Origin of the sequence: Reichenbachiella versicolor, from assembly GCF_003171675.1 — a bacterium.
Taxonomy (GTDB): domain Bacteria; phylum Bacteroidota; class Bacteroidia; order Cytophagales; family Cyclobacteriaceae; genus Reichenbachiella; species Reichenbachiella versicolor.
On sequence record NZ_QFZQ01000002.1, the window covers coordinates 346027 to 461369 of the forward strand.

A 115343-nucleotide genomic window follows, 5' to 3' on the forward strand; every position below is an offset into this window, starting at 1 on the left:
AATCTTGGGAAGTTCTTCTTTTTCTAATAGACCTATACTTTCTAACATAGCAGTATGAGCCATAGAACCATATACATCAAAAGGAGCTAACAATAAGTCCAGTTCCCTATCACGTCCTACTGTATACTTTTCAATATCCTTTGATACCTCAGAGGTACCTTTATCCCAAAGCTTCATATAAATATTTTTACAATTTCACCGCAGGTGAAATATCAAGATGGTTCAATAGTTTAATGTATAGATTAATGCCGTTTTCAATTTCATCAACGTAGATGTATTCATCAGCAGTATGCGATCGAGCAGAATCTCCAGGACCAATTTTAATAGTTGTAAAATCTAAAAGGGCTTGATCAGATAATGTGGGTGACCCATACTTTCTCATACCTATCGCCTCCCCTCTTTTTACAACAGGGTGATCTTCTGAAATACCTGAAGAATTTAACCTTAGTGATCTAGGCTCAACTTCTGACTCTATGAGACTACTTATAATATCTACCGTCTCTTTGTTACTGTAAGCATCAGTGGTACGAACATCTATCACGAACTTGCAACTATCTGGAACAACATTATGCTGTCTCCCTGCCTCCACTTGAGTAACCGTTACATTAATTGGACCTAAGTGATTTGAAACCTTCTCGAATTTAAAATCTTTTAGTTTACCAATATCGGTCATTGCTTTATAAATAGCATTAACACCTTCATTTCGTGCTGCATGGCCACTTTTACCTTTTGCCTCGCAGTCTATTACCACTAATCCTTTTTCGGCAATAGCCATATCCATCAATGTAGGCTCTCCAATTATACCCAAATCAATATCTCCTATCTCTTCCAGTATAGAAGCTATACCATTTTCTCCTGAAATTTCTTCTTCAGCGGTAGCTGCAAGTACAAGATTATATGGAAGGTCATCTTGATCATAAAAGTGCAAAAAAGCTTGAATCAAACTCACCAATGGCCCACCAGCATCGTTGCTACCTAAGCCATATAATCTACCATCAATAATCTGTGCTTCAAATGGGTCAAGTGTATATGATTTGGACGGCCGAACAGTATCATGATGTGAATTAAGAAGGATCGTAGGTTTTTCATCGTCCCAATGAGTTGACGTTGCCCAAAGGTTGTTGTTACGCCTTCTTACTTGAACACCTTTTGAAAATAAAAACTCTTTAATATAGTCAGCTACTAAGCCTTCATTCCTACTAAAAGATTCCAAGCCTATCATTGCTGCTAACAAGTTAACAGCCTCCTCGGTTTTGGGACTATATTTCTCTCCTAATTCAAACATATTATGGTACCTGGATAGTCGTTAGACTGAACTAAACCTATAGAATCAAAATGACCTATTTTAACGGTAAACACACCTAAACCAAGCGCATTGAAGGCATTATCCAACTTTGGAATCATGCCATCACTGATAACTCCTCTATCTTTATGATCCTTGTAACTTACTGGTGTAATCTCAGAAATTACAGTCTTTTTTTCAAAATCACTCAAGACTCCAGGCTGCTCAAAACAATACACCAAATCAACGTCATACATATCACTCATACCAACAGCTATCTCTGAGGCTATAGTATCAGCGTTGGTATTTAAAAGTTGGCCTTGCTTATCATGAGTCAAAGCACAAAACACTGGTACTGTCCCTGCTTGTAATAGAGCTCTAATAAACTCGGCATTTATGGCCTTTACGTCACCTACAAAACCATAATCTATGATTTTTATTGGACGTTTCACCGATTGAATAGCATTGCCATCGGCTCCTGAAAGACCTACAGCATGTTCGCCATTAGCTTGCATTTTAGCTACTATCTTTTTGTTCAAACCAGAGAATACCATTGAAACGATTTCAATAGCCTCTTTATCGGTCACTCGACGACCTTCAACCATATTCACTGGTACACCTAGCTTTTCTTGTAATTTGGAAGCGATATTACCACCACCATGCACAAGAATTTTATCCCCTTTAATAGCAGCAAATTTCTTTAAAAAAGAATCTAACTGATCCTCTTCATTAATGACTTTACCTCCTATTTTGACAATAGTCAACTTACTCATCCTATTAACTTTTGAATTACTAAGTTTGCTGCAGTCACTCTGTTACCAGCTTGATGAATTACAACAGAGCTTTCACTATCTAGTACTTCATCGGCTACAATGACATTCCTTCTTACTGGAAGACAATGCATAAATTTCCCATTGTTAGTCAAGTTCATTTTAGCATTAGTAATAGTCCAACTTTCATCTTGACTTAAAATTCGTCCATAATCTTTATAAGAAGACCAGTTTTTCACATAAACGATATCAGCATTTGCTAAAGCTTTATCTTGATCATATTCTAAAGTGGCATTTGCCATAAATTCAGGAGCAAGTTCATAACCTTTAGGGTGTGTAATCACCAAATCATAATCCATCTTTCCTGCCCATTGCATGAACGAGTTCGTAACTGCTTGTGGCAAAGCCTTTGGGTGTGGAGCCCATGAAACTACTACTTTAGGCTTCTTAGAAGGAAATAGCTCCTTGATAGTAATAACATCCGCAAATGACTGAAGAGGATGTAAAGTTGCTGATTCCATATTAATCACAGGAATCGAACAATGTTTAATGAACTGACTTAATATCTTTTCTGAATAATCATCTTCTCTACTAGTCAAAGAAGGAAATGCTCTCACACCAATAGCATCAAAATAACTGCTCAATACACCAGCAGCTTCAATAATGTGTTCACTAGTATTTCCATTCATCATAGTACCGTCGCCAAACTCTAGTTGCCAACCATCACTACCAACATTGAAAACAAAAGACTCTACACCTAGGTTAAATGCCGCTTTCTGCATACTCAACCTTGTCCTCAAACTAGAATTAAAGAATAAAAGACAGATTGATTTACCCGTCTTAGATTTAGGCCCTTTTAACTCTAACTCATTTTTCAAAGCCAATGCTTCATCGATCCATTTATTTGGGTCATCTACATCATTTACAGAAAAGTAGTTCATTATAATACTGATTTTAGTGCGGTGATAAATGTATCAACTTCTTTCGTACTTATTCCCATTGGAGGGAGTAAACGCAAGGTATTAGGATTTGAAGCTGCGCCTGTAAATATCTTATATTCCTTGACAAGTCTGCCTCTGATCTCTTTTACAGCAAAATCAAAATCCGCACCTATCAATAAACCTTTGCCTCTTACCTCTTTAACTTGATTTATTTTTGAAAGCTCTTCTATCAAGTAACTACCAACTTTAGAAGCATTTTCCATCAAGGATTCCTCTTCAATGACTTCCAAAACAGCATTACCAGCCGCACATGCCAAATGGTTCCCACCAAATGTCGTTCCTAGCTGACCAAACTCAGCTTCAAACTCCGGTGAAATCAAGACTCCTCCAATTGGAAACCCATTCCCCATTCCTTTTGCTACTGTTATCAAATCAGCTTTCACTCCATAGTGCTGGTGAGCGAAAAATTTACCTGAACGTCCATATCCCGACTGTATCTCATCAGAAATCAAAACAGTACCAGTTTCTTGACAAGCTTCTGACAATTCATTCATGAATTCTGATGATGGCTCATAAATCCCACCAATACCTTGAATTCCTTCAATAATTACACAAGCTACATCTTGCTGAGAAAGTGCTGACTTTACACCATCAATATCTCCTAATTCGAACTGAAGAACATGATCACTAGGATTCACTGCAGCTTGAATCTTGGTACTATCTGTCACAGCTACAGCCAAAGAAGTCCTTCCATGAAACCCTTTTTTGAATGCAATTATCTTCTTTCTACCATTTTTAAAAGAAGCTAGTTTTAGTGCATTTTCATTAGCTTCAGCTCCTGAGTTACACAAGAAAAGGTTGTAATCTTCATAACCTGATAACTCTCCTAGCTTTTTAGCCAACTTATCTTGCAAAGGCATTTTGACAGAGTTAGAATAAAATCCAATCTTATTTACCTGCTCAGTAATAGCCTTAACATATCTAGGGTGAGAGTGCCCTATCGAAATCACAGCATGTCCACCATACAAATCAAGATACTCATCTCCATTTTTATCAAATACTTTATGTCCTTCTGCCTTATCGACTTCAATATCAAAGACGGGATAAACTTTATAATTCTCCATTGTTATTTATCAGATGCGATATTAGATATTTTGTCAAAAGACTTTTTTAAACCTTTAATAAGTGCTGAACTCAAGCCCTCGTGCTCCATTTCATTTAAGCCTTCAATAGTACAACCTTGAGGAGTGGTTACTCTGTCTATTTCCTCTTCAGGGTGATTACCAGTAGCTAATAGCAAACTGGCTGCACCTAAACACGCTTGAGTAGCCATATGCTTAGCTTCAGGTGCATCGAACCCTAATTGTACTGCCCCTTGGGTAGTAGCTCTTATTAGTCTTAACCAAAATGCAACACCACTAGCACACACAACAGTTGCAGCCTGCATCATATCTTCATGAATTACCATTGTATCACCTACAGAAGCAAAGATCTTTTCAGCTAATGGAAGATTTGGTTTACCTTCAGCGTTATTACAAAGACATGTCATCGACTGACCTACAGAAATCGCAGTATTCGGCATCGCTCTAATAATTGGAACCTCTCCCACTATTGCTTCTATATCCTTAGTACTTTTACCAGTAATAGTTGAAATTAAAACGTGACGATTTTCTTCAAGGACTGGCTTGATTTCCTCTAAAACACCATTTAACTGACCTGGCTGAATACAAAGAATAATGATATCTGATGCTCTAACAGCATCTACATTTTTCGGTGTTACCATTACATGATTGTGCTTTTTCCAACTATCTAAATTGGACACATTCCTTTTAGTGAGAACTAGTTGCTCAACTTCGAATTCATTTTGATCAACAATACCTTGAGCGATTGCCAGACCTAAATTACCTACACCGATTAATGCGATTTTCATTATCTCTTAAGTTATTATGTTGATAGCTGGGTTGATTAAAAAGCTATTCAAATGATTGTCAGTAGATTATTAAATAACTTATTAGCCCGTTGTTTTAAAATCCTAAACTCTTCAATTTAAGTCCTGAAGTTTCTTCTAAGTCAAACATTAAATTCATATTATGAATGGCTTGACCTGAAGCTCCTTTAACAAGATTATCTATACATGAAGTAATTAGTACATCATCCCCATGTTTCTCTACATGAACTAAACATTTGTTTGTATTTACTACCATTTTCATATCTGGGGCTTTATCCAGAACATGAGTGAATGCAGCTTTTTGATAGAAATCCAAATACCATTGTTTAACTTCTTCTTCACTTGCTTCGCACTTAGTGTAAAGACAAGCAAATATTCCTTTAGTAAAGTTTCCTCTTACTGGTAAGAACTTAATTTTTTGGTTAAACCCTGACTGCAATTGTGAAATAGACTCTCCAATTTCACCTAAATGCTGATGATTGAAAGCTTTATAAATAGAAATATTATTATTTCTCCAGCTGAAGTGGCTTGTAGCCGTTGGGTTCTGACCAGCACCTGTAGAGCCTGTAATTGCGTTTACATGTACATGATCTATAATTGATCCATTCGCTGCCAAGGGTAGCATTCCAAGTTGGATTGCTGTCGCAAAACAACCCGGGTTAGCAATTTTCATTGCTCCTTTTATTGCCTTTTTATTCAATTCGGGCAACCCATAGACAAAACCATCAGAATCTTCTTTCAACCTGTAATCATTACTCAAATCAATGATTTTAACAGAATCTGGAATATCATTTCCTTCCACGAAGGATCTTGAATGACCATGACCAGAACAAATAAACACAACATCAATATCAAAATGATACTCACTTGCAAAGTCCATGTCAACATCTCCAACCAAATCCTTATGTACGGAGTATACTGGGTTTCCTGCATTACTAGTACTATGAACATAGGCTATCTCTGCTTCAGGATGCCCAACTAATATTCTTAATAACTCACCAGCTGTATAGCCAGCTCCACCGATTACTCCTACTTTAATCATTGTTGATAGAGCTATATATTTTATTTTGATTAGCCAATATCTTAGTGAACCCCTTCACATCTTCACCTGACCAACCATTATTCATTTCTCCGTATTGTCCAAACTCTGAAGCCATCAAATCCTTGTCTGACTCAATTCCAATCGTTTCAAATCTGTAAGGTGCTAACTTTATGATCACTTTACCAGTAACATTTCTTTGGGTATTCTCAAGAAATACTTCAATATCTCTCATCACTGGATCTAAGAATTGCCCTTCATGAAGTAACATTCCATACCAGCTAGCCAACTGTTCTTTCCAGTGTGCTTGCCACTTTGTCAAAGTATGTTTTTCCAGTAAGTGATGAGCTTTCAATATTACAACAGGGCCAGCGGCTTCAAAACCTACTCTACCCTTGATACCAATAATTGTGTCCCCTACATGAACATCTCTACCGATACCATATTTGGAAGCAATAGCTGTAAGTTCCTCTATAATCTGTACAGCTCCTTTTTTCTCTCCATTTAAGGCTACCATTTGCCCTTTTTCAAACTCAAGGGTGACCTCTTCCGAACCTTCTTTCTCTACTTGAGACGGAAATGCTGATTCTGGCAATGTCAAGTTGGACGTCAGAGTCTCATCTCCTCCAACAGAAGTACCCCAAAGCCCTTTGTTGATAGAATATTTTGCTTTCTCCCAAGAGATATTTACTCCTTTGGTAGCCAAATAATCAATTTCCTCTTGACGAGAAAGTTTGTTATCTCTGATTGGAGTAATGATTTTAATATCTGGGCAAATTATCTGAAAAATCAAGTCAAAACGAACCTGATCATTACCAGCACCAGTACTTCCATGTGCTATATATTCTGCCCCATGATCTTTGGCATATTTAGCAATGGCTAAGGCTTGGAATGCTCTTTCTGCACTAACACATAATGGGTAAGTGTTATTCTTCAATACATTTCCATAAATCAAATACTTTAAACACTCATCATAAAACTCTTGAGTTACTTCAAGATTTGCATGACTAGCGACACCATAAGATTGAGCTCTTCTTTCAGTTTCAGCTAATTCTTCCTCAGAGAACCCACCCGTATTAACCAATACCGTGTGTACTTCTAAATCTAAATCATCTTTTAAATGGAATGCGCAATAGGTAGTATCTAACCCACCGCTAAATGCTAAAATGACTTTCTTCTTACTCATCTTATTTGTTTTTAAGCTTGTTTTTCAAGGTCTTGAGTTTACTTAACCCTCTAGATAATGCATTAGGCTTCCCCTCAGGCTGAGTAGTCTTTTTCTTTTTTGTAGAATCTAATAGCATCCCTGTACAAAGACAGTTTTTGCGTTCATTTCTCTGCAAAATATCATAGTTTGGACAACTCTCACAGCCTTTCCAAAACTGATCATCATGTGTTAACTCTGAAAACGTAACTGGCTGATATCCTAGTTCATAATTGATTTTCATCACTGCCAAACTGGTAGTAATACCGAAAATTTTAGCTTCAGGATATTTGAGTTGTGATAATTCGAATATTTTGTATTTAATTTTTTTCGCCAAACCGATGTTACGATAGTCTGGATGAACTATAAGGCCGGAATTCGCTAAATACTCTTTATTTTGCCATACTTCGATATAGCAGAATCCAGCTAAATTATCTCCATCTAAAGCGATAACAGCGTTCTCATTTCTAAGCTTAGTCCTGACATACTCTGGCTCTCTCTTAGCAATACCAGTCCCACGAGCTTTAGCAGCCTTCTCTATTAATTCACAAATAGCTTCAGCATAATGACTATGCTTTGCCGTTGCATAATGCACTTTAACGTCCATTGGTTATGAACTCGAAATTAAAAAGTAGAAATTTGTATGATTTACAGATGAGGGCGTACCACGTAGGTAGCCATATATTATAAAAGCCCAAAGGGCCTCCTGATCCTTCTAGTGAAAGAAACTGTTACCTGATCGATATATAGAACTGAAACGCTCATTATTTTGGAGTTGCAATACTAGCCATAAACCACTAAAAATGCAATAACATCTAATCCAACTGTTGCTGAAATAAAGCTATTTCTTTAGAGACATTCACCTTTTCAGACATCTGTCTTAACTTCTGAATGCTTGCGTCAACAAAACGTCGATGTTCTTTTGATTCTGGGTTAAACGGTTTGTGTGCCAAAGCCGATGTTATCTTCTTCCATTCATCAATGAATTCATTTGCTTGTTTATCAAGATAAGTGTCTCGGAATTTCTCCCAAATATAATTCTCTGCAAATGATGTTGGATGTATCAAATCATCCTTGTAAAATCGATAATCTCTTAAATCATCCATCATTATTTCATAAGATGGAAAGTACTCTACTTTTTGAAAAGATGATTGGCCACGATCACATAATAACCTAAGAGATGATTTACTAAGTTGATTTTCTGGAATACCATCTTTAGTATGTCGAACAGGACTTAAGGTAAGTAAAACTTGTATTTTAGAATTAACTGAAAACACAAAATTCAAAAACTCATCCTGCGCAATCATCATTTCTTCTATACTTAGAAGACGCTTGTTAAAATACTTCTGAGGAGTCTTATGGCAATTCGATACTATATATGAATCATTTAATGTTTCATAAATCCATGCTGTTCCATACGTTATGATCAGACAATCTGCATTTCGCAAATTTTCATTTGACAGTCGTTTTGTATCTGATATAACTTCAGCAAGCTCCTCTTTGCTGCTATTTCTAAATTCAGAATGAAAATCATGGTGCAACCATATCCCTTCTCTATCTATAAACTTCGAGTCATTAAAATCTTCTTCTTGCAAAAGCCTAAATAGAGAAATCGGATTATATACTGTACCAAAAGGGTTTCCGAGAACTTGAAATTTATTTTGAGTCAAATGCTCCGCTATCATATCCGAAAAACAAGAACCTATCGTAAGAAATTGACTTGATAAATTAAAAAGACAATTTCCTTTTGCGATTTTGAATTCCGTCCGCAAGCTATTTGACATTACGACTTCTTACTTATTTCCTGAGGCTACTTCTTTAAAAGCAACTGTAAATGCATTCTTACTCTTATTCAATGTATATTTCACAGTATCCCCTATCTCTAACTCTAAGTCTGAAACTACCAAATTAAACGCCCCATCTTCATCCTCATCGTATTCCTCTGCATTCTTACCATTTACCGTATAGAGCCCCTCTGGATTGAAAACATAGGTCAATTCAGCTAACTGATCAGTGAATGTACCTGATTCAACAACAGCAGAGATCACATAATTTCCGTCAACAAATTCTGAATCTATAGAGAATGTTTCACCAAATCGAGTCGAAGTTCCAGATGAAGAGACCGTACAGGTATCCGCAGCCAACACACAAATATCAATATTAACATCTTCAGATGCATTTACTCCACTTTTAGTAGAATTCATTATCCAATCCAGCTCGAAAAAGATTTTACCAGGCGTAACGTTCACAACTTGACTACTTGTAAGATCCAGAATATAGTCAAGATAAGAGAGCTTTGAATCCTGACCAACTACGTCTTTAATAGTTATAGTAGCAGCATCACCTATATAGTCACCTGTGTAGTTTTCATTAAAATATACTGGAACAGAAAATGAAGTTCTAAATTGATCAACTGTAATACTTTCTTCGGTAGTAAACATAGGTCGTCCTGAAGCATCTTTTTGCGAGACGAAATTATACGTCACTAAAAAAGGTTCTGGTGCTCGACCTTTAAATCTATAAGTAACTTGAGTACTATCTCCAAACACAACTGAAGCATTGGTGATCGGATTTGGTGGTTTTGGTTGAGAAATATCTGACTGAATTTGAATAGTGTGATCAGTATATTGGCCAAACACCCCTCCTTTTATAGCAGTTAATGTTAAGACTACATCTTCGGGTTCATCTTCTTCTACTCCATCAGGTAAAACTCGAATGGCGATATTAAAAACTGAATCGCTAGGTGTAATTGTAAAAGTAGAATCAGTAACCATAGCTATATCTGTTTCCAAGTCAACTGATCCTGAAAGCTCATAAGATATCGAAACGGGACTATCAAAGTCCCCTTCTATTAATAGATCTACAGCTGTAGGACTATAACTTTCAAAAGCATAACTGGTTCGTTCAGAAAACTGAACTACTGGTAAACCTTCAGTGGTTTCACAAGAATTTAGCAAGAATATGGAATACACAGACAGGACAATTATTAATCCTCTTTTCATACTTCGAACGTTTATTTAGTTTAATGCAATCTACCTTAATCCTAAGCAACAAAAAAGGGTTTAATTCCATAACGAATCAAACCCTTTTAATATTCTAAATAGTGTACTACTTATTCAGCTACAACACTTATTTTAAAGTCTTGCTTTACTTCTTTATGAAGATCAGCTTGAACATCGTACTCACCGATATTTTTGATAGAACCAAAAGAAATTTTCTTTCTATCAATAGTAATACCTTTATTAGCTAAAGCATCAGATACCTGAAGTGCCGTAACAGCACCAAAAATCTTACCACTTTCTCCAGCCTTAGTCTTGATCTCAACAGTCAAGTCCACTAATTTATTAGCAATATCTTGAGCGTCTTGTTTGATTTTCTCAGCTTTATGAGAAGCTTGCTTGATATTCTCAGCGATCATCTTTTTGTTAGATGGACTAGCAATGATTGCAAATCCCTGAGGAATCAAAAAGTTTCTACCATACCCTGGCTTTACATCAACTGTATCGTTTTTGTATCCAAGGCCCTTAATATCTTCTTTTAATATTACTTCCATGTCCTTGAATTATTTAAGTGAATCAGTTACGTATGGTAATAAAGCAATATGTCTTGCTCTCTTCACTGCCTGAGTTACTTTTCTTTGAAACTTCTGACTAGTACCTGTAAGTCTTCTAGGTAAAATTTTACCTTGCTCATTTACAAACTTCAATAGGAAGTTAGGATCTTTATAATCGATATACTTAATACCGTTTTTCTTAAATCTACAGTACTTATTTTGTCTGTCAGATCTGTTTACTGGTTCGTTGATTAATGTCATGATGCTACCTCCTCTTCTTTTTTCTTATTGAAAGCTCCGCTTCTTCTTTTCTCATTATAAGCTATAGCATGCTTATCAAGAGCGGTTGTCAAAAATCTCATTACTTTCTCGTCTCTTCTATACTCAGTCTCAAGAGTGTCAATCAAAGTAGGTTCTGCTTCGAACTCAACCAAGTGGTAAAAACCAGTTTTCTTGTGTTGAATCGGATAAGCAAGCTTTTTCAGGCCCCAACTTTCCTCGTTGATGATTTTAGCACCACCTTCAGTCAATACCTTTTTAAACTTACTTGCAGCATCCTTCATCTGATCATCAGACAAAACGGGAGTCAAAATGAATACTGTCTCGTAATTTTTCATTATTAATTATTTTAAAAATCGGAGCGCAAAACAACAGCATCTTATTTAAATTTAAAAGAGTAGGCTTTTGTTTTTTTTGAAAGCACATCTTTTCTAAAAGTCTATTTTAAAAATCTAAAGATCCCACTCCTCATTTAAATAACTGATAGCATGATGACCTGTCAAATCAAATATACATGGCACTACAGAAACATAATTATTGGCAATAGCCCACTCATCATTATCTTCTCCCTTATCATGATTAATAAAATTGCCAAACATCCAATAGTAGTCACGACCGTGTGGATCTTTTCTCTTTTCAAAGTCTTCCTCCCATCTAGCGTTCGCTTGACGACAGACCTTAACCCCTTTTAGCTTTTCATTTTGAACTGGAGGAAAATTAACATTTAGCGCTATCCCTTTTGGCAAACCATTTTTCAAAGTTTCAGAAGCGATCTTCAAAATATACTCATCTACATGAGATAAATCAGCATCAGGACTCCAATCACACAATGAAAAACCAATCGCTGGACCACCTTCAATAGCCCCTTCTATGGCCGCAGACATAGTACCAGAATACAAAACGCTAATACTTGTGTTAGACCCATGATTAATTCCGCTAACTACCAAATCAACTTTCCTTCCTTTTAACACTTCGTGCTTAGCTAATTTGATACAATCAGCAGGAGTTCCTGAGCACTTGTATGCCACTACATCATCAAAAATATCAACCTTGACTAGCCTCAAAGTATCACCTACAGTAATAGCATGTCCCATACCCGATTGTGGACTATCTGGAGCAACTACTACTACTTCGCCTATCTGAGACATTAATTCTACAAGTTTTTTGATTCCAGATGAAGTAATTCCATCATCGTTAGAGACTAGTATTAGTGGTTTTGCCATATGCTTTTGATTTTTAAATCATGATAAATTTAACCAAAGGTATAAGCAATGCATGAAACAGACACCTACATCACAATTTCTTAATTGAGAAAATACCTAGCTTTGCAGACTAATCGGTTAATATGAAAAAGGTCGCATTTTATACACTTGGTTGCAAACTCAATTTTTCAGAAACATCTACGATTTCTAGACTCTTTGTGGAACAAGGGTATCAGAAAGTTGAGTTTGAAAACACTCCTGATATTTTCGTAATCAACACATGTTCCGTAACCGAAAATGCAGATAAAAAGTGCCGACAGATAGTCAAAAATGCTAAGAAAATATCTCCTGAAAGTTTTGTAGTTATCATAGGTTGTTTTGCTCAATTAAAACCAAAGGAAATCTCTGAAATACCAGGTGTTGATGCTGTACTCGGAGCAGCTGAAAAATTCAAGCTAATGGAACACCTTCAAAACTTCGAAAAACAAAAAGAAACAATTGTCTGTGCATCAGAAATTTCAAATGCTACTGAATTCAACAATGCATATTCTTTTGCTGATCGCACTAGGACGTTTCTCAAGGTACAAGATGGCTGTAACTACGGGTGTTCGTTTTGTACTATCCCTCTAGCTAGGGGAAAAAGTCGCAGTGATAGTATAGAAAACATCATCAAATCTGCACTTGAAATTGCTTCTAGCGAGGTAAAAGAGATAGTGTTGACAGGTGTGAATATTGGAGATTTCGGCATTCAAAATGGACGAAGGAAGGAAAATTTCTTGAACCTCATAAAACAACTTGATGAGGTAGAAGGAATAGATAGATACAGAATTTCTTCAATAGAGCCAAATCTTTTAAGCAATCAAATAATAGAATTTGTAGCATCAAGTAAGCGATTTGTCCCTCATTTTCATATCCCTCTTCAATCAGGATCAAATACGGTTTTGAAATTAATGAACCGTCGGTATTTAACTGAACTCTACGTAGAGAGAGTAAGTAAAATCAAAGAAAATATGCCAGATGCTTGCATCGGTGTAGATGTCATTGTAGGATTTCCAGGTGAAGGCGATAAAGAGTTTCTGGAAACATATAACTTCCTTAACGAACTAGATATTTCGTATTTACATGTATTTACCTACAGCGAACGCCCAAATACAAAAGCAATAGAAATGGAAAGTCCTGTACCTACAAAAATTAGACAAGAAAGATCAAAAATGCTTCGAATTCTATCAGAAAAAAAGAAAAGAGCCTTTTATGAATCTCAACTAGGCACTATTCATACCGCGTTGATGGAACATGATATTAAGGGTAGTAAGATGTTTGGTTTTACAGAAAATTACCTTAAAGTAGAACTCCCTGCTGACGACACTTTAGTCAATAAAACAATCAAACTAAAGATAAACAAGATTACAGAAGAGAATACTTCAATAGTCTCAGTAGAAGACAATATGCTGGTCTAACAAAACGTCTTTGATGGAAAGCATCAAAGACGTTTAAGTTTCTTTCGTTTTCAACCAGAATTTAACCGATTGAAATAAGTTCTATATCAAAAATCAAAGCGGCAAACGGTTTGATATCACCTCCTGCTCCTCTCTCTCCATATGCTAAATTGAAGGGAATGTATAGTTTCCACTTATCACCCGGAACCATTAACTGAAGAGCCTCAGTCCATCCTGCAATTACACCATTCACTGGAAAAGTAGCTGGTTGTCCTCTTTGAACCGAACTGTCAAACACAGTACCGTCAATTAATGTTCCTGTATAGTGAGTTGTAACTTGGCTCGCAAGAGTTGGTTTAGCTTGAGAAGCATCTCCAGACTCTATAATTTCATACTGAAGACCTGAAGGCAAAACAGTAACTTCTTTTCTTTCAGAGTTTTTAGCTAAGAAAGTCTCTCCTGCTTCCTTCACACCCTTATGAGCACCTTCTTTGAGTGAACTAAGCTTATTTTGGATTATTGCATTAATTTCTTCGGCAGGTATTGCCATTTGCCCTGCAAAAGCATCTGTTAATCCGGTAAGAAAAGCATCTAAGTCCAATACTTCGCTAAATCCCTCCTGCTTGAAGTTAGTTCCAACACTTTGTCCGATACCATAGCTGAACTTTTGATCTTCTGTATTTAATTCTGTCATGTCTGTTTTATTTTGGGAAATTCCCTAATGAGGCGGCAAAGTTAGAAGTTATTCTGATACTGGAAGGAAATTATTCTAATAGACACTCTGATCTTTATCAAACTAGTTCTCCTTTATACAAGAGGTTAAATCCTTGTATGCCATACATTCATTTGCAAATGGTAGTCAATGACTAAACCTTTCATATTTAATGGGAATCTGAATTACGTTTTAAACATAATTCAAACTCCAAAATGGATATATTTGTGCCGTACCTTATACAGCCAATATTTGACCTTTAGAATTAACTTTAGTTCAACCAGTTTCAAATAAAAAAGTTTGAGATATTTTATAGTTTTCTTAATACTTCTCTGCAATGGAGTGGCTACCGCACAACATCTGGATAGCATGACCCAAATTAATTATGGAGACTTACCAGATCCAATTAAAACTTCATTAAATGATGAAATAGCAAAAATGGATCTTGATGCCATTCGTTTCAACTTCTACTCAATGGATGAGAATAATAACTTCATAGTAGAATTTATCAGAGAAGGTACTGACATCAAAGCTCTCGGAGGCCTCGAAATGATTGTTTTTAGCCCTGGAGGTTCTGTTACAGAAAAAAGGTATAAATACTTTTCAGAAGAGATTTTACTTTTCGTCCCACTAGAACATATCATGCATATGCAAGAGAAGGTAGATGAAAATCATTTACAATATTTAACTAAATATGCTCCTGTTGACGGACCTGCTGATTATCGAGTAATTGCTAGCGACTCAGTGTACATTTTCGATGAAAACATGCTCTACATCAAGTCAGTTGAGCGAAAAAAATACCTAGCTCATTAAACTCATATTCATCTAAAAATTTCAGTTCTTCTTAAATAAGATAATTTTAATTTAACTGATTCTAGTTTTTAAAATTACATTGAGTAAATGGCGTTTAGCAAAAAATGCAAGTCAAAAGACTCGCATTTTTTAATTTCTAAGATGGTTTTCAGAGATTATAAATTGGCTGCTAACCAATCTCCTACTTGAGAGGTTTTGCAAGACTCACTCTCACCAGCAATATCTACCGTCACATACCCTTCTTCAATAGATTTGTTGACTACATCCTTTACTGCCTGAGCTTCCTCTAGAAGATCCAAAGACTCCAACAACATCGCAGCTGAAAGAACAGTTGCTAAAGGATTAGCAATATCTTGTCCAGCAGCTTGTGGGTAAGAACCGTGAATAGGTTCGAATACAGAAGTTTCTTTGCCAATAGATGCAGAAGGAAGTAATCCCATAGAACCAGTGATAACAGATGCTTCATCAGAAAGAATGTCACCGAACATATTCTCAGTCACCATTACATCAAACTTCTTAGGCCATTGAATCAACTGCATAGCTGCATTATCAACCAGCATATAATCAGTTTCAATATCAGTATATTCTTTTTCTACTCGCTGAGCTACTTCTCTCCAAAGTCTTGAAGAAGCTAAAACGTTAGCCTTGTCTACTACCGTAACTTTCTTGTTTCTCTTACCAGCATATACATAAGCTAATTTCAAAATTCTTTCTACTTCTTCAGTAGTGTAGTAACATGTATCGAAAGCGGCAGTTTGGTCTTCGGATCTTCCTCTAGCTCCGAAATAAATCCCTCCTGTTAACTCTCGAATAACTACTAAGTCAACATCTTGAACAATATCTTTTCTCAGAGGTGATTTATCCATTAATGAAGGAAAAGTAGCTACGGGTCTAATATTAGCATAAAGTCCAAGCTTCTTTCTCATGCCCAAAAGCCCCTGCTCAGGTCTTACTTTAGCAGCAGGGTTGTTGTCATACTTAGGATCACCTATTGCACCGAAAAGTACGGCATCGGATTGCATACACACTTCGTGCGTTTCGTCTGGATATGGATTACCCGTTTCGTCTATTGCAATAGCACCAACAAGTGCTTCTGTGTAGTTAAATTTGTGCCCAAATTTATTCCCTACAGCATCCATTACTTTAATCGCTTGCTCTACGATCTCTGGTCCTATACCATCACCAGCTAATACGCCTATTTTGAAATCCATTAGTTATAATGTTTAAAATTCAAGGTTCAATATTCAAGATTAGAAGTCTATTTTTTCAGGCTTCCATGTCTTAATAGTTAAATATTATTTTCGATTATGTTCAACATTTTGATAGTCGCTTTAATCGCAGCGACTGTTTGGTCTGAATCTAGGCCTTTGGTTTTGAATGGCTCTCCTATTTCATGAGCTCTTTGCCAAGTGATCGTAGTAATCACCAAAGCATCTGGCTCTCCTCCTGGAGGAATCTGAACTTCATAATCAACGAGTCTTGGCAAATCTCTATCTGACTCTTGATATATTAAATTTAGACAATTCATGAAAGCATCGTATTGACCATCTCCTGATGCAGTTTTTTCATAGTCTTTTCCATTTATTTCAATTTGAAGAGTAGCCATAGATCTCAAGCCTTGCGCTACTGACAGGGAGTAATTTTTAATTTTAATAGTCGGGTCAGCCACCTTGGTTCCCAAGACATCTTTAACGATAAATGGAAGATCTTCCTTCGAAATTGACTGCTTCTTATCCCCTAATTCAATCACTTTAGCCGTAACTTTCTTAGTATCCTCAATGGATAATTCAATTCCTAAATCGTCAAGATTCTTCTTAATAGATGCTTTACCTGACATTTTGCCTAAAGCATAAGAATATGTTCGGCCAAAACGCTCTGGTCTAATGCTATTATGATAAAGATTATCCTTATTATCTCCATCGGCATGTATCCCACTAGTTTGAGTAAAAACAAACTCACCTATCAATGGCATATTAGGTGAAATTCTAATCCCTGAAAAAGACTCAGCTAACTTACAAGCTTTGTACAACTTGCTTTCATTCATTCCCATTTCAAGTCCAAGATGATCACTAATCACTCCAACTACACTTGATAGTGGAACATTACCTGCTCGCTCTCCCAACCCATTTAAAGTGGTATGTACTCCACTGAAACCACACTCTAATGAAGAGTAAACATTGGCTACAGAAAGATCATAATCGTTATGAGCATGAAAGTCAAACTTCATATCTGGAAAGTTTGAAGTCATGAAAGTACAATACTCCGTGGTTTGTTTATGATTCAGCATACCTAATGTATCAGGAAGCATAATTCTATTGACTTTCATTTTGGAAAGCGCAGCAGTCATCTCTTTGACGTAGCCAGGAGAATCGATCATTCCATTAGACCAATCTTCTAAATAAACATTCACATCTATATCCATTTTATTGGCAATAGACACTGTATTACCAATATCTTCAAGGTGTTCTTGTAAAGTTTTTTTTAGCTGCTTCTCACAGTGCTTCTTTGAGCCTTTGCAAAGTAGGTTGATTACATGTCCCCCCACGTCTTTGATCCATTGGAGTGAAATATCACCATCTACAAAACCAAGAATTTCTACAGCATGACCATAGCCTTTTTCATTGGCCCAATCCAATATTTTTTTTGCTGATTTAAACTCACCATCTGAAACTCTTGCCGAAGCTACTTCGATACGATCCACCTTCAGCTCATCCAATAGAACTTGAGCTAATCTCAATTTCTCTCCTTCTGAATAAGACACTCCTGACGTCTGCTCACCGTCTCTTAGAGTGGTATCCATTATTTCTACGTATCTAGACATATCAATTGGTCAATAGGCCGGTCTGCAGTCGATTGACTAAAGATTCGGTATTCGTTCTTTATTAAATATAAAAGTGGCACAGACCATAAAAGATCTGCGCCAATATCTAGGTGTAGTTATTTTTTAACTACAGTCTTTTTGACTTATAAAGGAAGATTCTTTGCAAACTCAGAAATCTCTCCTTTTATATTTTGCAGATAATCAATATCATCAAAACCATTCAACATGTTACCTTTTTTGTACGAATTGATGGCAAAGCTTTCAGACTCGCCTGTCGCTTTGAGAGTAACAGTTTGCTCAGGAAGATTAACTTCAATTTCTGTATTAGCGTCAGATTCTATGGCTTTAAAAATCTTATCTGCAAATTCAGTGCTCACCTGTACAGGAAGAACACCGATATTCAAACAGTTATTCTTAAAAATATCTGCAAAGAACGAAGAAATCACACATCTGAAACCGTAATCATAAACTGCCCAAGCAGCATGCTCTCTAGATGAGCCAGAACCGAAATTCTTTCCACCCACAAGAATTTTGCCAGAGTATGTTGGGTTATTCAATACAAACTCAGACTTTGGAGAGTCGTCGCTGTTGTATCTCCAATCTCTAAATAAGTTATCTCCAAACCCTTTTCTTTCCGTTGCCTTCAAGAAGCGAGCAGGAATTATTTGGTCAGTATCTACGTTCTCAATTGGAAGAGGAACTGCAGTACTTGTTAGTATTTCAAATTTATCGTATGCCATTTTAATTGCATTTATAGCTAAGGCTTATGGTTATTCACCTTTTGCTCTTAGAATCAATAATTAGAACTATGAGTTAATTAAGACAAGAATTCTCTAGGGTCAGTAACAACTCCATTAACAGCGGATGCTGCCGCAACAAGAGGACTTGCTAATAGTGTTCTTGAACCAGGACCTTGACGACCTTCGAAGTTTCTATTGGAAGTACTTACTGCCAATTTACCAGCTGGAATTTTATCATCATTCATTGCAAGACATGCCGAACATCCAGGCTCTCTCAATTCAAAACCAGCCTCTGTGAAAATATCTAAAAGACCTTCTTCTTTGATTGCATCTTCTACTTTATGCGATCCTGGTACTAACCAAGCAGTAACATGATCTGCTTTCTTCTTACCTTTAACAATGTCTGCAAAAGCTCTAAAATCTTCAATTCTACCATTTGTACAAGAACCGATAAAGACATAGTCAATTTTCTTACCTATCATATCTTCGCCCTCATTGAAGTCCATATAACCTAAAGATTTCTTATAAGTTTCAACGCCTCCTTCTACATCAGTAGCATTAGGAATAGACTTAGAAATACCAATCCCCATACCTGGGTTAGTACCATAAGTAATCATTGGTTCAATATCAGAAGCTTCAAAGTTCAACTCCTCATCGAAAGTAGCATCTTCATCTGTATAAAGTGTCTCCCAATAAGACATAGCTTTGTCCCAATCAGCTCCTATTGGTGTCTTCTCTCTCCCTTTGATGTATTCAAATGTCTTTTCATCCGGAGCAATCATACCACCTCTTGCTCCCATCTCTATGGATAGATTACAAACGGTCATTCTACCTTCCATCGTCATATTTCTGAATACATCACCCGCATACTCTACGAAATATCCAGTAGCACCAGAAGTAGTTAATTTAGAAATAATATATAACGCAACATCTTTAGGCGAAACACCTTTTTGAAGATCTCCATTTACGTTAATTCTCATCTTCTTAGGCTTAGGCTGCATAATACATTGAGAAGAAAGAACCATCTCCACCTCAGAAGTTCCGATTCCAAATGCTATCGCACCAAAAGCACCATGAGTAGACGTATGAGAGTCGCCACACACCATAGTCACCCCTGGCTGAGTAATGCCATACTCAGGTCCAACAACATGTACAATTCCATTCTTTTCGTGTCCTAACCCCCAGTGAGAGATACCATACTCAGCTGCATTTTCCTCCAGAGCTTTCAACTGTCCAGCTGAAAGTGGATCTTCAACAGGAAGATGCTGATTAATTGTAGGTGTATTGTGGTCCGCCGTTGCGAACGTCTTTTCAGGGTGCATTACTTTCAACCCTCTACTTTTCAACCCTCTAAATGCAACTGGAGAAGTTACTTCATGAACCATATGTCTGTCTATAAATACAACATCTGGTCCATCTTCAATGCTCCTTACTACGTGAGCATCCCAAACTTTATCAAACAAAGTCTTACCCATATCGATGAACTTTTCTTTTTTTCTTCTTTTAAAATATGGGACACAGATCCCATCGTACAATTATAAAGCGTAGTGTTTCAAATACTATGGCAGTATGTAAAAGCACTTTATCACTTCATGTGTAATCAAACACTTTACAAAGATAAAAATTTGAATCATGACATAAAAAGACTTAATTAGTCAATTATCAATACTTTAAAAGTATCAATGGAAATTAGGCATTTGAAATACTTTCTTACTGTTGCTGAAGAATTAAACTTCACTAAAGCAGCAGAAAAATTATACATCTCTCAACCACCTCTCAGTCGTCAAATAAAAGAGTTAGAAAAAGAAATAGGCGCTGAGCTATTTTCTAGAAGCAATAAAAGAGTAGAGCTAACAGAGGCGGGTAAATATTTTCAAAAAGAAGCTCAGGCAATAGTCCGTAACCTAGAAGCAGCTTCATTGAAAGCTCGTAAAATATCTGATAATGTAAGCGGCGAATATCGAATAGCCTATATAAGCTCCACTTTTTCTGAAATCATATCCAAATTGATACAATATCTAACTCATCAATTTCCCTTCCTAACCATAAAACTTTACGAAGTATCAACTGTAAAACAAATCGAAGCACTTGAAGATGGTAAGCTTGATCTTGGAATCCTTAGAGCCCCCGTAGTTTCAACAAAAATTGATACTCGACTTTTGTTCAAAGACAGATATTCTTTGGTCTACAACAAGAATATTAGTAAAATATCGAAGTCATCTGACTTGAGCAATCTAGCCAACGAAGTATTTGTCTTCTTCAACAAGGACTATGCTCCTAGATATTATGATTCTCTGATTGAAATATGCTCACACTATGGATTTATACCTAATGTGGTACATGAATCCAACAACATTAACTCTATAATTCAACTCGTTCGAAACGGATTAGGGATATCGATTGTCCCTTCAAGCGTTCAAAAAAACCATAATTATCCTGAATTAGGATTCATTGAGCTAAGTGAAATTTTTCAAACGGATGTTTTACTGGCTTGCCCTAGCCATATTCAATCTCAGTTAAATGATTCTGCAATTGAATACCTAATGAACACCGACAATCATTAATAAAACAACCAATTTTAGAAAGAGCTTACGTCTTTCTATGCTAGTATTTTTTCGGCACAAAGGTTTGATAACCTAAAGGTGGTCTTAGGTATTTTGTATCTTTTGATAAAGGAGGCAATTTTATCACACCTAGATTCATAGGTTTGTACGGTATCTCACTTAAAATATGACTGATACAATTTAACCTAGCTTTTTTCTTATCATCAGCATCAACAACGTACCATGGAACCTGTTTACTGTCCGTATGAGCAAACATATTGTCTTTTGCTTTGGAGTATTCTAACCACTTAGCTCTCGACTCCAAATCCATCGTACTAAACTTCCATCTTTTGGCAGGATTCTCTATGCGAGCATTAAAACGTTTCTCCTGTTCTTCATCACTTACAGAAAACCAATATTTCAATAAAATGATACCAGACCTTACCAGCATACTTTCAAACTCTGGACATGACCTTAAAAATTCGTCATATTCTTGCTCCGTACAAAAACCCATTACTTTTTCCACTCCTGCTCTGTTATACCAACTTCTATCAAACAATACTATTTCGCCTGCGGCTGGAAGGTGAGAAACATATCGCTGAAAATACCACTGAGTTTTTTCACGTTCTGTAGGAACTCCAAGTGCTACAACTTTACAAACCCTAGGGTTCAATGGCTCTGTTATTCGCTTAATAACCCCTCCTTTACCCGAAGCGTCACGGCCTTCGAACAATATAACCACTTTAAGACCTCTAGTTTTTACCCATTCTTGAAGATGAACAAGCTCCAATTGCAACTTTCTCATCTCTTTTTCATAATTAATCTTTCCTTTAAAAGTATTCATAACATAATATAACTAATTACACATGCTTAACATTAAATAGGTCCATATTACCTCTTCAGAAAGTGAACTAACCATATTCAATAAATACCTATAAAGAAGTATCAAACAGAGAACAAACGGAGATTTACCATTCTATACACCCCCTAACATGAATATACGATAAGTGATTTATTGGTTATTAGAATCTATAGTTACTTTTAAAACTCTCTTTACACTAAAAATTTTAAGTATCAGAATCTAGCATTTCAGGAAGTCTCATTATGTATTTTACCACTTACTACTTGCACCAAGCTTTTGGAGTGACAAAATCACATAGTATTGAATCAAAAAAGGTAATACCCTATTTATACAAAATGATGATCATTGTATTTAATAATAAATGATGATTGAATTAACATGAGACAACTCTCAATACTACTTTTATTAACCGCTACTTTTCTTTCCTGCCAAAATTCAAATAAGGAACGTGAAACAATTGACTTCAACTTTGATTGGTTGTTTTATCTAGGTGAAGAAGAGTCTGAGAATATTGAAAAATGGAAAACTGTTCAAGTACCACATGATTGGAGTATTCTTTTATCCTACCAAAAAGAAAACACGGCTGCTAGTACAGGCTTTGTTCCGGCAGGTATAGGATGGTACAAAAAGAAGTTCGAAATCCCTAAATCTGATGAAGGCAGAAAGATCTGGGTAGAATTTGATGGTATCTATAATAATTCCACCGTCTGGATCAATGGTAAAAAACTTGGTTTTCGTCCAAACGGCTATATTAGTTTCGCTTATGATTTATCTGAGCACCTAAACTATGGTGGATCAAACGAAATCAAAGTCAAAGTGGACCATTCAGCATATGTAGATCAAAGATGGTATACTGGATCTGGCATTTATCGAAATGTACGATTAGTAAAAGTAAACCCAACCCATATTCCGGTTTGGGGAACGAGAATTACAACACCTATTGTAAAGCCTGAACAAGCTACTGTGGCTTTTAATATTGAAGTAGTTAACTCAAACACCAATTCTTCCTCTACAATTGAAATTAAAGATTCAAATGGCAACTCAATAAAATCCGTTGATTCCGAAATTTTAGATGGACGAATCATAACTGAAGTAATTATAGATAACCCAAAGCTTTGGGACACTAAATCTCCCAATCTCTATCAAGCAAATATTAGTATCAAAAATGACAACAAAGTAGTAGACAATCTCAGTCAAACTTTTGGTATCAGAAGTATCAATTTCACCTCAGATAAAGGACTTATATTAAATGGAGAACAAGTAAAGCTAAAAGGTGTAAATCTTCACCATGATGCAGGGGCTCTAGGGGCAGCTGCTACCAAACCCATCTGGAAATCGAGAGTGAACAAGTTAAAGTCTATTGGTGTCAATGCCATCAGAATGTCTCATAACCCTCACTCTACAGAATTGATGGAAGTATGTGATGAACTAGGAATACTTGTTATGGATGAATTCTTTGATGAATGGCATAGACCTAAGGCAAAGTCTATTGTTTACATCGGGGATAACAAAGGCAAAAACATACCTGAAGCTAAAGGATATAGTGAGCAATTTCTAAAATGGTCAGAGAGAGATTTAAAAGATTTGATCAAACGAGATTTCAACCATCCTTCAGTTATCATGTGGAGCATAGGAAATGAAATTGAATGGACATTCCCTATTTACTCTAAAACATATAGCGCAGTCAATCCTAAAATCGAATATGGAAAGGTTCCTATTTACGATCCAGAAATTATTAGACCAAAGTATGAAGAACTACTAAATGGAAAATCAGATTCTCTCGCTATAATAGCACAAGTATTATCAAATTGGGTGAGAGAAGAGGATACTACTAGAGCCGTAACATGTGGAAGTGTAAGACCTCCAATTAGTATGGTAAGCGGCTACGGGAAATCCGTTGACATTTTAGGATTCAACTACAGAGCTGAAAGTTATGATATCGCTCATCAAACCTATCCAGACCTAAAAATTTTAGGATCTGAAAATTGGGGAGCATACAGCGAATGGAAAGCTGTAAATGATAGAGACTTTGTAGCAGGCATGTTTGCATGGACAGGATTTGCATACTTAGGTGAAGCAGGGCCTTGGCCTAGAAAAGGACTTGACCTTTCTTATTTTGATTTTGCTGGAATCAAAACTCCACGTGGACACTTCTTCGAGTGTTTATGGAAAGAAGACCCAAAAGTCTATATGGTAACCACCCCTGCTGATACGTCAGAGTTTGTATTTACCAACAATCAATGGCAATTCAATATTCAAAAATATCCAAAGCCTTTTTGGGCTAACCTTAGATTATGGGAATGGTATAGAGCAATAGAGGAAAACTGGAACTTCGATAATGGACAAGAAATCGTGGTACAAGTATACACTAACTGTGAAGAAGCTGAACTTTTCCTAAATGGTAAATCATTAGGTAAAAAATCAAGAACTGAAGTAATAGAAACAGACAATATATTGAAATGGTTGGTACCATTCTCAAAAGGAGAATTAATAGTAAAAGGATATAATAACGGTAAAGTTGTAGATGAATACAAACTAGCCTCTAATTCAGCGCCAGCCAAAATTGAACTTACCACAGATCGTAATTCTATAAAAAATAATGGATACGATATGAGTTACGTTTATGCTCAATTTTATGACGAAAATGGCAACCTAATTAACGACTTGAGTACGAAGATAGAATTCGAGGTTTCAGGAGCTGGCAAGCTCATAGCTGTTGACAACGGTTGGGAAATGAATATTGAGCCTCATTACCAAAATTCTGTCGCTACACATAAAGGAAGAGCGGCAGCAATCATTAAAGCTTCAGACCTAGGAGAAATCAAGATAAAAGCTATAGGTCATAATGTAACTAGTAATGTGATTACAGTAAATGTCCAATAAGCAGTTTTATTAGTAGAATAAATGAGGGGATTTACTCCTCATTTATTCTATTTCAATATCACCTCTCTTTTCCGATAAAAATACTCCTCCTTTCTATCTAGCACAAGACATAATTTAGCCTAATGAAGAAAATAATAATTGGACTATCTCTTATTGCTTCCCTATCAGCATTCACTAAAAATAGGGAAAAACCAAATATATTAATCATTCTATCAGATGATCAGGGCTGGTCTGATGTGGGTTTCAATGGTTGTAAGGAGATTCCAACCCCCAATCTAGATGCCCTTGCACAAAATGGGGTAAGATTCACACAAGGTTATGCGAGTCATCCATATTGTAGCCCAAGTAGAGCTGGTCTTTTGTCCGGTAGATATCAGCAAAGGTTTGGCCATGAAAACAACTTACCTTATCATGATGCTGGTCCTGAAGATGGATTGCCAGTATCAGAAAAATTAATATCAGAAGTACTTCAAAAAAACGGATATAAAACATGTGCTATCGGGAAATGGCATCTTGGTGATTCTATTAAATTCTGGCCAAACCAACGTGGGTTTGATGACTGGTATGGATTCTGGGGTGGTGGTATGAGTTACTGGGGAAAACCGAAAAAAGACATGCCTATTTACGGAGTCATGAGAAATGGCATTCCGGTGCCTTTAGATGAAATCAGTTATCTAACAGATGATTTTTCAAGAGAGGCTGTTAACTATATCGATCAGTATAGTAAAGAAGATGAACCTTTCTTTATGTATTTGGCCTATAATGCCCCTCATGGCCCAATGCATGCTACGCGTGAACATTTGAGCAAAGTAGATTATATCGAATATGGTGATAGGAATGTCTATGCTGCAATGGTTTCAGCCATGGATACTGGCATTGGTCAAGTGATAGATAAATTAAAAGAGACTGGAGAATACGACAATACTCTAATATTCTTTTATAGTGATAATGGCGGGGCTCCTAAAAATGGATCCAGAAACTTACCTTTCAGAGGACATAAAGGTATGCTTTTTGAAGGTGGAATTAGGGTACCATTTTGTGTTTCTTGGCCTGATCAAATAAAAGGTGGTAGAGATTATCATGAAGTAATTTCCGCTCTAGACATCTTCCCTACTATCCTATCTGCTAGTGGAGTTAAGGATAAAAAGCAAAAACAACTCGACGGTACAAATATGCTTCCTTATTTAAACGGAGAATCTAAAGGAGTCCTTCATGATGTTCTCTTTTGGAGATATTCAGATGGAGCAGGTTACGCTGTAAGAAAAGGAGATTATAAAATGGTAATGTCTGGATTCAAACAGAAATTCTTTCTGTTTGATATGAAAAACGACCCATATGAACAAAATGACCTATCTAGTGAAATGCCTCAAAAACTAAACGAATTAAAATCCTTATACGAAGATTGGACTAAAGGCACTGTTAAAGCACTTTGGCAAGACCCGCATGCTAAAAATATAAGTAAAGAGGAAGGTGAGCTACAGAAGTACATCAATAGGGCTAGCTCAGGTGAAAGAAAATAAGGACTTTTCGCTTTAATTATTACAACGATTACTCCAAATCGTTGTAATGACCATTTCTTTCTGAAATTAGCTTTATTGTTAAAGGTTTTTAGCTTTTCAGGCTACTTAGGCATTAAGTCTAAGTGGCTTAATCAGACAGTAAATATAGTTTTATGATTGTTTTATTGTTGAAGGCCAATTTTAAGAACTCCCAAAATTAGAATATATCTCTAGTTTTGCACCCTATGAATATAGAACCGGTAGAAATCACAGACAAAGCTCTTAAAGAAGTCCGTAATATCATGGATAACAAAGGAATCCCAACTGATTACTGCCTTCGTATTGGTATGAAAGGTGGAGGTTGTGGAGGTATGGGTTACGTCATTGGTTTTGATCAACCGAACGAAGAGGATATCTCTTACTCAAGAAACAGCATTCCAATCATTGTAGATAAAAAACATGTCATGTATCTAATAGGTTTAGAAGTAGATTTTCATGAGGATGATCAATCTAGAGGTTTTGTCTTTAATAAACCAGAGAGGCTAACAAGCTAAGATCTACTCATCGCATGAACAATGGTGGCTTTATGACAAACTCCCTTAATAGGTGGGTTATGCTTACTTACAGTAGTCTTAATTGATTTAGCTAAAATGAACTTTTTTAATGACCTCTGATTGATGTCAACAGCTAGCGTTTCAAGAAGTTTACGAGGTTCATCCATCACTCGTTTTACTAGCTGATAGACCTCCTCATAATCAATTGTATTAATCAATTGATCAGACATATAATCCGCTTCATCACTTATTTCTAACTCTACTGAAACTGTATACTTATTCCCTATCTCACGTTCTTCTTCGTACACCCCATGGTGAGCAAAAAAGTCAAGCCCTTCAAGCTTTACTAGCATTTATTAATCTTCTAATGAATCAAAAAATGAACTATCACCCTCAGAGATCTTCGGAGCTATTCTACTTGGATGTGGTGCCGGGTTCCTCGAAATAGGGTGACTTTCGGAAATCATATTCTTCTTCACTTTAGCACTATCTTCTCTCGAAAAACTCATCTCCGACTGTGTGGATTGAACTGGTTTAGATTGTGATGTAGCAGATACATTTTTCTTCTCCGAACTTAACTTCTGATTAGATTCAGCTTTCGGGATATGAATTTGAGGAGTCTCTAACTTATCAAAATCAATTTCCTCTGCTTTGTTTTCTACCTTCTCAGTAGTATCTCTGAGCATTTGCTTTACCTTTTTCAAATGCACTTCTATGCCGTTGGATTCTTGGTATTTGATTTTCTCAACCTTATTCATCACATCCCCTGAAAGCATTTTCAGCTGAGATATTACGTTATCCCGCTGATTCTCTATGATTCTATAATCCTCTTCTAGTCCCTTGACCTCATTATTCATCTCCTCAATGACTTCTTTCGCTTGGGATTCAGCTTTATCGATAATTGCTCTAGCTTGATTTTTAGCGTCATTAACCATTGCATCGACATTAATTTGAGTCTCCTTCATGTGAAGTTCTGCCGTCTTATTAGCTTGTTCAACAACACTAGCACCTGTTTCTTCAGCTGTTTTAAGCGTCCTAAACAGTGTACTTTCAACTTCACGGAGCTTTTGAACCTCTTGCTCGAGCTTAGAAATAGTACCCTTTAAATCTTTATTTTCATCAAGCATCCTTTCCCATTCATGAGATAGTGACAATAAAAATGCATTGACTTCTTCTTTGTTGATTCCACGAAATGCCTTTTCGAAGGACTTCTGACGGATTTCTAGAGGTGTAATTTTCATATCCCAAATATTAGTACGTCATATTAAGACGCAAATACTTTACCAATTTACTCTTATAATAACGTAAATAATGGTAGTTTATATACTTTGGGGCGGTTTACATTGCAATAATAAACATTATTTAACCTAGATAAACGTTTTATGTATTTATTTCCATCTAGTTACCAAAGTTTAAAATTGACACTAGCATATCTATGGCTTAATTTGACTCTATTTTCCAGACACTAATTGAGCGATCATCGCTGCATGATAGCAAGTAGTCATTAAACTTTGTCCAAACAAGCTTATTTACGGAAGTAAGATGCCCTCCATGACGAGCTTTATCTATTACCTTAATGAGCTTACGTTTTTCATAATCCCAAATTTTAATGGTCTTATCCATACTAGCCGTTGCAAAATTTTTACCATCCTGTTTAAAGACTATATCATTGATTGCATACATATGGGCGTTAATAGACTCTTCTAACTTTAAAGTATCTACACCCCAGTATTTAAGTCGTGCATCTCGTCCCCCACTCAAAAGAAACGGAACGTCAGAATGTTGAGCCAAAGCAAAAACCGACGTTTCATGAGCTTTAATCTCAAGGTCAATTTTTAAAGTTGCAATATCAATCTGGATAATTTGACCTTCACTGGCTCCAATTAAGCACTTTCCACTTTGAGTAAAATAAATTGATCTAAGATTACTATCCGCAATTGAAGACCTTTTTAACACCTCTAATGAATTCAGATCAAGTACACTTAATTCTCCCTTCCCTCCAGCTACAAATATCAAATTTTCATATACCTTAATATCAAAAATGGCAGCATCAGACAATTTTACAGAGCCTACCTCAGATCTATCTTTCAAATCAACCAAATGAATTCCTTCGTAGTTTTGACCTACTATCAAAGTGTTTCTTTGTTTCAATAGGTGAAGAGCATAAACCGAAGTAGGGACCTTGGCTATTAAACGGCCATTTTCATGATTATTTAAATCCCATTCAATGATCATACCGTCCCCTCCCGAAGAGAAAAAAGTATGATCTTCAAGCCCTTGCTCTAAAGTATAAACGGCATCTTTATGCCCTGTATAGGTATGGATTTTTTGAATATTGACCATCTTGGTCTTACAGTTTAATCGACTCTCCTATTTCCTTGGCTAAACTTGCTAATTCCTCTTGTTCAAAAGACAGTTTTGGATTAGCAAAATTCATATCTGCCATTGAATTCATTGGAATTAAATGTATATGTGCATGAGGTACTTCTGTACCAATAACAGTTGTTCCAATTCGCTGGCAAGGAACTACCTTTTTCAATCCAATAGCTATTTTTTTTGCAAATAAATTGAGACCAATCAATGTCTCATCATCTAAATCGAAAATATAATCCACTTCTTTTTTGGGGATAACTAAGCAGTGCCCTTTGGAAAGAGGTGCGATATCCAGAAAACAGATAAACTCTTCGTTCTCAGCAATTATATGAGCCAGAATCTCACGGTTTATTATTCTAGTAAAAATGCTAGCCATTATCTGTCAAGTAAGGATTACAAGCTAATGTCAAGAACTTCAAACTCAATTTCGCCCGCTGGAGCTTTTACTATAGCTTTTTCTCCAAGCTTAGTCCCTAGTAAACCCTTACCTATCGGAGATTCCACTGAAATTTTACCTTCCTTAAGGTTTGACTCAGATTCAGCTACCAAAGTATATTTCACTTCCATACCAGTCTTCACATTCTTTATCTTCACAGTAGTCAAGATAGATACCTTACTCAAGTCAATCTGAGAAGCGTCCATCACTCTTGCATCTCCTACTACTTTTTCAAGCTTAGCTATTTTCAACTCTAGCAGCCCTTGTGCATCTTTCGCTGCATCGTATTCTGCATTTTCACTCAAATCACCTTTATCTCGTGCTTCAGCTATTTGTTTAGCTATATCTGCCCGTCCTTTAGTCTGTAGCTCTCTTAACTCGTCCTTAAGCTTCTGTAGCCCTTCTTCAGTATAATATGATACTGCCATAATCAATTAATATGTATATCTATAAATAAAAAAGAACGGTCTCATCTCTGAAACCGTTTCTTCGAATGTCTTTGTGCTATTTTTTACAAAAATAGAAAAATTCAGTTAGAATTCAACCAATCTAGATTTTCTGCTTAGACCAGGCCATAAGAAAACGGATAACTTCTATAAATGTTATTCTTTAAACGAATTCATTATACTTAAGAAGCAATAACACACCCATTCTGATAAATACTTGTTGAGTTTCATTTTTTTATCCTAAATCCCCCCTTCAACCTTTAGCCATATCCAAGATGCCCCCCTATTCTAAAAGTTATTGATCCACTCCATACATGTAGATCTATAAATCTTTGTAATTCAATTTTAATAATAAGAATCCCAAAAAATGAATTATATGAAATATCTACTCGTCCTGCTGTTCGCACTCTCAATCAGTAGTTCTTTTGCTCAAAAAACACCGTTCTTTGAGAAGGGACAAGATCCAAAACCTGATGGCAAAAAATGGAAACTGGTTAAAGGCATGTCGGATGAGTTTAATGAAAAAAAAATAGATGAACAAAAATGGCAGATCTCTGGTCAACCTTGGATAGGTAGAACGCCTGGATTATTTGTACCTGAAAACATTTCGGTAGGTCAAGGGAACTTAAAAATTGTAAGTACGAAATTGTCTAAACCAGTAACTAAGAAAAATCAAACTTTCACTCATGGTGGCGGTTATGTTGGTTCTACTCAGGGCATGACTTATGGGTATTATGAATGTCGAATGAAAGCAAACAAAACTTTCATGTCATCGACATTTTGGTTGATCAACGATAGGCGCGAAACTCAAGGTTGTGACAAAAGAACCACAGAATTAGATATTCAAGAATGTGTTGGACAATTAAATACTAACAAGGCTTTTGCTCAGAAGATGACTAATCACATGAATTCAAATACTCATAGTAGAGGCATACCAGAAGGGTGTGATGTACCAAAAGGTACTATTGGTGCTAAAGCTCCACTGAATGGAATGGGATCTGACGACTACCATATCTATGCAGTATGGTGGAAAAACGAGAAAGAAGTTCTATTCTTTCTTGATGGAAAATTTCAATCAAAAGTCGAACCTAAAGCTAACTTCAACATTCCAATGCACCTGAGAATGGTAGTAGAAACTTACAATTGGAACCCTGTTCCTGACGATGGAGGAATGAACATGTCTCAAAAAGATAGAACGACTTACTATGATTGGGTTCGTTCTTGGAAACTTGTTGAATAATTCACAATTAGACCTCCTTGAGAAGTCTCTAGGAGGTTCAATACACACCTAAACCTTAAATCCATAACTACATGAATAAGTAAAACACACCAACCTTATTTACTGAGATCTTACTACTTCAATTATTACAACAATGACTATTAACTACACTATCAAAACAATTTTCGCCACCTTTCTACTAATCTATACTAAGTCTAGTTTCGCTCAAAACAAGATTCTCATAGATCATAAGACACAGCGATTTATTGACAATGTATCAGAGCTAGATCGTACTAAATATATTCATGCTTATTTGACCATCAGAGGAGAAGATCCAAAATTCACCTCTCTTAAAAGTGAATACAATTTTCACCCTAACTACATAGGCGGCAGAAGTCTGACTAACCCTGCCAGTAAGGTAAAAAGTAATACAATGCCTACAGTATCCAACAAGTTTTCAGGTGTTAGAAATGTTGATCAATGGTATGTAACAGGAGGCAGACCAAGTGACTTATTTTGGGATAATAGTGTAGACTATACGACTATTGACATTACCGATTACAGTAAAGACCTAGCTTCTTATGTAGCTAAATCTCTCAAAAGTGAATGGGAAAATATTGGTAAATATTTTGAACCCATGAATGAACCCATGGTGCATGCAAAAGATTTCTACCCAGGGTCTAATGCTGAAAAGAGTAACATGATAATAACTGAAATATGCAACTATCATAAATACGTTGGCGAAGCAATTCATAATACTCCTGAATTGTCAAATATTGAAGTAACTGGATATGCATCTGCTTATCCAGAATTTGAATCTGGGAATTTCCAACTTTGGAATAATCGATACAAAAAATTTATTGATATCGCAGGAGAAGAAATGGATGTCTTCTCAATTCACCTATATGATGGTAAAGGCCTAAACAACTCGGGTGGAAGAAGGTCTGGATCTAATTCAGAAGCAATTTTAGATATTATAGAAGCTTATAGCTTTAAAAAACTTGGAATAGTCAAACCAATAGCAGTCACTGAATATGGACGCTTAGTTCCAAATCAACCAGGATGGGTGGCGAATGCGGGAATATCCAACTATGCCCCCGAGACTAATGCTCAAGCAGTTAGATCTCAACTACATCTAGTGATGAATTTCATGGAACGTCAAAGTAGTTTTGAGATGGCTATTCCTTTTAATACGAACAGAGGAGACGATGTTACATATCAGTATGCCAAAGCTTCTTTATGGACAAGAGATTCTAAAAACAATATCGTTCTTTCTGAGCGAAGATATTTTTACGAAATGATGAAAGATCTCAAAGGTGATAGAGTAAGAATCAATAGTGAAAACATCGACATACAGTCACAAGCATTTGTCAGTGAAAACAAATTATTTGTTATGCTAAATAACCTAGGCGATAATACCCAAGAACTTACTTTAGACTTAATAGATGATGAAGGTTTACAAAATGTTGACATCAAAAAGCTTCAAGTACCTGTAGATCAAACTCCAATACTCACCACTTCCTCAGTAGAGGCAGCTCCAGAAAAAATAACTCTAGTCTACGGAGAGACTGCAGTAATAACATACAATTTTAAAGCCCCCATAGCTTTTAAAAATAAAATCACAAGCAAAAAGCACTACACCACCGAATACTTGAAAGAAATCACATCAAATTCTTCCAACTCATTTTCATTCGGTGCTATAGATATAGGCGAAGGTACTGGTACTGCTACATTAAGACTAGGTGTTGGCCGTGAACATGGTAGATCTTTAGAACCAGAAATCTTGGTCAACGGAACTAAAATAACTCTACCTTCTGATATTATAAGAGGACCAGAACAGCCTAATAGATCACAGTTTTTCGGACTTTTAGAAATCCCTTTACCAATTAACACTTTAAACGGTGAATCGGATAATGTAGTAGAAATTAGCTTTCCTGACACAGGAGGTAAAATAAGCTCAGTCATACTTCAAGTAGAAACTTCTGAAAAACCAATAGAAATACTACCTCTTCCCGAAACACCTGTCACAGATGGAGAAGGTTTAGGGGTCAATACCTTCCAAAACATAAACATTACCCCTAATCCTGTCAAGTCTGGTCAGACAGTAGTATTGACATCAAAAAACAAACCAATGAATTTCTCTGTATCAACGATTTCAGGTAGTCTTATTTTTTCTGATCAAGGAAGCAGAATTAATACAGTTGGTCTTGAACCTGGTATTTATTTAATAAATGTTGTTCAAAACAATAGCACTAACACCGCAAAGCTAATAGTAGAATAAACATCAACTTTAGTATAGAGTTAAGAATGAAAAAGCAATGGAACTTAAAGTTGGGAGTGGCCTTAATGTTTATACTAGCTACATCACCAGCTATTGCCACCAACTACTATATAAGTAGCAGTATAGGGAAAGATTCCAACCAGGGAACAATAGCCGCACCATTTAAAAGCTTAAATAAAATAAGCTCAACTGTTCTATATCCAGGAGACACAGTTCTTTTCAAAAGTGGAGACACCTTCAAAGGACATTATAAAATCAATGGTTCTGGAAAGGAAGGAAAACCAGTTGTGATAACTTCCTATGGCAAGGGTGAAAAGCCTATTCTATCAGGACAAGTTGGAGAGGCTGGCGGCGGGGACCATGCAGAAGCTATTAGAATTCAAAATGTAGACAATATTGTTCTAGATGGTTTAGAAGTCCAAAATGAGCGGCTTGTTTCAAGGAAAGGAGTAAGAGACATGGATGCATTTGGAATTTCCATTCATAATAGTAGCAATAAAGTAATGCGAAATTTCTTATTCCAGAACCTTAAAATCTGTAATGTATACGCATCCACTCCTACATTGAAGAGAGAAGATTTTGACAAAATTCAAGTTTCAGGTATTAGATTCACCTCTACTAGAAACAAAATTGCTGGCAAGGAGAAAAATATCGACGGAGTAGAAATTCGAAATTGCTATTTCACAGACCTTCAAAGATTAGGCATCCAACTCAAACATGGTGGAGGGGCTGCTGGTATCGGAAATGACTCAATTAATCGAAATATGAATATTCACATTCATGACAATGAGTTCATTTATCTTGGCGGATCAGGTGTTTTACCCAACGCTACATACAACTGTTTGATTGAAAACAACCTCTTTGATCACCCAGGCTCAGACATAGACCAAAGAATGCCAGGTCGTGGTAGTTCTATCTGGAACTATAATGCTGTTAATACGATCATGCAATACAATACTGTCATTAGTGCAAACGGATATCTAGACTCCTATGGAATACATATAGATAAGCACAACAAAAACACGTTTGTACAATACAACTATATGATAGATTGCATAGGCGGATTCGTGGAAATTCTAGCCAATAATAAAAATGCTGTTTATCGTTTCAATGTCAGTATTAACAGTGGATATAGATATAGTAAAGGAGTATCAACATGGAAATCAAGCAGTTGTACAATCTATATCTACTCTGATAGATGGACAAAGCCTAAACAAGCTGGTTTGATGTTGAGCGATGGTGTATATGTTTATAATAATACTGTGGTGATGGATTATGAATTTGAAACCACTTTCAACATTGACGCGAAAAACATGTTCATCTACAACAATATATTCTCCTCTACTAATGGAGCTAAAATGGGATATCTACAAAACAAAATCAATAACAACGGAACACCTTTTACTCTGACGAATAATCTCTATGAAGGAGATGTTAACCCTGAATGGATAAAGTATGATCAAAATCCGATACATGGCGTTTCAAAATTCACAGGAAAAGGAAAGCTCGAATCAGCATACAATCTCACTAAAGATAGTGACGCAATTAATAATGGTATTACCATATTAGGACCTCCTGTACCAGGAGCTGGAAGAGGTGTATTTAAAAACATACCTTCTTATCCTACTGTTGATTTTTATGGTAACCCAATTGATTTAAAAAAAGGCTCTCCAAATATTGGGGCTTCAAATGCCAAGTTTTAGTTATCTACTTACCGGTAAATAAAAAATCTCTAATTCCCTTTCTTTGATCAGTTCATTCTCTTGGAGTGAAATTGAATTTCAAGTTGAAAAAATTATAGCAGTAAAGCCTTCCTCAATAAAAGAAATGAGTATAAAGAAAAAAATAATAACTAGCGTTTTATCAATTGCAGTTATACCCATGACGGTATTGGCTCAAGGTGTCTACACTGGGTAGATCCAAGTATGTAAATGCTCATATAATTATTAAAGGAAAAGTCTTATTGAAATGAAAAAACTTATCTACATTATCGTCACTCTACTTTCACTGAATTCCTGTTCATTGAAGCAAAATGAGATAGCCATATATACTAGTATCTCCTCACCTCAAACTAATTATGCGCTTAGTAATATCTCTTCATTATTCGACACTAATCGAATAGTCGTAACCAACTCGGTAGATAAAGCTGACATCATTATTGAAATCGACAAGAATAATAATTTGCCTAATCTTAAAGCAGAAGGTTTCTCTATTCAGGAATCAAAAAATGGTAAGAAAGTAATAATCGGTAAAGATCCTACTGGAGCAATGTACGGTATTTTCGATATCGCTGAAGAACTATCCTTTGGAAAGAGTCTAGATGAAATCAAATCCAAATTTGTCAACCCATCCTTCAAAAACCGCTTCATAAAATTCAACCTCCCCTGGGAGCCTTACAGAGATAGAAAAGTTGTTTCAGTTCATGAACAAACTTGCCGAGACACCCTGTACTGGAAATCTTTCCTAGACATGATGGCAGTGAATAGACTCAATGTATTATCTCTATGGAATCTCCACCCATTTACAGACATGATTAAGCCTGACAAGTACCCTGATGCAAGTTCACTTACAGATGAAGAGCTTTCCAAAAGAAAAGAGTTTTGGAAAACACTCTTTGCTATGGCCAAAGAAAGAGCCATTCAGACCTATATCGTGAATTGGAATATTTTCTTACCTGAAGCATTCGTAAAAAGTAGAGGACTTGAAGATGAATACAAAATGTCTGGTAAACATTGGGGAGAAGGTTTTACCTCTCCACTGGTAGAAGATTATACTCGGGAGTCTGTAAAACAAGTGATTAATGAGTACCCTAACTTAACAGGAATAGGCATTACTCTGGGCGAAGGAATGGGTGGTATGACTTCTGAAGAACGAAGAGACTGGGTCAATAGAACTATTATTAAAGGCATGAATATGGCCGACAGAAAAGCTAAGCTACTGTACCGTGCTCCGTTGTCAGCAAGCACATCAAGCGTCGGTGATACTGATAAAAGAACCGAAGTTCTTACCAGAGAATTATTAGACACCTTACAAACTCCACTCGAGACAGTTATCAGTTTCAAATATAACTGGTCGCATGGGCATTCTTCAGATAAGCTGGTCATAGTCCATGGTGGAGTTCTGACCAATACATATTGGAACCCGGCTCCTGATAACTATTCGATACTATGGACTGTAAGAAATGAAGACTTCTTCATTCACAGGTGGGCAGAACCTGAATTTGTACGAAGATTCGCAAAAAACAACCTCTCTCAATCGTATATGTCTGGCTGCATCATAGGTTCAGAATGCTATATCCCAGCTAAAGATTACATTTCAAATGAAACTGGAAGCAAATATTTTGATTACGCCTATGAAAGACAGTGGCTTTGGTACTCCATCTGGGGGAGGATGCTATACGACATAGAAACAAATGATGAACTATTCGCTCAACAACTCAATAAAAAGTTCGACATAGATTTTGGGGGTAAACTACTAGAAACATGGAAAGTCGCAAGTAGTTACTATCATCACTTTTCGTCATTTTATAGAGGATCATGGGATGCGGCACTATATTCTGAAGCATTTTCTTCGATCATGAGAGGTCCTAACGTCACTGTCAAAAATAAGGTTGATATCGTCACGATGGCAGCATTAGGCAATAGACCTGTTTTGGACACTACTCAATATGTAAATATCTCAGACTTTATCGTAAATAAAGATTCAATAAAAGACGAAATAATAACTCCCATTGAGCTGGTAGATATTCTTAATAAAAATGGAGATAAACTATTATCAGATCTAGAAATCTACAGGAAATATGATGTTGATCCTGTTTTAGAAGTAGAACTGACAGATATAGAGATTTTAGCCAATTTGCAGTTGTTTTTTGCAGAACGAATCAACGCTACGACCCTTTTAGGAGAGCACCTTTTATTAGGTGAATATCTTCAAGAAGCAGAGATCGAAAAACACTTAGATTCATCTATTCAATACTGGCAAAGAATTACGGAATTAAAAGAACGATACAACAAGAAACAAATTTTATATGCTTTCAATGATAAACTAGATCACCGAGTGTATTTAGAAACACTCAAAAAGGAACGAAAAAACTATAAGGAGATCAAGGAGTTTTGGATTCATAATATAAGGTAAGAATCATGTATCGAGTATTATTGATTTTACTCATCTTGTCGAGTTACTGCTTGATTGGACGACACTTGGATGACAAACATAGGTTGATCATCATGGCTGATATGGGAAATGAACCAGATGAAATGCAGCAAATGATTCATATGATTACTTGTTCAAACGAGTTTGACATTGAAGGCCTTATTGCTGTAACAGGAAAGTACTTGCATCCAAATACTCATTTAGGGGATTATAATAAAGTCACGCACCCTGAACTTTTTCATGAAATTGTAGACGCTTATGCAAAGGTTTATAAAAACCTTTTAGAGCATTCCTCCTCCTATCCAAACCCAGAAAGTTTAAGAGGAAAAATTACTAGTGGGCAAAGAGAATATGGAATTGCAGATGTTGGTAAAGGTAAGTCTAGTAAAGGGTCAGAATTGATAATACAGGCAGCTAAAAAAAACGATACACGGCCTATTTGGATAGTTATTAACGCCGGCTCAAACACCTTAGCCCAAGCCTTATTTGATTATAGAGACACACACTCGAGCGATGAATTAAGCGTTTTTATTTCAAAACTAAGAGTATTTGAAAATGGTTCTCAAGACAACGCTGGTTCTTGGATATGTAGCGAATTTCCTGATATTCATTGGATCAGAAGTAACTTTCAAACCTATTCATATGGCGGGCCAGGGTGGGGAAATAATTCTAGAAAACTTGGCCCGTATTATTGGCACCCTTATGAATACAGTACTAAAGGTCAACTTGATTGGCAAAAAAAACATATAATGGTGAATCATGGACCCTTAGGAGATCTATACCCAGAAAGGAGATTTCATGCTTGGGGAGATGGTGTCATTGGCTATATGGAAGGTGGTGGGACGATTCCATGGATGGGTTTGATCAATAAAGGACTCTTTGATATTGATCAACCTTCTTGGGGAGGATGGAGTGGTAGGTTTACCGCTAAGAAGATAAAGAATTACTGGTCAAAGCATAAAGACATTAAAATTGATGAAGAAAAAGTAGCACCTTTTTATTGCTATGGAGAAGCATCCGATACATGGACTGATCCTTTAGACGATTCTACTTATCTCAGTAATTACGTTCCTATTTGGAGATGGAGAGAGGCTATGTATAATGATCAAATAGCCCGCATGGATTGGTGTGTTAAAGACTACAATGATGCCAATCATCATCCTATTGCTGCTGTAGGTGAAGATAAGTCAAATACAACCTTGCGAATAAAAACAAAAGCGAATAAAATATTGAACTTTGATGCCTCCTTATCTTCGGATCCTGACAACGACAATATTCAATTCAAATGGTGGATTTATCAAGAAGCTGGTAATTACACTAAAAAATTGATCATAGATAATAATAACAAACCCAAATGCTCTTTGGAAATCCCTGAGGATGCTATTGGCAAACAAATTCATCTGATATTAGAAATCAAAGACGACAATGAAATAGTCAATCTATTTGATTATCGAAGAATTGTTATTGATGTCAAATGAAAGAAATTATTTCAAAATTCAACAACAAAAATATGAATAGAAAGATTTTTTCAAGTGTAATATTGCCGTTGCTCTTTGTTCTATTTGGACAAAAAGTATTGGCCCAAGAGTTCTGGAAAGACAAACAAGTTTATACAGTCGGAACAGAACCTCATGCAAGTACACATTTCACATTTGCAGACAAAGAAACTGCTCTCGGGGGAAATGAAGAAGATTCACCTTTCTACCAAAACTTAGGAGGAAACTGGAAGTTTTACTGGGCAAGCACCCCTAATCAAAAACCTAAAGACTTTCATCAACCTGATTTTGATGACAAAAAGTGGAAAGACATCCCAGTACCCTCATGCTGGGAGCGCTTAGGCTATGGTAACCCATCCCATCGTACTATAGGAAGTTTAGTCAAATCTGGTAGTATTAAAGTGCCAGAAGTACCAGAAGAAGAAAATGCAGTTGGTAGTTATAGAACCAAGTTCGAATTACCTGCCAATTGGGCTGATAGACAAACTATTCTTCACTTCGAAGGAGTGTCGAGTGCCTTTTATGTATGGGTAAATGGTGAATTAGTTGGTTATGATGAAGACGCAATGACAAGTTCTATGTTCAATATCACCGATTATCTCCAAGAAGGTCAAAACACTTTGGCAGTACAGGTATATAGATTTTCAGATGGCAGTTATTTAGAATCAGGTGATACTTGGACCTTTAGTGGTATATTCAGGCAGGTTTACTTACAAAGTCGACCAAATGTTCAAATTCGAGATTTCTATTTCACTTCAGATTTAGATGATGAATATAAAGATGCCACTCTGAATGCTAAAATCAAAGTATACAATCATACAGAAGAAATCATCCAAAAATATAAAGTCAAAATTGACCTTTACGATGCTGAAGGTACTTTGATATCGGACGCAGGTTTTAGTAGTCCAAATGTAGGATGGAGAATGGGGAATCCCGGTACTGAAAGTGTATTGATAAGTTCTAAAACCATAAAGTCACCAAAACTATGGTCAGCTGAATCTCCTTATTTATACACCATAGTAATGACTCTTGTCGATCCTGATGGTCAAATTGTCGAGGTAACTCAGACGCCATTTGGATTCCGAGAGGTTGAAATGAAAAATTTACAAGTCTGTATTAATGGCAAACCAATTTTAATAAAAGGTGTTAATCGAGGTGAATCAGATCCAGAAACTGGAAAAACTCTCACCGAGGAATCTATGATTGAAGACATACTTCTCATGAAGCGTCACAACATCAATGCTGTTCGATCAAGTCACCATCCAAATGACCCTAGATGGTACACATTATGTGATAAATATGGTTTATACGTGATGGATGAAGCTCTTGAATCTCCTGACTTTATCATTAGGGGAAACGTACTTCCAGGAAGTGATATTGGATGGCTAGCACCTGCATTAGACAGAGGTGTGGCCATGGTTGAACGAGCAAAAAATCACCCGTCAATCATCTTTTGGTCTCTTGGAAATGAATCTGGATGGGGACAAAACTTTGCTCTAATGAGTGACTATATCAGAAGATTTGATCCATCAAGACCTATTTCATATGATGGCCGTGAAACTGATTGTTGGGCTGAGAAGAACTATTTCGATATGAATAGTTCGATGTACCCATTTATTGAAAATGACCCAAAACAAAAACACTGGAAACTATTGGATTTCTGGGCAGATCCGAAATACAACAAGCCTTATATCATGATCGAATATGCTCATGCTCAAGGCAATTCACTTGGTAATTTTGCAGATTATTGGAAAGTAGTAGAGCAAAACCCATCATTCTTAGGTGGTTATATTTGGGACTGGGTCAACCAAACCTACAATGAAGAAATGCCTGATGGTACTATTCGACAAAGTCATAAGCTTGATTATCATCCAGTAGAAGGTGTCAAGATAGATTCAGACTTTACCAAAATCGAACGACCTAATCCTGGATGTACTAAAGGAGTAATTTTTGCCAACAGAAGTGCAAAACCATCCCTTCTAGAAGTAAAAAAGGCTCAGCAGTTTATTAATATCAAATACAAGCAAAACGGAGTTTTTGAAATTAAAAATAAATATCACTTCACCAATCTCAACAACTTCAAAGGAAGCTGGACATTGATGAAAAATGGAGAAAAGTTGAATTCTGGATACATTGATGACATTAACTTGAACCCTAATAAAACAACTGAATTCAAAATTGCTCTACCAAAATTCGATACGGGTTCAGAATATACAATCAACTTAAGCTATAGGTTAAAAGAATCAACTATCTGGGCAAACGCAGGCCACGAGGTAGCTAGTGAACAGGTCATACTGCAAGAGTGGAAACCAATAGTATATAATGCATCAGGTAAAGTTTCGCTTACCGAATCCACGGATAAAATCATCGTATCAGGAAAAACATTCCAAATAGTCTTTAGTAAATCTAAAGGTGGTATCGCATCAATCACTAGTAAGAACAAAGAGTTAATCGCACAATCTGGAAATATTACTGGACCTACACTAAATGTATATCGATCGCCTATAGAAAATGATAAAAAATTCTATAGTAAACCGTGGAAAGCTGCTTCTCTAGATCAGCTAAAACCACAGGTTGTTTCAATCAATGCTGAGCAAACATCTTTTTCTTTGATACAAATCAAATCAGTCATCGAATATGAGTCAGACTCAGGAAGTTTCTTACATGAATGTGTATATAACATTGATGGAACTGGTACAATGAAATTAGAAAACTCAGTGACTCCAACAGGGTTTGAAGACTTAACAACACTCCCTAGAGTTGGACTTAAAATAGGTCTTGTAGGTAGTTTGGAAAATGTCAAATGGTATGGTCGTGGCCCACATGAAAATTACCCAGATAGGAACGAATCTGCATTCATAGGAAACTATCAATCTACAGCTACAGATATGTTTGTATCGTACTTAATACCACAAGAAAACGGTGCGAGGTCAGAAGTACGTCATACCGAAGTAGCATTCAAAGGAAACAAAAAACCTTCGATTAGAATTGAGTCTAGCAAACCATTTATCTTTTCTGCCCTACACTATGATGCCAAAGATTTAGATAGAGCCATACGTCCAGAGTACTTAAAAAGTAGAAAAGAAACCATACTCTGTATAGATTCTAAAATGCAGGGACTAGGAAATGCAAGCTGCGGACCTCCCCCATTCAAAGAATACTTGCTGCCAGTAGAAAAGTATGAGTTTGACTTTATATTGAGCCTATTATAATCCGACTATAAAAAAATGTAAGATCTACCAATACTAGATAGGTCTTACATTTTTATCTTTTTTGAATAAATAGAAATCTAGAATTGATGAAAATCCTTAGGTATATAATTAATACCTTAATAATGCATCCAATGCACTATGTGCGGTAATTACCTTTTCATTATTTAGCTTAACCTTAGCTATTTGATACAGATGATAAGGAAGATTACCTACAAATTTCTTGTCTTTATTGTAATGATCATATTGATGATGAACATGAACTAGATAGTCATCTTGCTCTGTCAGAATAACTTGATACTCGTGGGAAGTATGAGGCAGATTATTATAAACACATAAATATATTACACCATCCTCATGACTATCTACGGAAGTAAACGAAAAATTGACTCCCTTTTCGTCATCAATTATAGACAAAAATTGCTGTCCAACTTTCTCTACACCTGAGCGTTTAAGTTCAACCCCATTATCATCCGCAAACTTTTGTATATAGGTCAATGTGTAATGATGAAAAGGGATAAAGGTATTATTATCAATCATTGTAATGAATAATGTAAATAAGCTTGCAAAGAAAGTTTATTCTTAAAACATGCCTCCTATCAATAGTGATAATTTTCCCTCTCCTATCCCAACTCTTGCTTAAAAATCATAATTATATCATATTTTAACAGCTTAGGATTCAGCTAACCAATCTAAGGCTTCTTCTTCACTATCAAAGGTTTTTAATCTGCTTTTTGCTCCGGTGAAAGTAACATACCCATTCAACAGTATCTTCTTTAAACCTTCTATTCCTAATACTGCTTCTTTCGCTATTATATGGCTATTTTTTTTTGAAAACTCTTTTGCTTGACTCATAAACTCTGCTGACCCAAAAGACCCTTCAACAAAACTTATCGTGCATACTGGCTCATTACTTTTCAACATTTCTGATTGCACTTCATGCAAAACTTCAAGCATTTGTTCTGATTTTCTAAGTCCAGAGTAATCACAGTACAATATCTTTTTCCCTTTATGTTCAATCCATTTTACTCTCATATTGACTGTATCTTAATGTTAATTTAGCACTGTTATTTTATTAAAATAGTAATTATATATTTCATAAAAAACATTTAATAATGACTTTTTTAAAAATATTAATACCAATCTTAAAACCAAAAATGAGTTCTATTTCAATCAATATCTCAATTCATTCAAAAAGAACTCAAACATACTACTTGAATTTTCAAAATTCATTGTTGATCGTGAATCATGAGAAACTGACTCCATCACTTGTGAGAACTTTTAGTTAACAACAATACACTCCATTAATTCGAAGATTAAATTTCAAACACCAACATAATTCGTTAGATATTAAGACCTAATTTCGCTTGATAATTGTTTTCGACATCTAATTCTTGAACATTAGATTCTACCTACATGATCCGAACAAAACAACTTAACCAAAAAGATTTTATCAAATTCCTAATGAAGAATGTACTAACCACATTGGCCATTGTTGTTTTTGGATGTTTCTATTCACATGCTCAAAACAAATGGTGTTATACACCAAATACTATTAATAAACATACTCGATTTAACCGAATTAACTCTTCCCATAGATCAGTAGTGACTATTGATCCTCCAATCAAAGTGGCCATTGCATTCTACAATTTTTATTTGTCAGACGGCTATGGTAAAATCCCTCAAGAGAACATTGATAGCGCCATAGAATATTTAAACAATGTCTTTGCACCGGCTAAGATGTCTTTTTTCATAATTGATGAAATACACCATATAATGTCAAATAGACTAGCTGAATTCGACATTAAAGAAGGATCTGAGGATAATAACGAAGTCGATCGTTTTTATTCTATAGATGGGGCATTGAACATTTACACATTCCCGTTCCCGAAAGAAGGATACACTTACCTTCTAGGCTGGTGTGGCAGGGCATACTTCCCTGAATCTGGAATAGATAAAATATACTTGAATAGTAATTGTGATTTAAATGAGCTCTTAGCTCATGAGGTAGGACATTACTTTTCCCTACTTCATACACACACTACCGTAGATGGTAAAGAGTTAGTAGATGGTAGCAACTGTTCTACAGCTGGAGATTTAATCTGTGACACCCCCGCTGATCCAGGACTGAGCAATAACGTAAATGAAGCTTGCGAGTATATAGGTACAGCAAAAGATACTAATAACCAACCATACTCCCCTAGCATCAGTAACCTGATGTCATACGCACCAAATTCATGCAGGAATTCATTTTCTTCACAACAAATTGAGCAAATGATAGGTGCCTACAACACCTACAAAACATATATTAGCCAAAACGACTATCTGGCACAGTTTTCAGCAGAGCGTAAAATCATTTGCCCAGAAGCCAAAGTAGCTTTTGAAAACAAGTCGATAAATGCAGAAAGTTATGAGTGGTCTTTTGAAGGAGGTACTCCTTCAAAATCAACAGAAAAGAATCCTGAAGTCGCATATACTCAACCAGGTTCATTTGATGTATCTTTAACAATAACCAATAAAAACGGTTTAACTAACACTAAAACATATCAAGAGTATATAACAGTTGAAACTCCAATAGTATCAGAAACTGCCATTATCGAAGGTTCTTTTGAGGAAGAAACGATAAAGGAAGAAATAATCAACCCAGATCATATCAAGACTTTTGAGAAAGTACCATCTCTATCTACTGACGGACTCCAGTCAGTGATGATGAATTTTTATGACTATGAAGATGCAAAAGGTCAAGAAGATTATTTGATTTTAGGAAGGCTAAATCAGCTAGAGTCTAAGACATGTTATTTATCGTTTGACTACGCTTATACCCCACATGACGAAGAATTTTTTGATAAACTTGCTGTTGTATTTAGAGAGCCTTGTGGAGAATGGTCAACTTTATGGGAGAAAGAAGGTGGAGAATTACAAACCACTAAATCCTCTGTTAAAAACACTCTTTTTGTTCCAAAGTCAGATGAATGGAAGAACGTCATAATTGAAATAAGCGACAAAACTCAAGACTATGAAACTTTGGAGTTTGCATTTAAAACTACCAATGGGCGGGGAAATGCACTTTATCTTGACAACTACAAAGTAATACCGGTTCCTAAACAACCCCAAATTATCTATAACAATAACCAACTATCAATTATAGAAACTGAAGGATTAAACGTAAAATGGTTTTTGAATGATATATTGATTGATATACCATCCACTTACTCTATTACGATAGATAAAATTGGAAAATATAAAGCTATAGTTAACAACGGGGAATGCGATGTAGAATCAGAAATATATGAAGTAACTCAGCTACCTGTAGCTCTTTCATTACTCTCTAATGCAAAAACACAATTTACTGTATACCCATCCCCCTCTTCAGGTATAATCAATATTGACATTGCAGAAGAATTAATTGCAAAAAAGCCTGAAGTAAAAATTATTGATTTATCAGGAAAAATAAGAATATCAACCACTTACACTAGATCTGTCAATATATCCACCCTTCCCGACGGAGTTTATATGGTTCAAATAGTGAATCCATCATACTCTATGAAACGGTCCATCATTTTAAGAAAGTAATACAATTAAGCATAGTTGAAAGGTTCATCAATTAATTAACACCTGTATTAAAAAACGTATATGCAATAGTGTTTTCAGTAATACAATACACTAAATGAATGCTACCATCTGTAATACTGAACTTTTTACAAAATCTACAATAAACGTTGTATACGAGCTGTCAGGATAGTCACTGTTAAGTAATTGTAAGTAATTAACAGCTAACTGTTAAGTTTATGAAAGCCCTTTTAATTGGTGTCAATTGAGTAGAAATATAGCTTAGTATGATGCTTTTATGAATGGGCAGAATTATTAACTATTATTTCGACTAAAGACTATGAATAGACTAAGACTAATTATGCTATTAGCCGTGATCACGACGTGTTCACAGAGTAATCTGATAGCAGGTGGCGCTGGTTACAACAAACATAGAATTGCAATCAGTGCTGATGGTAACAATCAACCTGATGTGGGGTACCCTAATGCTACTACAGAAGACTGGGCTGCGGCTCCTCTATCTCTCGCGCTTATCGCTAAAGAGAAGTTACAAGATAAACTTGTTCATTTCTCCTATAACAACTTCATAGATGCACCAGCACATACTTCAGAGACTAATTATATGAAGGTCAATTGTGAGGAAGGGGCTACGAGATTCCAATTTGATACAGATGTATTCTTTGACGTATCCGCTGAACAAGCAGATGCTGTGCTAAGCCTGAAAGAAGAGATGAAAAAATCAACTTCAGCAGATCCATTATATTTCATCTTAATGGGACCTCCAGAATTGTTTTACCTAGCTGTGCAAGCAGTGATTGATGACGGATCTGTCGAAGCTCTATCCCATGTCAAGGTCATTTCTCACCTTGCTTCCGTAGAATCTTTAAAAAGAAGAACTACTCATCATACACTTGCTGAGGCAATTACGCTTAGTGGTGATAGAATAACACATACACAAATCGCTGATCAAAGACAGTGCAATATTGGATACAAAGGCTTTTGTCAAAAAGATAAGATCTTCCAATGGTCCTTTCTAAGAGATCATAGAGATGAAAACCTGAAATGGCTTTATAAAAGAATACAGGAACAAGGTGGAGACCCAGTTAATGTCAATGTTTCTGATGCTGGTATGGTTTTTTACTTACTAAAAGGAAATGAAACAGGGAGTCCAAATGCTGTAAAAAACTATATAGACTATGGAATCTTATTAGAAGGTGATGAAATTATTGAATCAATCGATATCACAGAAAAAGATGTAACTATTTTCCCAAAAAGAAGATATCAGCTTAACTATACAACGACACCTGTAGATCCCTGGGATGGCTTTTATTCATGGACTACTAGTAACAGTAGCATAGCATATATTTCTCCAACAGGACGAGTTATTGGGGTATCACCTGGAAAGGCAACCATTACCCTTACTGGTGGTATCAATGATGCAAAAACCACAGTAGACGTAATCGTACTAGCCGAAGAAGCTTGTGAGAGTTGCTCCGAATCATGTGAATTAATAGAAAAAGATGGACTGCTTGTATTTGAAGCAGAACGTTTCAACCTTAAAGGCAAATGGGAAGTGGTCGAAGGAGATAACTATGCTTCTGGGGGTAAATATCTGACTTACACAGGACCAAATAGCTACAAAACGCAAAACCTTGCTAATGAGATTTCATATACATTCAAAATAAATAACCCCGGTAAATATCAAGTCAAGTGGTTCATGAGACAACCTGATGAACTACATGGAGAAGAGGTAGAAGGTGATAAATCTAACGATGTATGGATACTAATAGATGGTGGATATGGGTATGCCAATGATGACAAGCTTGCTGGATACGCTAAAATAGTCGGTAGAAGTAAAAAAGTATTCGCTTTTAATGGATCTCTAGATATAGATCACAAGTCATTTGCCTTTTATGGAAACTTTCCTGCCGCAGGAGAATATACTATGAAACTATGTGGCCGATCAGAATATGTACAGATAGACAGATTTGTGCTATACAAGACCGACGTTGGCAATGTGGGTTACAAAGCCGCGGACGTTACAGAAACGACTACATGTATGGATGATGTATTCAGTATAGAAACAGATTATCAAGCAGTCACTTCAATGTCAATTGAAGTAACTGACATTAACCTAAAGGTTGGAGAAACTAAAGAGATCTCAGCTACCTTCGAGCCTTCTAATGCTACTATACAAAGCATTACCCTAGGATCTTCAGACCCTAAAGTAGCCAGCGTAGAAGGTAATACAATTAAAGGTATATCGAATGGAACGGCAACTATCACAGTGAAATCCGACGATGGAGATTTCACAGAATCGATAAAGGTAACTGTAACAGAAGATGGTTTAGGTATCCAAGGCATACTACAGGGCGTATTTCCAAACCCTGCCAAGTCTTGTATTAATATATCAGTACCTAACCCTGGAAGCCTTAGCATTTATTCTATGGATGGTAGACTTGTCAAAACCAAAGACCTTACTGAAGGAGTCAACTCGGTTTTAGTTGATCATCTATATTCAGGAAAGTACATTACTCATTTTAAAAGTGAACAAGGTTCTAGTAGAGCTTTGATTACTATTGATAGATAACACAACAACTATCATTTTATATTGACCAATTATGGTGTTAGTCGGAAGTTACACCATATTGGTCATTTTTGGTTTTCACATATTGGAAGATCTCCTTTAGTCAATTACACAGTGTTTGTTGGTTTATGAATTTAAGTTTGATTTTTGATCTAGAGTCAGCTTAGTTTTTTGTATTAAAACAGAAGTATTTGTTAACTGAGACGGTACTCATGAAAGAAATAAGAACCTTATTAAACCAACTACTATAACAATTCGACATCAATACTAGCTCCATTTCTATCTAACCAGTTTAAAAAGAATACTCCTAGACAAAAAAGACGCACCCTTGATGATGCGCCTTTAACGTGCAATATATATTCAAAATCAACAGGCTGACTAAACCTGAAGATGTTGAATCGAATATTATTCTATCACTAGTCTACTAGTAGTAGTCCCTATTTCAGAGCTAATCTGAATCACATAAATACCAGACGCTATTCCAGACACATCAAATATTGGATTGTCAACATCTGCTTTTAAACTAATAGGCAGTCCTCCTGTTATATTTCTTAGTGTGATCAATGCCCCCTTCGGACATTCTACTTTGAATACGCCTTTTGAAGGATTGGGGAAGAATGAAACAGACTTCATATTACTTATACTTTCATTTAAACCTTCTATAGTTCTTGCAGAACTACCACTAGTCACGATAGTAAGTACTGGTCTCAGAGCTGCATTTGCATTTTCTGATGAAGCAAACGAAATATCGTTGCCTGAGCCATGTCTGACAATAAGAGATAAATAACCGCTATTAGCTATTTGAGATACATCCAAATCAAAAGTATATGACTGCCCTACTGAATACGTAGCATTCTTAGAAGCCAAAACACCTGCTGATGCTGGAGCATTCGATGTAGATAAGTTAGTTTCAGTCCAACTGTTACTACTTCCTTTCAATATTTCAACTACTCCAGATCCTGCATCAGATCCAACTCCTAAGGTCAATTTGGCAGTAGCTATCTGTCCAGTAACAGAACTCAAGTTATATTTCAAATAACTTACTCTATTACCATCTTCTACTCTGAGATCTATAGTGTTATAACGAGTTGATCCTTGGAGGTAAACATCTTGAATAGCATTCAAAGTAAATGTCTCTGAAACAGCGGTAGACCCTACATCAAAAGTGGTGTCTTTGTTTCGAACTAAGTTGGTCTGCCAATTACCTCCAACTGGTCTAAGCGCCAAGTCTACTATGTAGCCGCTTGCAGCAGGAAGAGGGTTTGCCAATGAAACAGTAACTGCCACTTGCCCAGTGCCAGACGGAACTGTTATTTGTTTATTAGCTATGTAAGCATCTTGCGGAGAACGAATACCTACATTAAGATCGCGACTTCCATCTGCAGTGTAAGCGATCGTCACTGCTATATCAGTTTGACTATCCGATACTGAAGTAGGTGCCTGCACAACTGAAACAGCTTCCTGTACAGCGTCTGCCTTTACATCAAAAGTTCCTCTAACTGTTTTGATATTTGACTGCCAACTTGTGCCTACTGGACGAATTGATACATCCGCTATGTAGTTATTGGCTATAGATAAGGCTTGCGCTAAAGGAACTGTAATAGTTACCTGACCACTGCCATTAGGTACTGTTACTTTCTTGCTGGTAATAAATGTCTCACCTGGAGTCTTAAGAGCTACATTAATATCTCTACTTCCATCGGCTGTATAACTTACCGTCACTGGTACTTCAAGATCAGAATTGGATATGGATGAGGGGATATTTGCCAAGCTTATATCTTCATCTATTTGGACACAATTTCTTGTCTCAGCAGTGACACTAGCCTCCGCTTCCATTTCCTCTCTAGTTCTACCCAAAGCAATAACAATTCTATCAAGCTGAAACTCTTCAGATCTACCAGATAGTCTCAATGTATATTCCCCTGGTGTTGGAAAGTTCACCCTCAACCAAGCGCTACCAATACTATGTATGTCCAAGGCTCCGTTGAAACCGAATACTTGTTTGCTACGACCTACAAACTTGTGAAAACCTGTGATCACATTTCCTTTAGCTGTCTGAATAGCATCAGGAAAGTCCAGCCAAGCATCATTGGATTTATCACCTTCAGCGTGATCTGGTTGACGCATATTCCAGAACACATTGTAATTACCCGTTGTAGTAATTTGAAACTTTACTTCTGTATTATGTGCTGGGTTTGGAGAATTGTAGTGATTAGCTCCCATGAATTGGATATACTGACCTCCAGCAGCTACAGGATCTGAAGCTATCTCCCATCCACCATTAGTAGGGAAGCTCTCTCCTTCTATGATGAGTAATCCATTGCTTTCCGCAAGTCCACAATCACCACTATCTTCTACTTCAATACCATTCCCAATAAATGTCTCAAACTTAGAAGGACTACCATTCTCATCCCCTACTAGCAACCAATACAACATGCCTGCATCAGAGATATCAGCTGAGTTTTTAGCATTAGCTCTCATTCTTTGATAAAGCCATGCTACATTAGGGTCAGCATGATCTCTCATCCAGTGCCAAACTGTCCAATCCTTATCTGATTGCCAAAGTACATTGGGATCGTGACTTCCATTCTGATCCTTGATTTTGGTATACTTGATTCTATTACCGCTCAACTCCTGAACCTCTGCCCATGTATGGTGCTTTTGGCTTGCTGGTACTGGAGTAAGATCAAAATTAGGGTCACCTCTTCTCAGATGATTTTCATTGTATCCACTATGAGAAACCAAATACACATGCGAAAGTGCTGAAATCTTACCGTTAGCAATAGTTTTCGCTACAGCTCGATACAAGAACTCTGCGGGCCCCATATGAATAAAGTAAAGACGGTTAGACGAAGTTGACTTACCTAACTCTGTGGCAAGGTGATTAATCGCCGCTGTATTATTAGCACTGACATCGAAAAAACGACTTGCATCAAAACCCCACCTGTTAATACCTCCATCAACACCAATCTTCATCTCATTTACGGCAGTAGTATGCGGTGGAGAATCGATAAAATTGTTGTAGGAATAATGAACAAGTTTGTCTTGTAACTTGAGCTTTGCGATCATAGCCAATGCAGCTGGGGTACCTCCCCAATCATCTGGATCAGCGGTCTTCCACCTATGTAGCACATCAGGTTGGTTATTGCCGTCTGCACTTACGGCAATTCGATGGTTGTTGTATCCCCATGACTGGGCACTTACCACACTCGACATCAATAGTGCCGAGGCTATAAGATACAACCTCAGGATTATAAAGTTCCTAATCATAATTGTATTAATTAAAATAGTTAATAAACCTAGACACTCGTCTAGGCAGTTTAAAAGGTATATGTAACTTACTGATAGCAGGCACCTTAACTGCTAAACATCAGCTTATCAAAAACTTAACCATTACACAAAACGGATTTACAATTACTTAGCAAAAAGTATGAAATAGACCCTATTTACACATAACTCTAATTATGAGTAGATTTAAGAATCTAGGTTCTCTTAGGAAGATATTTTGATTGCTATCAAGACAAACTGAGGATATATAGTATTCTTTCGATTGTTCAGTAGAAACTTAAGCTGATCGAATGCGGTTATTTACTAAACTCATTGAGAAAATCAATCAAAACTACATCTCGACTCAACCCCATCTTCTTACGAAGTCTACTTCTACTTGTATTGATTCCATCGACTCCTAGCCCCATTATCTGTGCCATGTCTTTGCTAGAAAACCCTAGGTTAATGAAAGCACAAATCTTTAGATCAGTCTTAGTCAGCTCTGGAAACTGTTCTTTTAAAGTCGAAAAGAACTTGTGGTTCAAAGCTGTGAAGTGAACATCAAATTCTTCCCACTTTTTTGACCGGTCTATTTTAAGAGAATTAATTATTTTTTGAATTGTTGGTTCGTTCTCTTTTTTGAACTGCATGGAGTCTAGGTGTTTTTTCACTTCTTCCTGAAGGCTATCTCGTTCGATAAGTTGCATAGCTGAAGATAGAAGTTCCTTGTTTTTTTGTTCAAGTTTATCCTTCTGCATCTGTTTTTCTGTCTCCTGTCGCTGTTCAAGATTCTTTTTTTCTGTTTCAGTTTTTCTCAACCTTTTAATAAAATAAAAGAGTATCACTAGTATCAGCACTACAAGAGTACCTATATAGAGAATCAGCCTTAGCCTGAGAAGATCTTTTTCGTTTTTTAGCAACTCAGTTTGCTGTATTCTTATTTTTTCAGCATTCCTATCTCGGATTTCCAAAAAGGAATTGTTGCTAGGACTCTTAATATTAAATGCCTGATCACTCATAGCTTTAGCCTCTGATAGACACTGATAAGCCTTCTGTACGTTTCCTTTTTCAGTGTACAATTTTTCAAGGTGCTCGAGAATCTTAACCTTAATATCAAAATGAACATCTCTTTCATTTAAACGAGATAGACTTTTTTCTAAGTAGAGTATTGCTGAGTCTGTTTTCTGCTTCTTGAGATAGAAGATTCCTTTATTATAGAACAATAGATCATTGATGTGTTTGGGTGAGTTGTCAAATCTCGATTCAAGTGATTTTAATATCACTTCTGCCTCATCTAACCGGTACATTTTTATATACAGTTCTGCCAAATTTAACTGGTCATAATAAAGACTGATATTCGACTTCGGTAGTTCTTCACTGATCCGAATTCCCTTAAGGATAAACTCTTCAGCCTTAGGATAGTTATTCCCTGCCTCCATTTCTAACCTTCCTTGAATTCGATAAAACTTCCTCAATAACTTAGTACTGTCCTTGTGAGATTGAATATTAGAAAACAAAACATCATTCACCGAATAAAACTCATCTCTAGCTTTTTCATCTTGCTCAAATATCAAATAGAGAAAGACGATGTTAAATAACAGATCTATTCTAGCCTCTAGATTTGTCGAGTGGTACAATTCACTTTTCAGCTGCATTGCTTGATCAAACGCTTGGTTATAATCGCCTTGATTCGAAGAGCGATTAACACTTTGAAGCCTCATATTCAGCGATTCATCGGAATCAATTGAATTATCAATATTAAGCGTTACTTCAAAATGATTGGCTACACCTTTTTCGGTTAAAGCGAAGAAAATCAAAGATGCCAGTACAACAATTAGTTTAGATATAGAATTATGCATTGTAAGATGTTTAATTTCTAAAAGTATTAATTATCAATGAATTAAAAATCATAAAATATAAAATTGCTTATATGTAAAACAGAAGAAAGTTAGTCTTTGCTAAGTCATTGCTTAAATATTTGAAGAGCAAAAAACATATTTTCAACCTTATAATTGTGTTGTGATTTTTCATTTAGCATTTGAGTGAAAAACGATTAAAACAAGACTAGACTGAAATTATGAATGTAAGACTTTTGAAGCAATCACTAATGCTTCTCGTTACTGCCCTTGTCTCACTAACCACAGAATATGCTTTAGCCACTGATGTATCTGACCCTAGCACCACTCAAGAGCTGAGAGTACGATCTGGTTTGCCTAACTTTTTTTCTAAAATCGGTCAGCAGGAAACACTTCGAGTGGGCTTCATAGGAGGAAGTATTACTGCTGGAGAAGATGACAAATGGAGTGGTAAAGTTTTTAATTGGTTTAAAGAACAGTATCCTGATCAAAAGTTTGAAAAGTACAATATTGCTGTACCGGGGACTCCTGCCCCATTCGGTGCTTTCAGAACTGAAAGTAAACTACTCGTTCACCAACCAGACTTAGTATTCATCGAATATAGAGTCAACGGTCTTGGAGGTCAAGGCATCAAAGGTCCTGAAGGTATGGTACGCCAGATTAGAAGTCAAAACCCTCATACGGATATCTGTTTCGTCTATACCATCTCGAAAAATATGATAGAATCTATTAGAAATGGAAAGCAAACCAGTGTAGGTAAAGTATTGGAACAGACGGCTAACTACTACGATATTCCTACAATAGATATGGGAATAGAAGTGGTAAAACTCCTTGATGAAGACAAGCTAGTTTTTCAGAGCAATACTGCTGTAGATGGTAAAATCACTTTCACCAAGGATGGTACTCACCCACTAGAGGCTGGGGCTGAGATCTATAAGGATGTAGTGGTCAGAAGCCTTTCGAAAATGTCTGACAATAAGACTACTTTGAAACATCCATTACCAAAGGCAATAGACGGTCTTAGCTTTGAAAGTGCAACTATTCATACCGTGAATGAAGTAAAGAAGAGTAAAAAATGGACGGCTATGGACCCTAATACAGATGAGATCTATAGAAGCGCTAGGTGGAGGTCTGAGTTTGTGGTAGGAGAAGCATTGAAAACTGATAAAACTGGTCAAACGATTACTTTCGAATGGGAAGGCTACGCATTAGCTATGAGTACACTTCCTCAAGGGACTGGAATGGCTATCGAAGTATCTACTGATGGCAAGCCTGCCAAAGAGTTTACATTTGAGCGGCAAGGAAAAGATAGATATGGTTCATATTTATTCTACGCTCCATTCTTGGATAATGGCAAGCACACTACTACGGTCAAAGTAACCAAGTTACCTAACTCTAGTGTTTATTATTTTGGTCAGTTCTACACTGTAAAAAAAAAGTAGTTACAGATGAGGGTGAGCAGAGTGATGAGGGTATAAAGGATGATGTATCTACGAACATACTAAATAAGCGAGCTGTTATCGAGTTACATCCTAACCCTTCCTCCGACTACATATTTCTTTCTGAAATGCAGTCTGGTGAATCATTTGAAATCTCAAATCAATTGGGAATTGTAGTTAGAAAAAGTATCCTAAAGAATAAGAAGATAGATATTAACACTCTTCCAGCTGGGATTTACTACATCAAAACTAGAGATAGCATCTCAAGGTTTATCAAAAAATAGCTAGGACTTATAGTTACTAAATTCGTCTCGTTCAATTAACTGTACAACTCAAATTCAACGGCATTTATACTAGCGATAAGATCAATCAAATATAGACTTAATGGATTAGGACTAGTAAACGTACTACTGCCCTAATCCATAAAAAAGCTCTATCTAAGTCTCGTATTATAGTTTTCTATTAAGCAGAAAGTCAAATCGTGTTATCATGAAATTGACCAATCCACAGACTTGACCCATTCTTGAATAGTTGACGGTTCTATTCCTAGTAACTCTTGCGTTTTAGAAAATGACTTATTGACCAACATTTCTTGTTCTCTCTCCACATAGCGGTACAAATTTGAAATTTCCTTCGCATTTAATTCACCAAAAGCTGGAATCAATTGTTGCTCAAAATCATCTGGTTTGACACTGATAAAATTGACTTCTTTCCCCAGGTATTCAGATATTGACGCTGCTATCTCCTCACCTGACAATAGTGTTCCACCAACTGGCAACTTTTGTCCTATCAAGTGATGCTTATTAATAGAGGCAGCTACAAAACATGCTAAGTCTTGATGACTAATCCAAGGAGCTTTCTTATTCGACTCTATGGGATATGGTAGAATATTCTTTTCCACAACAAGTGGAATTGACCAAGGAGCTGCCAAGTTATTCAAGTAAATATCTGGCATCAAAGTCAATACATTGAGATTCGAACGATCGAAAAGCTGCTGAATTTCAAACTTAATATTTTGCCCTAAAAATTCTGTCTTATTTTGAGGAACGTCAAATCCTGAATTAAAAATTACAAACGGTACTTTTTGTACTTCCGCAGCAGCTATAAAGTTTTGAGTAAAGGAAATAGCCTTTTCCATATCAAAAATCAAGGGAAAGGTATATACGGCTACATCTACAGCTTCCAAGGCATTTATGATTGATAGTTTATTGCTCAAATCCCCAGAATGAGCTTCTATTCCATCCGCCAGTCTACCTTTACTAGTATCAGACGTAATTGTACTTACGCTATGACCATCTAAAATTATTTGATTAGCAATTGCAGCACCTTGAAACCCAGAAGCACTCAATACAAAAACTCTCTTTGACATAATATTTGATTTAAAATTTCTATGACAAAACTATGGATACACCCTACTTTTAGAAAGTACCTACTTTTTAGTAGGGTACTTACTTGAAAGTAACTAATATTGAAAATCAGGATGAAAGAGATGAAAAAAGTTGAAAAAAAATTTCAAGACTGCCCTGTTAGTCACGCACTTGGGATCATAGGCGGCAAATGGAGCTTGCTGATCATAAAAGAAATCGGACTTGAAAAAAGGAGATTTGGAGAGCTTAAACGACTGATCCCGGAAATAAGCGAGAAAATGCTCATTCAAGAGTTGAAGTCACTGGTGAATTTTGGTATTTTGAATCGCAAAGCATTCAAAGATATTCCTCCAAAAGTTGAATATTCATTGACCAAAAGAGGAGAATCTGTATTACCAATAATCGCTCAAATCAAAGCCTTTGGAACCGAAATAATGACTAAAAATATTAATAAAGAAATGTAAGGTTTGGGAAGAAAGAAGGAGAATAAATTCCTTTGATTCTATCTAACCTTAAAACCTGTAATGAAGACTTTTAAGCATCCTGATAAAGTACAGTTAGGATTAACGAGCAACATTGTAAACTCATATCAGTGGCAATGTAAACCTATCAACTTCTTTCAGCTCTCTCAGAACACATCAAATCTTGTTATAAGCTCAGAGGAGATCAAAGGATGCAATTGGATATGTAAGGTGTACTCTTGGACACATAGAGTATGCTTTTAGGAATATAAGGTGCGGTATTAGACTTGACAATTACGCTCTAGGGTGTGTAAAGTATTATCTAGGTAGATTGAAGTGTGCTAAAAGGAAAGCGTAGTAGGCTTTGGGGAACATGAAGTATACTCTTGGGAGGTTAAACTGTGCTTTTGGAAATCTTAAGTGTGGTCTTGGGAGTCCGGTTTGAGCAGATTCTATTTCAGAAACGGTCAGAAAACCGCCATTCACTATAATTCTGTCCGTATTCGCTAAAAAAAATGGCTCTACGCACTTTTTGAAGGGGTGTTCGCTGTTTTAGAAGGCCCATTCGCACTTTTTTATAGCCATTCGCATGCGAATACCCCTTCAAAATCAGCGAATGGCACTCAAAAAACCGCGAATGGCCCCTGAAAATGTGCGAATGACCACAGAAAATCTCCGTAGACTCATTTTTTTCAGCGAATGGTCATTTTTTCTGGGATTTTGTGACTCAATAAGGGTGAGTTGTCATTTTTTGAGGGGATTGGTGTCCGATGATTGTTATACGCCTCTTAAATACCTTTTTATAATTTCAATATATATGCGCACGTCATATATAGTAGTTTGTGATTGGCTGTTTAAGATTTTAGTATTGTATATCCTTCCGAGTACCGCATATTTTCAATTAGCTAATCATGATACAAACAAATCCTATTACGCTTTCGAAAGAACAGTTTTTCAAATTATTGTTAGTTAGGTATATCAAACAAAAATGGTGGTTATTAACAATCATGCTCATATTCGTTGTCTCAATAGCTTCACAAGACGTTCTGGAAAGAACTGATTTCATATTTCTTGCCATGTTCATCTCTTACCCTTTACTAATAGTTTTTCAGCTCTGGCGATGGGTCAACTCAGATGAAAACAAAGCCTTTTTAACTGAAAGAATTTACTGCGTGAATGATAGTCTGATTACTGGTAAGACTGACGAAAATAACTTTTCAACAGTAGAAAAAAACAATCTAATTAAATCTGAAATCATTCTAGGCACCTACCTACTGTACATAACTAAGAATCAATTCTTCTACTTACCATTCAGTTCATTTCAATCTGAAGAAGACAGAATCTGGTTCGAGAATAACTATATCAGTAGAAGAACAAATTAAGATTGAATCTGATACTCTAATATTTATGGATAAGGCATTCCATATTGAACAGCAATTCTTCAATACATATGCAATAAAAATCTACCTACATTAGAAAAATTTCTAATTCACTAAATTGTTCGTCTAACAAAAATCATATTCAAAACAATGAAAGTACTAGGTTTGATCGGAGGAATAAGCTGGGTTTCTACAGTTGATTATTATACCCAAATAAACAAAGGGATAAATGAAAAGCTAGGAGGATTAAACTACGCAGAGTGCATTGTTTATTCGTTTAATTTTCAAGAAATCAAGAATAATAATGACACTAACGATTGGGATTCTACATTAGAGATGGTTGTTTCAGCTTCTAAAAAACTGGAACAAAGTGGTGCAAAAGGAATTGTTCTATGCGCAAATACAATGCACTTCATCGCTGATAAAATTCAAGAAAGAATCAATATCCCTCTTATTCACATAGCTACGGCAACTGCGCTGGAAGTAAAGAAAAAGGGTATAAAAAAGGTGGCTCTCTTGGGGACAAAGTTCACTATGGATTATGACTTCTTTAAGTCCAAACTCAGCGAACAGGGGATCGAAACGATTATTCCTCAAAATGAATCTGATAAAGAATTCGTCCACGATACAATATTTAACGAATTGGGCAGAGGGATCATTACTCAAGAGACTAAGGCTAGATATTTGGACATTATAGGAGAACTGAAGAATAGCGGTGCAGAGGGATTTATTGCTGGCTGTACAGAAATACCATTGGTTGTCAAGGAAAGCGACCTAGACATACCGTATTTTGACACTGCTTTTATTCATGCAAAAGCTGCAGTTGAATTTGCTGTTTCAGAAGAAAATAAATAACTAGCTAAAACACTCCTTTTTAGCTTGAACAGTTTAAAAAGGTAAAAACAAAAACCAATGCAAAACCGAAAGGTTCGCGCTTGGAATCATTCACTACACTCATTTAAAAACACTTTTGAAATATGCACTTCGTAATACCAGAATTTGAAAATATTTTATTCTTCATGATCTCCGCATCCATGTTAATCATTATTCCTGGACCTGCTGTTCTGTATATCATGATGAAGAGCATGGAACATGGATATAAGGCAGGATTCGTATCTGTGCTTGGAATAGGCGCTGGCGCAATGGTCCATGTAGTAGCTGCGGGCATCGGAATATCTGCGCTATTAGTTGCTTCGTCCTATGCTTTTTTAGTACTCAAATACTTAGGAGCAATTTATCTGATTTACTTAGGCGTAAAGAAATTATTTGATAAGAATACTTCTGAGAGCATAGAAATAGGTAAGAGTGAAAAAAGGTTGGGTAAGATTTTTTCCGAGGGATTAATCGTCAATGTACTCAACCCTAAAACTGCCATCTTCTTCTTAGCTTTTCTACCTCAGTTCATCAGCCCAGAAAAGGGTGGCACAGTGTTTCAAATTGTATTCTTAGGGTTATTATTTACAGTCATTGCACTGCTTAGTGACTCTATCTATGTCTTAGCATCGGCCAAAATCACTCAATTGATAAAAGGAAATAAAAAATACTTTAGTATTCAAAATCGAGTGATGGCATCCATCTACATTCTTCTTGGAATTCTTACACTAGCTGTAGATCGTCCTAACAGTAATACGCCTAGCGTAAGCAAATGAAAGAACTCTGCTTATTAATTACGCACATCCTGCTATTATTTGGCGGTTCTGAGACTCTGTCGAACAATATGATCGAGAGTAATGAAACGATCAAATATCGACTGGTCCTAGAAGCTTCAAAAGATCTACTGGAAGATCCTAAATTGGAGAAGCTAGAATTACCAAGTATAGGAGTTTTCGAACTTGACCAAATGAAAATGGATAGTTTGAATTCATATGGTGAAGGTGATTGTTGGGGGTATATTTCTAGGTACTCACTGGATGATATGAGTATTGCTATAGATTCTGCTTCATGTGGGATATATGGATACAGCTATAAATACTATGTATTAGACCCTGATGGTTTGATCTCTAAGGTGTATGAAAAAAAGTCAGACCCCATCATGGATTATAACACGAATAATCATGTCTACATCAATAAGGAATTAGTAATTGATTTTGAAAAAGAGCCTGCTCTCTTCAAAGTCAGGATTGATACTACAGATGTAGTTGAATATAAAAATAGTAACATTCAAAAAGAGTTTACAACAGAAAATTTGACAGACGCTACTAAGTGGTACAAATACTTTGAGGAGGAATATCGATATGCCTGGATTTATAAATCTGAGGAGTAAAAAGGTCCGAAACCACTCGAATAGCAACAAAAAGAAATTGACTGCAAGAACAGAGATATCAATAATGGGGATATTTGCTCACCGACTATACTTTAAAAATGGGTTTCCTAAAGTCAGATTAGTTCAAGAGAAGTTCTTAGAGATTACAGGTCTAGAATTGAGTTTCATAGTTGATGTCCATCTAAATGAAATCACCACTAAAAAAAGTGAAATCGCGAGTTCAATGAGTCAAAGTGTAAAAGAACGTGATCGCATATTTAGTCCTGATTTTCAAGGTGATCAAATGGAGGCTCAAAAGGATTTAACGTCTATCGGACGACCTTATTTTTATTGCTTTCCTTTTGACGAAATTCTACTTGACGAGTACCCTGAAGAAACTTCGTTTTACCTCGAATGCAATCTTTCTACTAATAGCATGTACTTCTTTGAAGCACTGATAAAAACAATGCTTGAGTTAGGAGGTAGAACGTATACTTACAATTCTTCATCTAATGACCCCGGCCATGTAATAGAAGATCATTTAGAAGAATATAATCCCGATAACGAGCACTGGACTAGCATAAAAAAGTGGGAAGAAACGAGTGATATTGAAAGAGCTAAGTTTCAGAATGAACTAAAGTAAATCCCATTTTGGGAGAAACAACCATATCGTCTAGTTTCGCCCTTTTTAAGCATTTTAAAATGCAGCATCAGCTTTAGATTAATAATAAAATACAATGAAAATAAGTACACTCTTTTTCCTAATCTCTCAACTAGCATTTTTATCCTCAACAGCTAAAGATCATAAATTGACTCCTTCCAAACATTCTGACAAGTGGATAAACGGAAACGAATGGAGTATTGAAAGAAATAATGGAATCACAGTTAAATCATACTTTGATAAATATAAATCAGGCAAGTTGATATTTAACTTAGAGATAGAGAATCAATCTGGTCAGGATTTTAACATTGATCCTGATGAAATATTTTATGTTACTACCAGTTTCGACACGACTCTAATTAGAGAAAACTATAAGGATGAAGTAGGCTCTGCAAGGTCTAACAGCATATCTAAACAAAAATTCTTCAATGAAATCTATCAAAAGTATGATACCATAGACATTGAAAAAGCTGACAAGTTGATAAAAAACATGAAGTTCTTAACTGGATTAGGTTTTTTATTCGATTCTGATAACTTAGCTATTACTAGAGGCTACAGTAAAATTGACTTTTACAAACAAAATCTTCTATTAAAAAATACAATAGAGCCCAATACAACTTTTAGAAGGTTGTTGATTATTGATGGTTCCAGATATTCTGATGAAATAGAAATTATTATACCACTTGGTAATGAGACTTTTCGAATTCCATACAAAAAATATAGGACTAACGAAGAATAGCTTATCATATTAGTTGTCGATGCCAATAGACGTTACGTTAAAACCGATAGACTATCATGAATGAGATTAATTGGAGTGACTTTTCAAAAATAGAGATGAGAGTCGGAACTATAACTTCTGCTAGTATCTTCAAAGAGGCTAAAAAGCCAGCATACAAACTAGAAATCGACTTTGGAGAGTATGGAAGGCGAAAAACATCAGCTCAAATAACCAAGCGCTATCAGACTGATGAAATAGTAGGTAAGCAAGTAGTTGCAGTCTTGAACTTCCCTCCGAAACAGATAGCCAACATGATGAGTGAGTGTTTGGTTTTAGGCGCAATTGGAGAAGACAATGATGTAATCCTTATTAACCCTGATACCAAGATTAAAAATGGATTGAAAATTGGGTGATACTTTTTAGGAACCTTAGGCGTGTCTTTACAATCTTAATCAACCGAATAAACAAAAAACCTGATAAGTATCTTTTTTATTACAAAGACACCTATCAGGTTTTTCTATTTACTTTCTGGATAGTCTATTTACTATCGTCTGTAGACAATCATCTATTTAGATTGAGCTACTATCTTATTGATTACGAAAGCGGGCTTATCTCCGGGAGGTATAATCTTGATAGACTTATGCTTTACCTCTCCTGCTAGTGTTTTTACTCTTAAACGAACTGGCTTTCCATATTCTGGTGGAATAGGAATTTTGATCGCTTGGCTTAGTTGCTTATTGAGAATCGTGTAATTAGCAATCTCCGCTCCTGCCATAGAGGTCTCTATGATAGCTTCCTTGGTGGCAAACTCGAAGTTTAATTCGGCATCCCAAGTGTTGACATAAAACCCTGGATCCACGAAGGTGATCTCATACTCTATCCATGCTAAACCATCATCTTGCTTTTTAGAAGTAGCTGATATTCCAGAATTGTCTGCATACAAGTAATCCCATCCAAGTTTTCTCTTAGGATCGTTGGCAGCAAAGTATCCTCCTTTCTTACCTCCTACTTTGACTATAGGTAATATTCCTCCTTCTACTTTTACCGTTTTAGTCTCGAAGATATTTGCACTAGAATTACCTACCATGATTTCGAAAGCGCCCTCTTCTACTTTATATGTATTGGCTATGGTATCATAATATGAGAATGCTTCATATGGCAGTGTGAATTGAACTGGCACAGATTTGCCGGCTGGAACATTTAATCTCTTGAATCCTTTCAATGCTTTTTTCGGTGTCTTTTGAGAAGATTTCACGTCTCGTAGGTAGACTTGAACTACTTCATCACCATCAACCGAACCGATATTACTGACCTTGGCTGAGACTACTAAGTTACCTTGCGCATCTACTTTAGTCTTATCTATTTCTACACCTTCAATTTTAAAATCAGTGTAGCTCAATCCATATCCAAATGGATAGAGTGGCTTACCCTCGAAATACATGTAAGTACGTCCAGTCTGAACATTATAATCATGGAAATCTGGAAGATCCGAATCAGACTTGAACCAAGTAGCATTCAACTTACCGCCTGGATTTACCTCCCCAAACAATACTTTAGCTAAGGCATTACCTTGTTCTTGACCATTTGGCCATGCACAGATGATTCCAGGTATATTCTCTTGCTCCCAAGGAATCGCAGTAGGACCGCTAGGAACTAAAACTAAAATCACGTTCTTATTTACTTTCTGAACAGCTTTGATCAGCTTATGCTGATTGCCCGGAAGAGTAAGTGAGCTTCTATCGGTATTCTCTGTTGAAGTAGTTTCGTCATTACCGACTACTAAGATCACTTGGTCTGCTTTCTTAGCTATCGAAACTGCTTCTTTGATTTTCGCTTCATCATCTTCGTGTGCCAATACTTCACAGCCTTGTGCAAAACTTATCTCTGCATTGGTTGCTTGTTTCAGTCCTGCCAATGGAGACACTTTACTTTTTGGATGTCCTGAATAAATTCCCATCCAGCATCGATCTGCGAATGGCCCAATGACTGCCATTTTCTTAATATTCTTCTTCAATGGAAGAACGTCATCATTCTTCAACAGCACTATAGACTGCTCTGCCGCTCTCAAAGCCAACTGCTTGTGAGCATCACATTCTAATACGCTTCTCGGTATCTCAGAGTAAGGATTCAAAGAAGGGTCATCAAAGTCACCCGTCATGAACCTCAACCTTAGCAACCTGCGAACAGAAACGTCCAATTCTTCTTCTGTTAATAAACCTTGTTCTATAGCTGGCTTCAAAGCAACTACCATTGGTGCTTGTCTCACTTTGTTTCTGAAACACTCCTGATCTACACCTGCTTTGATCGCCATAGCGGCAGCCTCAGGTTGAGTTTTAGCATATTTCATTCTTTTTTCTAGACCTTGTACCGCAGCCCAATCTGCGATAACATAGCCTTTGAACCCCCACTCATCACGAAGTACATCGTTGACTAACCAATCGTGGGCCGAACATGGAATACCATTCAAGCCATTTAGACCAGTCATGATTCCTGTTGCTTCTTCATCTACGATGCATGTTTTATAGCCTGGAAAGTAATATTCATACAAGTCTTTTTTATTGACATAAGAATGATTCCATTCACGTCTCTTCTCTACATTATTAGCTACATAATGCTTAACAGTCGTTACAGTTTTCATGTACTTAGGATCATTACCCTGCATACCTCTCACATACATTCTTGCCATCTCTGACATCAAGTGTGGGTCTTCACTGTAGCACTCTCCATTTCGCCCCCATCTAGGATCACGAGCCATATTGACTGTAGGAGAAAACATCATTACTTCCTTTTTACCAGAATTTTTTAGAGCTCTGGCTTCATTAGAGATTGCAGTAGCGACATCAAACATCAAATCTGGATTCCATGTACTTCCCATGGCGATATTTTGGGGAAACTGAGTACAGTTCCATGCGATGATTCCATGAAGTGCCTCTCCATACCATTCGAAATATGGTACTCCCAATCTTTCTATTTCAGGAATACGAGACCCGCAGTAGCTGATCTTTTCTTCTAAAGTCATCTTGGATAATAAATCCTCTACACGGTCTTCTACCTTAGCATTGGGATTCTTCCATGTCTGAGCTGTTACCACATTGCCGAGCAATAGTAGGACAGCTAATATTTGATATAATTTATTTTTCATACTTAGTCGATTCAATTATTTAATCACAATAGCACCAAAGGTTTTTGCTGGCAACTTCACTTTTACATCCTTGTCGGCCATGACAAACTGAAAAGTCTGTTCCTTCTCATCATGATTGTGTACTAATATCTTAACCTCTCCATTTGGTGATTTCACAGTAATGATTGGATATAGATTTCCTCTGTTCACAGAAGCTACTCTTACGTCTCCCGGTTTAATGAACCTACTGATGATATACATCGCATTGTAATCGGGATTGTACGTGACAGTACCGTTTGATCGATCGATATTGATAAGAGAGTTTTGTGTCCAATCCCAACCGCTCTTGGTTGTTTCATTGAGAATCATATTCCAATATGTAAAAGTCGTACTTCCACTATTAATATAGCCTGCAACCTCCTCAAGTCTATGCTCTGCTTGCTCTACGCTATTCTTTCCGTTATAGCAATGTCCTTCTGTGTGAAACAACTTTAAACCTGGGATGGCTGATCTCGCATCGTTGATAATCTTTGGCTCGGTATATTGCAACCCTACTCCATCTACTCCACTGAAATCCTTGCATTGTATATAATCCATCAAGTCCATCTGATTGGCAGCACGGAATGTACCTGCGTAAATTCCCGTTTTTAGATTATTGGCTTTGAATGCTGGTGCCAAGTATTCATTAGCGAATGCTACCATTTCTTTTGCAGGAAACTGACAGCTTGGATATTTAGTATCGGCATCGTTTTCGTTTTGGATGCAAATTCTATCTACACGAACGCCTTCTTTAGCATAAGCCTGTACATATTTCACAAAGTACTTAGCATAGGCTTTATAAATTTCAGGCGTAGTTCTCAATCGGTTACCTTCAGGCTGAAGGCCTTCCATCTTGCCACTTACTTTCATCCATCCTGGAGGGCTCCAAGGAGATCCAAATAAAGTCAAATCAGGATTTACTTTAAAAGCAGCTTGTAAATAAGGCAAAACATACTTTTTGTCTCTATCAATTGAAAAATGCTTCATTTTGTAGTCTTCCGCTTTTTCAGAGTAACTATAGGCATCTATTCCAAAATCACTCGCTCCTATAGCGGTTCTACAAAAAGTAAATCCAGCTTCATCACTAGCAAACAGATTCGTCATCAGTTCATCCTTCTTCTCAGGACTCAAAGCCGCAAGTGCTTCCCCTCCTATCTCATTAAATGCTCCTCCGATACCCTCCATCGTCTGAAACTCTACTTCAGGATTGATATAAACTCTATTTCTCCAACCCACTTTACCTGGAGTACTTTGTTTGACCTCAAAAAGTGGATTTGCCTTACCTTCATTAAGCTTGACAGCATATACGCCTACTTTTTGGGCTTGAACCGTGGCTACGACTCCTAGCCAGATTAAGCATGTAATTAGTATTCTCATCATTTTATTTCTTTTACTATCTAGTTTCTTTTATCTTAAATGGATCTGAGCGTTTATCAATTCCAATTACCTTATTCTCTCTAAGGAGAGTTAGTTTTTCTCTGTTACTTTAATTTCCTAAATTCTAATCCATTTAACCAAGTCTCAGCATTGTCTTTGTCTGTCTGAAAAGTCAATTCTACTGGACTGTTCCCATCACTCTCAATAAAATTGGTGACAGAAACTGGCTTACGTTCTCCTATGTCACTGGAACTCTGGATACCTACTGGTTCTTCGTCTGAAACATATTCAAAGTCTCCTTTGGCATCATCAAGTGTCACTCTCATATTGTATGGATATAGTTTTCCTTTTCTCTTTTCGAAAGAATGGTGATAGGTTTTGAGTTTATATCTTCCTTTGGGCAAATCCTTGATTGTTAGCTTTAGAATCCCTCCTTTGACGAATATTCCATCACTAGCAACATATCCCAAGTCCCCTACCATAGTCCATGTCCCTGGACGCCAATTGAGAGCCGAGTCTCCTGATACAGTAAAAGTGCTTTTGTCTAAGTCAAAGCTGAATGATTCTTCATCTCCACCACCTATACATGTCCAGCCAAACTGTAACAATTGACCTTTGTTTTGCAAATCGATCTTATGAAATGTATAATCATATATAGGTACTCCATTTGCAACGGTCATATCCGATTCAAACGGTATACTGTTAAGTAACAAAGCTCTACTCTTAAGTTTGCCTGCTGAAGCTTTAATTTTAATCTCACCAGCTTCTGAGGCTCCTTTGAGGTAGACAGTTGCAACTCCATGATATGTCTGCATCTTTTGGATATATGATTTGTCAGAATATAGAATCTCTCCAGCACCTTGCACTGAGAAACTCACTCTCTCATCTGCATCAGTGACAACTTCACCATTTCGATCTACTACATAGGCTCTCAACATCTTAAGATCAGAACCTCCAGCTACTAATGGTAAATCTGAATTGTCAATAGCTAATTTCAGTGCATACGGAGCCCCTACTTTTATACGAGAATGTTCTGCTCTTACCTTTCCATTGTACAGGGCTTTAGCAGTAAGCTTTTCTTCTTTCCAGTCAAAATTGAAGGTAAATGAAGGATGTTCATTCTGGTTTCTCAAATTGTCATTATCTGGGTTTTGAGTGGTAACTAACTTACCGTCGGCATAAAGAGCTACTTCATTGGCATTGCTATAGACATGAATTTTTCTATTCTTATAAACAGACTCATCCGCTATATGTACAAATGGCTCATCTGCAAACTCTGACTTGTACCAATAATAGGAAGGTCGGGGAATTCTGTAAGCAGTTTGCAGACCGTACTCTGTAAACATATCATGCTTGTTTTCATTTTCTCGAAGACGGTTGTAATCAGCTCCTACCCATAGCAATGCACCTATGTTATTGTTTCTTTTTTTGTATCTAGAGATATGAAATTGCATTCCTAATCCATTGTTGGAATAACCATGCTCCATCACCAAACAAAAATCACTTTCAGGCCATTGTGTCCTTCTGTAATCCATTGTGGCATAGATGTCAGTTACTCCAGCATTTTGAGTACCACACCATGGGCTAGAAGCACTAGCTGTCAGTCTATATGGATCTTCCTCTTTGGCTGCATTATTGAGTTGGGGTACTGGGCCTCGGTGGTTTATTCCTGCACCCCATATTACAATTGATGGGTGGTTTCTGTGATTGCGAATCATTACTCTAGCAGACTGCTCTAGTTTATTCATCCATTCACCTTGTTCCCATAGAACCCACGTAGATGGTTCTTCATATAGTAATATTCCAAGCTCATCACATGCTTCTATGAAGGAATTGTCCTGAGGATAATGAGATAGTCTGACGGCATTCATTCCTGCTTTTTTGTATCGAAGTGCCGCTTCGTAGTGCATAGAATTTGGAACTGCATCTCCTATGTGTGGATAGTTTTGGTGACGATTAACCCCAACCATAAAAAATGGTTCTCCATTTAGCATAAAGCCTTTGCCGTCTACTAGAGCAATCGACCTAAAGCCAAATTTATTTTCAATAAAATCTACAGGCTCATTATCTAGATAAATGACTGATACTGCTCTGTATAAATATGGTGAATCAGGTGACCAAAGTCTATAGTTATCCTCTATCTCAGTAGTCTGTCTAAAGCTATGACTTTGACCTTTCGGGATTTCGATACTTGACTTCATTTTCTGAAGTACATATCCATCAGCATCTACTATCATAGTTTCTATTCTACATTCAGCAGCTTCATCATACTCATTGACTACGGTAGTTTTTACAGATACCGTTCCGTTGTTTTTCTTGACCGTAGGAGTAGTAATATGGACACCTGCATCCATGCTCTCCCAGTTAAAATTGACATGGAGTTTATTGGTCTTTACTAAGTAAACATCTCGATAGATTCCTCCCCATCTTACATAATCAGATTGATGAGGGTCGGGTGCGATAGTCGGATCAAAACTGTGGTCAGCTAAAACGACAATTACATTTTTCTTACCTGACTCGACAAAATCTGTAATATCAAAGTGATGAGGTATATAGCCATTCACTGCATATCGCCCTACATGTTGGCCATTGACCCATAGTTCAGTAGCACTGTGAACTCCTTCAAATTCTAAAAATGCTTTCTCATTAGACTCTAGCTCGATAATCATTTCTTTTCGATACCAACTCTTGTCACGAATGAAATCCTTTTGAGACCAGTGGTTAGTAGCACTGTCGAGCCATATCGATACAGGGTCAGGATTATGAGGTAAGCTCACTTCCTGCCAACCGCTATCATCAAAGTTGACAGCTGTAGGTTGTCCTTCATTGTCTTTAGCAAATTTCCAATTGAGGTTTATATTCTCTTTTACTCGATTAGTTCGGGGGTAACCTGTAAGAGAAGATGCCCTTGCAAACGGGCTTAAGGCGCATGTAATCAATACTATTACAAGCAATAAACTCTTGCGATAAATCATTGTCTTATCCATTCATTTGATCTATCTCAAATATAATCACCTAGCTTAACGCCTTTGCTATTCAATAGCTGCATAACCGTCGTGATACCGTAGCTGACACGGTGACTTTAACGGTTAATATTTTTAGCTAAAAGTGGTCTATTTATCAATAAAGCAGCTTTTCTAATCAAAATTCTTATACTTACCAGATAGCTTGTAACTAAGCCACGAATGATTTAATTGACTCCTATTTTATCACCTATATGAAGCTCCTCGACCTAACCTTAGATTAGGGGTTTTATTTCTACTCAATCCAAGGATCAAGGAATTAAATCCAAAGGGTAATCACCTTGCGATTAAATACTCTTGTTTCATGTCAATTAGGAAATATATCTTTGAACTATGAGAAGAGAGTTTCAAAAATCAGAAATTGAAGAAACGCTAGACAAGGTCTGCAATGACAACTTGTTTACTAACTCCTCTACTCTTCAAAAACTGCTAAGGTATTTAGTCGAAAAAAAACTCCTGAACGAAGACCTTAAAGAACTCACTATCGGTCTAGACCTTTTTGATTCCAACTACAGTGTTGACAAACACGACGGTATTGTCAGGACTTATATTTATAAGCTTCGCCAAAAGTTGGTAAAATACTACGCTCAACCAGAAGTAAATGACCCTATAATTTTTGAAATCAAAAAAGGTCAGTACAATCTATCCTTCCAGTCTCCAAACGAACTGATAAAGAGTGAATCAGATAAGAGTATTAAAATACCGTTACAAAAATTGTGGATAGGCCTAGGCATTGCATTGATAATCGGTACTGTTATTCTAGCTAAGTTCAACCTTGAGCCAGAGACCTATTTATGGAAACCTTTTTTATCTCCTGATGCTTCAAACCTAGTTGTTATATCCGATCAATATGTAGTATCAGAGACCAATCAATATGATGAAGAACACGCCGTTCTATATCCTGAAATCAACAATGATGACCAATTTCTTAAATATCAAAACGAAAACCCTGAGCGAAAACTTCGCCGAACGGACTATTCGGTAATGTCCAAAATGGCACCATTTTCTATCAAGTCGATTACTGAATGGCTAATACCAAATGGCGGTAGTTTTGATATGAAACTGGAAAGTCAATTAGTATTTGACGACATCAGAAAACATAACATCGTATTCGTCGGTCAGTTCAAAACAATGAATTTATCGAAAGCTATATTCCTTAAGGACAGTAAAGTTTTCTCTACTTATATAGATGGCTTCAAATACTCTATTGGAGACGAAACCAAGGTTTATAATACTAAGCATGGAACTCAAAGAGTAGAATATGCCATGGTTTCATACACATCAATAAGCCCAAACAACAAAGTGTTCTACTTTGTATCAAATAATGATATAGGCGTAATGGCTACAGTTCGCAACTTTACGAGTCCTGATTGGCTAAAGGACTTTGCATCTAAAATCCCGCAAGAGGCTAAACATTTCAATGCACTATTTCAAGTAAGCGGAATACAACGAACAGATATGAGTTGTGAACTGGTAGAACTAGAAGTAATAGAATAGCTATTTAGATACTTGCAATGAAGGTTTCAAGATTATCTTCACGATTGAGATCCAATTTCTTTCGCAGTCGATGGCGTGCGATATGAATGCTCCCCACCGAAATATTGAGTAAATGAGCCATTTCTTTACTAGAAAATTTAAGCTTCACTAGTGCACAATGCTTTAATTCTGTGGGAGTAAGATTAGGATATGACTCTAATAATTTTTTGTAAAAGCCAGTATGCACTTGGGTAAATCTAGCATTGAACTCTTCCCAAAAGTCACTTTTTTGAGTTGATTGATCTATTGTGCGCTGTTTCTCTTTACTATCAGGGACATTATCTTTTATGTAACTCACCAGTTCACTAATCTTCGTCTCTTTTTCGATGAGTTGAAGCGCGAAAGAAGTCAGTTCTTTATTCTTGACTTCATTAATGGCCTCTAGTTTTTCTCGCTCCGCCTCAGCCATTTGCTTATTATGAGCTTTTTCAACTCTATGCTTTTTGATTTGGCTTCGTCCTTTTACGAATAATACGATCACTACCATGAACAAAAACACTAGGGCAAAACTCAATTGAAGGTTAAAATACTCTTGTTGATTTTGAGCTATTTCGATCTCTCGTTCTTTTAACTCTGCTTCTTGTTCTTTGACTTTATCTTGGTACTTGTTTTTCATGTCAAATAGACTCTGCGCATGATCTGTTTTGACATTAAATAATCTATCCCCTATCTCTTTACTTTTAAGCAGATAATCATAGGCTTTACCTCCATTGCCCAACTCATAGAACAAAGCAGCTAACTTTCTATACAGATCATACTCATAATCCGTATGTGTTTTATACATTCTGATGATTTCTAAAGCATTTTCATAGGCTTTGATCGCTTCTTGCTTCTGTCCCTGTTCCCTTTTAAGATCGCCCCAGTAGGTGTCAACTACCACTAGATAAGTGACTCTTGATTTTTCAAAATGCCTTTTTGCCTGAGACAACAGCTTTTCTGCTAGATCATATTGTTGTCTTTTGATAGCTATCAGGCCACGTCTAGCCTTTACGAAATAGTTAGTTTTTTGCTTAAGCAATTCACAAGAGTCTAAATAGGTAGATGCCATATCTAGATCTCCAATATCTATATATCTGGCGGCGATGGCGTGATACGCTGAAGAGACATTGTGTTTAGATTTTTTAGCTAATGCCAGTACCTTGAAGTAATGAGTAAAAGAATCTTCCGTTCGGTCAAAATAGCTATTGAGCAAGCCTAATTCACGATGAACTTGTCTACTTAATTGATCATCCCGAAACCTATCAGCTAACAACTGAGCATTCCATAGATTCTCGAAAGAATCATAATAGTTGCCATCATTCTTCTCAATATCCGCTACCTGAAGTAAGCTTTTTAATATTCCGGCAGTATCAGCTTGGGTTTCAAAATAGGCAAGCGCGAGTCCAGTCCAGTAAACAGCAGAATCATACTTACCTTCTAGCTGTCTGCCTTTTATTAAATACTGGTCTCCGAGTACAGAATCTTTGGCCTGTGCTTTATAGCCACAGAAAAATAGCGTTAAAACCAAGACGCATTGAATAGTCTTATAGCATCGGTTCATACTCTTGCTTTAGTCTTCTCATTTCATATCCTCTTCATATCGGCAGAGGATATTGTTAAGTGATAAATTAAGTAAAAGTTCTATTTAACAACGATCGAATAAACATTCAATCTAATATCCCCCCTCTATTGTTAAGTTATTGTAATACATCAACGGTATGCTGATAAGTATTTGAAAGGAGATTTTGAGTCAATACTTTCCGTCTTGGAAATAACTTTGTTTTCGAGAAAAATTTTATACAAATACATGAATAAAGAACAAATGAAGCTAGGGATAAATTGTCTTTTACTAATCGTAGTAGCTTTAATACCTGACTTAGCCTCAGCTCAAGGCTGGGGCTATTCTAACAATAGAATAGCTATCAGTGCTGATGGCAATAATCAACCTGATCATATGCACCGTTGGTCAAAGGCCGATCCTGACGACTGGGGAGGTACTCCAGTAGCACTTGCCATGATCGCTAAGCTGCAAGCTCAGGACAAACTTGTTCACTTTTCATACAACAACTTCATTGATGCTCCGGCTCACACTTCAGCTACCAACCATATGAAAATAGGTGTCGATGGAGCGATTGAAAGATGGAATTTCGACAAGAATATATTCTTTGATGTTCCAGAGGATAATGAAGCAGCTATTAATGATTTAGTGGAGGAAATAGAAAAGTCAACAGCTACTGACCCTCTATACTTTATACATATGGGACCAGCCGAGTTTCTGTATAGAGCGGTGAAACAAGTGATCGAGGATAATAAAAGTGAAACCTTGTCTCATATTTATATTATTTCTCACAGCGGCTACAATGAAAAGCACCTAAGAAGAGGCGACCCTAAATTTGATAAAAAGCCTGTATCAGCTAGCGATAAACATCACACCATTGCAGAAACTATGGAGCTAAGCGGGCATAGACTTAATTACAGGAAGATCATTGATCAAAATGCTCATTGGGATCCAAACAAACTATTTGGATCAGACGATGACTTTACAGTCTGGTACTGGATGAGGGATCACAAAGACCCTAACATCAAATGGCTATATGATAGAATGCTTGTCAATGAAAAAGGAAAAGCTGACTGCTCTGATGCTGGTATGGTTTACTATCTATTGACTGGTGATGATAATGGTAGTCCTTCTAAGCTGGAAAAGTTCTTTGGTGAAGGCATACCAACTAATAATCTCACTGGTTCTGTTGAAAGCCAAACATTAAATGCCTTGAGAGATTTTAACATCCCGAGTATAGATGGTTTTGTACCTGCCTATAAAGATAAAGGTAGAAGAGCGCTAGCGGTCAATGCAGGCATGTACAAAGAGAAGTTTGCCGCTGCTACGGCTATTTTTGATGGCAATAGTGGCTTATATAATGTGACAATCACTACAGTAAAAGAAACTGATGGGGAATCGACTTACAGGCTTAGAGTATCTGGGGAGCTAGTAGGTAAATTCCAAAATCCAGAGACTACTCAGGACATGTCAACACATACCTACACGTTTCAAAACATTGCTCTGAATAAGGATGATGTCATACAGGTCGAGTTCAACTCTACATCCAATGGCAAAATACCTGAAGGGAATGCTTTTGCATTTGCAAGAGGTAGATGGAGACAGCTAGAAATAGTAAAAACTAACTGATAGTGGCTTTTATCTCCCACTAAGTACGTCAAACTTTCTAATTAACTCTTCGCCCATTTCATTGAGCAAAATGACTTGGTGCGTGCCTTCACTGACTTGGATGGCCATCTGGTGAGGTGTATTGGTTTCCCCAATGTATTCTCCATCCAGATGCCAGAAGAGTCTTTTGTTTTTGTGAAGGTGAGCAGCTTCGAAAATCGCTTCACCTCGCTTGCCATCAAGCTCTTTAGGAATGAATATTTTAGTTCCTTTTTTAGGATAAATAAGCTGTATGGTTGCTAACTGCTCATCAGACTCACAACCTTTCATGAAGGCCGGCAAGGATTTATAATCGATGTTATTTTGCTGATAGTACCAAGCTTGAGTCGGGGGTAGTACAAACCAGTTTTTGTGATGAATTTTATCTATCGGGTAGCAACTACTATTTACTTGGTATGTTTCTGTTTCGTCCAAGTGGATTCTATGATGAAGCATACAAGCTTGTGTGTTGCGAACTGCCTGAGGCCATGACACCTCCTCCGTCTCTTCACAATTTGGGGAAGCTATCCAACCTGAAGTTTTACATATCTTAAACAATTGAGTTTCTGCTGTTGGGACTTCGTTAAAAGAATCGTGATCTAGAACCTTAAATATTTTGAACATGAGTGGTGCAGCTGCTAAACCTCCTACCAGACCGGGTCGGCCTTCTCCATCGGCGTTACCTGTCCAAACTGCCACTAGGTATTTCCCATTGATACCTACAGACCATGCATCTCTAAACCCAAAACTGGTTCCTGTTTTCCAAGAAATGGGTACAGCTCCTCTAAAACTCTCCCATCCTGAAAAACCTTGAGGTCGATTCAGCCCTTTCATGGCATCTAATGTGGCCCATATACTTGCTATACTTAAGACTTCATCTGTCTTCACATCTCTACTCTTCAATGAATCTGCAATCAATATTGAATGCGGTTTATAATCTTCCGCGTCATATAAGTTCATGACAGGTCTGTTAAATGAATGGCGATAGGTACGGTATATATTTCCATACATCTGGGCTATTTCCCAAAGCGAAGACTCCGCTCCTCCCAATATTAAACTCAACCCATAGTGACTCGCAGGTCTAGTGAGGCTATTCATTCCTAGAGATTTCAATTTCTCATGAAATCGTTCAATGCCATAATCTCTCAATGCCACTACAAAGGGTAAATTCAAAGATCGAGTCAGCGCCTCATCAGCATGTACAGCCCCTCTGTACTTAAGGTCAAAATTCTTAGGCATAAAGTCCTTCAGGAACATTGGATAATCTTCCAATAAAGCTTTGGGAGTAATCAATCCATGGTCCAAAGCGGCGGCATAGAGAAAAGGTTTTAGCAGGCTACCCGTACTTCGCTGAGCCGTGACGATATCTACATCTTCACCGTGCTCCATTCCACTATTGACATTCCCTACATAAGCTTTGGTTTGTCCTGATTCTATATCTATTACCAAAGCTGCTGCATTGAAAATGAAGTTGGACTGAAGACCTTGACTGTGTGCCTCCACTCTCTCTTTTACCACTGCCTGAATGGCAGCATCTATCGTCACAATATTTCGCTTTCCTCCTTTACCTTCATTGATAAGTCTGGTCAAAAGACGTGGTGCCAATTGAGGCATTGGTTGGGGTATACCTGGTAAAGGCTCTGCCATAGCCAGTTCACAAGTCAAGGAATCAATAACTCCTTCAACCAATAGCTTGCTGAGTAGAAAATCACGTTTCCATTTATAGGTAGACTCATTCTTTCCTGGGAATACCAACGAAGGACTATTGGGTAATACGGCTAAACTGGCTGCTTCTCCCCAAGAGAGTAAATGAGATGGTCTTCCATAGTATCTCCATGAGGCAGCGCTTACTCCCACGACATTCCCTCCAAATGGTGCTTGAGAAACGTAATGTGAAAGAATCTCCTTTTTCGAATAGAGAAGTTCTAGCTTAAAAACCATTAGTGTTTCCAGAATCTTTTGCCAAAGTGTTCTAGACTGATTTCCTAGCGCCATTCGAACAACCTGCATGCTGATCGTACTTCCACCTCTCTTTATTCTTCCTGATTGAATATTAGACCAAAATGCCTTTGAAAGAGAAATTGGATTAACACCAAAATGCTTATAGAAATAAGCGTCTTCAAATTGTAATAGACACATTTCAAAACGTGTAGCTATGCTATCTTCTTTCGGAAATCGCCATTGTCCATCTTTAGCTATTTGAGCACCGAGTAGCTCACCTTCCTGAGTCTCAATGGTCGTAGAAAAAGTTGGTGCAAATAGCGGCGAAGGTAGCGGTAGCAGCAATAAGAAAAGCACTGACCCTATCAGAAGGATCAGTGCTTTTTTATATCTCTTAATAGACTCGTATAGTCGCAAGAACTTCATCGCTAAACTTATGAATCTGTTGTCTCAGCAAGTAAACCTCTATTTGAAGGTCTTTTCTCGACGTAGCAGTCTATCACAGTAGATACTTTATACTGTAACAGACTGCTTCGCCAATCTTCCCTGCTAGGAAACTATTGTTTATTTTATTTCAATCCACTTACCTGCATTCTGCGCGTAGATATCATCATCATACATCGCTTCTACTTTTACTGCTGGTTGATAGAACTTCCCTTTGTATGAAGTGTTCAACTGAACTTCGAAGTTCTTGGTCTGGCCAGCATTCAAATCGAAATACATCATGACTCTGTCATCTCTGATATCTGTATAATCAGGTTCATCTCCGCCATTGAATGAATCAGTACCATCTAGTCTAGTATTCAGTATCTCCCATCCTGATGGGAAAATTTGAGTTAATGCAAGGTTTTCATACCCCTCTCTTACCCCTGGGTGAGACACTTTTACTTTAGCAATGAAATCAGTACCATGAGGCAGATTAGCTGGATTTACAGATCTACCATTCTTGTCCTTATATGATACTTCCATCTTGATGTTTTTAGAAGATGGCTCTTCCTTACCACTTAGGGGAATTCCAGTCTTGACCATTCTAGCATATATAGGAGTAGATCCAGTGTTCTGAATCACAACACCTGTCTCAGCATCAGCAGTAGACAATTTTAACTGGGCTAAATAATTACCCATAGTTACGTCCTTAGTTTCTCCATTGACTTTGACTTCAAACTGAATCTGAGAACCATCGTCCATTCCTTGGCTATACTTAGAGACTGCAATCAAACTGTATGCAGTAGTCTGAGTACTCATCCATTTTCTCTTGTCACCCATCTTATCGGCGATCTCCTTGAGAATAGTAAAACCTTCCTCATGCATATTCAAATGTGCTAGAGTCTCTAGAATCATAGCTCTGTCTCTGAGTCTAGAACCATAAGTGTATGGATTGTACTTATAATCATCTAACTCTTGAGAAAGTCCTTCGATGATTTGTTTAGCTGGATCTTCATATCCTGAAACCGCATACGCTAATGCCAATCTCCACTTCGCTACCACTGGTAGATCAGACATAGATTTCATTCTGTTCATAGCACCCATGACATTTTCCCCAGCCAATGCCAAAGTATATAGTCTATAGGCCTGAACTAAGCTGCTACTTCTGTATTTGCCTTTCGTCCATTGGTTAGCCATGCGCTTCTGAAACTTCTTCCAGTTGGTCAGCATACCACCCGGTACAGCGTAACCTTTATTCTTAGCTTCCAATAAGAAATGACCTGCATAGTTAGTTCCCCACTCGCTATCACTTCCTCTTCCCGGCCAATACGAAAGTCCTCCCGACGGATTTTGGAATGTCTGTAGTCTTTCAATAGCAGCGGTGACATTGTCAGATATTCTAGTCTTAGTCTCCGCTGTTAAGTCCATTAACTGACCTAGGTACAACTGTGCAAAAACAGAAGATGTAGTCTGCTCCACACAACCATGTGGGTATCTGATCAAATATCTAATTCTACTCTCTAGGTTCAATGATGGAAGTGCTGACAATTCTATAGCCCCTTCATTTGTTCCTAGCAATCCAATTGGACTGTAATTCAAAGACCATTGATCTCCAGCCGAAATCAACTTGTCTGATACTTCTGTGAACTCAGGGTTAGAAGCTCTTACATCCATTTCAATGTCAAATTGAGCGGTACTTTTTGGTCCTTTGGCCGATACGGCTACTCGCCCTATCCCTAGACTCTCAGCAGCCTGAACTTTGAAGTAAATCACTTTCTCTCCTTCTCCTTCAACGGTTATCTCTTTGGTACTTCCTCCTACTAGTTTGAGTTTATCAGTAGCTTTCACTGATACCTTGACCTTAGCTGTCTTCGTATCCGAATTGAAAACTGTTACAGGCAAATCCATGATCTCGGTAGGACCCGCTACTCTCGGAAGAGTCGCCAATACCATCACTGACTGCTTCACAGGAGTAGCTTTATCAGTTTTACCATAGGCTCCATTGTAGCCGGCTACCAACATGGTTTTAACACTACCGACGTACTGTGGCATTTGAATTTCATGAACCGCTTCATCTCCAGCATCCAAGTAGAAAGGTCCCAAGTACTCTACTACAGGCTTAAACCTGTTCGCCTTTTGAGCTTTTGGTGCAGCTAAATCACCATCACCACCTATACTTAGCATTCTTTCTAATCTGCCACTATATGCTCCTACTACATCGTCATAGATATCCCAAGTCTTGATTCCTAAAGCTTCCCTTGCATAGAAATTGTTCCAAGGGTCTGGTGTTTTATACCTCGTAAGGTCAAGTAAACCTTCATCTACCATAGCGATGGTGTACGCCATAGGCTTACCATTGGACTCAGTCACTTTTACATTAAACTTCTCCTCTGGACTTAGCACATCAGGCATTTTGAGCTGAGGTTCTAGTGTGGTCGCTGGGTTGATCACTGAAACATTCTCTATACCATACATGCGTATAGGTAAATCATTGGCAGTCTGCCCATGAGGCTGCATCAATGTCACATGAACGTACAGGTTGGGAGTCATATCTTCGGTCACATCAAAAGTCACCTCTGTAGGTCCTGCTCCTGTTTCTGCCCATTTGCAGTTGATGATCTTATTACTAGTTTCCAAACTCACCAAAGCACGTCCACCTTCGGCAGCAGGCAATGTCACCTTGGCTTTGTCTCCTACTTGATAGCTTCCTTTGTCAATATCGAAAGTCAACATATTGACACCTCCCATATTCTTCTTGCCTTTTCCAGCCCATCCCGGCCAGTCAAAATAAATCACTTGTCCTGCACTGTGTCCGGACTCAGGATCTGTGACTCTTACATAGTATCTACCCCACTCTGGATATTTAACTTGAACGGCCCAAGTTCCTTCACCATTCACCGTATTGACTTTAGCTTTCTGTAACGGTGAGCGGTAGTTTCTGCCTATATAATTACTGATATCATTATAGGAACTGTTCCACCACCATCTCCATTCGAGTTTGAACAACTCTACTTCTAAGTTTTGCTTTGACACTGGTTTACCATCAGAGTCTACAGATACGATTCTGATCGAGTGATCCTTGTCTGTCAAAAGCATTTTGCGCCTATCGCCTTCAGGCGCTTTAAGCCCTACATAGCTAGCGTATGGGTAATATGGGATGACTAATTTGTCTACAGAGAAGTTTCCTCCTTCTTCATATACCTTACCGGTAAATATGGCATTAAGAGCTCCCGGTGCATTGTCATTGACATCAATATTGACACCAACGTTAGCATAGCCATTCTCATTTAGTCTTACAGAGAATGCTTCCTGTCTCTCTGCATAAAAAGACTTGGAATCATCATCAAATATTAGATTAGGATACTCTTTGAAAGTTGTTTTGGTCGGAGCCAAAAGCACATCATATTCTGCTTCCAAATTCTTAGCCACAGCTCCGTGAAGCCATTTTACTGTCAGATCAGCATATATTTTTTGGCTTCCTCCTGTCAATCGATCGGTATCAAAATCAAGGTCAATTTTCAGTCTATTAGGCTTGACCGTTTCTACCTTGATTTCTTTATTGAATTCAGAGCCTCCTGCTTTTACTTTCACCTGCCACAGACCTGTTGGATCCTCTTGATTGGTAGAAAGTTTGAAAGCGTACATTCCACTTACAGATTCCGTTTTAGTCTTTCTAGTGACTATCTGCCCCTCAGGGTTCTTAAATTCCAATATCACAGGATAGTTATCAGGAAGTCTTGAATCTTTATCTTCTAGAATGAATGTCAAGAAAATATCGTCTCCTGGTCTCCACACGCCTCTCTCTCCATAGATGAATCCTTTGATACCTTTCTTGATCGTCTTACCGGCAGTATTGAAGTTACTCAATGACAAAGCTGACCCGTCGTCTACCTTCATGTAATTGTAGTCCTTCATGTGCTTAGCCTTGATCATATATGGCTTTCGCTTCACATCCAATACAGCCATACCATTGCTACCCGTAGTAGCTTTGCCTATTTCTTGTTGCTGGTAATCATAGGCTATGATCTCTACCCCATCCAATGGAGTGGTTGTCAAGATGTCATTTGCGAATACATGCAGAGCACCAAACTCAGATCGCTTAGCTACTAAACCGATATTGGAAGCTAGCAATATTTTCTTGACATTTCGACGCTGTCTATAGTACATGCTATGACATGGATTATCTCTTTCATTCCAGTCATATTCATAGTAGTAGTTTTCATAGCTGTCCCAGCTGCTTTCTTCTTGCTCTTCGTCCCAGTTTTGCTGAACTACATCATCTTCAGTGTCTGGACAAGCAAATAGTGAATGCTTTTTAGTGAATGAAATATCTACTTGATATAGTGCTCCCGGCTGAATTTTGAACATTTCGGATAGTTCCAGCGTAAACCGGTTCCATTTGTTCAAATTGGTAACTCCAGTCTCTAGCAGGTTCACTTCTTTCGTCTGAACAGGTCTTGCTACTCTTTGCAGATACCTAGTACCTCCCAAATCATTGGTCTGTAGGTATTGTAAAACATTGCTTTCGAAAATCTGAATGACAGTTACCTTAACAGCCTTTAGGCCTACGGCTTCAAATGGAAGAACTAGCTGATCAGAGTTGGGTAGAATCGTTCCTTTTTTAGAAGCTAATCTGATCTCAGGTTTAGAAGTTGGCATTTGGATCGTGGTCACAAAATCCTCTTGCAGGGTCTTTCCTTTTACACTTCTGATATTCTTGAAGATTCTTACCTCTACCTCACCGTAAATAATCTTAGATGGGTAAAGTTTCAGTTCATTTTTATCGATAGTGTATCTAGGTACATCGTCTCCGAGTTTGATAAAACCTTTCAACGACTGGTTTTTATCTATCAAATGAGAGAAGGTAATAGATATATAGTTTTCACCCGCTTGATTGAGTCTACTCGATGCTACACTAAACTCGTTTTTACCAGGAACTACATATTTCTGTTCTCCAGATGTCGCTACTCCTATAGGCGAACCTTTCCAGCTTACTTTGACTTCACTACGATCGTCCTTTCTTTCTACATTTTCTATCGAGAAGATGAATTTTCGACTTGACTCACCGCTTGTCCATGTGATAGGAAGGTCTGAGCTGCCTTGGGAAGCTTGTAATATCTTCTTGATTTTTTCTAAATCTTCATCGTCAGCCGTCTCGACATATCCAGTGATTTTGGCATCTTGATCTTCTCCTGCTACTTCTAGTCCCTCTATGATTACTTCATAGTTTGACTTAATGACAGCAAACCCAAATTCAAAGACATTGTCTTTGGGTGGATTCTCAAAAATCTCCTTGAGGAACACCTTAGCTTCGTAGGATTGTCCCGGGGTAAGGGACTGCTCGGGTGTAAAAACTATGGAGCTTTTATCTCTCCATACTGCCGAACCTGCTATGGCTGGTTCAAATGAAAATACTTTGCCTTCAACCGCTTGATTAGGTTGCACATCCATTTCCTGTGACAGAAGAATGAGAATTTCTTCGTTTTTGGAAATCACGCCAGAGGTATATCCCTCTACAAACTCACTATATGCGGCGGTAGATTTAGTCTTCTTAGATCCTTTGTCTCCTCCGCAGGAGATCAATAGTCCTGTGATAGCCACAAGACAGATTAGGTTTCTTATTATTTTTAGCAAAACGTTTAAATTATTGGTACAAAATAGAGTGCCAATTTAGTGCAAGTTCTTTGATCCTCAGGCATTCGATATAGAACTTATCATAATAATAACAGCTAACAGGCCTTAATCAGAAAGTCTATTGTAAAGGGTAAATAACCTTCAAAAACCACTTCCCTGCTCAAGTTTAAACCTCCCCTCGTGATTTTTTGGTCTCCCTGCGGCGCAGGAAGGGGCTCATGTAGCGCAGGAAACCTGTTTACCTCCGCAGGAAGCGGTCAAATTAGCGCAGGGAAGGTCTTCTGCCTTGCAGGGAGCCTCCTTATATGGCAGGGAAGATTAAAATCGGTGCAGGAAGGGTGGAATGATTGGGTGATAATGTAGAAAAACCTTTTGTTTCATGTGTAAGTACAACGACTCTTAAAATGATTTATGAAAATCCTTTGTCTCCCAACACAGCTAGTTTAGAAATACACTGTACCAAAGTACCGAGTCAGGAGACTCTACGGTTCATTCTATCTTTTAAGAAGGACTCTTGTGAATGAGCATGGCTTGCCCATATTAAAGAGTATTTTTATTTCGATTCAACCAATTTTTTGCTTCTTCTATCAAATGCTCTTCGAATTTTCTTTTTTGTTCAACCTTGGGAAGGTCTGTATAATAGAGAATCAAACTACCATCTTCAAGGTCTTGAAGTTCTCGGTACCAAGTGTATAAATGATGAAGGTCAAGTTCTTCTCCAAGGTATTTTGTTGTGTTATCCATCGGCCAGTCAAACGCATCATCGATTTCATTTTTTATAGTTGTCATTATTTCAAATGATTGTTTTGGATCATTAATCATCCGTTCTAAATGATAGGTAATTAGTACGTTAGCAGCACAAAACTTATTAGGTAATTTAAGTTTAAGTTCTGACAGCATCTGTTCGAAATATTGCTGTAATTCAAAAGTGTTATCCCGTTCGTCCATACCAGCTAAAATGATAAGCGAGTCTGAATCTAGTCCTTCTGCCAATCCTGTTAATGCGATGTCTGGATGTTGGCTAGTTGTTCGGTTTTCCAAAACGTATTCGGCAAGTTTTTCTTGAAAGTTCATCAATTTGAAGTAGACACTTTATTCATAAATTAGAATAGGTATAACCTTATACACTTTTTTATTCTAGTTCTTTTACAAATCCATAAGTTGGAACAGGTGTTTTCCCGTTTGGAATTTCATTTAAGGCCTTGTAAAAAATGTAGTCTTTATCCTTTTCAATTCCATAGAATACCCTTACGATCTCTGAATGAACTTTCTCATACTCAGCTTTCGTTTGCACTGTATCTTCTAAGTCTAAGATTGTCAAATACTCAATCATGGGAAAATATCCGTTTGTAGTTCTTTGAGGATAGATTGACAAAACCTGAGGTTTAGAGACAATCGCTTCAAGAGTCATCGGAAACTTGTACTTCGAGTTTATTTCAGTCAGTACTTTTTCATAAAACTCTTTCATCTCATCTTGCTTGCTGTATTGCCAAAATTTAGTAGCGGGATTTGAAACCTTTGAGCTCAAAAACATAGTATTTGCTGCGTCTATCAAGTACCCCTTGTTATACTCGGCTTTTGCTTTAGAATACAATTCAGGAGCAGTTTGTCCATTGACTTTGTACTGCCCCAATTGGATAATATTTAGTTTCCATCCCGCTGGATATTTACCATAAATGTTCATAACTATAAATTCATCAAGTCTACTTTTAGGCATTAACACTGAAATGAATGTTTCTTGGTTTAAGGCTTGATAGTGAATTACGTAATCATTGAGCTCGTTAACTCCCGATATAACTGTATTTACTATTCCAGTTGTAGAGTTTTTTGATTGAACTTGATTCAGAATTTTATAGTCAACTGTAGTAATTATATTACCTGCATTCTCAAGTAAATGGTCAATATCATTACCGCTTACTTCCAATAGCTTATCTGACATTATTGACTTCAGAAGATTAGCATTATTTGTTATTACAGCTTTCAATACTAATTTATCCAAGGTTTCAATTTGATTTTTCACACCTTGTTCAATGTAATCACCTTGCCAAGTTTTGGTTGTTCCAACATTGCAGCTTTGGAATCCAAAAACGATTAGGATTGTTAAAAGAATTAGGTTTTTCATTCTTGTTATTATGTACTTTTTATGGTGGCTTATTATAGGTAAATTAACCATGTAACGTAGTGAGCTTTTGGTTTTGTGAATTACTTTTTTATAATTCTTAAAACCAAAATAATGAATAATACATTACCTCCACTATTTCATATGTAAGTGCTTGGCACTTGAAATAATTTATGACAAGACCGTAGGCTAATCTAGCTATACACTGTGCCAGAATACCGAGTCAGGAGACTCTACAGTTCATTCTATCTTTCAAGAAGGACTCTTAAAAGAACGACATCGCTTTGGAATCAAATCAATTATTAGATGTACTATTTTGCAAATTTCTGTATAGTTGAACCATATGACTTACCTTCTTAGGATCAATGTTAAAATGATGAATACTAATAAAGAACTCTTGTGTAGAAGTGCAGATAATCAATTGGCTTATATCTCCACTTATTTTACGAATTTTAGTTGTAACGACTTCAGACCACTGTAATTCAAAAAGATCAGTCCAAATACCTGACGAATTAATTTTAGCTTGTGTTTTTCTATTAATTATTTGGATAATGGACTTTATAAAAAGGTAAAAGGGCAATATACCTATTGCAATTCCAAGCAACCAATTGTAATTGTATATGCTTAGAATTCGTATTTCTTGATGATCATTATTTGTTAACAAAATTGTAGCAAAGACAACTGTAGAGGCCAAACCAATTAAACTTTGCTTAATCGAATATTTAAAAATTAGTTCTTCTGGATTTATAGTTGAAAATCGAACTTCATCTAACGACGTTGATTCTTCATCAAATTTAGAAACTTGCTCTATTAAGTTCTTACCAAACGAGTTTTTAGGCATTGAAAGATTATTGGTCTAATGACTCTTTATGAAGAGTGCGTTTTAGTGAAGTTAATGTTTCATCAAGAAAATAGCCAACTCTACGAAATTGGCTATTACTTTTTTCATTTCTTATTCGAACTCGCAGAATTGAGAAATTCCCTCATTCATAACATTTGTTATCTCACGTATTTATTCCGTTTTTATGAGTCCACCCCAAACCCAGCCCGTTTCCTCTTTGTATTTCACTTTCATCCAATTGGCAGTTTTTGACCCAATGGTTTCTTCTGGACCATCGGTTGAAATTACCTCAATAGATTCGTTAAATGGTATTGATGTTAAGATCTCTGCTTGTCCAGAGGCAGATGTTCTCATGTTAAGTCCACGTTCAGCCAAAACAGTTCCTAGATTAATAGTTTCGACTACATCAGTAGTTGGTTTATTCCAAGAATCGTAAATTGAGTACTGAAAACTTGCCAATGAAATTGCAACTCCCAGAGCTATCAATCCTTTGATAATGAAGACAATTCGTTCACTTGTTACGGGCTTAGCAACCACATCAGAGTATTCCTTCACCTTGGTATATCCATCATGTCGTTGACCTGTTTTGTATCTCCTATCTTGGACATATACAGGTTTTTGTGTGTAGCAATAGAATCTGGTGTACTTTTTAAAGAAATTCCTAAAAGCCAGATAAACCCAATAGAGCGGTCCGAATATTGGCAGAATTTCACAGCCAATAACCATAAAAAAATATAATACCACATTGGATCGGAATAGTTCAGTTTTGTAACCAGCTCCCTTCAAATCTTGCCGACTGTTAAAACCTGAATTATTAGAAGTTCCGGTGTGCGTATCTCCATTCGAAAATCCGACCAATTGTATTGGAGTTGAGCGGGTATCCTTGTAAACCTTGTTACTGATTATTCTACCTCCATCTCGTCCAATTTGGTTGACTGCTGAACGAACAAATCCTTTGGCTAAATTTTCTATAAAACCCATTCTATTCGATGACTTTATGTGTAGCAACGTACGAATGTCACCCATTCGCAATACGTCTTTTTAAACAGTGTTAATTAATCCCACCGAAAATAACCTATCTAAAGCTACAAACAAACCAAATTCACACTTAACTGCTTTTCACTTCTAAGTACATGCACTCTTCATGTTTTCACTTGTTATTTAAAGTCTTCCAAAGGGGAAAAATAGAACAGGTACTAGCGAGTAGACCTCAAGAAGATATGCGTAAATGACATTTTCAAAAAAATATGCGTGGTCACAATCTCTGAAAAAATATGCGTAGTCGCAATCTCTGAAAAAATATGCGTGCTTATGAATTCGAAATAAATATGCGTGGTCAGATTTTTTTTCAAAATATGCGTGATTGGTTTTTAAATAAAATTATGCGTAAGTGTGTTTGAAAAAAATATGCGTGGTTAAGATTTTCAAAAAAATATGCGTGACTTAAAAATGAACCACGCATATATGCGTGCCCCCCCTACGCATATATGCGTAACTCAAAAAACAATCACGCATATCTATTTGGTCTGAAAAGATATGCGTGACTAAGAATTTGAAATAAATATGCGTGGTTGGTATTTCGAATTAAATATGCGTGATCTGGTTTTTTCAAAATATGCGTGGATGACATTTTTGAAAAAATATGCGTGGTTGGGTTCTGAAAAAAAATATGCGCAGTCAGGGATGTATATCAGATAGTAGAAGAAAACAAAATTTCCACTCTATTCGATGAAGGGCTACAGGTTGCATGTAGGTTTCGGATTCTTCTGACAAAGTCCTGCCAGATACAAAAGGCTATCTAACTAGCCTTTCATAAGTTCGTCGATGTCTATATTGTTCGGATCTTCAATGCTTTCGTAGAACTTAAGCTTCTTCTCGATATCCTTTCGGAGGTCAGCATATAAGTCAACACTTGCTGTAGAGGGTGCAGTAGCTATATTGATCAAAGCCAAGTGTTGAGAATAAATAACCTTGAGCTCTTCTATCAATTTCGAATTGGGAACTGTCATTATATCCAAAAGGTTGAAATGGCTTGAATAGGTGCTTTTCAAGTCTTCCATCAGTATATCACTTACTTCTTGTTCTACTTTCATTTTATTAATTGCTATTCTGAATCCTAAAGATAACGCAATCAATTCTCTACAAAATGTTTAGAGGTAGAATAGTTGATCTATTCTCTTCATAATGTTTTGATTACTTCGTCGTGCCTCCTTCTAAAGATGCTATTCCTTAAAATAATATCACCGTCATCCGAGCGCAGCGCGGCGATCTGTTCAGGTCATGCAGTGATTCAACGAACAGATTGCCGCATTACATCTCGATTTGCTATCGAGACTCCATTCACAATGACGAGGAATTTCGAAGCTAAAACGTAGTCTTGTTGAACGATAGAGAAACATCTTCTAACGTCTTAGAAGACCCTTCTATAGGGCTTCCTATGACGAATCTTTTCTAACTTACCCTGAGGTAGAGATCCCAAATAACCAATTCTTGCTATCGCATAATTGATTTTTGGGATGACGGTTTTATTGTTTTTAGTTTGAACATTGATTTTTCTGGAAATTACCAATGGCTTTATTACTACTCATTACACCTTTTATAGAATGTAGATTTTAAGAGCATCGTCATCCGAGGAGCTTTACCTCTAAGTAGATATGGCTAACCCAGATACCTTATAAATAAGTTGCTTTAAAAGCAAAATGACCGTCATCGCGAGCACAGCGTGGCGATCTGTTCAGGTCATGCAGTGGTTCAACGAACAGATTGCCGCATTACATCTCGATTTGCTATCGAGACTCCATTCACAATGACGAGGAATTTCGAAGCTAAAACGTAGTCTTGTTGAACGATAGAGAAACATCTTCTAACGTCTTAGAAGACCCTTCTATAGGGCTTCCTATGACGAATCTTTTCTAACTTACCCTGAGGTAGAGATCCCAAATAACCAATTCTTGCTATCGCATAATTGATTTTTGGGATGACGGTTTTATTGTTTTTAGTTTGAACATTGATTTTTCTGGAAATTACCAATGGCTTTATTACTACTCATTACACCTTTTATAGAATGTAGATTTTAAGAGCATCGTCATCCGAGGAGCTTTACCTCTAAGTAGATATGGCTAACCCAGATACCTTATAAATAAGTTGCTTTAAAAGCAAAATGACCGTCATCGCGAGCACAGCGTGGCGATCTGTTCAGGTCATGCAGTGGTTCAACGAACAGATTGCCGCATTACATCTCGATTTGCTATCGAGACTCCATTCGAAATGAAGCAGTATTGCCAAGCCAAAAACACAATCTTATTGAGCGCGCAAAAAGACCGTTAGTATATATACTTTTAAAAGTATAACTTGGCATATCAATTTCTAATACAGGCCAACTCCTTAATTGCTATCTGAGCCTATCCGAGCCATCCTGCCACTACGCATTATTCAACTAGCTATTATTAAAAATGAATCCAGTAATCAGTGTGGAGGATAGGAATTTCCCTATTCAGGTATTTGGAACTAATAACTCACAACCTATTGTCTATTTCAACTTGGTGCCAGATATCCCCGAAGCGGGATTGACGCTTTGCCAATCCTTGTCAACTAAGCATCAGGTATTTTATGTAGAAGACCTTTCGTGTTCTCAATCAGTAGAAAACAATACCTACGAACATCTCACCTTTTTAGCTAAACAAATACTCCTTTCTTTAAAACTTAACAAACCATTACTGATCGGTCATCTGTCTGGTGGTCATATAGCAGCAGAGGTAGCTCGATTACACCCAGAATTAGCCGGGGGTGTATACTTGATCCACACTCCTATTGATGTATTGACCGCTGGCAATGATGAATTAATCAAGCAAACTCAACTATACTGGGACTTGACCCGCTCATTTATAACGGACGCTCCAAAAGAGCAAAAGGTCACTGGTCTGAAAAGCTTTTGGAAGAATGAGAGCTGGTGGCCTTCAAAGAAAGAGGAGTACCTCTCCCATCTAGAAGATGATACTTTTCTGAAAAAAGCTACCAATTACCTTCGTGCCAATTTTGAAATAAGCGAAAGTTTGATCAGACCTAAGGCTAAAATTAACGAACAGAAAATAGCTGTTCCTACTATGCTGGTGTATGATCACAAAAGAATTCCAGCGCAGTTAATTGACCATGACTTTTTGTCTAGCTATGCCTCTCACCTCAGAGTGTACCCTTTTTCTCTCAAGTCTCTAAAACCTTGGCTAAGTGATGAAAAAGATCTGTCTATTGAGAAATCTATTGTAGCGTTTTTCAAAGACATCACGGTAGAGTCTGAGCTTCAGTCTGCCAATGAGCGTCGAGCCAAAATCACTGAGGAATCAGACTCTAGTGGCAATCGTCCAATGAGTATATGTATAATAGGAGCTGGAGCTGCTGGCTTATCCTGTGCATTGGCACTGAAGGAAGCTGGACATGACGTGACCATCATAGAGAAGCAAAGTGATTCTGGTATTTCTCCGGGGCATTCCTCTTCTGTTACCCTACCAGGTGGGGAGTCTGTAGACCCGGCTTTTGGTGCGATTATTCCTGCCCTCTACCCCAATACTATTAATATATTGGACCGCTTGGAGGTTGATTACGAAACCCTCTCCTATGCCAACAAATCTGCTCTGTACTATACTCAGGATAGAAAACTGGTCTGGGACGGAGAAGCGTCTTATCCATTTTCTAGAAAGGTATTTTTAGAATCAGAGAAGTTGAGAAACATCCTGCAAATAGCAGAAAAAAATCATGGAGACTATCTATCTCTAGAGGATGTGCTCAATGAATCTGATCATGAATTCTCAATGAATTTTTGGCATCATTACTTCTTTGGCAGAATGATTTTCTTCTTTGGAGGTCACAAGCTTAGGTATTACTTACAGTATCCTCTAAGTATTCTCAATCTCACTGCTAACCTAGACTTGTCGAATCATAAAATTTGTAGAATTACCAATGGCTCGGGTAACTACATGCGTCAATTCAAATCTTATGTAGAGAAAAAAGGTGTGAAAATAATCAACAATGCTACGGGTAATTTGATATCAAAACGTACTATTAACAATCCGTATGTCAAAGTCAGTATCAATGAAACTTCAGGATCCTATGAGCAGAAGTTTGACCATCTAGTATTTGGAATATTACCAGACGAAGCGCTCAAAGTCATAGGAGACGAAGCTAATGATAAGATAAGAAGTACTCTTTCCTCTTTTTCAATATCTGACGACACAGTGATCTTGCATAAAGATGCTTCGATCATGCCTCCTGATCCGAGTATGTGGAGGTATATGAATGTCATGGTTCCAGAGGCTGACGCTAAAGGATACGATCACTCTTGTGTCGCGACCAAACTGTTCTATTCTAACCATGATCATCAAACTCCTACATTCGTAACACATGCTTATGGTCAAGAAATGCCGATCAAAGATGGTATAGCTTCTACTCAACGACACGTACACATCAATGTAAATACTGTTCGTGCCAGAAAGATGGTGCAAAGTTTACAAGGAGAGGATGGCCTTTGGTACTGTGGTAGCTGGCTGCAAGGGCTTAATTTTCATGAAGATGCCATTGTCACAGGCCTGAATGTAGCCAATAGTATCGCTCCTCATCATCCAAAAGAAATACTTTCCTATAATAAGACCAAGGACATTGTAGAAGAGGAAAGCTCCGATCGTACTTTCGTGAACATCCTCAAAAATCAGGCGACTTTCTATCGGGACAAAAAAGCTTTCTTATTCCTAGATGATAAGGGGAATGAAATACATCATCAAACCTATGAACAACTTCTCTCTGAAGCGGAAAATTTAGGATACTATTTACGACAAGACCTCCAACTGAAAAAAGGAGATACAGTAGTACTCTGTTATTTGAATGCGGCTGATCATTACATTGCATTTTTAGGATGTACATTATCTGGTATCATCCCCGCTATTGTCACTCCTATGAATCCTAAAAAGGTGAAATCGGAGATAGATGTATTTACAAGTGTGATCGATAGCTGTGGAGGCAAGGCCATATTGACTGATTCCAAATATTACAGTTATTACTTGGCGGGACGAGCTGCCTCTCCTAGCACCTATGGGAAAAAGACAAACGTCCCATGGTATAAAACTGATAAGATAAAAACGGAGAAGCCTTCTAGTTTTGAATTCGAAAAGATCAATAAAGAAGATATATCTTATCTACAATACACCTCTGGATCTATGGGTATTCCTAAAGGGATCGTTGTCACTCATGAACAACTTTTGGCTCAACTGGAGATGCTAGAGGATAGATTAAAAGCGACTCCTCCAGACAAGGTAGTGAGCTGGGCTCCACACTTTCACAACATAGGGCTAGTGGGCATATTCTTACAGAATATATTCATAGGATCAACTACGGTCTCCATATCTCCACTCACATTTTTGAAGGACCCTAAGATATATATGCAAGCACTGTCCTATTATCAAGCTGCTTTTACTGTAATGCCCAACTTCGGACTGAAGTACATTCTGGATAAGATAAAAACTCCAGATCCGAAATGGGATCTATCTAGAATGAAGACGCTGGCGATGGGTGGTGAACGAGTAGACCCCAATACAATGGAAAAGTTTGTAAATACCTATAGTGATGCTGGGTTTGAAGCTAGAATGATGGCTCCTGGATATGGTCTGGGTGAACATGTGACGATTGTTAGTTTGGGAGGAAAAAGACTTTACTATGCTGACAAAATAGCCCTTATGCATCAGCAAAAGGTAAGACCGGGTACGCATCCATTGGCGGGCTGCGGTGTTCCGGTCAAAGGTGTAGATGTTCGTATCGTAGACCCTACCTCGCATAAAGAGGTGGCTACGGATAGAGTTGGAGAAATATGGGTCTCTAGTCCTTCCAAAGCTTCAGGATACATTCACCTAAAAGAGTTAAGCAAAGAAACATTTGAAGCTACCATAGCTGGAGAAGATGATAAAACCTATTTGAGAACTGGGGACTTGGGATTCATCCACGAAGGAGAAGTTTTTGTCTGCGATCGATTGAAGAATATGATCAACGTTCGTGGGGTCAACTGCTACCCTACAGACATAGAAGAGACGCTCGATACTATAGAGGGGATTTTTGGTTCTATTGCGTTTTCTTCGTTTTCTGATGAGGGTGAGGAACAAATGACTGTGGTGGCAGAAGTAATAAATGGGTCAGCAAAAAAACTGGAACTAAAGGAACTTACTATTCAGATCCAAGACATGATTTTGATGAATATAGGTGTCACTCCTGAAAGGATAGTCTTGATCAAACAAGGTCAGTTGCCAAGAACCTCTCTCGGAAAGCTACAGAGAAGAGATTTTGAAAAAAAATGGAATAATGACAAAATCAAAATACTATATGACGATGTATCGAACGATGATCAAGAGCTAACGCATCTGGTCGGAGTTGATGAACTAGATCATTTGAATATTTCTTCGACGGAAGCGATTATAGTGAAGAAAATAAAGGAGGTTGCTAGAGTATCTGTAGACCCACAAATATCTCTATTCGATCAGATCACTCTTGACTCTATAGAGGTGGTACTACTAGTAGAAGAACTGTCTACCGTATTTCAAATTGACCTCTCCTTGACAATACTTGAAATGTGTGATACAGTAGAGGACATTGCCAATTACATCCAATCAACTCCTGAATACAAACCTCTTCCTTCTAATATATTGGCCTTCAATATCGAGAAGAAAAAAGAAGGTGAAACTCCTATTTTCATGATGCATCCTGCGAGAGGCGGTGTTCATTGTTATTTAGAGTTTGCTCGTGAATTAGACCTGATGTTTTACGGAGTATCTGACAACAGTTCTTACTCTTCCGTTGAGGATAAAGCTCGAGAGTATTGCCAGTTAATAAGGCAAGTACAGCCAACTGGGCCATACATTTTAGGAGGGTATAGTTTTGGAGGAACTTTAAGCTTAGCGATGGCTTCTATCTTGGAAAACGAAGGAGAATTAGTAGAGCAGGTTATCTTGATAGATGAGGGACATGCTACGAAACTTGGTTTCTCTGATGCTTTTGATGAAACAGTAGAAGTAGGTCAAGCTCTTGATTTGATTGCATCTGATTATGTCTCCAAGCAAGAGATACAATCTCTTAAAGACCTACAAAATCAAGAACACTTATCTCTTAAAGAAGTTTGTAATCAAATAGCTGACACTAGAGTTCGTGAGCAAGTTCTGTTTGAAACTGAGGCATATTTATCCAATATTGGGTTGCTGAGAAAATGGGAACCTGACTTTCAGTATTCTGGTCCTATTTCCTTGCTTAAAACCACCCAACTGGTCAACTACTTGGAAGAAAGATACCAAAATGTGATTCCTATTCCCGGAGATCATTTCAGTATTATCAGACAGCCATATATTAAGGAAGTCTCCAGTATAGTGTTTGATCTATTGCAGATAAAAAGCCTAGTACTGGAAGAAAAACAATGACCTTTTTAACCCCAGCGTTATTGTTGACAATAGGTTCAATGATAATTCTGGGGCTAATCCTGTTTATGTATTTGAAAAAAAATTCCGATCTAAACAACTTCAAATCAGTCGCTTCTTTTAAATCTTCAAAATATGATAACCCTTTCATAACTTTTGAGTAGAAGTAAAGCAATTGATTTACATCTTATAGCAATAAACTTAAAAACACCCTTTCGCATGTCTGAAAGCAAAGTCATTCTAACCGGATATAGAGATTTAAAAAACAAAATTTCGGGTGAGTCATCCAGTACTTTTAGAGAGACCATCAAGAATAAATTCGGAGATACTGTAGAGTTTGGCTACAAATACTGTCCTGACTTAGCGTCTAATCCAGATGCTATTAATGGGGCTAAAGGCATAGCAGCAGCTGAAAAGCAGAACAAATCAGAGGAATTTTATCAATTGATCGCAGGTAGTGAAGATTTCAGCCGCGAGTATGTCTTTGAAGTAGCTAGAAAGCTGGAAATAGAAATGGACTCCTTCCAGCGTGACTTTGACGATGAAGGTGTCGAAGCTCGAATCTATAGAGACATCGAAGATTCTAAATCAAGCGGTCTATTAGTTTTTCCAGGATTAACTATTGACGGTATACCGTATAATGGAGCTTGGGATGATCATTCTGTATTTGAAGCGATCAAAAAAAGAGGGCGTCAACAGGTATCAAGAGCTATCGACAGTTTCTTTCACTGGGGAGCTTCTGCAGCAGCAGTTTTAATATTAGCTACATTGGCTGCTTTGATCATGGTCAATGTGGGTTTTGAGGAAGTCTATGAGCATTGGAGACATCTGAAGTCTGGCTTGACCTTCGGAGAGTCTAGTCTTATCCTTCCACTAGAGATATGGATCAATGATTTTTTGATGGCTATTTTCTTCTTAATGATCGGACTTGAGATCAAGAAAGAAGTACTTGATGGAGAACTATCTGATATGAAACGGGCTGCCATGCCAGTGATCGGTGCTATAGGTGGTATGCTTGTTCCTTCGCTCCTTTATGCTGTTTTCAATGTGAGTGTGCCTGAATCAGCAAATGGCTGGGGTATACCTATGGCAACAGATATTGCTTTTACACTTGGTCTTATGGCATTGCTAGGGTCTAGGGTTCCTATTTCTTTAAAGATATTCATCTCTGCTCTCGCAGTGGCTGATGACTTGGGAGCTATCATAGTGATTGCTTTATTCTATGGTCACGGATTTCACTTGATGCCTTTTATAGGTGCATTAGCTGTAATTGCTACCATGGCTATTCTCAACAACAGAAAGGTATTTTCACTATACATCTACCTAGGTCTTGGTCTCCTTCTTTGGTTTTTAATTTTTGAAAGTGGACTACATGCTACCCTTGCAGGTGTAATCACAGCTATATTGATACCTACAAGAGGTAGAGCCGACCTCCCATTAATAGCACGTCAGACAGCTATTATTTTTGATAGAGAGGTCAATAAGTCTAATGGAGAAGGTGATCAAAACGGACATATCAGTCATGGCTCATTGAACGTCTTGAAGAGTGCCGTAGATAGATTGAGAGAACCTAGTGACTACCTATTGCATTCGTTAGAGAAGGTTGTCAATTTCTTTATTCTACCATTATTCGCTTTCTTCAATACAGGTATTGCTTTAACTCATGCACAAATTGATTTCACTTCTGCTAGTAGCTTGGGAATCATCGTAGGACTAGTTATAGGAAAACCTCTAGGCATTGTAGGAGCATGTTGGGTAGCTTCTAAAGCTAAAATAGCTCAGCTGTCTGGCGAAATAAACTGGAGTCTATTATTTGGTGCTGCTTGCTTAGCGGGCGTAGGATTCACCATGTCGATAGTGGTAGCATCTAGTGCATTTCATGGTGCAATGTTGACCTCCTCGAAAGTCAGCATTTTGGTTGCTTCTACTATATCTGCATTATTAGGCCTATTCATCTTGAATGCAGTTACTAAGAAACAAGCCTAGAGATATAAAACGATTAAGGTGAGCAATGATGATTCTTCGTCATTGCTCATAAATGATTGTTGAATATTCATCTTGGCTTATTCTGAGGAATATTTCTATTACATCAATTGTAGCGTCCAGTACAAACTCAAGGTGTGAATCATCTGATCGAAACCAATAATGGGATAGTACATTCTAGGGCTATCTCTATATCTACTCGCAAGTTTACTAGTCACAAAGTCAGTGGCTAGATGGAGAAACCCGTTGGTCAAGATGTAGTAAAAAGCATCTTCTGGAGGGAATAATATCAAAGATGTAACTGCAATTACACCTGTATAGGTCGATACGTGGTAAAGTAGCCACTTCTTACTCTTGCTTTTTCTCAAAGCCATTTTAGAGGTCTGGAACCCAAAGTCCCCCATCCAATGCGCCAACAAAATAATACTAAAAGTCATAGGGAAAAGATATGCTCAATAGGAACATCAAACAAATAATTAACGCAATCATAAACTAAAAACAACCTGCTAATTGAACTGAAATCTGGAAATTGGCTTGCATGTTTAAAACTTTTCGACTCCGATTACTATTCTGGTTTCTAGTCTTCATTAGTTCCAGCTTTTTTGTAGTACTTCTTTCTCTAGGATATATTCAAAAACGAGAAAAGATCTTTGATAAATCCGAACGCATAGATAGAGCATATCTGGATCTTCTCAAGAGTGTGAAATCACAACAGAATTTCTTCAGCTATGAAACTAAAAACCCTGAGTACTTTTTGACCTCAAAGAGTAAGTTTCTATCCGAATACCAGCTTTGGATGGATAGTACATCCAGTGTATTAGAAAATACAAAGTTTGAGGAAGCTGATATTCAGAATTACATGAATACACAGCGATTACTCATTCATCGGGTAGATTCGGTGTTTACCATTCTACGACAAAAAATCAAAGAGAGGGGATTTAAAGACTATAGCCTCGAAGGTGAAATGAGAACTGAAGCTCATTGGCTAGAAAATACTGTTGAAATCCCTCGTGCAGATCTACTGACTCTCAGAAGACATGAAAAAGACTACATCATCAGGAATGAACCGCAATACGTACAGAAGTTCTCAATTGTCAAAAAGAAAATAGAGTCGAACATCTCTCAAAACAAACGGCTAAATCAATCAAGAAGAGCAACGCTTCTTAATCACCTCGATAAGTATGAGAATACTTTTATCCGTTTAGTAGAGCTTGATCAAGAAATCGGGATCAAGGATAACACAGGTTTGAGAAAAGACTTAGATATTGAAATTGCGTCAATGGAAACTGAGTTTGGCCAACTGGTAGAAAGAACTAAGCTATGGGCCAAAGAAGAGTTTGATATGTTGACCTTCTATTTTGCGGTAACTGTAGTAATACTAGTACTTATTAGTATCGTAATCAGTGCTATAATAGCTCATAAAATCACGCAACCTCTTACTAGACTCACAGCTCATATCACTCAATTCGTAGATAGCAATTTCACATTGGAGTCTGACCATCCGATTAGTACTTCAAAGGATGAAATAGGTAGTCTTACTCAGAATTTCTCGATTCTCAAGAATGAAGTGATTTCACAGATGAAATTTTTCAAGCAAAGGGTGGAAGAACGAACAATAGAGTTGGCTAATGCTAATAAAAAACTAATCAAAGTCAGTGAAGCAAATGACCGATTTGTCCCTACCGAATTCGTCAATATTCTCAATAAAAAAGGAATCGAAGAAGTAGAGCTAGGTGATCAGAAGGAATGCGAGATGACCATCGTATTTACCGATATAAGAGAATTCACTCATATATCTGAAAGCCTTACACCTCAAGAAAATTTTGATTTCCTCAATCACTATTTGGGAGGAATTGTACCTATCATCAAAAAGCACGGAGGGTTTATTGACAAATTCATTGGTGATTCGGTCATGGCGTTATTTCCAGGCAAAGCTGACGACGCGATACTAGCAGCCATGGAGTTCAATGATTTTGTCACTGAATTTAATCTTTGGCTAGAAGGAAACAAAAAGATAGAACCGATAAAAATTGGTACTGGAATCCATACCGGAAATATGATTCTAGGTACTGTTGGTCATGACGATCGCATGGAAACAACTGTTATTTCGGACGCTGTGAATACGGCTGCAAGAGTTGAAAGACTTACCAAACACTATGGTGTCCAAATTATGGCTACAGCTGCGACATTGGATCGTCTGGAGGATCCTGAATTATTCAACATTAGATTCTTAGACAAAGTAAAAGTCAAAGGAAAAAAGGAAAGTTTATCTGTAATGGAAATCATGTTTGAGCATGAAATTGCCAAAATAGACTATAACGATAGATATCATGAAGGCATCTTTCTTCTAGAACAAAAAAAGCTCAAAGAGACGGCTGAGTTGTTCAAAGAACTTTTAGAAATCAACCCTAATGACAAAGCACTCAAACGGTTTCTGAAGAAATACAAAAACTTCCAAGATGATTCGACTCATCAATGGAAAGACGTCACCGAAATGCAAACTAAATAACCCTTCCAGTTACCTAATGAATAGATAATAGTCGTATTGCTAAGTTATTGTATGCCTATCAAAGGCTTTTGTTAAGTCATTGCAAGGAAGTATCCATAAACCTCTCTAGAAAAGCCGTTTAGATTTGGATCTATTGATTTATGAGCATCGACAACCTTCCTCCGCGAACGATTCTCTAAGTTAAAACCTGTTAGACTTAAATTATGATGAAAAACACATTAGCTATAGTGGTATGCTTAGCCATACTATCTCCCCTATCTCTATCGGCTCAAAGCTGGGGATACAATAACCATCGCTTTGCAGTAAGCGCTGATGGGAATAATCAACCTGACAAGAAACACAAATGGACAAGAGCTGACCCAGATGATTGGGGAGGAACACCTGCGGCTTTGGCTATGATTGCTAAGCTCGGCCTGCATGACAAATTAGTTCATTATTCATACAACAATTTCATAGACGCTCCTCCACATACCACCGAAACGAATCACATGAAAATCGGGGCTGATGGTGCTATTGAAAGGTGGAACTTTGATAAAGACAAGTTTTTCGATGTGAGTGAAAACCATTCTATTCCTATCAACCACCTAGCAGCAGAGATTGCCAAATCTAGTTCCTTAGATCCTTTGTATTTCATACATATGGGTCCTGCAGAGTTCTTTTATAGAGCTGTCAAAAAAGTAATCGATGACGGAAAAATCAATTCTCTTTCACATGTCTATGTAGTATCTCACAGTGGATACAACGATGACCACCTTCGTCGTGGTGATCCTAAATTCGATATTACACCAGTTCCTGATAGTGAAAAACATCATACGATGTCAGAAACTATCGCTGCAAGTGGTGACCGAATCAACTATAAAAAAATCAAAGATCAAAACGGAGGTCATGACCCTAACATACTTTGGAAATCTGACAAAGACTGGACCGTCTGGCACTGGATGCGCGATCATAAAGACCCTAACATTCAATGGATCTTCGACCGAATGCTCGTCAATGCCAAAAGCTCAGCAGACATCTCTGATGCGGGAATGATATTTTATCTCCTTCATGGCGACATTGATGGTAGTCCTTCCAAATTCAAAGCTTTTATTGGTGATGGCATCTCTAATGAAAAGATAGTATCAGCTACAGGGATAGAAGTCCCTATTGGTGAAAAAGTATTGATGTTCAAACACCAACTTTTGGCTGTTCATGCTTCTGTTTTGCCACTTGAAGCAACCAACCAAAAGATTAATTATACTTCATCCTCACCAGAAATAGTCAAAATCAAAGATGGTCAATTGTTTGCTCAAGCTATTGGCACGACTAAGGTGACTGCTTCCACTGCGGACGGATCATTTTCAAAGACTTTTGATGTGGTAATAGAAGAGCTTCCTTCATGTGATGATTACAACGCTACACTTAATGCATTAGAAGATTTTAACGATCTAAACATCGATGGCTTTGTCCCTGCCTACAAGGATGAAGGAAGAAAAGCATTAGCTGTCAATGCTGGAACATATAAAGAAATGTTTGCAGCAGCTACTACCATATTCTCCGGAAACAAAGGAATATATGACATTACAATTACTACAGTAAAGGAAGAAGATGGAGAATCAACTTACAGACTTAGGATATCTGGACAACTCATCGGTGAGTTCCAAAACCCCGAAACAGAAATAGATATGGAAGCTACTACACATACTTTTGACAATGTAGTACTTAAGGAGGGTGATGTCATACAAGTAGAGTTTAACTCCACATCGAATGGTAAGATTCCGGAAGGTGATGCTTTTGCATTCGCGAGAGGACGTTGGAGACAATTGCACATCACCTGTGGTTCTATAGAATGTCCCGAAGATGAAAACTGTATAGATGATGAAGAAGGAGAAGCCACTTCCATCAACCACCATTCAAAACTTGGTATAAAAGTCTATCCAAATCCGTCAGATGGTGTTCTCTCGATTTCAGAAGTTACAAATGATTCTCAAATTAAAATCTATTCTACAAGTGGGAAAATAGTCTTTACTGAAATGATATCAAGCTCTAAAACGGACTTAGATATTAGAGCTTTACAAGAAGGGCTTTACTTAATAGAAATCAATAACGGAAAAGATATCCAGCTAACTAGGCTCATAAAACAATAATTATGAGTAGACCTTCCTCATCAATAAAAAGAACCCTACTCTTAATAAAAGCAGGGTTCTTTTCAATTACTAAATCAATTTGATTGGTCTATAAAAGTCCAAAAGTTGACTATCTTACTTCATTGTCAACTTCATCACATATGCCTTAGAATCAAATAAATCAGCAGGGATCTTGATTTCCAAACCTTTACCCGACTGCTTCCATTTGACTTTGCTGTCATAACCCATAAGAATTACTTTACTCACTCCATCAGAAGGTTTAACCGCAGAAAGCAAAAGTGATTCAGCAGGCTTGTCAAGAACGATTGCATAAACAGTCCCTTCATCTTTTGATCTGGTATATCTAATATCTTCAGCTGTATAAATCAGCTTTTTCTTAATAAAACTGCCATCCTTATCAAGCACAGTAGGACCTTCTGCTGCAATTTTCCAAGGTCTAGTATTATAAATAGCTTCACCATTTACTTGTAACCAATCACCAACCGTGAGCAACACGTTCTTCTCGTATTCAGAAATTACACCATCAGAACTCGGAGCTACGTTCAACAATAAACAACCATTTTTACTAACTATGTCTGCTAACATGTCGATGATATCATTAGCATCTTTCGTTGGTTTGCGATTGGAGTTAAACCACTGTGGCGACATGGTATCGTCTGTCAACCAAGGAATATCTTGTACATCTTTTACTCTTCCTTTTTCATAATCAACAATGGAACCCGGGAGGTAAGTAGCATAATTCTTACAGGTAGTCGCTACATTTTTATTATTTTGAAGACCATAGTTATAGTATGAAGCCAAAAATGAATACATGGTTTCTTTAGGAACCTTGCTTTCTCCCATATCGAACCAAATCATATCTGGATTATACTTTGCTACATATTCATCCAACACACCTCTCCACCATTTTTTATATTTCAAAGACATAGGATCTTCTATACCATGAGGTTCAAAATACAAATCCTCATATTCAGGATTCGACCCATCATAGGCATATGATGGAACATAATAATCCCATGTCTTTCCATGATGAAAAGAGGCTATATAATTCATCCCTAGCTTTCTGATTTCCTTCTCTAAGCCCTCAGATGGGTCAATACCTGATACCTTACCTGCACACCAACGGGTAACTTCACTATCCCACATCGCAAAACCATCATGATGCATGGCAACTGGGCCGGCAAACTTTGCTCCTGCCCTATGAAACAATTCTGCCCATTCCTTAGCATTAAAATTCTTAGGCTGAAATGTCTTCACCACATCCTTCCAACCAAACTCATTTGGATCACCATATTTCTCTATATGCTTAGTGTATGCCCAATGAGGCCCATCCTTTTTCTTCGTCATACCATGAGTCAATACAGAATCTTTTTGGTACATATAAAAAGGATACCATCCACAAGGAACCAACTCGTTGCCAATGGTCGTCGGAGTCCAATGTGTGTAAATACCAAACTTGGCATCTCTAAACCATTCAGGAATATTATGAGAGTCAAGTGATTTAAATTCAGGAGTAAATTGAGCCCAACTGAGTTGCACATAAAACAGGCTGAAAATAAGTAAACAAAGCTTCTTTATCATATCATAAAATTCTATTATCAATCATACAATGGTCGTTTTACTCATTCTCAAAAGGCTCAAAAAGTATATTTCAAAATCTATACAAGCTCATATATCAACACTTAAAAATCTATACAATAGCTCTTTCACCCTACTTTTGTATTCTATATACTAAATGAACCTATGTTACAAATGAGAAAACTGCTTGTTCTCATCTTATCAAAACTATTTCTGTTACAAATCAATGTATCAGGCACTACCATTCAAAAAACATCTGATTTTAAGGCTAGCTATAACAGAGCGCATCAGCTAAGTCAGCAGTCTCCCGATTCTGCTATTATCCTTTTCAAAAAACTAATCAACAATCAACATTTCCCTGACTCCTTAAAAACAAGAAGTCTACTTCATTTAAGTAAGCTTCAACATCGAAAACAAAACTTTCCAGAAGCATTTGAGTACGCTCAGAATAGTCTATTAATTGCAGAATCACTCCGGGACAGTAGTACTATAGCTGCTACGGAAAGAACACTAGGGATACTCTATCAAGAATTTGGTAAAGAAGAAGAATCTAAAGAATTCCTCAATAAATCCTTATCACTTTACAAATCCTTAGTAGAGTCTAAAAAACTAAAACCTAGGTTTTTATCAGGGGCTTACTTCACCATTGCAGGTCATTACAGCCACTTCTTTAAATTTGACTCATCTCTATTATACCTTGACAGTTGTGATTTTGTAGATAGGAAAATGAATCGACCTCCTATCTATAGTAGTTATCATCGTTCAGAACAAGCCCTAGTCTATCTGGAATTAGGACAAATAGATTCTACAAAAAGAATCCTTCATAACATCGAAGCTATTTATCAAAAAGAACTTAACAATGAAAGGATTTCTTACGCCACCAAAGGATTTATTGCCATGATTTACTACTACTTAGGCAACTTGTATCTGAAAGAAAAGGATTTTAATCGAGCTATAGATTATTTTAATCTTTCACTTGAATCTGACAAGAAATATGGGTTTCACAATAGAAACACAAGTAAGACTCTTGAAAACCTAGCCCAAGCTCAATTCAATATTAACTTATCAACTGAAGCCTACCAAAACTTAAAAATGTCGAAACGACTAAACGATGAATATCTGAGTATTGATAGTGAGCGAAACAAATCAATATTCGAAATAAAAAACAAATATGAAGAAGAGATCAATCTACAGAAAAGTATAGTATCTAAACAGCGTCAAACACTGCTGATTTTTCAAATTGCAATAGTTTCAGTTATTGCAATTACAATAATTTCCTTTTTACTCTATAGAAATCGAGTTCAACAAAAACGGCTAATAATTGAGAAAGAGAACAATCTAAAAAAACAAAATGAGGCTAAGGTAAAGATCGATATCAAAAACAAAGAACTCACAGCTTTTACACTTAAACTCATTGATCGTGAAGAAGTCATCAATTCCTTGGCTCAAAAACTAAAGGATAAATCTAAGGGAGACGGAAAAACTCTTAACTCTCTAAAAGTATTAAATTCAGGTTCAGAAGCACTTTGGGAAGAATTCAATAGCAGATTTGTTGAAGTTAATTCTGGCTTCTATGAAGAACTTCAAAAGCGTTTCCCTGAACTGAGCCCTACAGAACGAAAACACTGTGCACTCATCAAACTCAATTTCTCAGCAAAAGAAATGGCAAGGCTATTAGGTATTTCAGATACTAGTGTCCATGTATCCAGATATAGACTTAGAAAGAAATTCAACTTATCTAAAAAGCAAAACCTTACAGACTTTATTAATGGTATTGGTTATTAAGTTTAACCTCTATAATTAGAAATAGTGTACATCAAAAATAGACTATCTGAAAAAAAAAGATTAAGAGTTGACTGACCCATTTCTTTAAAGTAGATAAGTGATAATTCAAAAAATAGAAACTGCAGTAAAAGTTCAACACCCAAGGACTACATAATACCTTCTAAAATTTTGTTCTCATTTACCAATAGACCACTGAGAATAAGGTTTTTTCAAATGTTACACTATTAAAAAAAGAGACTGTCTTTTTGAGACAGCCTCTTTTCAACTTGATACTTTCTAAGCAAAAATGATTATCTCACCAACTGCTTACCTGAAGGCTTGAACTTAGTCAAATCAATACCATCAACCGCAGCTTCGTACTCATCAATTTTTGGTGTTCTTCCTAAGATTGTTGAAAGAACTACTACTGGAGTAGATGAAAGAAGTGACTCTCCTTTCTTCTCATCACTATCCTTTACAACTCTTCCTTTAAATAAACGAGTAGAAGTAGCCATTACCGTATCTCCTGGTTCTGCTTTTTCTTGATTACCCATACAAAGGTTACAGCCAGGACGCTCTAGGTAAAGCATGTTTTCATATTTTGTTCTAGCCGAAGCCTTAGGATCGTCATCATTGAACTCAAAACCAGAGTATTTCTGAAGTACTTCCCAATCTCCTTCAGCCTTCAATTCATCTACTATATTGTATGTTGGAGGTGCAACTACAAGAGGAGCATTGAACTCAACTTTACCTTGCTGTTCTTCTACGTTTTTCAACATTTGAGCTAAGATCTTCATATCTCCTTTATGAACCATACATGACCCTATGAAACCAAGATCTACTTTCTTCTCTCCTCCATAGTAAGAAAGCGGTCTTATTGTATCGTGAGTATATCTTTTGGATACATCATCATTATTCACATCTGGATCAGCAATCATCGGCTCAGCAATTTCATCCAAATCAACCACTACCTCAGCATAATATTTAGCAGATGCGTCTGGAGCCAAAGCAGGTTTTTCACCAGATTTGATCTCTGCTATTCTCTTGTTAGCAATATCGATCAGCCCTTGAAGAACCTTTTTATCATTGTCCATTCCTTTGTCGATCATCACCTGAATTCTACCCGCAGCGATTTCCAATGATTCGATTAATGTCTCATCTTCCGAAATACAAATAGAAGCCTTGGCCTTCATCTCGGCAGTCCAGTCAGTGAATGTAAATGCCTGATCAGAAGTCAAAGTACCGATGTGTACCTCAATTACTCTTCCTTGGAATACATTCTCTCCTCCAAATTGCTTCAACATTTGTTGTTGAGTCGCATGAACCACATCTCTGAAGTCCATATGAGTCTTCATCTCACCTTTGAACGTTACCTTCACAGATTCAGGAATTGGCATGGAAGCCTCACCTGTTGCTAGAGCTAATGCCACAGTTCCAGAGTCTGCACCAAAAGCTACACCTTTAGACATTCTAGTATGAGAGTCACCACCAACGATGATAGCCCAATCATCAACAGTGATGTCATTTAATACTTTGTGAATAACATCAGTCATCGAGTGATATTCACCCTTAGGATCTCTTGCTGTAATCAAACCGAAGTCATTCATAAATTTCATTAATTTAGGAATGTTAGCCTGAGCTTTCTTATCCCAAACAGATGCAGTGTGACAACCAGACTGATAGGCACCATCTACAATTGGTGAAATTACAGTAGCCGCCATAGATTCTAACTCTTGAGAAGTCATCAAACCAGTGGTATCTTGAGATCCCACTATATTTACTTCGACTCTTACATCAGAACCAGCATGAAGTGTCACACCTGGAGTAGTACCTACAGCATTTTTGTTAAATATTTTCTCTACGGCTGTAAGACCTTGACCTTCTACAGAAATCTCTTTTGAAGGAGCGTAAACCACTGGAGCTTCAATTCCTAGTGTTTTAGCAGCAAACGTTTGTAGTTTCTTTCCAAATACTACTGCATATGAGCCACCCGCCTTGATGAATTCAACTTTTTGTGGAGTTAATGAAGCAGAAATATCTTTTAACTCCTTATCGCCATTAAATAATTTTTTAGCCTTAGTATCTATTGTTAAAACAGTACCCGTTTCTACTGAGTAAGCTTGTTCCAAAACCGGATCACCATTTTCATCTAAGACTGTATTACCATTAGTGTCTTTCTTTTTAACCCAATTTTGAAGGTCAATGCCAATTCCGCCCGTCACTCCTACAGTAGTCAGGAAAATTGGAGAAATACCATTCGTACCTGCTATGATTGGTGCTATATTAATAAATGGAACATATGGGCTAGCTTGGATTCCAGTCCAAAGCGCTACATTATTCACTCCCGACATTCTAGAAGAACCTACACCCATAGTACCCTTCTCAGCAATTAACATCACACGTTTATCAGGATGCTTTTCTTTCAAAGCTTTAAGTTCGGCTTGTTGCTCCTTGTTGTGCTCAAAAATACACTGTCCATGTAGTTCTCTATCAGATCTAGAGTGAGCATCTGCACCAGGAGAAAGTAAATCTGTAGAAATATCTCCTTCACCTGCGATGAAAGTAACAATATCTATTTTCTCATCTACTTCAGGAAGCTCAGTAAAGAACTCTGCTTTCGCATAGCTTTCCAAAAGATCTTTAGCTATAGCATTGCCTTCTTCGAAAGCCACTTTCAAACGATCATAATCTGCATCATATAAGAAAACTTGAGTTTTCAATACCTTAGCAGCATCAGCAGCAATAGCCTCATCATTCCCTAGAGCAATATCAAGAAGTACTTCAATAGATGGACCTCCTTTCATGTGAGATAAAAGCTCAAAAGCAAATGCTGGAGAAATCTCTTCAACAGAAGATTCACCAAGGATAATTTCTTTTAAAAACTTAGCCTTCACACCTGCTGCTGGTGTAGTACCTGGCAGAGTATTATAAATAAAGAATTTAAGAGAGTCTTCTCTATATTCATTATCTGTATCTTTGATTTGCGTGATGATCTCGCTTAGCAATTCGGCACCATCTATAGGCTTTGGGTGAAGCCCCTGTCCTTTTCGCTCTTCGATCTCCTTGAGGTAATCGCTATAAGTATTCATATGCTTCCTAGGTATTTAATTTTCAGAGTTGACCATTGATGACCAACTTCATCTCTTCTATCATTAACTATGTAAACGCTAAAAGGATTCGAGAAAAAACACAATCCTTCTAGGCTGCGAAAATAGCTCGTTTTTTGTCAAAAAAGAATCTAAATAGAATCTAAAGTTTACGTACCAGTACGTAGATTACTTAGAGAGTAAAAAATCTTTAACCAGTCTAGAAATTAGAAATTTTTCAATGCGTATTTCATAATATCTGTAGACGTCACAATACCTACTAATCTATGATCATGTACTACGGGCAACGCATGAAAGTGATTCACAGCTAATATTTCTACAAGCTCTCTAATTGACTGATCTTTTGAAATTGTTTTTGGAGTTTTCATCAACGACTTGACAGAAACAGCATTGAGTTCATCAAACAATTCTCTATCTCCGGATTCCAATACCTGACAAAAGTGCTTCATCCTAGCAACGTCAGATTGACTAACGATCCCAACAAGCGTATCTCCAGCCATTACAGGTATATGTCTAATCTTAATATTGCCAAACACATTTGCAACGTCTTTAAGAGAATCTGTCACTTCGACTGTTATTAAGTCAATGACCATTATTGTTGATACTGGCTGATCCATTTTAAAATGGTTTTTTTACATGATAAACTTAATTAGGAATCATTATACTTTTCAATAAAACGAAGAATTTGAATACGCTAAGTTCTCTTTTGTTACTACTTCCAATGGCATCAAATTCAACTCCTCCACATCAGAACTTACAATAAGCTTCTTGTATAGAGTCTGAACACTTAAATATCCTTGTAGTTGAGGGTTTTGATTAATTATAAAGTCAATCGACCCGTTTTTCAAACAATCTACATTGGGTTGAATCTGATCATATCCTAAGATTCTGTAATTCGCTTCCCTACCCTCTCCAAGATCCATACATACCTGATGTGCTCTAGAGTTAGGAACAAAAAGAATCTCTACTCCTTTCAGTTTCTCTTGAGAGAAAAAAGACTTATTTTCAACGATGTACTCAGTTACTAAAGCTTGATCCCAATCTCTATCCTCATAGTATTTCTTATACCCATTTATTCTCTCTCTTAAAGTCTTGTTTTTACTATCGTAATCTGAATAAATAATAATAGCGGTTGACAACCCCTTTTTGGAACCATAATTCAGGAGTTTGGCAGACAAGTAACCGCTTTGAAAAGTATCTTGTCCTACAAATGCTAGAGGATTAGCCTGACTTATGTTAGAGTCAACAAATACAAATGGAATATCATTTTCTGTTAACCTTGCACAAACAGTAGGGCTCTCCTTTCCCATCAACGGTGCCATTACCACTCCATCCGGTTCTTCCTTGATAGCCTTATCAGAATTCTCTAAAAAAGAACCTAAATTCTGTCTATCAAAAGTGTAAAACAATGCCTGTATCCCCAGATGCTCGTATTCTTTGGCAGCCCTTTCTATCCCTATTTTTTGTGTCCTCCAATATTCATTATCATCAGGAATTAAAACTGCCAATTTGTAAGTCTTATTGAGTTTAAGATTTCGGGCAAAAACATTAGTTGAGTAATTACCCTCTTTGGCAATTTTTAAGACTAGCTTTTTAGTCTTTTCTGCTACTTCCCCCCTATCATGAAGTACACGATCTACAGTTCCTACACTCACTCCTGCTTTCTTAGCGATCTCCTTGATGGTAATTCTCTTCATTTATTAATGTTGACTGTCAATGATCAAATGAAACGATAGGATCAATTAATGTAATAATTCCCTTACTCTGACAACTTATTTCATATCTCTTCCACCCTTAAAAAACTTTGGATTTCCACATGAATTTTCCTGCAATATATTACATTTGCACGACTCGTTATCGAACACGGGCTAAAAACGTATAAATTCCTTCACTCGAAGGATTTTTTTTAGACCTTTTCCGTTAACGACCACGGAAATTTATCAACGAATTTGTTAGGCTTTGATTTCAGAGTTTAGAATCAATGTCGATACAAGAAAATAAAACGAAAAAATAAGATGAAGAAGGTAGTAACTTTCGGTGAAATTATGTTGAGGCTAGCTCCTCAAGGGCACCTAAGATTTTCTCAAGCAAACTCATTTGACGTAATCTATGGCGGCGGTGAGTCTAACGTAGCCGTTTCTTTGGCTAATTATGGTGTACCAGTAGAATTTGTGACCAGACTTCCTAAGAACGACATAGGCGAATGCGCGTTAATGGAAATGAGAAAAAGAAACGTAGGAATGAACCACGTACAATTTGGTGGTGAAAGACTAGGTATCTATTTCCTAGAAACTGGTGCAGTATCTAGAGGTTCTAAAGTAGTTTATGATAGAGCTCATTCTTCTATGTCTACAATCGAGCCAGGCATGGTAGATTGGAAAGAAGTATTCAAAGATGCTGGATTCTTTCACTGGACTGGCATTACTCCTGCTATTTCTCAAAGCTCTGCAGATGCTTGCTTAGAGGCGGTAAAGGTTGCATCAGAAATGGGAGTTACAATTTCTACTGATTTGAACTATAGAGCTAAGCTTTGGAAATACTGTGACGATGCCAAGAGAGAAGAGATCATGACAGAATTGACTTCTTACTGTGATATCGTTCTTGGAAATGAAGAGGATGCTGAAATGCACTTTGGCATTAAACCTGAAGGTATCGCTGTACAAACTGAAGGGCATAATGTCAAGGCGGAAGCTTTCCTTTCTGTTTGTAAGCAAATGATGGAGAAATTCCCTAGAGCTAAGAAAGTAATTACTACTTTGAGAGGCTCTATTTCTGCATCACACAACACTTGGGCCGGTGTATTGTACGATGGTTCTAAGATGTTCGAGACAAGACAATATCAAATCACTGACATAGTAGATAGAGTCGGTGGTGGAGATTCATTCATGGGAGGATTAATTTACGGATTACTTTCTTACCCAGAGGATGATCAAAAAGCTCTAGACTTTGCAGTAGCTGCTTCTTGTTTGAAGCACACTATCAAAGGAGATGCTAACTTAGTAACTGTTCCTGAAGTTGAAAAACTTATGGGTGGTGATGCATCTGGTAGAGTAGCTAGATAAGAATAGTCCAAATTTTGGGTCAGATGGATACTTTTTTATTTTTTGTTTGAGTATTCGCTGGCCCATTTTTCTAAAAATAATTTCATTTAAGAAATGGCAAGATTTTCAAGAATAGACGTAGCAGTGGCTATGAAAGAGACTGGCGTAGTACCAGTATTCTACCACAATGACGTTGAGGTTTGTAAACAAATCCTAAAGGCGTGCTACGATGGTGGTACTAGAGTTTTCGAATTCGTTAACAGAGGAGACTTCGCTCATGAAGTATTTGGTGAATTAGTAAAATGGGCTGCTGTAGAGTGTCCTGAGTTGATCTTAGGAATCGGATCAGTAGTAGACGCAGGAACTACTTCTCTTTACATACAATTAGGTGCAAACTTTGTAGTTTCTCCTATTCTAAATGCTGACATGGCTAAGGTGTGTAATAGAAGAAAAATTGCATGGTCTCCAGGTTGTGGTTCTTTAACTGAGATTTCATATGCTGAAGAATTAGGTGCTGAAGTAGTAAAAATATTCCCTGGTTCTCAAGTAGGTGGACCTTCATTCGTAAAGGCTGTAATGGGACCATTCAAATGGTCTAGCATCATGCCTACTGGTGGTGTAGAACCAACTGAAGAGAACTTGAAAGTTTGGTTTGACGCTGGTGTACACTGTGTAGGAATGGGATCAAAACTATTCGTAAAAGACTCAAATGGTCAATATGATTACACCGGCCTGACTGCCAAAGTGAAAGAGACTCTTGACATCGTCAAGAAACTTCGATCATAATTTCGTTGATTAAATTTAAGCTCTAAGCCTCTTCGTTTACGGAGAGGCTTTTTTGTAATTATTTCACTAGATGAAACATCTCACCCTGCCGTAATTAAATTATTCCATTAACGTTTTTCAATTGTCCTCTTCTATTTTAGCCGCCTCAGGCCTATTTGTTTTTTGGTATTTGTAAACGGGATTCGCTAAATAGCGTACTTGTTATTCTCATATTACCAACAAATACAATAATGAAAAAAGAAACTCTAGCTATCCATGAAGGATACCAATCTGAGGAATCAACTAAATCTGTAGCGGTTCCAATCTATCAAACTGTAGCTTACGAATTCGACAACGCACAACACGGTGCCGACCTGTTCAATCTGGCTGTACCCGGCAATATTTATAGCCGCATCATGAACCCGACTGTTGATGTATTAGAAAAAAGAATTGCGGCTTTAGAAGGAGGTATTGCTGCACTTTGTGTAAGTGCTGGTAGTGCTGCTATTAACTATTCTATTTTGAATTTAGCTGAAATGGGAGACAATATCATTTCTACTCCTCAGCTATATGGAGGCACTTATACACTATTCGCTCACATGCTCCCTAAGCAAGGAATTGAGGTAAAGTTTGCAAAGTCATCTGCCCCAGCAGATATAGCCGCTTTAATTGACGAGAAAACTAAAGCTGTTTACTGTGAATCTATTGGTAACCCAGCAGGAAACATTTCAGATATTGAAGGTATTTCCAAAGTAGCACATGATGCTGGTATCCCTGTTATCGTGGACAACACTGTAGCTAGTCCCGCTCTAATCAATCCGATAGCGCATGGTGCAGACATCGTAGTTCATTCCTTAACAAAATACATAGGAGGACATGGCACTACTTTAGGAGGGGTAATTGTAGATGCAGGCACTTTTCCTTGGGCGGATCATAAGGAAAGGTTTCCAATGTTCAATGAACCTGAAGCCTCCTACCATGGTGTCGTTTATGTAGAAGCATTCGAGGCGGCTGCCTACATCGGAAGAGCCAGAACGGTCGCTTTGAGAAATACTGGATCAGCACTATCTGCAATGTCTGCTTTCCAAATTCTACAAGGGTTAGAAACATTGACACTAAGAATGGAACGACACTGTGAAAATGCACAGGCTGTAGCAGAATTCTTAGAATCCAATGACAAGGTAGAATGGGTACAGTATGCTGGACTTAAGTCAAGCGAACACCATGAGTTAGCGAATAAATATTGTGATGGAAAACCAGCGTCTCTATTAACCTTTGGAATCAAGGGTGGATACGAAGTGGCTGAAAAGTTCTATGATGCCTTAAAACTATTTAAGAGATTAGTAAATATCGGTGACACAAAATCCTTGGCTGCTCATCCAGCTTCAACAACTCACAGACAAATGACTGAAGAGGAACAATTGTCTGCAGGAGTGACACAAAATCTAATCAGGTTGTGTATTGGTATTGAGCATATTGATGATATCATTGATGATTTGACACAAGCTTTGGAAGCTGCGAACTAAAAACATAATACTGTGTCAAAAGTTCAAAAAGAAACAAACCATTGAAAGATCAAGCTAATTTAAAATAAGCTTGATGATTTTATTATCACTAAAAGTGAGCAATTTGTATGGTTGATAATATTTTTGACACAGTAATTTTACTGACAGTAACTATCTTTTTAACATGTCTAGAATAAAAAGCTATTGGCAAATAGCAGCTGTTATTTCAATCAGTTTGATAATGAACTCACTTTTAGTGTGGTTTGAGTCTAGCGAAGAAGGTGCAAGTATCACAGATTTGTCAATTGCTTATTGGTATTTAATTGTCACCCTTAGCACTGTTGGTTATGGAGACTATTCCCCCATTTCTTTTGGAGGCCGCATTATTGGTTACATTTATGTATTCTCAAGTTTGGGGGTTCTCGGCTTTTTATTCAGTACTATCACCAACAAATTCAGAACGTATATGGAAGCTTCAAAACTAGGTTTTAATGGAACGAGTTTCTCTCAGCATGTAGTATTTCTTGGCTGGGACCAATTCAATCAACAAGTAGCTGATGAAGTTATTAGTGCTGGTAAGAGAATCGCAATTCTTACTAGTAGGCGAGATGATGTGGATCTTATATACGACTTATATGATAAGAAAAATGTCTTCGTTTTGTTTTCAGATCATAAACACACTGAAACTTACCAGAGACTAAATATAAGTGAAGCATCTGTAGTTTTTATTGCGGTAGAAGATGATTCTATTGCCCTAAAGGAAGTCATTAACCTTAGAAGTGAACACCCTACAGTATCTATTGTAATTTCACTAAACGAAGTTCAACTCAAACAAACGTTTTTAGCCGCAGGTGTAACCTATGTGATATCAAGAAATGAAATCGCATCTAAACTAGTAGCTAGTTATATCTTTGAGCCTGATGTTGCAAATCTTAATCTCAAGCTAATCTCTTCTGTTGGTCAAATGACTGACTATGATGTTCAAGAATATGAGGCTCTTTCTACAAACCCATACCTTGGTAAAAATGGTCACGAAATATTCTTCGAACTAAAGAAGGATCATGATTCTATTTTAATGGGAATAAGCAAAAAAGCAGACACAGGTTGGGATTTAATAACTAACCCTTCAAATGAGATCACCCTTGAAGAAGGTAATTTTCTTATAATTATGACTAATGGTAGAGGGAAAAAAATACTATCTGAAGTGTTTAATACTGCTGAAGGTAGAAGTTAAGCATTAATTTACTACGTTTCTTTTTCCTCCATTTAAACAGTCAGCAATATTCAAAGCAACTTCATCAATGAGCCTTTGACGAGACTCTACGGTAGCCCATGCTGTATGAGGTGTAATCACCAAGTTCTTTACATCTTCTAATAGAGGATCTTTTGTAGGAGGCTCAGTTTCCAACACGTCTACTCCAGCTCCTGCAATCACTCCATTATTTAAAGCATCCGCTAAATCCTTAGCATTTACTAAACCTCCACGACCTGCATTGATCAAATAAGCATTTGATTTCATTTTATGAAGCACCCTATTATCAATCATATGATAATTAGACTCGTTCAAAGGACAGCACAATACTACAAAATCTGACTTATCATAAACTTGATCAATTGATACTATGTCCGTTTCATCATCACTTTGACCACTGGCAGTATTTACTAATACCTTCATTCCGAAAGCCTTAGCAATTCTTACAACTCCTTTACCTATAGCACCATATCCTACTACACCAATTGTCTTACCTGCCAATTCAAACGTTGGATACCTTAGCAATGCAAAAAAGCCTGATTTTTGCCAATCTCCATTTTTTACATCGCGATTATAATTATTCAGTTTGACTGCGAAATTTAGCATCATCGCAAAAACATATTGTGGCACGCAGTCTTTGGCATAACCTTGTACATTAGAGACCGTGACATTATGATCTGTTGCCGCTTCTAAATCAATATTATTATATCCAGTTGCTACAATTGAAATATGCTTAAGTTGAGGAAGAGCTTCAAATATTGAACGAGATATAACAGTCTTATTTACAACAATAGCATCTGCTTTTTCAGCTCGTCTAATAATTTCTTCTTCTGACTTGGTATTTGGATAATCCTCTAAATCACCAATGGCTTCAAGGTTATAAAAATCAACGTCTCCATCAAGATTGACAGTTGATGCATCTAAAAAAACAATCTTGTTCATCCTTTTCAGCTATTCTTTAAACATTCAATTCAAAAGAATGAAATTAATGGGAAATACAGAATCATGAATAGGATTTGAGTTGAAAAATATCAGTATTTCAAATGAATTTGAACTCTAATTCGTTAAAGGCCTTATCATATTTTTTTCTAATAAGAACTGTAGCTATTTCCGCAGCCTTCACAATTCCCCATTTACGGTGAACCCATCGAATCAAAGTATGAGGGTGAATTCGTACAAATTGACCATTTCTTCGCGGCTTACCTTTAGGCATAGACCAATCAGGAACGATTTTGTATTTACCCTGCATTTCAGCTTATTTTTACAACTCAATGATAATCAATAATTAATATACCTATTAGATTAGTAAAAGTCAACTTCAATCAAATCTCCATCTATAGAAAGCTTCAAATTAGACATTCACAATAAGGGAAAATCATGTTCAATTCCTTATTAAAGAACAATCAACAAATGCAAAGGCTCAAACTTTTCTAAGAGAAAGATTATCTTCTAGAAATCGTACACAATTCCGATTTTACATTAATAATTTATTAGTCAATATCGCTCGAATCATACGTCGACAGAGTCCTTTAGTGTAGCAATCTCTTTCCAATCAATTTTCACTTTTTGACCATCATCGAGCAAAAACAAATGATCAGCCTCATCATAGTCTCCAAATTCATTTAGTAAAGGATTAAAGCCGGATATAAATGCCTGATAAACCAAATTACAGATCCATTCTCCTACATCTTCATTTTTCTTCCAATGAGCAACATTGTCAATTTTTAAAAGTCCTTCCAGTCCAAATTCATCAAAAAGAAACTTCCATCCTTCAGGTAAAATTATAGCATTCTTTGTTCTACATTGACTGAATAA

Annotated in this window: 85 protein-coding genes (2 of these 85 only partly in view); 35 read left to right on the forward strand and 50 right to left on the reverse strand. The window is 37.1% G+C overall.

What is annotated here, in order from left to right; genetic code table 11:
* The 15 genes from argH to surE form a co-directional block, all read right to left on the reverse strand.
* Positions 1–177, reverse strand: partial view of an argininosuccinate lyase gene (argH, locus tag DKG80_RS06405; RefSeq protein ID WP_162555719.1) — the 5' end (the start) only. Its footprint begins 1158 nt before the window's first position; only the first 177 of its 1335 coding nucleotides appear in the window; its start codon is at positions 175–177; its stop codon lies off the left edge, out of view.
* Positions 178–187: 10 nt separating this feature from the next.
* Complete coding sequence (locus DKG80_RS06410) at positions 188–1285, reverse strand: M20 family metallo-hydrolase (RefSeq protein WP_109830492.1); 1098 nt, start codon at positions 1283–1285, stop codon at positions 188–190.
* Positions 1273–2055 (reverse strand): acetylglutamate kinase, encoded by a 783-nt coding sequence (gene argB, locus DKG80_RS06415; protein WP_109830493.1) that lies wholly within the window; start codon positions 2053–2055, stop codon positions 1273–1275. The genes DKG80_RS06410 and argB overlap by 13 nt, the downstream gene beginning before the upstream one ends.
* Positions 2052–2993, reverse strand: coding sequence for an N-acetylornithine carbamoyltransferase (locus tag DKG80_RS06420; protein WP_109830494.1), 942 nt, complete (start codon positions 2991–2993; stop codon positions 2052–2054). The genes argB and DKG80_RS06420 overlap by 4 nt, the downstream gene beginning before the upstream one ends.
* Positions 2993–4117, reverse strand: coding sequence for an aspartate aminotransferase family protein (locus DKG80_RS06425; protein ID WP_109830495.1), 1125 nt, complete (start codon positions 4115–4117; stop codon positions 2993–2995). Before DKG80_RS06425 ends, DKG80_RS06420 begins: the two co-directional genes overlap by 1 nt.
* 2 nt (positions 4118–4119) lie before the next feature.
* Entirely contained in the window at positions 4120–4923 is an 804-nt protein-coding gene (gene proC, locus DKG80_RS06430) for a pyrroline-5-carboxylate reductase (RefSeq protein ID WP_109830496.1), read from the reverse strand.
* A gap of 94 nt (positions 4924–5017) precedes the next feature.
* Positions 5018–5983: an N-acetyl-gamma-glutamyl-phosphate reductase gene (gene argC / locus DKG80_RS06435; protein WP_109830497.1), complete on the reverse strand. Its 966-nt coding sequence runs from the start codon at positions 5981–5983 to the stop codon at positions 5018–5020.
* Positions 5976–7166 carry an argininosuccinate synthase gene (argG, locus tag DKG80_RS06440; RefSeq protein ID WP_109830498.1) on the reverse strand — a complete coding sequence of 397 codons (1191 nt, stop codon included), beginning with the start codon at positions 7164–7166 and terminating at the stop codon, positions 5976–5978. The genes argC and argG overlap by 8 nt, the downstream gene beginning before the upstream one ends.
* A 1-nt stretch (position 7167) precedes the next feature.
* Positions 7168–7791: a GNAT family N-acetyltransferase gene (locus tag DKG80_RS06445; RefSeq protein WP_109830499.1), complete on the reverse strand. Its 624-nt coding sequence runs from the start codon at positions 7789–7791 to the stop codon at positions 7168–7170.
* 208 nt (positions 7792–7999) lie between these two features.
* Entirely contained in the window at positions 8000–8968 is a 969-nt protein-coding gene (locus tag DKG80_RS06450) for a GSCFA domain-containing protein (RefSeq protein ID WP_109830500.1), read from the reverse strand.
* 9 nt (positions 8969–8977) lie between these two features.
* Positions 8978–10186 carry a hypothetical protein gene (locus DKG80_RS06455; protein WP_109830501.1) on the reverse strand — a complete coding sequence of 403 codons (1209 nt, stop codon included), beginning with the start codon at positions 10184–10186 and terminating at the stop codon, positions 8978–8980.
* Between the two features lie 110 nt (positions 10187–10296).
* A complete protein-coding gene (gene rplI, locus DKG80_RS06460) occupies positions 10297–10737 on the reverse strand; it encodes a 50S ribosomal protein L9 (protein ID WP_109830502.1) in 441 nt (146 codons plus the stop codon).
* A gap of 9 nt (positions 10738–10746) precedes the next feature.
* Entirely contained in the window at positions 10747–10998 is a 252-nt protein-coding gene (gene rpsR / locus DKG80_RS06465) for a 30S ribosomal protein S18 (RefSeq protein ID WP_109830503.1), read from the reverse strand.
* Positions 10995–11354 (reverse strand): 30S ribosomal protein S6, encoded by a 360-nt coding sequence (rpsF, locus tag DKG80_RS06470; RefSeq protein ID WP_109830504.1) that lies wholly within the window; start codon positions 11352–11354, stop codon positions 10995–10997. The genes rpsR and rpsF overlap by 4 nt, the downstream gene beginning before the upstream one ends.
* Before the next feature lie 114 nt (positions 11355–11468).
* Positions 11469–12239, reverse strand: coding sequence for a 5'/3'-nucleotidase SurE (surE, locus tag DKG80_RS06475; RefSeq protein WP_109830505.1), 771 nt, complete (start codon positions 12237–12239; stop codon positions 11469–11471).
* Positions 12240–12361: 122 nt separating this feature from the next.
* Between surE and mtaB the strand changes: the two genes are divergently transcribed.
* Positions 12362–13675, forward strand: a complete 1314-nt coding sequence (gene mtaB, locus DKG80_RS06480) for a tRNA (N(6)-L-threonylcarbamoyladenosine(37)-C(2))-methylthiotransferase MtaB (protein WP_109830506.1) — start codon at positions 12362–12364, stop codon at positions 13673–13675.
* Between the two features lie 61 nt (positions 13676–13736).
* Here mtaB and DKG80_RS06485 read toward each other — a convergent pair whose 3' ends face one another.
* Positions 13737–14348, reverse strand: a complete 612-nt coding sequence (locus DKG80_RS06485; RefSeq protein ID WP_109830507.1) for an FKBP-type peptidyl-prolyl cis-trans isomerase — start codon at positions 14346–14348, stop codon at positions 13737–13739.
* A gap of 318 nt (positions 14349–14666) precedes the next feature.
* Between DKG80_RS06485 and DKG80_RS06490 the strand changes: the two genes are divergently transcribed.
* Positions 14667–15179, forward strand: coding sequence for a hypothetical protein (locus DKG80_RS06490; RefSeq protein ID WP_162555720.1), 513 nt, complete (start codon positions 14667–14669; stop codon positions 15177–15179).
* Positions 15180–15334: 155 nt separating this feature from the next.
* Here DKG80_RS06490 and leuB read toward each other — a convergent pair whose 3' ends face one another.
* The 4 genes from leuB to leuC form a co-directional block, all read right to left on the reverse strand.
* A complete protein-coding gene (gene leuB, locus DKG80_RS06495) occupies positions 15335–16390 on the reverse strand; it encodes a 3-isopropylmalate dehydrogenase (protein WP_109830509.1) in 1056 nt (351 codons plus the stop codon).
* A gap of 77 nt (positions 16391–16467) precedes the next feature.
* Positions 16468–18000: an alpha-isopropylmalate synthase regulatory domain-containing protein gene (locus DKG80_RS06500; RefSeq protein WP_245906970.1), complete on the reverse strand. Its 1533-nt coding sequence runs from the start codon at positions 17998–18000 to the stop codon at positions 16468–16470.
* Between the two features lie 143 nt (positions 18001–18143).
* Positions 18144–18740: a 3-isopropylmalate dehydratase small subunit gene (gene leuD, locus DKG80_RS06505; protein WP_109830511.1), complete on the reverse strand. Its 597-nt coding sequence runs from the start codon at positions 18738–18740 to the stop codon at positions 18144–18146.
* A gap of 77 nt (positions 18741–18817) precedes the next feature.
* Positions 18818–20215 carry a 3-isopropylmalate dehydratase large subunit gene (leuC, locus tag DKG80_RS06510; protein WP_109830848.1) on the reverse strand — a complete coding sequence of 466 codons (1398 nt, stop codon included), beginning with the start codon at positions 20213–20215 and terminating at the stop codon, positions 18818–18820.
* A gap of 186 nt (positions 20216–20401) precedes the next feature.
* On the opposite strand from leuC, the gene DKG80_RS06515 reads away from it, so the two are divergent.
* Complete coding sequence (locus DKG80_RS06515; protein WP_262509895.1) at positions 20402–21304, forward strand: LysR family transcriptional regulator; 903 nt, start codon at positions 20402–20404, stop codon at positions 21302–21304.
* A gap of 40 nt (positions 21305–21344) precedes the next feature.
* On the opposite strand, the gene ppk2 is transcribed toward DKG80_RS06515, so the two are convergent.
* Positions 21345–22127 (reverse strand): polyphosphate kinase 2, encoded by a 783-nt coding sequence (gene ppk2 / locus DKG80_RS06520; protein ID WP_109830513.1) that lies wholly within the window; start codon positions 22125–22127, stop codon positions 21345–21347.
* Positions 22128–22523: 396 nt separating this feature from the next.
* Between ppk2 and DKG80_RS06525 the strand changes: the two genes are divergently transcribed.
* From DKG80_RS06525 to DKG80_RS06535, 3 genes are all read left to right on the forward strand, one after another.
* Positions 22524–25028, forward strand: a complete 2505-nt coding sequence (locus tag DKG80_RS06525) for a sugar-binding domain-containing protein (RefSeq protein ID WP_109830514.1) — start codon at positions 22524–22526, stop codon at positions 25026–25028.
* Positions 25029–25150: 122 nt separating this feature from the next.
* Positions 25151–26548 (forward strand): sulfatase family protein, encoded by a 1398-nt coding sequence (locus DKG80_RS06530; RefSeq protein WP_109830515.1) that lies wholly within the window; start codon positions 25151–25153, stop codon positions 26546–26548.
* Between the two features lie 224 nt (positions 26549–26772).
* On the forward strand, positions 26773–27081 hold the full coding sequence (locus DKG80_RS06535) for a HesB/IscA family protein (RefSeq protein ID WP_109830516.1): 309 nt from the start codon (positions 26773–26775) through the stop codon (positions 27079–27081).
* On the opposite strand, the gene folB is transcribed toward DKG80_RS06535, so the two are convergent.
* The 5 genes from folB to greA form a co-directional block, all read right to left on the reverse strand.
* A complete protein-coding gene (folB, locus tag DKG80_RS06540) occupies positions 27078–27434 on the reverse strand; it encodes a dihydroneopterin aldolase (RefSeq protein ID WP_109830517.1) in 357 nt (118 codons plus the stop codon). The two genes, DKG80_RS06535 and folB, sit on opposite strands and share 4 nt — an antisense overlap.
* Before the next feature lie 3 nt (positions 27435–27437).
* Positions 27438–28322 (reverse strand): DivIVA domain-containing protein, encoded by an 885-nt coding sequence (locus tag DKG80_RS06545; RefSeq protein ID WP_109830518.1) that lies wholly within the window; start codon positions 28320–28322, stop codon positions 27438–27440.
* A 199-nt stretch (positions 28323–28521) separates the two neighbouring features.
* Positions 28522–29424 carry a WD40 repeat domain-containing protein gene (locus DKG80_RS06550; RefSeq protein WP_109830519.1) on the reverse strand — a complete coding sequence of 301 codons (903 nt, stop codon included), beginning with the start codon at positions 29422–29424 and terminating at the stop codon, positions 28522–28524.
* Between the two features lie 7 nt (positions 29425–29431).
* Positions 29432–29830 carry an HIT family protein gene (locus tag DKG80_RS06555; RefSeq protein WP_109830520.1) on the reverse strand — a complete coding sequence of 133 codons (399 nt, stop codon included), beginning with the start codon at positions 29828–29830 and terminating at the stop codon, positions 29432–29434.
* Positions 29831–29847: 17 nt separating this feature from the next.
* A complete protein-coding gene (gene greA, locus DKG80_RS06560) occupies positions 29848–30318 on the reverse strand; it encodes a transcription elongation factor GreA (RefSeq protein WP_394342223.1) in 471 nt (156 codons plus the stop codon).
* A 394-nt stretch (positions 30319–30712) separates the two neighbouring features.
* Here greA and DKG80_RS06565 point away from each other — a divergent pair, with 394 nt between their 5' ends.
* The 6 genes from DKG80_RS06565 to DKG80_RS06590 all read left to right on the forward strand — a co-directional run bounded on the left by DKG80_RS06565 (position 30713) and on the right by DKG80_RS06590 (position 42696).
* Positions 30713–31576, forward strand: a complete 864-nt coding sequence (locus tag DKG80_RS06565) for a family 16 glycosylhydrolase (protein WP_221409060.1) — start codon at positions 30713–30715, stop codon at positions 31574–31576.
* A 133-nt stretch (positions 31577–31709) separates the two neighbouring features.
* Positions 31710–33836, forward strand: a complete 2127-nt coding sequence (locus tag DKG80_RS06570; RefSeq protein ID WP_109830522.1) for a T9SS type A sorting domain-containing protein — start codon at positions 31710–31712, stop codon at positions 33834–33836.
* Positions 33837–33862: 26 nt separating this feature from the next.
* Positions 33863–35539, forward strand: coding sequence for a right-handed parallel beta-helix repeat-containing protein (locus DKG80_RS06575; RefSeq protein WP_109830523.1), 1677 nt, complete (start codon positions 33863–33865; stop codon positions 35537–35539).
* Between the two features lie 265 nt (positions 35540–35804).
* The gene (locus DKG80_RS06580) at positions 35805–37970 is read left to right on the forward strand and encodes a beta-N-acetylhexosaminidase family protein (RefSeq protein ID WP_109830524.1); all 2166 of its coding nucleotides are present in this window, start codon (positions 35805–35807) and stop codon (positions 37968–37970) included.
* 5 nt (positions 37971–37975) lie between these two features.
* On the forward strand, positions 37976–39466 hold the full coding sequence (locus DKG80_RS06585) for a nucleoside hydrolase-like domain-containing protein (protein WP_109830525.1): 1491 nt from the start codon (positions 37976–37978) through the stop codon (positions 39464–39466).
* A gap of 32 nt (positions 39467–39498) precedes the next feature.
* A complete protein-coding gene (locus DKG80_RS06590) occupies positions 39499–42696 on the forward strand; it encodes a glycoside hydrolase family 2 TIM barrel-domain containing protein (RefSeq protein ID WP_162555721.1) in 3198 nt (1065 codons plus the stop codon).
* A gap of 108 nt (positions 42697–42804) precedes the next feature.
* Here the strand turns inward: DKG80_RS06590 and DKG80_RS06595 are convergent, their stop codons facing one another.
* On the reverse strand, positions 42805–43191 hold the full coding sequence (locus tag DKG80_RS06595) for a hypothetical protein (protein ID WP_162555722.1): 387 nt from the start codon (positions 43189–43191) through the stop codon (positions 42805–42807).
* 174 nt (positions 43192–43365) lie between these two features.
* Entirely contained in the window at positions 43366–43728 is a 363-nt protein-coding gene (locus tag DKG80_RS06600) for a hypothetical protein (RefSeq protein WP_109830528.1), read from the reverse strand.
* Between the two features lie 381 nt (positions 43729–44109).
* Here DKG80_RS06600 and DKG80_RS06605 point away from each other — a divergent pair, with 381 nt between their 5' ends.
* Positions 44110–46266, forward strand: coding sequence for a T9SS type A sorting domain-containing protein (locus tag DKG80_RS06605; RefSeq protein WP_109830529.1), 2157 nt, complete (start codon positions 44110–44112; stop codon positions 46264–46266).
* A gap of 316 nt (positions 46267–46582) precedes the next feature.
* A complete protein-coding gene (locus DKG80_RS06610; RefSeq protein ID WP_109830530.1) occupies positions 46583–48832 on the forward strand; it encodes an Ig-like domain-containing protein in 2250 nt (749 codons plus the stop codon).
* Positions 48833–49234: 402 nt separating this feature from the next.
* Here the strand turns inward: DKG80_RS06610 and DKG80_RS06615 are convergent, their stop codons facing one another.
* Both DKG80_RS06615 and DKG80_RS06620 read right to left on the reverse strand, forming a co-directional pair.
* The gene (locus tag DKG80_RS06615) at positions 49235–52099 is read right to left on the reverse strand and encodes a CBM96 family carbohydrate-binding protein (protein ID WP_109830531.1); all 2865 of its coding nucleotides are present in this window, start codon (positions 52097–52099) and stop codon (positions 49235–49237) included.
* A gap of 314 nt (positions 52100–52413) precedes the next feature.
* The gene (locus DKG80_RS06620) at positions 52414–53955 is read right to left on the reverse strand and encodes a tetratricopeptide repeat protein (RefSeq protein WP_109830532.1); all 1542 of its coding nucleotides are present in this window, start codon (positions 53953–53955) and stop codon (positions 52414–52416) included.
* 218 nt (positions 53956–54173) lie between these two features.
* On the opposite strand from DKG80_RS06620, the gene DKG80_RS06625 reads away from it, so the two are divergent.
* Both DKG80_RS06625 and DKG80_RS21455 read left to right on the forward strand, forming a co-directional pair.
* Positions 54174–55394, forward strand: a complete 1221-nt coding sequence (locus tag DKG80_RS06625; protein WP_109830533.1) for an SGNH/GDSL hydrolase family protein — start codon at positions 54174–54176, stop codon at positions 55392–55394.
* A gap of 77 nt (positions 55395–55471) precedes the next feature.
* Positions 55472–55675, forward strand: coding sequence for a T9SS type A sorting domain-containing protein (locus DKG80_RS21455; RefSeq protein ID WP_394342225.1), 204 nt, complete (start codon positions 55472–55474; stop codon positions 55673–55675).
* A gap of 203 nt (positions 55676–55878) precedes the next feature.
* Here the strand turns inward: DKG80_RS21455 and DKG80_RS06635 are convergent, their stop codons facing one another.
* Entirely contained in the window at positions 55879–56760 is an 882-nt protein-coding gene (locus DKG80_RS06635; protein WP_109830535.1) for an NmrA family NAD(P)-binding protein, read from the reverse strand.
* Between the two features lie 111 nt (positions 56761–56871).
* On the opposite strand from DKG80_RS06635, the gene DKG80_RS06640 reads away from it, so the two are divergent.
* From DKG80_RS06640 to DKG80_RS06675, 8 genes are all read left to right on the forward strand, one after another.
* Positions 56872–57222 carry a winged helix-turn-helix transcriptional regulator gene (locus DKG80_RS06640; protein ID WP_221409061.1) on the forward strand — a complete coding sequence of 117 codons (351 nt, stop codon included), beginning with the start codon at positions 56872–56874 and terminating at the stop codon, positions 57220–57222.
* Positions 57223–58130: 908 nt separating this feature from the next.
* A complete protein-coding gene (locus tag DKG80_RS06645; protein WP_109830536.1) occupies positions 58131–58601 on the forward strand; it encodes a hypothetical protein in 471 nt (156 codons plus the stop codon).
* 147 nt (positions 58602–58748) lie between these two features.
* On the forward strand, positions 58749–59453 hold the full coding sequence (locus DKG80_RS06650; protein ID WP_109830537.1) for an aspartate/glutamate racemase family protein: 705 nt from the start codon (positions 58749–58751) through the stop codon (positions 59451–59453).
* A 122-nt stretch (positions 59454–59575) separates the two neighbouring features.
* Positions 59576–60247, forward strand: coding sequence for a LysE family translocator (locus DKG80_RS06655; RefSeq protein WP_109830538.1), 672 nt, complete (start codon positions 59576–59578; stop codon positions 60245–60247).
* Positions 60244–60861 (forward strand): hypothetical protein, encoded by a 618-nt coding sequence (locus DKG80_RS06660; protein WP_162555723.1) that lies wholly within the window; start codon positions 60244–60246, stop codon positions 60859–60861. Before DKG80_RS06655 ends, DKG80_RS06660 begins: the two co-directional genes overlap by 4 nt.
* Positions 60862–60898: 37 nt before the next feature.
* On the forward strand, positions 60899–61483 hold the full coding sequence (locus DKG80_RS06665) for a hypothetical protein (protein ID WP_162555724.1): 585 nt from the start codon (positions 60899–60901) through the stop codon (positions 61481–61483).
* A 94-nt stretch (positions 61484–61577) separates the two neighbouring features.
* Positions 61578–62240 (forward strand): hypothetical protein, encoded by a 663-nt coding sequence (locus tag DKG80_RS06670; RefSeq protein WP_109830541.1) that lies wholly within the window; start codon positions 61578–61580, stop codon positions 62238–62240.
* A gap of 56 nt (positions 62241–62296) precedes the next feature.
* Entirely contained in the window at positions 62297–62632 is a 336-nt protein-coding gene (locus tag DKG80_RS06675) for a tRNA-binding protein (RefSeq protein ID WP_109830542.1), read from the forward strand.
* A gap of 152 nt (positions 62633–62784) precedes the next feature.
* Here DKG80_RS06675 and DKG80_RS06680 read toward each other — a convergent pair whose 3' ends face one another.
* From DKG80_RS06680 to DKG80_RS06690, 3 genes are all read right to left on the reverse strand, one after another.
* The gene (locus tag DKG80_RS06680) at positions 62785–65361 is read right to left on the reverse strand and encodes a glycoside hydrolase family 3 C-terminal domain-containing protein (protein ID WP_109830543.1); all 2577 of its coding nucleotides are present in this window, start codon (positions 65359–65361) and stop codon (positions 62785–62787) included.
* Positions 65362–65376: 15 nt separating this feature from the next.
* Positions 65377–66759, reverse strand: coding sequence for a glycoside hydrolase family 30 protein (locus DKG80_RS06685; RefSeq protein ID WP_109830544.1), 1383 nt, complete (start codon positions 66757–66759; stop codon positions 65377–65379).
* A gap of 101 nt (positions 66760–66860) precedes the next feature.
* Positions 66861–69743 carry a glycoside hydrolase family 2 protein gene (locus DKG80_RS06690; RefSeq protein WP_221409062.1) on the reverse strand — a complete coding sequence of 961 codons (2883 nt, stop codon included), beginning with the start codon at positions 69741–69743 and terminating at the stop codon, positions 66861–66863.
* Positions 69744–70112: 369 nt separating this feature from the next.
* On the opposite strand from DKG80_RS06690, the gene DKG80_RS06695 reads away from it, so the two are divergent.
* Positions 70113–71276, forward strand: a complete 1164-nt coding sequence (locus DKG80_RS06695) for a hypothetical protein (RefSeq protein WP_109830545.1) — start codon at positions 70113–70115, stop codon at positions 71274–71276.
* A 4-nt stretch (positions 71277–71280) separates the two neighbouring features.
* Here DKG80_RS06695 and DKG80_RS06700 read toward each other — a convergent pair whose 3' ends face one another.
* A complete protein-coding gene (locus tag DKG80_RS06700; RefSeq protein WP_162555725.1) occupies positions 71281–72855 on the reverse strand; it encodes a tetratricopeptide repeat protein in 1575 nt (524 codons plus the stop codon).
* A gap of 246 nt (positions 72856–73101) precedes the next feature.
* On the opposite strand from DKG80_RS06700, the gene DKG80_RS06705 reads away from it, so the two are divergent.
* Positions 73102–74481 carry a hypothetical protein gene (locus DKG80_RS06705; RefSeq protein ID WP_185140163.1) on the forward strand — a complete coding sequence of 460 codons (1380 nt, stop codon included), beginning with the start codon at positions 73102–73104 and terminating at the stop codon, positions 74479–74481.
* A 9-nt stretch (positions 74482–74490) separates the two neighbouring features.
* Here the strand turns inward: DKG80_RS06705 and pbpC are convergent, their stop codons facing one another.
* The 7 genes from pbpC to DKG80_RS06740 all read right to left on the reverse strand — a co-directional run bounded on the left by pbpC (position 74491) and on the right by DKG80_RS06740 (position 87553).
* On the reverse strand, positions 74491–76857 hold the full coding sequence (gene pbpC / locus DKG80_RS06710; RefSeq protein WP_221409063.1) for a penicillin-binding protein 1C: 2367 nt from the start codon (positions 76855–76857) through the stop codon (positions 74491–74493).
* 147 nt (positions 76858–77004) lie between these two features.
* A complete protein-coding gene (locus DKG80_RS06715; protein WP_162555726.1) occupies positions 77005–82500 on the reverse strand; it encodes an alpha-2-macroglobulin family protein in 5496 nt (1831 codons plus the stop codon).
* A gap of 540 nt (positions 82501–83040) precedes the next feature.
* Positions 83041–83574, reverse strand: coding sequence for a hypothetical protein (locus DKG80_RS06720; protein ID WP_109830549.1), 534 nt, complete (start codon positions 83572–83574; stop codon positions 83041–83043).
* A 58-nt stretch (positions 83575–83632) separates the two neighbouring features.
* Complete coding sequence (locus tag DKG80_RS06725; RefSeq protein ID WP_109830550.1) at positions 83633–84622, reverse strand: hypothetical protein; 990 nt, start codon at positions 84620–84622, stop codon at positions 83633–83635.
* A 292-nt stretch (positions 84623–84914) separates the two neighbouring features.
* Positions 84915–85460, reverse strand: a complete 546-nt coding sequence (locus DKG80_RS06730) for a hypothetical protein (RefSeq protein WP_109830551.1) — start codon at positions 85458–85460, stop codon at positions 84915–84917.
* 171 nt (positions 85461–85631) lie between these two features.
* Positions 85632–86441, reverse strand: a complete 810-nt coding sequence (locus tag DKG80_RS06735) for an SH3 domain-containing protein (protein WP_162555727.1) — start codon at positions 86439–86441, stop codon at positions 85632–85634.
* Positions 86442–87262: 821 nt separating this feature from the next.
* The gene (locus tag DKG80_RS06740) at positions 87263–87553 is read right to left on the reverse strand and encodes a hypothetical protein (protein ID WP_109830553.1); all 291 of its coding nucleotides are present in this window, start codon (positions 87551–87553) and stop codon (positions 87263–87265) included.
* Positions 87554–88912: 1359 nt separating this feature from the next.
* On the opposite strand from DKG80_RS06740, the gene DKG80_RS06745 reads away from it, so the two are divergent.
* A complete protein-coding gene (locus DKG80_RS06745) occupies positions 88913–93901 on the forward strand; it encodes an FAD-dependent oxidoreductase (RefSeq protein WP_109830554.1) in 4989 nt (1662 codons plus the stop codon).
* A 216-nt stretch (positions 93902–94117) separates the two neighbouring features.
* A complete protein-coding gene (nhaA, locus tag DKG80_RS06750; protein WP_109830555.1) occupies positions 94118–95884 on the forward strand; it encodes a Na+/H+ antiporter NhaA in 1767 nt (588 codons plus the stop codon).
* Positions 95885–95982: 98 nt separating this feature from the next.
* On the opposite strand, the gene DKG80_RS06755 is transcribed toward nhaA, so the two are convergent.
* Complete coding sequence (locus DKG80_RS06755) at positions 95983–96318, reverse strand: DUF3307 domain-containing protein (RefSeq protein WP_109830556.1); 336 nt, start codon at positions 96316–96318, stop codon at positions 95983–95985.
* Positions 96319–96419: 101 nt separating this feature from the next.
* Here DKG80_RS06755 and DKG80_RS06760 point away from each other — a divergent pair, with 101 nt between their 5' ends.
* Both DKG80_RS06760 and DKG80_RS21090 read left to right on the forward strand, forming a co-directional pair.
* The gene (locus DKG80_RS06760) at positions 96420–98390 is read left to right on the forward strand and encodes an adenylate/guanylate cyclase domain-containing protein (RefSeq protein ID WP_109830557.1); all 1971 of its coding nucleotides are present in this window, start codon (positions 96420–96422) and stop codon (positions 98388–98390) included.
* Positions 98391–98596: 206 nt separating this feature from the next.
* A complete protein-coding gene (locus DKG80_RS21090; RefSeq protein ID WP_162555728.1) occupies positions 98597–100516 on the forward strand; it encodes a T9SS type A sorting domain-containing protein in 1920 nt (639 codons plus the stop codon).
* 114 nt (positions 100517–100630) lie between these two features.
* Here DKG80_RS21090 and DKG80_RS06770 read toward each other — a convergent pair whose 3' ends face one another.
* Entirely contained in the window at positions 100631–102097 is a 1467-nt protein-coding gene (locus DKG80_RS06770; protein ID WP_109830558.1) for an alpha-L-fucosidase, read from the reverse strand.
* A 171-nt stretch (positions 102098–102268) separates the two neighbouring features.
* On the opposite strand from DKG80_RS06770, the gene DKG80_RS06775 reads away from it, so the two are divergent.
* Entirely contained in the window at positions 102269–103879 is a 1611-nt protein-coding gene (locus tag DKG80_RS06775) for a tetratricopeptide repeat protein (protein ID WP_162555729.1), read from the forward strand.
* A 290-nt stretch (positions 103880–104169) separates the two neighbouring features.
* Here the strand turns inward: DKG80_RS06775 and DKG80_RS06780 are convergent, their stop codons facing one another.
* The 3 genes from DKG80_RS06780 to DKG80_RS06790 form a co-directional block, all read right to left on the reverse strand.
* Positions 104170–106947, reverse strand: coding sequence for a bifunctional aconitate hydratase 2/2-methylisocitrate dehydratase (locus DKG80_RS06780; RefSeq protein WP_109830560.1), 2778 nt, complete (start codon positions 106945–106947; stop codon positions 104170–104172).
* A gap of 224 nt (positions 106948–107171) precedes the next feature.
* On the reverse strand, positions 107172–107582 hold the full coding sequence (locus DKG80_RS06785) for a CBS domain-containing protein (RefSeq protein ID WP_109830561.1): 411 nt from the start codon (positions 107580–107582) through the stop codon (positions 107172–107174).
* Between the two features lie 51 nt (positions 107583–107633).
* Positions 107634–108662, reverse strand: a complete 1029-nt coding sequence (locus DKG80_RS06790) for a LacI family DNA-binding transcriptional regulator (protein WP_109830562.1) — start codon at positions 108660–108662, stop codon at positions 107634–107636.
* A 318-nt stretch (positions 108663–108980) separates the two neighbouring features.
* Between DKG80_RS06790 and DKG80_RS06795 the strand changes: the two genes are divergently transcribed.
* The 4 genes from DKG80_RS06795 to DKG80_RS06810 all read left to right on the forward strand — a co-directional run bounded on the left by DKG80_RS06795 (position 108981) and on the right by DKG80_RS06810 (position 113510).
* Positions 108981–110027: a sugar kinase gene (locus DKG80_RS06795; protein WP_109830563.1), complete on the forward strand. Its 1047-nt coding sequence runs from the start codon at positions 108981–108983 to the stop codon at positions 110025–110027.
* Positions 110028–110120: 93 nt separating this feature from the next.
* On the forward strand, positions 110121–110792 hold the full coding sequence (locus DKG80_RS06800; protein ID WP_109830564.1) for a bifunctional 4-hydroxy-2-oxoglutarate aldolase/2-dehydro-3-deoxy-phosphogluconate aldolase: 672 nt from the start codon (positions 110121–110123) through the stop codon (positions 110790–110792).
* Between the two features lie 230 nt (positions 110793–111022).
* Entirely contained in the window at positions 111023–112297 is a 1275-nt protein-coding gene (locus DKG80_RS06805; RefSeq protein WP_109830565.1) for an O-acetylhomoserine aminocarboxypropyltransferase/cysteine synthase family protein, read from the forward strand.
* A gap of 163 nt (positions 112298–112460) precedes the next feature.
* Positions 112461–113510 carry a potassium channel family protein gene (locus DKG80_RS06810; protein WP_109830566.1) on the forward strand — a complete coding sequence of 350 codons (1050 nt, stop codon included), beginning with the start codon at positions 112461–112463 and terminating at the stop codon, positions 113508–113510.
* Between the two features lie 3 nt (positions 113511–113513).
* On the opposite strand, the gene DKG80_RS06815 is transcribed toward DKG80_RS06810, so the two are convergent.
* The 3 genes from DKG80_RS06815 to DKG80_RS06825 all read right to left on the reverse strand — a co-directional run.
* On the reverse strand, positions 113514–114470 hold the full coding sequence (locus DKG80_RS06815; RefSeq protein ID WP_109830567.1) for a D-2-hydroxyacid dehydrogenase: 957 nt from the start codon (positions 114468–114470) through the stop codon (positions 113514–113516).
* A 97-nt stretch (positions 114471–114567) separates the two neighbouring features.
* Entirely contained in the window at positions 114568–114777 is a 210-nt protein-coding gene (locus tag DKG80_RS06820) for a hypothetical protein (RefSeq protein ID WP_109830568.1), read from the reverse strand.
* Between the two features lie 260 nt (positions 114778–115037).
* A protein-coding gene (locus DKG80_RS06825; protein WP_109830569.1) for a hypothetical protein crosses the window boundary here: on the reverse strand, positions 115038–115343 show its 3' portion. 90 nt of this gene lie beyond the right edge of the window; only the last 306 of its 396 coding nucleotides appear in the window; its start codon lies beyond the right edge, outside the window — the gene reads right to left on this strand; it ends in the stop codon at positions 115038–115040.

Bases quoted from the DNA above. Each gene is read 5' to 3' on its own strand.
- DKG80_RS06410 (WP_109830492.1), bottom strand. From the start codon at position 1,285: ATGTTTGAATTAGGAGAGAAATATAGTCCCAAAACCGAGGAGGCTGTT.
- argB (WP_109830493.1), bottom strand. From the start codon at position 2,055: ATGAGTAAGTTGACTATTGTCAAAATAGGAGGTAAAGTCATTAATGAA.
- DKG80_RS06420 (WP_109830494.1), bottom strand. From the start codon at position 2,993: ATGAACTACTTTTCTGTAAATGATGTAGATGACCCAAATAAATGGATC.
- DKG80_RS06425 (WP_109830495.1), bottom strand. From the start codon at position 4,117: ATGGAGAATTATAAAGTTTATCCCGTCTTTGATATTGAAGTCGATAAG.
- proC (WP_109830496.1), bottom strand. From the start codon at position 4,923: ATGAAAATCGCATTAATCGGTGTAGGTAATTTAGGTCTGGCAATCGCT.
- argC (WP_109830497.1), bottom strand. From the start codon at position 5,983: ATGATTAAAGTAGGAGTAATCGGTGGAGCTGGCTATACAGCTGGTGAG.
- argG (WP_109830498.1), bottom strand. From the start codon at position 7,166: ATGAGTAAGAAGAAAGTCATTTTAGCATTTAGCGGTGGGTTAGATACT.
- DKG80_RS06445 (WP_109830499.1), bottom strand. From the start codon at position 7,791: ATGGACGTTAAAGTGCATTATGCAACGGCAAAGCATAGTCATTATGCT.
- DKG80_RS06450 (WP_109830500.1), bottom strand. From the start codon at position 8,968: ATGTCAAATAGCTTGCGGACGGAATTCAAAATCGCAAAAGGAAATTGT.
- DKG80_RS06455 (WP_109830501.1), bottom strand. From the start codon at position 10,186: ATGAAAAGAGGATTAATAATTGTCCTGTCTGTGTATTCCATATTCTTG.
- rplI (WP_109830502.1), bottom strand. From the start codon at position 10,737: ATGGAAGTAATATTAAAAGAAGATATTAAGGGCCTTGGATACAAAAAC.
- rpsR (WP_109830503.1), bottom strand. From the start codon at position 10,998: ATGACATTAATCAACGAACCAGTAAACAGATCTGACAGACAAAATAAG.
- rpsF (WP_109830504.1), bottom strand. From the start codon at position 11,354: ATGAAAAATTACGAGACAGTATTCATTTTGACTCCCGTTTTGTCTGAT.
- surE (WP_109830505.1), bottom strand. From the start codon at position 12,239: ATGGCAAAACCACTAATACTAGTCTCTAACGATGATGGAATTACTTCA.
- mtaB (WP_109830506.1), top strand. From the start codon at position 12,362: ATGAAAAAGGTCGCATTTTATACACTTGGTTGCAAACTCAATTTTTCA.
- DKG80_RS06485 (WP_109830507.1), bottom strand. From the start codon at position 14,348: ATGACAGAATTAAATACAGAAGATCAAAAGTTCAGCTATGGTATCGGA.
- leuB (WP_109830509.1), bottom strand. From the start codon at position 16,390: ATGGATTTCAAAATAGGCGTATTAGCTGGTGATGGTATAGGACCAGAG.
- DKG80_RS06500 (WP_245906970.1), bottom strand. From the start codon at position 18,000: ATGTCTAGATACGTAGAAATAATGGATACCACTCTAAGAGACGGTGAG.
- leuD (WP_109830511.1), bottom strand. From the start codon at position 18,740: ATGGCATACGATAAATTTGAAATACTAACAAGTACTGCAGTTCCTCTT.
- leuC (WP_109830848.1), bottom strand. From the start codon at position 20,215: ATGGGTAAGACTTTGTTTGATAAAGTTTGGGATGCTCACGTAGTAAGG.
- ppk2 (WP_109830513.1), bottom strand. From the start codon at position 22,127: ATGAATACTTTTAAAGGAAAGATTAATTATGAAAAAGAGATGAGAAAG.
- DKG80_RS06525 (WP_109830514.1), top strand. From the start codon at position 22,524: ATGAGACAACTCTCAATACTACTTTTATTAACCGCTACTTTTCTTTCC.
- DKG80_RS06530 (WP_109830515.1), top strand. From the start codon at position 25,151: ATGAAGAAAATAATAATTGGACTATCTCTTATTGCTTCCCTATCAGCA.
- DKG80_RS06535 (WP_109830516.1), top strand. From the start codon at position 26,773: ATGAATATAGAACCGGTAGAAATCACAGACAAAGCTCTTAAAGAAGTC.
- folB (WP_109830517.1), bottom strand. From the start codon at position 27,434: ATGCTAGTAAAGCTTGAAGGGCTTGACTTTTTTGCTCACCATGGGGTG.
- DKG80_RS06545 (WP_109830518.1), bottom strand. From the start codon at position 28,322: ATGAAAATTACACCTCTAGAAATCCGTCAGAAGTCCTTCGAAAAGGCA.
- DKG80_RS06550 (WP_109830519.1), bottom strand. From the start codon at position 29,424: ATGGTCAATATTCAAAAAATCCATACCTATACAGGGCATAAAGATGCC.
- DKG80_RS06555 (WP_109830520.1), bottom strand. From the start codon at position 29,830: ATGGCTAGCATTTTTACTAGAATAATAAACCGTGAGATTCTGGCTCAT.
- greA (WP_394342223.1), bottom strand. From the start codon at position 30,318: ATGGCAGTATCATATTATACTGAAGAAGGGCTACAGAAGCTTAAGGAC.
- DKG80_RS06565 (WP_221409060.1), top strand. From the start codon at position 30,713: ATGAAATATCTACTCGTCCTGCTGTTCGCACTCTCAATCAGTAGTTCT.
- DKG80_RS06570 (WP_109830522.1), top strand. From the start codon at position 31,710: ATGACTATTAACTACACTATCAAAACAATTTTCGCCACCTTTCTACTA.
- DKG80_RS06575 (WP_109830523.1), top strand. From the start codon at position 33,863: ATGAAAAAGCAATGGAACTTAAAGTTGGGAGTGGCCTTAATGTTTATA.
- DKG80_RS06580 (WP_109830524.1), top strand. From the start codon at position 35,805: ATGAAAAAACTTATCTACATTATCGTCACTCTACTTTCACTGAATTCC.
- DKG80_RS06585 (WP_109830525.1), top strand. From the start codon at position 37,976: ATGTATCGAGTATTATTGATTTTACTCATCTTGTCGAGTTACTGCTTG.
- DKG80_RS06590 (WP_162555721.1), top strand. From the start codon at position 39,499: ATGAATAGAAAGATTTTTTCAAGTGTAATATTGCCGTTGCTCTTTGTT.
- DKG80_RS06600 (WP_109830528.1), bottom strand. From the start codon at position 43,728: ATGAGAGTAAAATGGATTGAACATAAAGGGAAAAAGATATTGTACTGT.
- DKG80_RS06605 (WP_109830529.1), top strand. From the start codon at position 44,110: ATGATCCGAACAAAACAACTTAACCAAAAAGATTTTATCAAATTCCTA.
- DKG80_RS06610 (WP_109830530.1), top strand. From the start codon at position 46,583: ATGAATAGACTAAGACTAATTATGCTATTAGCCGTGATCACGACGTGT.
- DKG80_RS06615 (WP_109830531.1), bottom strand. From the start codon at position 52,099: ATGATTAGGAACTTTATAATCCTGAGGTTGTATCTTATAGCCTCGGCA.
- DKG80_RS06620 (WP_109830532.1), bottom strand. From the start codon at position 53,955: ATGCATAATTCTATATCTAAACTAATTGTTGTACTGGCATCTTTGATT.
- DKG80_RS06625 (WP_109830533.1), top strand. From the start codon at position 54,174: ATGAATGTAAGACTTTTGAAGCAATCACTAATGCTTCTCGTTACTGCC.
- DKG80_RS06635 (WP_109830535.1), bottom strand. From the start codon at position 56,760: ATGTCAAAGAGAGTTTTTGTATTGAGTGCTTCTGGGTTTCAAGGTGCT.
- DKG80_RS06640 (WP_221409061.1), top strand. From the start codon at position 56,872: ATGAAAGAGATGAAAAAAGTTGAAAAAAAATTTCAAGACTGCCCTGTT.
- DKG80_RS06645 (WP_109830536.1), top strand. From the start codon at position 58,131: ATGATACAAACAAATCCTATTACGCTTTCGAAAGAACAGTTTTTCAAA.
- DKG80_RS06650 (WP_109830537.1), top strand. From the start codon at position 58,749: ATGAAAGTACTAGGTTTGATCGGAGGAATAAGCTGGGTTTCTACAGTT.
- DKG80_RS06655 (WP_109830538.1), top strand. From the start codon at position 59,576: ATGCACTTCGTAATACCAGAATTTGAAAATATTTTATTCTTCATGATC.
- DKG80_RS06660 (WP_162555723.1), top strand. From the start codon at position 60,244: ATGAAAGAACTCTGCTTATTAATTACGCACATCCTGCTATTATTTGGC.
- DKG80_RS06670 (WP_109830541.1), top strand. From the start codon at position 61,578: ATGAAAATAAGTACACTCTTTTTCCTAATCTCTCAACTAGCATTTTTA.
- DKG80_RS06675 (WP_109830542.1), top strand. From the start codon at position 62,297: ATGAATGAGATTAATTGGAGTGACTTTTCAAAAATAGAGATGAGAGTC.
- DKG80_RS06680 (WP_109830543.1), bottom strand. From the start codon at position 65,361: ATGAAAAATAAATTATATCAAATATTAGCTGTCCTACTATTGCTCGGC.
- DKG80_RS06685 (WP_109830544.1), bottom strand. From the start codon at position 66,759: ATGATGAGAATACTAATTACATGCTTAATCTGGCTAGGAGTCGTAGCC.
- DKG80_RS06690 (WP_221409062.1), bottom strand. From the start codon at position 69,743: ATGGATAAGACAATGATTTATCGCAAGAGTTTATTGCTTGTAATAGTA.
- DKG80_RS06695 (WP_109830545.1), top strand. From the start codon at position 70,113: ATGAGAAGAGAGTTTCAAAAATCAGAAATTGAAGAAACGCTAGACAAG.
- DKG80_RS06700 (WP_162555725.1), bottom strand. From the start codon at position 72,855: ATGAACCGATGCTATAAGACTATTCAATGCGTCTTGGTTTTAACGCTA.
- DKG80_RS06705 (WP_185140163.1), top strand. From the start codon at position 73,102: ATGAATAAAGAACAAATGAAGCTAGGGATAAATTGTCTTTTACTAATC.
- DKG80_RS06720 (WP_109830549.1), bottom strand. From the start codon at position 83,574: ATGAACTTTCAAGAAAAACTTGCCGAATACGTTTTGGAAAACCGAACA.
- DKG80_RS06725 (WP_109830550.1), bottom strand. From the start codon at position 84,622: ATGAAAAACCTAATTCTTTTAACAATCCTAATCGTTTTTGGATTCCAA.
- DKG80_RS06730 (WP_109830551.1), bottom strand. From the start codon at position 85,460: ATGCCTAAAAACTCGTTTGGTAAGAACTTAATAGAGCAAGTTTCTAAA.
- DKG80_RS06735 (WP_162555727.1), bottom strand. From the start codon at position 86,441: ATGGGTTTTATAGAAAATTTAGCCAAAGGATTTGTTCGTTCAGCAGTC.
- DKG80_RS06740 (WP_109830553.1), bottom strand. From the start codon at position 87,553: ATGAAAGTAGAACAAGAAGTAAGTGATATACTGATGGAAGACTTGAAA.
- DKG80_RS06745 (WP_109830554.1), top strand. From the start codon at position 88,913: ATGAATCCAGTAATCAGTGTGGAGGATAGGAATTTCCCTATTCAGGTA.
- nhaA (WP_109830555.1), top strand. From the start codon at position 94,118: ATGTCTGAAAGCAAAGTCATTCTAACCGGATATAGAGATTTAAAAAAC.
- DKG80_RS06755 (WP_109830556.1), bottom strand. From the start codon at position 96,318: ATGACTTTTAGTATTATTTTGTTGGCGCATTGGATGGGGGACTTTGGG.
- DKG80_RS06760 (WP_109830557.1), top strand. From the start codon at position 96,420: ATGTTTAAAACTTTTCGACTCCGATTACTATTCTGGTTTCTAGTCTTC.
- DKG80_RS21090 (WP_162555728.1), top strand. From the start codon at position 98,597: ATGAAAAACACATTAGCTATAGTGGTATGCTTAGCCATACTATCTCCC.
- DKG80_RS06770 (WP_109830558.1), bottom strand. From the start codon at position 102,097: ATGATAAAGAAGCTTTGTTTACTTATTTTCAGCCTGTTTTATGTGCAA.
- DKG80_RS06775 (WP_162555729.1), top strand. From the start codon at position 102,269: ATGAGAAAACTGCTTGTTCTCATCTTATCAAAACTATTTCTGTTACAA.
- DKG80_RS06780 (WP_109830560.1), bottom strand. From the start codon at position 106,947: ATGAATACTTATAGCGATTACCTCAAGGAGATCGAAGAGCGAAAAGGA.
- DKG80_RS06785 (WP_109830561.1), bottom strand. From the start codon at position 107,582: ATGGATCAGCCAGTATCAACAATAATGGTCATTGACTTAATAACAGTC.
- DKG80_RS06790 (WP_109830562.1), bottom strand. From the start codon at position 108,662: ATGAAGAGAATTACCATCAAGGAGATCGCTAAGAAAGCAGGAGTGAGT.
- DKG80_RS06795 (WP_109830563.1), top strand. From the start codon at position 108,981: ATGAAGAAGGTAGTAACTTTCGGTGAAATTATGTTGAGGCTAGCTCCT.
- DKG80_RS06800 (WP_109830564.1), top strand. From the start codon at position 110,121: ATGGCAAGATTTTCAAGAATAGACGTAGCAGTGGCTATGAAAGAGACT.
- DKG80_RS06805 (WP_109830565.1), top strand. From the start codon at position 111,023: ATGAAAAAAGAAACTCTAGCTATCCATGAAGGATACCAATCTGAGGAA.
- DKG80_RS06810 (WP_109830566.1), top strand. From the start codon at position 112,461: ATGTCTAGAATAAAAAGCTATTGGCAAATAGCAGCTGTTATTTCAATC.
- DKG80_RS06815 (WP_109830567.1), bottom strand. From the start codon at position 114,470: ATGAACAAGATTGTTTTTTTAGATGCATCAACTGTCAATCTTGATGGA.
- DKG80_RS06820 (WP_109830568.1), bottom strand. From the start codon at position 114,777: ATGCAGGGTAAATACAAAATCGTTCCTGATTGGTCTATGCCTAAAGGT.